The sequence below is a fragment of the Bacillus sp. N1(2025) genome, assembly GCF_053470005.1.
Genome location: NZ_JBLTJB010000002.1, coordinates 344,763 through 458,809 on the forward strand (window position 1 = coordinate 344,763; position 114,047 = coordinate 458,809).

General features: G+C 46.8%; 124 protein-coding genes and 3 pseudogenes (2 of these 127 cut by a window edge). 96 read left to right on the forward strand and 31 right to left on the reverse strand.

Features of this window, described 5'->3' with window-relative positions; genetic code table 11:
- Together ACNFN4_RS06595 and ACNFN4_RS06600 are read left to right on the forward strand one after the other, a co-directional pair.
- Positions 1-416: the 3' portion of a YwhD family protein gene (locus ACNFN4_RS06595; RefSeq protein ID WP_215797195.1), read on the forward strand. 103 nt of this gene lie to the left of the window's left edge; only the last 416 of its 519 coding nucleotides appear in the window; the start codon falls outside the window, past its left edge; the stop codon is at positions 414-416.
- Positions 417-559: 143 nt separating this feature from the next.
- A pseudogene (locus ACNFN4_RS06600) lies at positions 560-990 on the forward strand (hypothetical protein).
- A 24-nt stretch (positions 991-1,014) separates the two neighbouring features.
- Here ACNFN4_RS06600 and ACNFN4_RS06605 read toward each other — a convergent pair.
- Positions 1,015-3,087 carry a transglycosylase domain-containing protein gene (locus ACNFN4_RS06605; RefSeq protein WP_448200067.1) on the reverse strand — a complete coding sequence of 691 codons (2,073 nt, stop codon included), beginning with the start codon at positions 3,085-3,087 and terminating at the stop codon, positions 1,015-1,017.
- Between the two features lie 199 nt (positions 3,088-3,286).
- Here ACNFN4_RS06605 and speE point away from each other — a divergent pair, with 199 nt between their 5' ends.
- The 3 genes from speE to ACNFN4_RS06620 all read left to right on the forward strand — a co-directional run bounded on the left by speE (position 3,287) and on the right by ACNFN4_RS06620 (position 5,435).
- Positions 3,287-4,117 (forward strand): spermidine synthase, encoded by an 831-nt coding sequence (gene speE, locus ACNFN4_RS06610; RefSeq protein ID WP_003151052.1) that lies wholly within the window; start codon positions 3,287-3,289, stop codon positions 4,115-4,117.
- Between the two features lie 58 nt (positions 4,118-4,175).
- Complete coding sequence (gene speB, locus ACNFN4_RS06615; RefSeq protein ID WP_007614448.1) at positions 4,176-5,048, forward strand: agmatinase; 873 nt, start codon at positions 4,176-4,178, stop codon at positions 5,046-5,048.
- 168 nt (positions 5,049-5,216) lie between these two features.
- Positions 5,217-5,435: a helix-turn-helix transcriptional regulator gene (locus ACNFN4_RS06620; RefSeq protein WP_202729332.1), complete on the forward strand. Its 219-nt coding sequence runs from the start codon at positions 5,217-5,219 to the stop codon at positions 5,433-5,435.
- Positions 5,436-6,025: 590 nt separating this feature from the next.
- On the opposite strand, the gene ACNFN4_RS06625 is transcribed toward ACNFN4_RS06620, so the two are convergent.
- The 7 genes from ACNFN4_RS06625 to ACNFN4_RS06655 all read right to left on the reverse strand — a co-directional run bounded on the left by ACNFN4_RS06625 (position 6,026) and on the right by ACNFN4_RS06655 (position 9,136).
- Positions 6,026-6,538: a stage II sporulation protein M gene (locus tag ACNFN4_RS06625; protein ID WP_031304384.1), complete on the reverse strand. Its 513-nt coding sequence runs from the start codon at positions 6,536-6,538 to the stop codon at positions 6,026-6,028.
- Between the two features lie 43 nt (positions 6,539-6,581).
- Positions 6,582-6,863: a hypothetical protein gene (locus tag ACNFN4_RS06630; protein WP_007407643.1), complete on the reverse strand. Its 282-nt coding sequence runs from the start codon at positions 6,861-6,863 to the stop codon at positions 6,582-6,584.
- 186 nt (positions 6,864-7,049) lie between these two features.
- On the reverse strand, positions 7,050-7,235 hold the full coding sequence (locus ACNFN4_RS06635; protein ID WP_007407642.1) for a DUF4177 domain-containing protein: 186 nt from the start codon (positions 7,233-7,235) through the stop codon (positions 7,050-7,052).
- 34 nt (positions 7,236-7,269) lie between these two features.
- On the reverse strand, positions 7,270-7,473 hold the full coding sequence (locus ACNFN4_RS06640; protein ID WP_007407641.1) for a hypothetical protein: 204 nt from the start codon (positions 7,471-7,473) through the stop codon (positions 7,270-7,272).
- Positions 7,474-7,486: 13 nt separating this feature from the next.
- Positions 7,487-7,690 (reverse strand): helix-turn-helix transcriptional regulator, encoded by a 204-nt coding sequence (locus tag ACNFN4_RS06645; protein WP_003151064.1) that lies wholly within the window; start codon positions 7,688-7,690, stop codon positions 7,487-7,489.
- 197 nt (positions 7,691-7,887) lie between these two features.
- Positions 7,888-8,007: a PhrC/PhrF family phosphatase-inhibitory pheromone gene (locus ACNFN4_RS06650; protein WP_021494790.1), complete on the reverse strand. Its 120-nt coding sequence runs from the start codon at positions 8,005-8,007 to the stop codon at positions 7,888-7,890.
- Complete coding sequence (locus ACNFN4_RS06655) at positions 7,991-9,136, reverse strand: response regulator aspartate phosphatase (protein WP_014419129.1); 1,146 nt, start codon at positions 9,134-9,136, stop codon at positions 7,991-7,993. The genes ACNFN4_RS06650 and ACNFN4_RS06655 overlap by 17 nt, the downstream gene beginning before the upstream one ends.
- 291 nt (positions 9,137-9,427) lie before the next feature.
- On the opposite strand from ACNFN4_RS06655, the gene ACNFN4_RS06660 reads away from it, so the two are divergent.
- The 4 genes from ACNFN4_RS06660 to ACNFN4_RS06675 all read left to right on the forward strand — a co-directional run bounded on the left by ACNFN4_RS06660 (position 9,428) and on the right by ACNFN4_RS06675 (position 13,661).
- Positions 9,428-9,856, forward strand: coding sequence for a DUF1934 domain-containing protein (locus tag ACNFN4_RS06660; RefSeq protein WP_014419128.1), 429 nt, complete (start codon positions 9,428-9,430; stop codon positions 9,854-9,856).
- Positions 9,853-11,523: an arginine--tRNA ligase gene (gene argS / locus ACNFN4_RS06665; RefSeq protein ID WP_014419127.1), complete on the forward strand. Its 1,671-nt coding sequence runs from the start codon at positions 9,853-9,855 to the stop codon at positions 11,521-11,523. Before ACNFN4_RS06660 ends, argS begins: the two co-directional genes overlap by 4 nt.
- Positions 11,524-11,656: 133 nt before the next feature.
- Complete coding sequence (gene narK / locus ACNFN4_RS06670) at positions 11,657-12,847, forward strand: nitrate transporter NarK (protein ID WP_007407632.1); 1,191 nt, start codon at positions 11,657-11,659, stop codon at positions 12,845-12,847.
- A gap of 97 nt (positions 12,848-12,944) precedes the next feature.
- The gene (locus tag ACNFN4_RS06675; RefSeq protein WP_007407631.1) at positions 12,945-13,661 is read left to right on the forward strand and encodes a Crp/Fnr family transcriptional regulator; all 717 of its coding nucleotides are present in this window, start codon (positions 12,945-12,947) and stop codon (positions 13,659-13,661) included.
- Positions 13,662-13,691: 30 nt separating this feature from the next.
- Here the strand turns inward: ACNFN4_RS06675 and ACNFN4_RS06680 are convergent, their stop codons facing one another.
- Positions 13,692-14,411, reverse strand: a complete 720-nt coding sequence (locus tag ACNFN4_RS06680) for a YwiC-like family protein (protein WP_172869767.1) — start codon at positions 14,409-14,411, stop codon at positions 13,692-13,694.
- 142 nt (positions 14,412-14,553) lie between these two features.
- Here ACNFN4_RS06680 and ACNFN4_RS06685 point away from each other — a divergent pair, with 142 nt between their 5' ends.
- The 8 genes from ACNFN4_RS06685 to ACNFN4_RS06720 all read left to right on the forward strand — a co-directional run bounded on the left by ACNFN4_RS06685 (position 14,554) and on the right by ACNFN4_RS06720 (position 25,772).
- Positions 14,554-15,030, forward strand: coding sequence for a Crp/Fnr family transcriptional regulator (locus ACNFN4_RS06685; protein ID WP_448200068.1), 477 nt, complete (start codon positions 14,554-14,556; stop codon positions 15,028-15,030).
- Between the two features lie 176 nt (positions 15,031-15,206).
- On the forward strand, positions 15,207-18,893 hold the full coding sequence (locus ACNFN4_RS06690) for a nitrate reductase subunit alpha (protein WP_448200069.1): 3,687 nt from the start codon (positions 15,207-15,209) through the stop codon (positions 18,891-18,893).
- Positions 18,883-20,346 (forward strand): nitrate reductase subunit beta, encoded by a 1,464-nt coding sequence (gene narH / locus ACNFN4_RS06695; RefSeq protein WP_022553927.1) that lies wholly within the window; start codon positions 18,883-18,885, stop codon positions 20,344-20,346. Before ACNFN4_RS06690 ends, narH begins: the two co-directional genes overlap by 11 nt.
- 25 nt (positions 20,347-20,371) lie before the next feature.
- Positions 20,372-20,929, forward strand: a complete 558-nt coding sequence (gene narJ / locus ACNFN4_RS06700) for a nitrate reductase molybdenum cofactor assembly chaperone (RefSeq protein WP_448200070.1) — start codon at positions 20,372-20,374, stop codon at positions 20,927-20,929.
- Complete coding sequence (narI, locus tag ACNFN4_RS06705; RefSeq protein WP_448200071.1) at positions 20,926-21,597, forward strand: respiratory nitrate reductase subunit gamma; 672 nt, start codon at positions 20,926-20,928, stop codon at positions 21,595-21,597. Before narJ ends, narI begins: the two co-directional genes overlap by 4 nt.
- Before the next feature lie 139 nt (positions 21,598-21,736).
- Entirely contained in the window at positions 21,737-22,366 is a 630-nt protein-coding gene (locus ACNFN4_RS06710; protein WP_448200072.1) for a YitT family protein, read from the forward strand.
- Between the two features lie 95 nt (positions 22,367-22,461).
- Entirely contained in the window at positions 22,462-23,964 is a 1,503-nt protein-coding gene (gene cls / locus ACNFN4_RS06715; RefSeq protein ID WP_021494799.1) for a cardiolipin synthase, read from the forward strand.
- A gap of 80 nt (positions 23,965-24,044) precedes the next feature.
- A complete protein-coding gene (locus tag ACNFN4_RS06720) occupies positions 24,045-25,772 on the forward strand; it encodes an ABC transporter ATP-binding protein (RefSeq protein WP_448200073.1) in 1,728 nt (575 codons plus the stop codon).
- Positions 25,773-25,838: 66 nt separating this feature from the next.
- On the opposite strand, the gene ACNFN4_RS06725 is transcribed toward ACNFN4_RS06720, so the two are convergent.
- The 3 genes from ACNFN4_RS06725 to cls (ACNFN4_RS06735) all read right to left on the reverse strand — a co-directional run bounded on the left by ACNFN4_RS06725 (position 25,839) and on the right by cls (ACNFN4_RS06735) (position 28,354).
- Positions 25,839-26,111, reverse strand: a complete 273-nt coding sequence (locus tag ACNFN4_RS06725) for a hypothetical protein (protein WP_003151087.1) — start codon at positions 26,109-26,111, stop codon at positions 25,839-25,841.
- Between the two features lie 68 nt (positions 26,112-26,179).
- Positions 26,180-27,142, reverse strand: a complete 963-nt coding sequence (gene uvsE, locus ACNFN4_RS06730; protein ID WP_029972871.1) for a UV DNA damage repair endonuclease UvsE — start codon at positions 27,140-27,142, stop codon at positions 26,180-26,182.
- Between the two features lie 12 nt (positions 27,143-27,154).
- Positions 27,155-28,354 (reverse strand): cardiolipin synthase, encoded by a 1,200-nt coding sequence (gene cls / locus ACNFN4_RS06735; protein WP_029972870.1) that lies wholly within the window; start codon positions 28,352-28,354, stop codon positions 27,155-27,157.
- 138 nt (positions 28,355-28,492) lie between these two features.
- Between cls (ACNFN4_RS06735) and ACNFN4_RS06740 the strand changes: the two genes are divergently transcribed.
- The 3 genes from ACNFN4_RS06740 (at position 28,493) to pyrG (ending at position 33,204) form a co-directional block, all read left to right on the forward strand.
- Entirely contained in the window at positions 28,493-30,601 is a 2,109-nt protein-coding gene (locus tag ACNFN4_RS06740) for a heterodisulfide reductase-related iron-sulfur binding cluster (RefSeq protein WP_003151094.1), read from the forward strand.
- A 227-nt stretch (positions 30,602-30,828) separates the two neighbouring features.
- On the forward strand, positions 30,829-31,356 hold the full coding sequence (gene rpoE / locus ACNFN4_RS06745; RefSeq protein WP_014419114.1) for a DNA-directed RNA polymerase subunit delta: 528 nt from the start codon (positions 30,829-30,831) through the stop codon (positions 31,354-31,356).
- Between the two features lie 240 nt (positions 31,357-31,596).
- A complete protein-coding gene (pyrG, locus tag ACNFN4_RS06750) occupies positions 31,597-33,204 on the forward strand; it encodes a glutamine hydrolyzing CTP synthase (protein WP_007407615.1) in 1,608 nt (535 codons plus the stop codon).
- Positions 33,205-33,251: 47 nt separating this feature from the next.
- Here pyrG and ACNFN4_RS06755 read toward each other — a convergent pair whose 3' ends face one another.
- Positions 33,252-33,773 (reverse strand): DUF2529 domain-containing protein, encoded by a 522-nt coding sequence (locus tag ACNFN4_RS06755; protein WP_007407614.1) that lies wholly within the window; start codon positions 33,771-33,773, stop codon positions 33,252-33,254.
- A 164-nt stretch (positions 33,774-33,937) separates the two neighbouring features.
- Between ACNFN4_RS06755 and spo0F the strand changes: the two genes are divergently transcribed.
- The 11 genes and pseudogenes from spo0F (at position 33,938) to ACNFN4_RS06810 (ending at position 44,407) form a co-directional block, all read left to right on the forward strand.
- Positions 33,938-34,312, forward strand: a complete 375-nt coding sequence (spo0F, locus tag ACNFN4_RS06760; protein ID WP_012118670.1) for a sporulation initiation phosphotransferase Spo0F — start codon at positions 33,938-33,940, stop codon at positions 34,310-34,312.
- Between the two features lie 175 nt (positions 34,313-34,487).
- Positions 34,488-35,345 (forward strand): class II fructose-bisphosphate aldolase, encoded by an 858-nt coding sequence (locus ACNFN4_RS06765; RefSeq protein WP_003151102.1) that lies wholly within the window; start codon positions 34,488-34,490, stop codon positions 35,343-35,345.
- Positions 35,346-35,463: 118 nt separating this feature from the next.
- Complete coding sequence (fsa, locus tag ACNFN4_RS06770; RefSeq protein WP_003151103.1) at positions 35,464-36,102, forward strand: fructose-6-phosphate aldolase; 639 nt, start codon at positions 35,464-35,466, stop codon at positions 36,100-36,102.
- Positions 36,103-36,411: 309 nt separating this feature from the next.
- Positions 36,412-37,701, forward strand: coding sequence for a UDP-N-acetylglucosamine 1-carboxyvinyltransferase (locus ACNFN4_RS06775; protein ID WP_017418728.1), 1,290 nt, complete (start codon positions 36,412-36,414; stop codon positions 37,699-37,701).
- Between the two features lie 33 nt (positions 37,702-37,734).
- The gene (gene glpX, locus ACNFN4_RS06780) at positions 37,735-38,700 is read left to right on the forward strand and encodes a class II fructose-bisphosphatase (RefSeq protein ID WP_003151105.1); all 966 of its coding nucleotides are present in this window, start codon (positions 37,735-37,737) and stop codon (positions 38,698-38,700) included.
- A 201-nt stretch (positions 38,701-38,901) separates the two neighbouring features.
- Positions 38,902-39,110 (forward strand): annotated as a pseudogene (locus tag ACNFN4_RS06785) (hypothetical protein).
- Positions 39,107-40,393, forward strand: coding sequence for a transcription termination factor Rho (gene rho, locus ACNFN4_RS06790; protein ID WP_003151107.1), 1,287 nt, complete (start codon positions 39,107-39,109; stop codon positions 40,391-40,393). Before ACNFN4_RS06785 ends, rho begins: the two are co-directional and overlap by 4 nt.
- Before the next feature lie 121 nt (positions 40,394-40,514).
- Positions 40,515-40,715 (forward strand): 50S ribosomal protein L31, encoded by a 201-nt coding sequence (rpmE, locus tag ACNFN4_RS06795; protein ID WP_003151132.1) that lies wholly within the window; start codon positions 40,515-40,517, stop codon positions 40,713-40,715.
- 84 nt (positions 40,716-40,799) lie between these two features.
- Positions 40,800-41,390: a thymidine kinase gene (locus ACNFN4_RS06800; RefSeq protein ID WP_038464350.1), complete on the forward strand. Its 591-nt coding sequence runs from the start codon at positions 40,800-40,802 to the stop codon at positions 41,388-41,390.
- Between the two features lie 276 nt (positions 41,391-41,666).
- On the forward strand, positions 41,667-43,364 hold the full coding sequence (gene malS / locus ACNFN4_RS06805) for an oxaloacetate-decarboxylating malate dehydrogenase (RefSeq protein ID WP_007407609.1): 1,698 nt from the start codon (positions 41,667-41,669) through the stop codon (positions 43,362-43,364).
- Positions 43,365-43,450: 86 nt separating this feature from the next.
- Complete coding sequence (locus tag ACNFN4_RS06810) at positions 43,451-44,407, forward strand: AEC family transporter (RefSeq protein WP_007407608.1); 957 nt, start codon at positions 43,451-43,453, stop codon at positions 44,405-44,407.
- 33 nt (positions 44,408-44,440) lie between these two features.
- Here the strand turns inward: ACNFN4_RS06810 and racA are convergent, their stop codons facing one another.
- Both racA and gloA2 read right to left on the reverse strand, forming a co-directional pair.
- On the reverse strand, positions 44,441-45,004 hold the full coding sequence (gene racA / locus ACNFN4_RS06815; protein WP_021494805.1) for a chromosome-anchoring protein RacA: 564 nt from the start codon (positions 45,002-45,004) through the stop codon (positions 44,441-44,443).
- A 110-nt stretch (positions 45,005-45,114) separates the two neighbouring features.
- A complete protein-coding gene (gene gloA2 / locus ACNFN4_RS06820) occupies positions 45,115-45,498 on the reverse strand; it encodes an SMU1112c/YaeR family gloxylase I-like metalloprotein (protein WP_007614387.1) in 384 nt (127 codons plus the stop codon).
- Between the two features lie 111 nt (positions 45,499-45,609).
- On the opposite strand from gloA2, the gene prfA reads away from it, so the two are divergent.
- The 3 genes from prfA to ACNFN4_RS06835 all read left to right on the forward strand — a co-directional run bounded on the left by prfA (position 45,610) and on the right by ACNFN4_RS06835 (position 47,891).
- On the forward strand, positions 45,610-46,680 hold the full coding sequence (prfA, locus tag ACNFN4_RS06825; protein WP_003151139.1) for a peptide chain release factor 1: 1,071 nt from the start codon (positions 45,610-45,612) through the stop codon (positions 46,678-46,680).
- Between the two features lies 1 nt (position 46,681).
- Positions 46,682-47,542: a peptide chain release factor N(5)-glutamine methyltransferase gene (gene prmC, locus ACNFN4_RS06830; RefSeq protein WP_021494807.1), complete on the forward strand. Its 861-nt coding sequence runs from the start codon at positions 46,682-46,684 to the stop codon at positions 47,540-47,542.
- A gap of 70 nt (positions 47,543-47,612) precedes the next feature.
- Positions 47,613-47,891, forward strand: a complete 279-nt coding sequence (locus tag ACNFN4_RS06835; protein WP_021494808.1) for a DUF5316 family protein — start codon at positions 47,613-47,615, stop codon at positions 47,889-47,891.
- Here ACNFN4_RS06835 and ACNFN4_RS06840 read toward each other — a convergent pair.
- Entirely contained in the window at positions 47,878-48,252 is a 375-nt protein-coding gene (locus tag ACNFN4_RS06840; RefSeq protein ID WP_003151143.1) for a UPF0715 family protein, read from the reverse strand. The genes ACNFN4_RS06835 and ACNFN4_RS06840 overlap by 14 nt on opposite strands.
- A gap of 160 nt (positions 48,253-48,412) precedes the next feature.
- Here ACNFN4_RS06840 and spoIIR point away from each other — a divergent pair, with 160 nt between their 5' ends.
- From spoIIR to ACNFN4_RS06930, 18 genes are all read left to right on the forward strand, one after another.
- Complete coding sequence (spoIIR, locus tag ACNFN4_RS06845; protein WP_014419106.1) at positions 48,413-49,093, forward strand: stage II sporulation protein R; 681 nt, start codon at positions 48,413-48,415, stop codon at positions 49,091-49,093.
- Between the two features lie 71 nt (positions 49,094-49,164).
- The gene (locus tag ACNFN4_RS06850; RefSeq protein WP_064108064.1) at positions 49,165-49,608 is read left to right on the forward strand and encodes a hypothetical protein; all 444 of its coding nucleotides are present in this window, start codon (positions 49,165-49,167) and stop codon (positions 49,606-49,608) included.
- Positions 49,609-49,764: 156 nt separating this feature from the next.
- Positions 49,765-50,805 (forward strand): L-threonylcarbamoyladenylate synthase, encoded by a 1,041-nt coding sequence (locus ACNFN4_RS06855; RefSeq protein ID WP_174747369.1) that lies wholly within the window; start codon positions 49,765-49,767, stop codon positions 50,803-50,805.
- Between the two features lie 68 nt (positions 50,806-50,873).
- Entirely contained in the window at positions 50,874-51,431 is a 558-nt protein-coding gene (locus tag ACNFN4_RS06860) for a manganese efflux pump MntP (protein ID WP_017418734.1), read from the forward strand.
- A gap of 73 nt (positions 51,432-51,504) precedes the next feature.
- Positions 51,505-51,960, forward strand: coding sequence for a low molecular weight protein arginine phosphatase (locus tag ACNFN4_RS06865; RefSeq protein WP_014419102.1), 456 nt, complete (start codon positions 51,505-51,507; stop codon positions 51,958-51,960).
- Positions 51,961-52,093: 133 nt separating this feature from the next.
- Entirely contained in the window at positions 52,094-52,543 is a 450-nt protein-coding gene (rpiB, locus tag ACNFN4_RS06870; RefSeq protein ID WP_003151149.1) for a ribose 5-phosphate isomerase B, read from the forward strand.
- Positions 52,544-52,556: 13 nt separating this feature from the next.
- Positions 52,557-53,099 (forward strand): TIGR01440 family protein, encoded by a 543-nt coding sequence (locus tag ACNFN4_RS06875; RefSeq protein WP_007407598.1) that lies wholly within the window; start codon positions 52,557-52,559, stop codon positions 53,097-53,099.
- A 147-nt stretch (positions 53,100-53,246) separates the two neighbouring features.
- The gene (gene glyA / locus ACNFN4_RS06880) at positions 53,247-54,494 is read left to right on the forward strand and encodes a serine hydroxymethyltransferase (protein WP_015418416.1); all 1,248 of its coding nucleotides are present in this window, start codon (positions 53,247-53,249) and stop codon (positions 54,492-54,494) included.
- Positions 54,495-54,628: 134 nt separating this feature from the next.
- Positions 54,629-55,258: a uracil phosphoribosyltransferase gene (gene upp, locus ACNFN4_RS06885; protein WP_003151154.1), complete on the forward strand. Its 630-nt coding sequence runs from the start codon at positions 54,629-54,631 to the stop codon at positions 55,256-55,258.
- Between the two features lie 417 nt (positions 55,259-55,675).
- Positions 55,676-56,059 carry an ATP synthase subunit I gene (gene atpI, locus ACNFN4_RS06890; RefSeq protein ID WP_003151155.1) on the forward strand — a complete coding sequence of 128 codons (384 nt, stop codon included), beginning with the start codon at positions 55,676-55,678 and terminating at the stop codon, positions 56,057-56,059.
- A 7-nt stretch (positions 56,060-56,066) separates the two neighbouring features.
- Positions 56,067-56,801, forward strand: a complete 735-nt coding sequence (gene atpB / locus ACNFN4_RS06895) for a F0F1 ATP synthase subunit A (RefSeq protein ID WP_003151158.1) — start codon at positions 56,067-56,069, stop codon at positions 56,799-56,801.
- A gap of 45 nt (positions 56,802-56,846) precedes the next feature.
- Entirely contained in the window at positions 56,847-57,059 is a 213-nt protein-coding gene (atpE, locus tag ACNFN4_RS06900; protein WP_003151167.1) for a F0F1 ATP synthase subunit C, read from the forward strand.
- A 142-nt stretch (positions 57,060-57,201) separates the two neighbouring features.
- On the forward strand, positions 57,202-57,714 hold the full coding sequence (gene atpF, locus ACNFN4_RS06905; protein ID WP_003151168.1) for a F0F1 ATP synthase subunit B: 513 nt from the start codon (positions 57,202-57,204) through the stop codon (positions 57,712-57,714).
- The gene (locus ACNFN4_RS06910; protein WP_003151169.1) at positions 57,711-58,256 is read left to right on the forward strand and encodes a F0F1 ATP synthase subunit delta; all 546 of its coding nucleotides are present in this window, start codon (positions 57,711-57,713) and stop codon (positions 58,254-58,256) included. The genes atpF and ACNFN4_RS06910 overlap by 4 nt, the downstream gene beginning before the upstream one ends.
- Positions 58,257-58,272: 16 nt before the next feature.
- Positions 58,273-59,781: a F0F1 ATP synthase subunit alpha gene (gene atpA / locus ACNFN4_RS06915; protein ID WP_003151170.1), complete on the forward strand. Its 1,509-nt coding sequence runs from the start codon at positions 58,273-58,275 to the stop codon at positions 59,779-59,781.
- A gap of 75 nt (positions 59,782-59,856) precedes the next feature.
- A complete protein-coding gene (gene atpG, locus ACNFN4_RS06920; RefSeq protein ID WP_003151172.1) occupies positions 59,857-60,720 on the forward strand; it encodes an ATP synthase F1 subunit gamma in 864 nt (287 codons plus the stop codon).
- Between the two features lie 25 nt (positions 60,721-60,745).
- Positions 60,746-62,167, forward strand: coding sequence for a F0F1 ATP synthase subunit beta (gene atpD / locus ACNFN4_RS06925; RefSeq protein WP_003151173.1), 1,422 nt, complete (start codon positions 60,746-60,748; stop codon positions 62,165-62,167).
- A 23-nt stretch (positions 62,168-62,190) separates the two neighbouring features.
- Positions 62,191-62,589 (forward strand): F0F1 ATP synthase subunit epsilon, encoded by a 399-nt coding sequence (locus ACNFN4_RS06930; protein ID WP_003151176.1) that lies wholly within the window; start codon positions 62,191-62,193, stop codon positions 62,587-62,589.
- 44 nt (positions 62,590-62,633) lie between these two features.
- On the opposite strand, the gene ACNFN4_RS06935 is transcribed toward ACNFN4_RS06930, so the two are convergent.
- Positions 62,634-63,104 carry a hypothetical protein gene (locus ACNFN4_RS06935; RefSeq protein WP_007407595.1) on the reverse strand — a complete coding sequence of 157 codons (471 nt, stop codon included), beginning with the start codon at positions 63,102-63,104 and terminating at the stop codon, positions 62,634-62,636.
- A 172-nt stretch (positions 63,105-63,276) separates the two neighbouring features.
- Here ACNFN4_RS06935 and ACNFN4_RS06940 point away from each other — a divergent pair, with 172 nt between their 5' ends.
- From ACNFN4_RS06940 to ACNFN4_RS07015, 16 genes are all read left to right on the forward strand, one after another.
- Positions 63,277-63,507 (forward strand): DUF1146 family protein, encoded by a 231-nt coding sequence (locus ACNFN4_RS06940; RefSeq protein WP_007614366.1) that lies wholly within the window; start codon positions 63,277-63,279, stop codon positions 63,505-63,507.
- Between the two features lie 141 nt (positions 63,508-63,648).
- Positions 63,649-64,389: a YwmB family TATA-box binding protein gene (locus tag ACNFN4_RS06945; RefSeq protein ID WP_007614364.1), complete on the forward strand. Its 741-nt coding sequence runs from the start codon at positions 63,649-63,651 to the stop codon at positions 64,387-64,389.
- Between the two features lie 33 nt (positions 64,390-64,422).
- A complete protein-coding gene (gene murA, locus ACNFN4_RS06950; protein WP_007407592.1) occupies positions 64,423-65,733 on the forward strand; it encodes a UDP-N-acetylglucosamine 1-carboxyvinyltransferase in 1,311 nt (436 codons plus the stop codon).
- 199 nt (positions 65,734-65,932) lie between these two features.
- Positions 65,933-66,964: a stage II sporulation protein D gene (gene spoIID, locus ACNFN4_RS06955; protein ID WP_007407591.1), complete on the forward strand. Its 1,032-nt coding sequence runs from the start codon at positions 65,933-65,935 to the stop codon at positions 66,962-66,964.
- A 266-nt stretch (positions 66,965-67,230) separates the two neighbouring features.
- Positions 67,231-67,917 carry a VWA domain-containing protein gene (locus ACNFN4_RS06960; RefSeq protein WP_007407590.1) on the forward strand — a complete coding sequence of 229 codons (687 nt, stop codon included), beginning with the start codon at positions 67,231-67,233 and terminating at the stop codon, positions 67,915-67,917.
- 309 nt (positions 67,918-68,226) lie between these two features.
- The gene (locus ACNFN4_RS06965) at positions 68,227-68,907 is read left to right on the forward strand and encodes a VWA domain-containing protein (protein ID WP_020956466.1); all 681 of its coding nucleotides are present in this window, start codon (positions 68,227-68,229) and stop codon (positions 68,905-68,907) included.
- Positions 68,908-68,992: 85 nt separating this feature from the next.
- Positions 68,993-69,157 (forward strand): hypothetical protein, encoded by a 165-nt coding sequence (locus tag ACNFN4_RS06970; RefSeq protein ID WP_007407587.1) that lies wholly within the window; start codon positions 68,993-68,995, stop codon positions 69,155-69,157.
- Positions 69,158-69,251: 94 nt separating this feature from the next.
- Entirely contained in the window at positions 69,252-70,040 is a 789-nt protein-coding gene (gene fdhD, locus ACNFN4_RS06975; RefSeq protein WP_007407586.1) for a formate dehydrogenase accessory sulfurtransferase FdhD, read from the forward strand.
- A gap of 17 nt (positions 70,041-70,057) precedes the next feature.
- Positions 70,058-71,083, forward strand: coding sequence for a GTP 3',8-cyclase MoaA (moaA, locus tag ACNFN4_RS06980; protein WP_020956465.1), 1,026 nt, complete (start codon positions 70,058-70,060; stop codon positions 71,081-71,083).
- Positions 71,084-71,273: 190 nt separating this feature from the next.
- Positions 71,274-72,404, forward strand: coding sequence for a response regulator aspartate phosphatase (locus tag ACNFN4_RS06985; RefSeq protein ID WP_007614349.1), 1,131 nt, complete (start codon positions 71,274-71,276; stop codon positions 72,402-72,404).
- A 121-nt stretch (positions 72,405-72,525) separates the two neighbouring features.
- The gene (locus ACNFN4_RS06990; RefSeq protein WP_007407583.1) at positions 72,526-73,005 is read left to right on the forward strand and encodes a hypothetical protein; all 480 of its coding nucleotides are present in this window, start codon (positions 72,526-72,528) and stop codon (positions 73,003-73,005) included.
- Positions 73,006-73,079: 74 nt separating this feature from the next.
- Positions 73,080-73,268: a CsbD family protein gene (locus ACNFN4_RS06995; protein WP_032863869.1), complete on the forward strand. Its 189-nt coding sequence runs from the start codon at positions 73,080-73,082 to the stop codon at positions 73,266-73,268.
- Between the two features lie 352 nt (positions 73,269-73,620).
- Positions 73,621-73,938 carry an urease subunit gamma gene (gene ureA, locus ACNFN4_RS07000; RefSeq protein ID WP_003151198.1) on the forward strand — a complete coding sequence of 106 codons (318 nt, stop codon included), beginning with the start codon at positions 73,621-73,623 and terminating at the stop codon, positions 73,936-73,938.
- Positions 73,935-74,309 carry an urease subunit beta gene (gene ureB / locus ACNFN4_RS07005; protein WP_448200074.1) on the forward strand — a complete coding sequence of 125 codons (375 nt, stop codon included), beginning with the start codon at positions 73,935-73,937 and terminating at the stop codon, positions 74,307-74,309. The genes ureA and ureB overlap by 4 nt, the downstream gene beginning before the upstream one ends.
- Positions 74,306-76,015 carry an urease subunit alpha gene (gene ureC, locus ACNFN4_RS07010; RefSeq protein WP_448200075.1) on the forward strand — a complete coding sequence of 570 codons (1,710 nt, stop codon included), beginning with the start codon at positions 74,306-74,308 and terminating at the stop codon, positions 76,013-76,015. Before ureB ends, ureC begins: the two co-directional genes overlap by 4 nt.
- Before the next feature lie 141 nt (positions 76,016-76,156).
- The gene (locus tag ACNFN4_RS07015) at positions 76,157-76,561 is read left to right on the forward strand and encodes an Rrf2 family transcriptional regulator (RefSeq protein ID WP_014419089.1); all 405 of its coding nucleotides are present in this window, start codon (positions 76,157-76,159) and stop codon (positions 76,559-76,561) included.
- Between the two features lie 238 nt (positions 76,562-76,799).
- On the opposite strand, the gene xynA is transcribed toward ACNFN4_RS07015, so the two are convergent.
- The 3 genes from xynA to cls (ACNFN4_RS07030) form a co-directional block, all read right to left on the reverse strand.
- Complete coding sequence (xynA, locus tag ACNFN4_RS07020) at positions 76,800-77,441, reverse strand: endo-1,4-beta-xylanase XynA (protein ID WP_007407578.1); 642 nt, start codon at positions 77,439-77,441, stop codon at positions 76,800-76,802.
- A 443-nt stretch (positions 77,442-77,884) separates the two neighbouring features.
- A complete protein-coding gene (locus tag ACNFN4_RS07025) occupies positions 77,885-78,271 on the reverse strand; it encodes a DUF5362 family protein (RefSeq protein WP_064115301.1) in 387 nt (128 codons plus the stop codon).
- A gap of 135 nt (positions 78,272-78,406) precedes the next feature.
- On the reverse strand, positions 78,407-79,855 hold the full coding sequence (cls, locus tag ACNFN4_RS07030; protein ID WP_007407575.1) for a cardiolipin synthase: 1,449 nt from the start codon (positions 79,853-79,855) through the stop codon (positions 78,407-78,409).
- A gap of 220 nt (positions 79,856-80,075) precedes the next feature.
- Between cls (ACNFN4_RS07030) and ACNFN4_RS07035 the strand changes: the two genes are divergently transcribed.
- Positions 80,076-80,513 (forward strand): DUF5392 family protein, encoded by a 438-nt coding sequence (locus ACNFN4_RS07035; protein ID WP_061861616.1) that lies wholly within the window; start codon positions 80,076-80,078, stop codon positions 80,511-80,513.
- Between the two features lie 31 nt (positions 80,514-80,544).
- Here the strand turns inward: ACNFN4_RS07035 and ACNFN4_RS07040 are convergent, their stop codons facing one another.
- Both ACNFN4_RS07040 and ACNFN4_RS07045 read right to left on the reverse strand, forming a co-directional pair.
- Entirely contained in the window at positions 80,545-80,994 is a 450-nt protein-coding gene (locus ACNFN4_RS07040) for a DUF5362 family protein (protein WP_448200076.1), read from the reverse strand.
- Positions 80,991-81,482 carry a GNAT family N-acetyltransferase gene (locus ACNFN4_RS07045; RefSeq protein ID WP_087920810.1) on the reverse strand — a complete coding sequence of 164 codons (492 nt, stop codon included), beginning with the start codon at positions 81,480-81,482 and terminating at the stop codon, positions 80,991-80,993. The genes ACNFN4_RS07040 and ACNFN4_RS07045 overlap by 4 nt, the downstream gene beginning before the upstream one ends.
- Before the next feature lie 138 nt (positions 81,483-81,620).
- On the opposite strand from ACNFN4_RS07045, the gene ACNFN4_RS07050 reads away from it, so the two are divergent.
- The gene (locus ACNFN4_RS07050) at positions 81,621-82,490 is read left to right on the forward strand and encodes a M23 family metallopeptidase (protein ID WP_014419084.1); all 870 of its coding nucleotides are present in this window, start codon (positions 81,621-81,623) and stop codon (positions 82,488-82,490) included.
- A 91-nt stretch (positions 82,491-82,581) separates the two neighbouring features.
- The gene (locus tag ACNFN4_RS07055) at positions 82,582-83,004 is read left to right on the forward strand and encodes a VanZ family protein (RefSeq protein WP_014419083.1); all 423 of its coding nucleotides are present in this window, start codon (positions 82,582-82,584) and stop codon (positions 83,002-83,004) included.
- Between the two features lie 16 nt (positions 83,005-83,020).
- Here the strand turns inward: ACNFN4_RS07055 and ACNFN4_RS07060 are convergent, their stop codons facing one another.
- Positions 83,021-83,596, reverse strand: coding sequence for an undecaprenyl-diphosphatase (locus ACNFN4_RS07060; RefSeq protein ID WP_017418754.1), 576 nt, complete (start codon positions 83,594-83,596; stop codon positions 83,021-83,023).
- A 164-nt stretch (positions 83,597-83,760) separates the two neighbouring features.
- Here ACNFN4_RS07060 and ftsW point away from each other — a divergent pair, with 164 nt between their 5' ends.
- Positions 83,761-84,915, forward strand: coding sequence for a putative lipid II flippase FtsW (gene ftsW, locus ACNFN4_RS07065; RefSeq protein ID WP_448200077.1), 1,155 nt, complete (start codon positions 83,761-83,763; stop codon positions 84,913-84,915).
- A 54-nt stretch (positions 84,916-84,969) separates the two neighbouring features.
- On the opposite strand, the gene ACNFN4_RS07070 is transcribed toward ftsW, so the two are convergent.
- Both ACNFN4_RS07070 and ACNFN4_RS07075 read right to left on the reverse strand, forming a co-directional pair.
- The gene (locus ACNFN4_RS07070) at positions 84,970-85,320 is read right to left on the reverse strand and encodes a P-II family nitrogen regulator (protein ID WP_014419080.1); all 351 of its coding nucleotides are present in this window, start codon (positions 85,318-85,320) and stop codon (positions 84,970-84,972) included.
- Between the two features lie 17 nt (positions 85,321-85,337).
- Positions 85,338-86,549, reverse strand: a complete 1,212-nt coding sequence (locus ACNFN4_RS07075) for an ammonium transporter (RefSeq protein ID WP_448200078.1) — start codon at positions 86,547-86,549, stop codon at positions 85,338-85,340.
- Positions 86,550-86,801: 252 nt separating this feature from the next.
- On the opposite strand from ACNFN4_RS07075, the gene ACNFN4_RS07080 reads away from it, so the two are divergent.
- From ACNFN4_RS07080 to ACNFN4_RS07090, 3 genes are all read left to right on the forward strand, one after another.
- Entirely contained in the window at positions 86,802-87,368 is a 567-nt protein-coding gene (locus tag ACNFN4_RS07080) for an isochorismatase family protein (RefSeq protein ID WP_012118644.1), read from the forward strand.
- Positions 87,365-88,729 (forward strand): MFS transporter, encoded by a 1,365-nt coding sequence (locus ACNFN4_RS07085; RefSeq protein WP_020956461.1) that lies wholly within the window; start codon positions 87,365-87,367, stop codon positions 88,727-88,729. Before ACNFN4_RS07080 ends, ACNFN4_RS07085 begins: the two co-directional genes overlap by 4 nt.
- A 163-nt stretch (positions 88,730-88,892) precedes the next feature.
- The gene (locus ACNFN4_RS07090) at positions 88,893-90,347 is read left to right on the forward strand and encodes an NCS1 family nucleobase:cation symporter-1 (protein ID WP_448200079.1); all 1,455 of its coding nucleotides are present in this window, start codon (positions 88,893-88,895) and stop codon (positions 90,345-90,347) included.
- 34 nt (positions 90,348-90,381) lie between these two features.
- Here the strand turns inward: ACNFN4_RS07090 and ACNFN4_RS07095 are convergent, their stop codons facing one another.
- The gene (locus ACNFN4_RS07095) at positions 90,382-91,578 is read right to left on the reverse strand and encodes an MFS transporter (RefSeq protein WP_020956459.1); all 1,197 of its coding nucleotides are present in this window, start codon (positions 91,576-91,578) and stop codon (positions 90,382-90,384) included.
- Between the two features lie 24 nt (positions 91,579-91,602).
- Positions 91,603-92,016, reverse strand: coding sequence for a MarR family winged helix-turn-helix transcriptional regulator (locus tag ACNFN4_RS07100; protein ID WP_007407562.1), 414 nt, complete (start codon positions 92,014-92,016; stop codon positions 91,603-91,605).
- 331 nt (positions 92,017-92,347) lie between these two features.
- Between ACNFN4_RS07100 and spoIIID the strand changes: the two genes are divergently transcribed.
- From spoIIID to ACNFN4_RS07120, 4 genes are all read left to right on the forward strand, one after another.
- The gene (gene spoIIID / locus ACNFN4_RS07105; RefSeq protein ID WP_003151236.1) at positions 92,348-92,629 is read left to right on the forward strand and encodes a sporulation transcriptional regulator SpoIIID; all 282 of its coding nucleotides are present in this window, start codon (positions 92,348-92,350) and stop codon (positions 92,627-92,629) included.
- A 180-nt stretch (positions 92,630-92,809) separates the two neighbouring features.
- Entirely contained in the window at positions 92,810-93,811 is a 1,002-nt protein-coding gene (mbl, locus tag ACNFN4_RS07110; RefSeq protein WP_003151237.1) for a cell shape-determining protein Mbl, read from the forward strand.
- Positions 93,812-93,970: 159 nt separating this feature from the next.
- Complete coding sequence (locus ACNFN4_RS07115; RefSeq protein WP_007614310.1) at positions 93,971-94,768, forward strand: flagellar hook-basal body protein; 798 nt, start codon at positions 93,971-93,973, stop codon at positions 94,766-94,768.
- Positions 94,769-94,792: 24 nt separating this feature from the next.
- Complete coding sequence (locus tag ACNFN4_RS07120) at positions 94,793-95,614, forward strand: flagellar hook-basal body protein (protein ID WP_014419076.1); 822 nt, start codon at positions 94,793-94,795, stop codon at positions 95,612-95,614.
- A gap of 17 nt (positions 95,615-95,631) precedes the next feature.
- Here ACNFN4_RS07120 and ACNFN4_RS07125 read toward each other — a convergent pair whose 3' ends face one another.
- Positions 95,632-96,696 carry a response regulator aspartate phosphatase gene (locus tag ACNFN4_RS07125; RefSeq protein WP_014419075.1) on the reverse strand — a complete coding sequence of 355 codons (1,065 nt, stop codon included), beginning with the start codon at positions 96,694-96,696 and terminating at the stop codon, positions 95,632-95,634.
- Between the two features lie 195 nt (positions 96,697-96,891).
- Here ACNFN4_RS07125 and fabZ point away from each other — a divergent pair, with 195 nt between their 5' ends.
- Entirely contained in the window at positions 96,892-97,317 is a 426-nt protein-coding gene (gene fabZ / locus ACNFN4_RS07130) for a 3-hydroxyacyl-ACP dehydratase FabZ (protein WP_003151242.1), read from the forward strand.
- Positions 97,318-97,373: 56 nt separating this feature from the next.
- Positions 97,374-97,769: a large conductance mechanosensitive channel protein MscL gene (gene mscL, locus ACNFN4_RS07135; protein WP_014419073.1), complete on the forward strand. Its 396-nt coding sequence runs from the start codon at positions 97,374-97,376 to the stop codon at positions 97,767-97,769.
- A 45-nt stretch (positions 97,770-97,814) separates the two neighbouring features.
- On the opposite strand, the gene ACNFN4_RS07140 is transcribed toward mscL, so the two are convergent.
- Positions 97,815-98,225, reverse strand: a complete 411-nt coding sequence (locus tag ACNFN4_RS07140) for a YwpF-like family protein (protein ID WP_007407558.1) — start codon at positions 98,223-98,225, stop codon at positions 97,815-97,817.
- A gap of 172 nt (positions 98,226-98,397) precedes the next feature.
- Between ACNFN4_RS07140 and ACNFN4_RS07145 the strand changes: the two genes are divergently transcribed.
- The 4 genes from ACNFN4_RS07145 (at position 98,398) to ACNFN4_RS07160 (ending at position 101,035) form a co-directional block, all read left to right on the forward strand.
- Positions 98,398-98,751 carry a hypothetical protein gene (locus tag ACNFN4_RS07145; protein WP_003151247.1) on the forward strand — a complete coding sequence of 118 codons (354 nt, stop codon included), beginning with the start codon at positions 98,398-98,400 and terminating at the stop codon, positions 98,749-98,751.
- Between the two features lie 97 nt (positions 98,752-98,848).
- Positions 98,849-99,190 (forward strand): single-stranded DNA-binding protein, encoded by a 342-nt coding sequence (locus ACNFN4_RS07150; protein ID WP_003151249.1) that lies wholly within the window; start codon positions 98,849-98,851, stop codon positions 99,188-99,190.
- 208 nt (positions 99,191-99,398) lie between these two features.
- Positions 99,399-100,181, forward strand: coding sequence for a DeoR/GlpR family DNA-binding transcription regulator (locus ACNFN4_RS07155; protein WP_003151250.1), 783 nt, complete (start codon positions 99,399-99,401; stop codon positions 100,179-100,181).
- Positions 100,178-101,035 carry a Cof-type HAD-IIB family hydrolase gene (locus ACNFN4_RS07160; RefSeq protein WP_022553905.1) on the forward strand — a complete coding sequence of 286 codons (858 nt, stop codon included), beginning with the start codon at positions 100,178-100,180 and terminating at the stop codon, positions 101,033-101,035. Before ACNFN4_RS07155 ends, ACNFN4_RS07160 begins: the two co-directional genes overlap by 4 nt.
- A 112-nt stretch (positions 101,036-101,147) precedes the next feature.
- Here ACNFN4_RS07160 and ACNFN4_RS07165 read toward each other — a convergent pair whose 3' ends face one another.
- Both ACNFN4_RS07165 and ACNFN4_RS07170 read right to left on the reverse strand, forming a co-directional pair.
- Positions 101,148-103,922, reverse strand: coding sequence for a DEAD/DEAH box helicase (locus ACNFN4_RS07165; RefSeq protein ID WP_448200080.1), 2,775 nt, complete (start codon positions 103,920-103,922; stop codon positions 101,148-101,150).
- A complete protein-coding gene (locus tag ACNFN4_RS07170) occupies positions 103,909-105,519 on the reverse strand; it encodes an SWIM zinc finger family protein (RefSeq protein ID WP_014419070.1) in 1,611 nt (536 codons plus the stop codon). Before ACNFN4_RS07170 ends, ACNFN4_RS07165 begins: the two co-directional genes overlap by 14 nt.
- Positions 105,520-105,722: 203 nt before the next feature.
- Between ACNFN4_RS07170 and ACNFN4_RS07175 the strand changes: the two genes are divergently transcribed.
- The 11 genes and pseudogenes from ACNFN4_RS07175 to ACNFN4_RS07225 all read left to right on the forward strand — a co-directional run.
- On the forward strand, positions 105,723-105,866 hold the full coding sequence (locus ACNFN4_RS07175) for a hypothetical protein (protein ID WP_003151259.1): 144 nt from the start codon (positions 105,723-105,725) through the stop codon (positions 105,864-105,866).
- A gap of 215 nt (positions 105,867-106,081) precedes the next feature.
- Entirely contained in the window at positions 106,082-106,828 is a 747-nt protein-coding gene (locus ACNFN4_RS07180) for a YveK family protein (RefSeq protein WP_007407552.1), read from the forward strand.
- Positions 106,815-107,504, forward strand: coding sequence for a CpsD/CapB family tyrosine-protein kinase (locus tag ACNFN4_RS07185; protein ID WP_448200081.1), 690 nt, complete (start codon positions 106,815-106,817; stop codon positions 107,502-107,504). The genes ACNFN4_RS07180 and ACNFN4_RS07185 overlap by 14 nt, the downstream gene beginning before the upstream one ends.
- Before the next feature lie 45 nt (positions 107,505-107,549).
- Entirely contained in the window at positions 107,550-108,314 is a 765-nt protein-coding gene (locus tag ACNFN4_RS07190; RefSeq protein WP_021494830.1) for a tyrosine-protein phosphatase, read from the forward strand.
- Between the two features lie 200 nt (positions 108,315-108,514).
- Positions 108,515-109,840 carry a UDP-glucose dehydrogenase family protein gene (locus ACNFN4_RS07195; protein WP_022553902.1) on the forward strand — a complete coding sequence of 442 codons (1,326 nt, stop codon included), beginning with the start codon at positions 108,515-108,517 and terminating at the stop codon, positions 109,838-109,840.
- Between the two features lie 63 nt (positions 109,841-109,903).
- The gene (locus tag ACNFN4_RS07200; protein WP_022553901.1) at positions 109,904-110,692 is read left to right on the forward strand and encodes a YwqG family protein; all 789 of its coding nucleotides are present in this window, start codon (positions 109,904-109,906) and stop codon (positions 110,690-110,692) included.
- Between the two features lie 280 nt (positions 110,693-110,972).
- Complete coding sequence (locus tag ACNFN4_RS07205) at positions 110,973-111,407, forward strand: DUF5082 family protein (protein WP_014419065.1); 435 nt, start codon at positions 110,973-110,975, stop codon at positions 111,405-111,407.
- Positions 111,407-111,667: a YwqI/YxiC family protein gene (locus ACNFN4_RS07210; protein WP_007614257.1), complete on the forward strand. Its 261-nt coding sequence runs from the start codon at positions 111,407-111,409 to the stop codon at positions 111,665-111,667. The genes ACNFN4_RS07205 and ACNFN4_RS07210 overlap by 1 nt, the downstream gene beginning before the upstream one ends.
- A gap of 19 nt (positions 111,668-111,686) precedes the next feature.
- Positions 111,687-113,432, forward strand: coding sequence for a ribonuclease YeeF family protein (locus ACNFN4_RS07215; protein WP_448200082.1), 1,746 nt, complete (start codon positions 111,687-111,689; stop codon positions 113,430-113,432).
- Positions 113,433-113,448: 16 nt separating this feature from the next.
- Positions 113,449-113,754 carry a hypothetical protein gene (locus ACNFN4_RS07220; RefSeq protein ID WP_012118628.1) on the forward strand — a complete coding sequence of 102 codons (306 nt, stop codon included), beginning with the start codon at positions 113,449-113,451 and terminating at the stop codon, positions 113,752-113,754.
- A 160-nt stretch (positions 113,755-113,914) separates the two neighbouring features.
- Positions 113,915-114,047: pseudogene (locus ACNFN4_RS07225) on the forward strand (HNH endonuclease) (its annotated part continues 424 nt past the right edge of the window); the annotation flags it as partial.

The following is a 114,047-nucleotide window of genomic DNA, read 5'->3' on the forward strand; positions in this document are numbered from 1 at the left end:
TTTCTCCGGTATTTGTCGATGTGGAAGAGAAGGAAGCCTTCGTTGACATCGGCGCAATGCATGCCCGCAGTGTCGTTGAAAAAGGCATCAAATTCCTGCCGAACAAAGATGAAGTGCCGAACGGAAAACCGTACTGGCTCGTGTGGGTCACCATCGACAGAAAAGAAGAAGGCCCTTATTACGCGGGTGTGACGGCTTGTGAAATGACCGTGGACAGAAGTATCCGCAGAGGCTATAAGTCATTGCCGGAGCATGTGAATTTAATGGATAAATCAATGAAGCGCTGCATTATCGTGGATAAAATGGACGCCAGCTCAAAGCAGGTGCTTGCTGAATTTCTGCAGAAGCATGACCAAGGGCTCTGGGAACGTTCATCCAATGAATTGAAAACAGGTCTGCTTCCGGAAGAAAAATAATTTGTGAACTTTTTGTGAACTTTATAAATATTTGCACTATTTTGCAATTGTACTGAGTAAACTGTTGATACAGAATCAGGACATGGAAAGTCCCGAGCCGAACCAAGACTCGGGGTTTTTCATGTTTACGCGGAGGTTTCATCATGTTCACCGTCTTTGAAATCGGGCCTTGGGTCATTGAAGCAGATGCGGAGGAAACGAGAAAACAATACGAAAAATCATGGCCTGATCCTTGCGATTGCGGGCACTGCCGGAACTTTTCCGAGGCGGTGAGTCTTCTTCCCGCCGAGAAAACAAGGCTGTTTACGCAGTTTGGGATTCGTCCGGCTGTCTGTCACGATTTGGGGGAGCATGGAAAGGAAAACGGCCTGCATCATTATGCGGGCAGCTATCCGATTGTCGCAGGCTTAGGGAAGGCTGGCCGAAGTTTCATATCGAGAGGGCGGGAGATATCCGCTTTTCGTTTTCATTGGCGAGTACAACATTTTTTATACCGAAGGGTTTTCCTGACCCTATTATCCATCTCGACTTTTCACTCTTGCTCCCGTGGGTGCTTGAGGAAGACGCGGATTAAAGCCCGGCGCGCAATGCACCGGGCTCAGTCTTTTTTGCCGAGCCACTTATCCCACCATTTTTTGCGCGGAGCTTCTTTGCGGGCGGGTACGTGTTCCTTTTCTTTTTTAGACGGTTCCGGTCCGTAGCATACATCCGCGGGCTCAGTGCCTGCGATGAAATACGTATAATGCTTTGCGGCGCAGCCGGGTCCCGAAGTGTAGCCGGAAGCGGGATCGATATAGACGCCCGTGACGCCCTTCGGCGGTTTAAGCGCTATTTCCGGTTCTCCTTCGAGCGCCTTCTCCATAAAGTCCGCCCAAATCGTCTTCGCATAGCTTTTTTCTTCTACTGAATCAATCGTGCTGCTTTTGTCATAGCCTGTCCATACACCGGCGGCAAGAGCCGGGTTAAAGCCGATCATCCAGCTGTCTGCGCTCGTCGTGCCTGATTTACCGCCATAGGTTCGGGTCAGCCGGTCAGAAATGGTGCGTCCCGTGACGGAAGTATAGCCGTTTAAATCCTGATCAAACATGCCCGTCATCATGCTCGCCGTCACAAAAGCGGCTTTTTTATCAAGCGTCTGCTGATGTCCGCGCGGCTGTTCATACAAGACATTGCCGGCGGTATCCGTCACTTTTGTGATAAAGGAAGGGGTGATTTGTTTTCCCCCGTTTGCGAGCATCGCGTAGGCATTAACCATCTCAATCGGGCGCACGGGTTCAGTTCCGAGCGCCAGAGACGGAAGGGGCTTTAAATGTTCGCTGATGCCGAATTCCTTTGCCGCCGACACGAGCTTATTCATGCCGAGAAAGAGATGGGTCTTCACGGCATAAATGTTGTCTGATAACGCAAGTGCCTGAAGCAGCGTAATCGGTTTATTGGCGTAGTAGCCGTTGTAATTGCTTGGAGAATAAGTATCTCCGTTGTCGTCAATCTGGAACTCTGTGGCTTCGCTTTTCATCAGCGTGACCGGTGTAAAGCCGCTTTGAATCGCTTTGTAGTACAAAAGCGGCTTGATCGTGGAAGCAGGCTGCCGTTTCGCCTGTGTCGCCCGGTCAAACGGGCTTTTTTCGTAGTCACGTCCGCCGAGAAGCGCAAGCACGCGCCCTGTTGCCGGATCAATCGCGGAAAAGCCGACCTGAATGTCAGAGCCGGTACGGATCGTATGTGCCACAGTGTTTTCCGCAATCCGCTGCATGCGCTTATCAAGCGTCGTATAAACACGCAATCCGCTCGTTGCCAGCTGTTCGCGCGTCATGCCGAGCTTTTTCTCGAGTTCTTTCATCGCATCATCGTAAAAATAAGGCGCCGTTTTCGCCGCGGCTCTGTTTTTCAGCGGCTGATAGGCAAGCGGCGTTTTCTTAAGCCTTTCCGCCTTTTCTTTTGAGATCATTTTTTGGCCGATCATCAGTCGGAGAATGGTTTCCTGGCGCTGTTTGGCCTTCTTTTCGCTGACATATGGCGAATAGCCGGACGGGCCTTTCGGTATGCCCGCCAAAAGCACGGCTTCCGCATCGTTCAGATCTTTGGCGTGTTTGCCGAAATACAGGCGCGAGGCGGCTTCAATTCCGTATGCGCCGTGGCCGTAATATATCGTATTTACATAACCTTCTAAAATCTCGTTTTTAGAATAGTTCTGTTCAAGGCGGATCGTGTAAAATGCTTCGTTCCATTTTCGTTTCCATGTCTTATCATGCTCAAGGTAGAGATTTCTCGCGTATTGCTGGGTGATGGTGCTTGCGCCCTGAACCTTGGCCATTGCCTTTATGTCAGCCAGCGCGGCGGCAGCCATCCGCCGGTAATCAAAACCGTGGTGATTGTAAAAGTTTTGATCCTCCACCGCAATGGCGGCCTGCACCGCTATCGGATTGATATCTTTTAACCGGACCCAGTAGCGCTTTTCCCCGAAATCGGTCTCACCTAGCTTTGAGCCGTCATTTGCATAAAGAATCGTAGACTGAGGAACCCGGACGGAGGGGGCCCCCTGCCATTTCGCTGCAAGAAGAACGGATGTGAAGCAGACGCCGGCCAGCATTCCGCCGATCAGTGTCAGAAAGATGCAGGCGCGGATGATTTTGAACGTGATTCTGAGCTGTTTTCCAGATGCTTTATCCACTTTTGGGAACCCCCTTTTTCATGATTCTATTATTATGTGAAAAAAGGGGGTTTTTTAAACATATCAAACCGGACACTTCTTTACTTTTTCCCCTCCATCCTCTATACTTTTTCCTTAGGTGAAAATGAGATTTTAACCGGAATAAAAGCGATACAGACGCTTACAATAAATGAAATAAGCCTTGAAAGGGAGATGACAATTGAGCGAGCTTTGGTATACGGAGAAGCAGACGAAGAATTTCGGCATTACATTAAAGGTGAAACAAACATTACATACGGAACAGACGGAATTCCAGCATCTGGAAATGGTGGAAACAGAAGAGTTCGGCAACATGCTGTTCTTAGACGGAATGGTCATGACTTCTGAAAAAGACGAATTCGTCTATCATGAAATGGTTGCGCACGTCCCGTTATTTACGCACCCGAATCCGGAAAACGTCCTCGTTGTCGGCGGCGGAGACGGCGGTGTCATCAGAGAGATTCTGAAGCACCCAAGCGTAAAAAAAGCGACGCTTGTCGACATTGACGGCAAGGTCATTGAATACTCTAAAAAATTCCTTCCGTCCATTGCGGGCAAGCTTGATGATCCGCGCGTCGACGTGAGAGTCGATGACGGTTTCATGCACATCGCGAAATCAGAGAATGAGTATGACGTCATCATGGTTGATTCAACAGAACCGGTCGGACCGGCCGTCAATCTGTTCTCAAAAGGCTTCTATGCCGGAATTTCCAAGGCATTAAAAGAAGACGGCATCTTCGTCGCGCAGACGGACAACCCGTGGTTTACACCGGAACTGATTACAAACGTACAGCGTGACGTGAAAGAAATCTTCCCGATCACCCGTCTGTATACGGCTAATATCCCGACGTACCCGAGCGGCCTGTGGACATTTACGATCGGTTCTAAAAAGTACGATCCGCTTGAAGTGGAGGACAGCCGTTTCTTTGACATCGACACGAAATATTACACGAAAGAGCTTCACAAAGCGGCATTTGTTCTTCCGAAATTTGTGAGCGACTTAATCAAATAAAAACGTACGGCGCAGGAGCGAATCTTGCGCTTTTTTACAGGAAAGCGAGGGTTTTATCATGAGGTTTGATGAAGCATATTCAGGAAAAGTATTTATCGCAAGCCGCCCCGACTGGAAAGAGGCGGACGCCATCCTTTACGGCATGCCGATGGATTGGACGGTCAGCTACCGTCCGGGTTCGCGTTTCGGCCCGGGGAGAATCCGCGAGGTGTCTATCGGTCTTGAAGAATACAGCCCGTATCTCGACCGTGACTTGGCTGATTTGAATTTCTTTGACGCCGGCGATATTCCGCTTCCGTTCGGCAATCCGCAAAGAAGCCTTGATATGATTGAAGAATACGTGGACAGCATTTTAGAAAAAGGAAAGTTCCCGCTCGGCATGGGAGGGGAGCACCTTGTATCATGGCCTGTCATAAAAGCCATGTATAAGAAATTTCCGGACCTTGCCATCATTCATTTTGACGCGCACACCGACCTGCGCACGGATTATGAAGGCGAACCGCTTTCCCACTCTACTCCGATCCGCAAAGCGGCCGAGCTCATCGGGCCGCAAAACGTATTTTCATTCGGCATCCGTTCCGGAATGAAGGAAGAATTTGAATGGGCGAAAGAAAACGGCATGCACATTTCTAAATTTGAAGTGCTTGAGCCGCTGAAAAAAGTGCTGCCCCAGCTTGCGGGACGCCCTGTTTATGTCACCATCGATATCGACGTGCTTGACCCCGCTCATGCGCCGGGAACGGGCACGGTTGACGCAGGAGGCATCACGTCTAAAGAATTGCTCGCGTCTATCCATGAAATCGCGCGCTCAGAAGTCAACGTAAAAGGCGCTGACCTCGTAGAAGTCGCGCCGGTCTATGACCACTCAGAACAAACCGCAAACACGGCAAGCAAGATGATTCGTGAAATGCTGCTTGGGTTTGTGAAATAAAAGAATTTCCCCCGCTTGAAACATGGCGGGGGATTTTTATATTGTATATAAACTACTTAGAAGTTAGTAAAAGCAACATATTATTTTACCATTAATAATTGATGTTATTGATAAAAATTATATAATAGGGTATTATTTAGTAAATACATCTTTAGAAAGGAAGTTAGAATGAAAACAGCAGTAGAAAATGAATTGGAATTAAAAAAGATTGAAATTTCTGTAATTAAACTGATAATTGCTGAAAAACCTAATAAAGAGATCGCTAAGTCATTAAACTACTCGCAGCGTAATGTCGAATATATCATAGCCGGTCTCTGTAAAAAGTGGAATGTGAGTACTAGAGTCGGTATTGTTTCGGAAGCATATAAAAGGAAATGTATACAGTGAACGATATGAAAGAAAAACCCCTATTGAGGGGGTTTATTTATATATGCTAAAAAAACATTCTATACAGGAATGCCGTAAAAATAAAAACTGAGATTGTCAAGTAGTTCAAATTTGTTCTCCATTTCAGAAGAATAAACAAAAGAAATAAGTATGCAATATTGAACAAATCAAAGATAGAAAAAATCAAATGATTACTTGTGAAAAATAAACTAGTGTTTGGATGTGCTGCGAAAATATTTTTGAATGATATAAGTAAAAACTTAATTGCGACCGGGATGTTAGAAAACATAAATAGGGAATAAAAAGTTTTGATCTTAATTTGAGCGCCAAGAAAATTTATAATGAGAAATAATACAAATCCTTCAAAAATCACCCCGAACATTAAAAGAAACAGTGCGGCTATTGCAATGATATAATCTAAATGTTTTACTTGCTCAACAACTTGTATAGGGATGTTTTTGGGAATTAAACTTTTCATAAAAGGTAATAGGGAACTTAAATAAAAAGCTAGCCCGATAATATAAAACAAAAATGAGGACAAAAAATTAATGTTTCGGTCCTTAAATGAAGATAATTCAATTTGCATAATCCTAAGAGACTCCTTTTATAAAGATAGGTGTAATAAATGTTTCTAACATAGCTGCTATCATTAAACCGAGAAATATAATACCAATATATTTAAAAGTGAATTTTAAATTTATTTTGAGGAGTAATAAATCCAAAGTTAATTTCATTCCTACAGAAGCTGCAAGAAGCAATACCGGGACTTCAATTATTCCATGGGGTATAACAAGCAGTAAAAGGTTTAAATTGTCTTTGATGTTTCCTATGGCATTTCCTAAAATTAATCCATTAATAATTAAAACTGCAATCGTGCCAAGTGACAGCGTCAACGGGCCTAAAAAAACAAGCAGACTCGCTACTTTAATATTATTAAAGAAAATCTGAAAAAAATCCGGACGGATATTTCGATTTAGATTATTTACATTTGAAGCGGGATCTGTATAAAAATAAGCTGTAAATAAAGCAATTAAAAATAAGATCAGACAGAGTATGTACAATTTGACTAAAACGTTCTTTTTAAACAAAGTATTTTCATCCATTCGTTTAAGGGACTGCCAGGGATATTGAATTTAATGTTTTATGTTAAGCTGCTGCTGTACTTGCTGCAGCCAATTGTTCTAAAACGGCTAATGGCAAGCCTGCACCAAGAGATCCTAAAACAGTAATGATAGCCAGGACTGAACCCGTTGCGGTGATAGCACTGACAATCCAACTAGGAGCTATTATTCCAGCTCTGTTTAAAATATCGATGACATCCATGCTTAAATGATTATGTTTTATACTGAAAAGAGCGAGAACAATGATTCCTGATGCTACTAATGTAAAAATCGCTTTACTATTTTGTGTTTTTAAAAGTAGACTCATTTTTTCCTCCAATTTTTTCAATATCCCCAGCAAGTTAAATAATAAAATATATTGGAAGCTATTTGAATTGCGGATTTCCGAAAAAAATAGTTAAGAGGTGAAATCCGTTAAGGTATCTGCTGGCTTATTTCAGTACAAAGAAAGCCGGACCATATGTATGATCCGGCTTTCTTTGTACTGAAACATTTATACTTTTTTTTCAAGAATAATATCAAAATAATCGGCTGCCCCATAACCTGAAATAGGAGGAGCAAATATTTGGACCAGCTTCCATCCTTGCTGCGAATACTTTTCAATAATTTCTTTATAGTCTTCTTTAGGCTTTCCTTTCCACCGGTTTACTTCTACTTTTATGAACTTATATTCGTACATTGCTGTATAATCCTCCGGAAGTGTATTGGAATTGTTACCTTGTTTTTCGATTATGATAAACTTGAATCCATAAATAGAGTGCGCAGCCTATTAAAAGTATTGGAAATTGCCATCCTGTATTTCCGTTTTTAAAATAATCTATTAATGACCATATCAGTAAAGCGACAGTATAAAAACTAAATGCTATTCTGGCGGCTATACCCGATTGGTGTTTTTGCATCTCATCCATTTTCTTCATAAGAACCGCTCCCTTAATTTTTTTTGGCGTTATAGTTGAATACTTTATCTATTCCCGTATTTAATGCGTGAGCTATCGAAAAAGCCAGACTTAAAGTCGGGTCATATTTATTATTTTCAATTGCATTGATGGTTTGCCTGGTCACATTGCAGAGCTTAGCCAGATCATTTTGTGAAATATCAGCTGCTGTTCTAAGTTTTTTTATATTGTTATCCACTAAAACCCTCCTTAAATATTTTTGTTTTTATTTTAAATTTTCAAATTTATATATATTTATTTTAAATAATATATGTATATGTGTCAAATACTTTTTACATATTTGAATTTTAAGGGATACTTTTTGTTTTTGCAAATTAGTTGTTTATATAAAAAACGGCTTGCAGTTTAACCTGCAAGCCTAAAAGTAATCATTATTTAAATCATTCCGCGCTGAGCAACTTCAAATTGATGTTCCGGTGCACTTGCAATGTCGGCTGAAACAAAAATAGTGCCTATCGCTAAGCAAGTAAGTGCTAATTTATACTTCAATTTCATACAACTTCACACCTCCTTGAATCTGCTGTCTTGTTTCTTCCACCTTTAAAAAATATGCGGAAGCCTTCTCGAAATTTTCTCTTTCATGATAATATTTTGCCACATCTAAGGCAAAATCTTCAAGATCAGCATACATCAATTTATCTCTGAGAAAGTCAAAACATTCCATGATTGCTTCTTCATCAGGCTCACCGACATATAAAGATTCTAAAAATTCATACTCGACTATATATAGGGAATCTTCTGCCTCCTCTGCATAAGATACCCCTTTGTCATGATATTGTCTGGCTATGGCCGTATTTCCGATTTTATAATGTATTTGTGTGATTAAGAAATAGGCTTGCGGGAGAGAAGTGATGATGTTCCCATCTTCAAAAACAGCTATTGCCCGTTTTATGTAGTCAATGGCTGGTTTGTAATTTTCTTGGCTGTTAAAACAAAGTCCGATATTATATAGAGTCCGGCCCATTAATTGAGGCTGCTGTTCTGCCTCTGCCATGGCATAAGCTTTTTTAAAATGCTGAATTGCTTCATCATATTGCTTTAAGTCAAGAAAGTTGGTAGCGAACAATGAATGGCACTGAAGCACCCTTATATTATATGCCTCCTGCTTATGATAAATTTTATAAGCCTGCCGGGCATAATCCATAGAAAAATAAGTCTGCTTCATATAATAGTAGGACTCTGACATCTTAAAATAAAATTCAGCTTTCTCGATACAATCTTTGACAAAATCAAGCTTATATTCAGCTTTCTTAAAAAACTGAATCGCTGAAAGATATTCACGGCATTCCAGCTCATACATCCCCCGGAAAAAATTAAAATAATAATCAAGACGTCCGGTCAGCCGGGCCTGCTTTTTATCAATATCCGCGAGCAGCTCCGATAGTCTCGGCTGTTCTTCTATCCGCTGCGATTCCAGCGGTTCGAGGTATTCGAGCATCAGATTGTGGCGGAATTCCATGAGAGAATAGTATAGATGAAGATCCTGATCATCTTCCAGACCTGCAAGTTCTTCTTTGATTTCTCTCCGCAAGTACTCGGCGTCCGGGATGCTGAACCTTCGAATGTACATATACCATTCGTTGATTTTTTCTCCAACCGCTGAAGACGATAAAACACTCGCCACTATTCCGAATCCCTCCCTTCCACGTTATGTATATGACATATTTTATCATTTTCATTCGGAAGGATAGCGCAAAAATACCGCAAACTTTTCCCCGTTGACAAAGCCGTCCGCCGAAGGAACCGCATTTTTCCCGCAGCCCGGGATTTCCGGTTTTTTCATTTTCCTTAAAAATCATGTTTATCTTCAAAACCAATCAGCAAAGATGGTAAGATAGGAGGAAGCGGTTGAACTTTTTCCCTTGAAAACTTATACTATTCAGGTTAAGCGGGATGATGAAAAGGAAGTGTCAGCATGAGACAGGAGACACCAGTAGCCATTCATGTGCAATCATTCATACACAACGGCTCAGAAGAAGAGTCGGTTGAATTTACATCGAGTGGATTCTATTACGTGAGAAACGGCAAAACGTATCTTTCCTATCACGAAGAGCATGATTTGGGCAAGATTAAAACGGTCGTCAAGATTACAGAAAAAGAGATTCTCGTGATGAGATCGGGCGCCATCCAAATGAAACAGCGGTTCATTCCGGGGGCATCGACACTCACTCAATATAAACTGCCGTTCGGACAAATGGAGCTCCGTACGGAAACGAAAAACATACAAGCTGATGTCGGCGGTTCGGAAGGCTCCGTCAAAATGACATATAACATGACTGTAGGCGAAAACCAAGAACATGTACATAACATGACGATCCAATATAAGGAGGAAACAAAGGCATGAATATTGCGGAACAGATGAAGGACGTGCTGAAGGAAGAGATCAAAGCGGCCGTTCTGAAAGCGGGCCTGGCGGAAGAAAGCCAGATTCCAAGCGTACTGTTAGAAACGCCGAAAGAAAAAACACACGGTGATTATTCCACAAACATGGCGATGCAGCTGGCGAGAATCGCAAAAAAAGCGCCGCGACAAATCGCTGAGGAGATCGTGGCGTCATTTGATAAAGGCAAAGCTTCCATTGAAAAGATGGATATTGCGGGGCCCGGCTTTATCAACTTTTACATGAACAACAGCTACTTAACAAAACTGATTCCGTCCGTGCTTGAAGCGGGTGAACATTACGGAGAGACAAACATCGGGCAAGGCGAAAAGATTCAGGTCGAATTCGTATCAGCCAACCCGACGGGAGATCTTCACTTAGGCCATGCGCGCGGCGCGGCGGTAGGTGACGCGCTGTGCAGCGTGCTTTCTAAAGCGGGCTATGATGTGAGCCGCGAATACTATATTAATGATGCAGGCAACCAGATTAACAACCTGGCGCTTTCCGTTGAAGTCCGTTATTTTGAAGCGCTCGGTCTCGAGAAACCGATGCCGGAAGACGGCTACCGCGGCGAGGATATTATCGCCATCGGGAAAAAGCTTGCCGAAGATTTCGGCGACCGTTTCGTACATGAAGAGGAGAGCGAACGTCAGGCGTTTTTCCGTGAATACGGCTTAAAGTACGAGCTTGATAAACTTCGCTCCGACCTGGAAAATTTCCGCGTGCCGTTTGACGTATGGTATTCTGAAACGTCACTGTACGAAAACGGAAAAATTGATCAGGCGCTCGAGGCGCTTCGCGAAAAGGGCCATGTATACGAAGAGGACGGCGCGACATGGTTCCGCTCCACAACGTTCGGCGACGATAAAGACCGTGTGCTGATCAAAAAAGACGGTTCATACACTTATTTGCTGCCGGATATCGCATACCATAAAGACAAACTTGACCGCGGATTCGACAAGCTCATCAATGTATGGGGCGCGGATCACCACGGGTATATTCCGCGTATGAAAGCGGCAATTGAAGCGCTCGGTTACAAGAAAGGCACATTGGAAGTTGAGATCATTCAGCTCGTTCATTTATACAAAAACGGCGAAAAAATGAAGATGAGCAAACGTACGGGGAAAGCCGTAACGATGCGCGACCTGATTGAAGAGGTCGGCCTTGACGCGGTTCGTTATTTCTTCGCGATGCGCAGTGCTGATACGCACATGGATTTTGACTTGGATCTTGCCGTATCTACATCTAACGAAAACCCTGTGTATTATGCGCAATACGCACATGCACGTATTTGCAGCATGCTTCGCCAAGGGGAGGAGCAGGGACTTAAACCGGCGGCAGATCTTGATTTCAGCCATATTCAATCAGAAAAAGAATATGACCTGCTGAAAACGATCGGCGGCTTCCCTGAGGCAGTGGCAGAAGCGGCGGAAAAACGCATTCCTCACCGTGTCACAAACTATATTTATGATCTGGCTTCCGCTCTGCACAGCTTCTACAATGCGGAGAAAGTCATCGATCCGGAAAATAAAGAGAAGAGCCGCGCGCGTCTCGCTTTAATGAAGGCGACGCAAATTACGCTGAACAATGCGCTTCAGCTGATCGGAGTATCCGCTCCGGAAAAAATGTAATGATGATCAAAGGACAAAGTCTTCGGGCTTTGTTCTTTTTTTGTATATAAAGCGTGTGATGTAATTCACAATCCCGCACACTGAGTTTTTGTATGATAAGACTGATATTGAATCAGTGAAAGGGGCAAGCCGAATGATCAATCGTCAACATATTCAATTATCGTTGCAGTCATTAAGCTTAGTGGCAGGGTTTATGGTGTGGGTGCTGATTTCATCGCTCATTTCTCAAATGACATCAGATATTCATTTAAGCAAAGGCGAGATTTCATTGGTGACGGCGATTCCCGTTATTCTCGGATCGCTTCTCCGTATTCCTTTAGGATATTTAACGAACAGGTATGGCGCGCGGCTGATGTTTATGATCAGCTTCATCCTGCTTTTGTTTCCTGTATTTTGGATCAGTATCGCGGATTCTTTATTTGATTTAATCGCGGGCGGCTTTTTCTTAGGGATCGGAGGAGCGGTATTCTCCATCGGAGTGACGTCCCTCCCGAAATATTATCCGAAAGAAAAGCACGGTGTCGTCAATGGGATTTACGGTGCCGGAAACATCGGGACCGCCGTTACTACCTTTGCGGCGCCGGTTATCGCTCAAGCCGCGGGATGGAAAGCAACCGTGCAGATGTATCTTGTTTTGCTGGCTGTTTTCGCATTACTGCACGTTTTGTTCGGCGACCGGCATGAGAAGAAAGTCAAAGTTTCCATAAAGACACAAATGAAAGCCGTTTACCGAAATCATGTGCTGTGGATGTTGAGCCTGTTTTATTTTATTACGTTCGGCGCCTTTGTCGCCTTTACCATCTATCTTCCGAATTTTTTGGTTGAGCATTTTGGGCTGAGCCCTGCGGACGCCGGTTTACGGACGGCCGGCTTTATTGCGGTCTCTACACTGCTCAGGCCTGTGGGAGGGTTTCTTGCAGATAAATTGAGTCCGCTCCGTATTCTGATGTTCGTTTTCGCAGGGCTTACGCTGTCAGGCGTCATGCTGTCATTCTCCCCGACGATCGGCCTTTATGCGTTTGGATCGCTGACAGTGGCAGTCTGCTCAGGGATTGGAAACGGGACGGTATTTAAACTGGTGCCTTTCTACTTTTCGAAGCAAGCGGGGATTGCCAACGGTATTGTGTCAGCTATGGGCGGACTGGGCGGTTTTTTCCCTCCGCTGATTCTGGCAAGTGTATTTCAGGCAACAGGCCAATACGCGATCGGGTTTATGGCGCTTTCAGAGGTCGCGTTAGCCAGCTTTGTTCTTGTGATCTGGATGTATTGGCAGGAAAGAATGAAAACACATACGGAGAGAAACAGTCAGAGCCTCAATTCATAATGATCCATTCACAAGATTGTTAGTTTTTTCTGGGTGAGTGCAAATCAAGTCACGTTACAATATACATACGCAACGTGACTTTCTTCGAGGTGAGCTCATGAATATTCTCTCTGTCCGAAAATCTGATAAAGAACTTCTTTCCCGCGAACTGCATGAATTGCTGGAATCGATCAGTACGAAAAGGAAAATGAAAAAACACACTTATTTGTTTCAAGAAGGAATGGATGCAAAAGAGCTTTATCTGATTCAATCAGGACTCATTGAAATCGGCAAGCTGACGTCTGACGGAAAAGACCTGACGCTTAGAATCTGCCAAAAAAACGATATTGTCGGGGAATTGACGCTATTCACAGATGAGCCGAGATATATGCTCAGTGCGAAAGTGTTAGAGGATGGCGAGGTGCTCGTCATTAATAAAAACAAGCTGGAAAAGGAATTGATCCAAAACGGTGTTTTGACGTTTGAATTTATGAAATGGATGAGCACCCATCTTCGAAAAATCCAGTCCAAAATCAGGGACCTGCTTCTTCACGGCAAAAAGGGGGCGCTCTATTCCACCCTTATCCGCTTATCAAACAGCTACGGGGTGGAACGAAGTGACGGGATTCTGATTAACATTGTGCTGACAAATCAGGATTTGGCTAAGTTTTGCGCGGCGGCAAGGGAGAGCGTCAACCGCATGCTGGGAGACCTCCGCAAACAAGGGGTTATTTCGATAGACGAAACCGGAAAAATTATTTTGCACAAGCGGGACTATTTACGATGCGAGATCGAGTGTGAAAATTGTCCGCTTGAGATCTGCAATATTGACTGAAAAAACAAGGGCAGCCGGTGTCCTTGTTTTTCAGCTTGTGATACATATACACATGACGGCGAAAAAGAAGCCGGCATTTACGATTTCCAGAATGCCGATCGTTTTCACGGGCCAGTCTCTTCCGTGAAAAAACCAGGCCCGCAGACTGCTTGGGATAAAAGCGAGAAACGCCCAGCCTGCCCCCAGAAGAGCCGATAAAAAGGGGAGCAAGAGGTGATATCCCCACGACCAGTATGCAAAGGTTCTGTTTTTTCTCTCCCGTATGACCGATTTCACATAAAAAGAACTCCCGATAAAAAATAAAGCAGACTGCAAGAATAGAAACCAAGCCCAGCCGTCAAGGGTTCCCGTTCCCAACCAGCAGCTCGCAAGCCCGCCTGAACAAAAGAACAGAACACCCGCAATATCATTCGTGAGCGCCCGTTCGTTTTTTCGGCGGGCATAATGCGTATGTATGAGAAACAGCGGCAATAAAAAAACGCCGATCCAGACGAGCTGCGGCTTATGAAAGACAGAAATGATCAAAAAGCAGCAGGCGGGAAAACCGTAATACCATATCCACTTTTGATAAGGCTGAAGCTGTTTCTTTTTCAAAGCGAGCGAAACGGGATAAACCGCTAAGTATAGGAAAAGCCAGCCCAGAAAGAGCGGAATATGCCAGAAAACCGGGCCTCCCTTGACCATGCCGAGTAAAAATGGAATCAGCAGCATCGCCCATGCGCCGTGCTGCTTCGGAATCATCGCCTTCATCGAAACCCTCCTTTTTATTTCATTATAAATGCAGACACTCTCCTGATAAGTGACTTTTATCATACAAGCTGTGAAATACATCACTGCCGCGCGGCCTCAATCGGGCTACACTAAAGCTATCCTTAGCACAGGAGGCTTTCCTATGAATCAGTGTGACTATTTATTATTTCTGAAACAACTTTCTATGTTTAATGAAGTGCCTCTGTCCATTGTCGAAACCTTGCTGAAAAACGGGACGTTTATCCGCGGCTCATCTGACCAATCTCCATCCTTTCTTCATTCACAATCCGTTTATATTGTATTAAAAGGCAATATCCGTTTTACGGACAGCAGGCTCCCTGAAGGGTCGCAAACCGTTGCGCTGTGGGAAAAAGGCGATGTGTTTCCGATTGATGAAAAAGGCGGGCTCTATTTATCGCCTTTTATCTCAGTCAATGCCTCACCGGATATTCTTGTACTTCATATTCCATATTCCGTATTTAAGCAAATGATGTCTTACCATCCGCGGCTGCAAATGAACTTTTTGGCGATGCTTCAGCAAAATGTCTTCTGTTCCTATCAGTTGTTTTTGCGGTATCTGCATACATCACGGGATGAAAACGCCGAACCCGGTTCTTAAACAGAACCGGTTTTTTTGATGACGCGGGCGTCCCCATATCGTTTGAAAATCCTTCCTGCTGCTCTGTGTGAACGTTTTGTGAAAAAAGCAGAGTGTGTGACATAGTTCACAAGTTGATGCGCCGTCTCTGTTTATAGTGTACATAGCATCACCTGACTCGGAAGGAGTGAACGATCATGAAGAAAAAGAAAATGAGTCCGTTGCTCAGGAGATTAAACTATTTTTCTCCTATCGAACATCATTCAAATAACCATAGCCAAACGACAAGCGAAGATCGTGATTGGGAGAATGTATATAGAAACAGATGGCAGTACGACAAAGTCGTTCGCTCCACCCACGGCGTCAACTGTACGGGTTCTTGCAGCTGGAATATTTATGTGAAAAACGGAATTGTCACGTGGGAAGGACAAAACTTGAATTATCCATCAACAGGCCCTGATATGCCTGATTTCGAACCGAGAGGCTGTCCGCGGGGGGCCAGTTTTTCTTGGTACATCTACAGCCCGCTCCGTGTGAAATATCCATATGTGCGCGGTGTGCTGATCAATTTGTGGCGGGAAGCATTGCAGGCGCATCAAAATCCGCTGGATGCCTGGAAATCGATCATTGAAAACCCTGAAAAAGCGAAGTCCTATAAACAGGCAAGAGGGAAAGGCGGTTTTGTCCGCGCGGAATGGCCGGAGGTGCTGAAGCTGATTTCAGCCTCTCTGCTGTATACGGTGATGAAATACGGGCCTGACCGGAATGTCGGTTTTTCTCCGATCCCGGCGATGTCCATGATCAGCCATGCGTCAGGCTCCCGGTTTATGTCGTTAATCGGCGGCCCTATGCTCAGTTTTTATGACTGGTATGCGGATCTTCCGCCGGCGTCCCCGCAAATTTGGGGTGACCAGACGGACGTTCCGGAAAGCAGTGATTGGTACAATTCCGGCTATATTATCACATGGGGCTCCAACGTTCCGTTAACGAGAACGCCTGACGCGCATTTTTTGGCGGAGGCCCGCTATAAAGGCGCTAAGGTCATTTCAATCAGCCCGGATTTTGCGGAATCCTCAAAGTTCGCAGATGACTGGCTGAGTATCCGCCAAGGGACTGACGGGGCGCTTGCGATGGCCATGGGTCACGTCATTCTTCAGGAATTCTACGTGAACCAAGAAACTGAACGTTTTATTGAGTATGCGAAGCAATACACCGATTTTCCATTCTTCGTCACTCTGTCAAAAGAGAACGGCGTGTATACAGCCGGGCGGTTTCTGCATGCGAAAGACATCGGGCGGCAGACAAAAAATGATCAGTGGAAGCCGGCGGTCTGGAATGAACAGACAGGTGCGTTTGCCATACCGCAAGGGACAATGGGCTCCCGCTGGGACGGGCAGCAGAAATGGAATCTGCACATGATCGACGAAGACACCGGGGAACAGATTGAGCCGCGTCTCTCCGTGCTCGGAATAGAGGACGAAATCGGCTCAGTGCGCATTCCGTATTTTTCAAATGACGGAAACAAAGTGCTTGAGCGGGATCTTCCTATTAAAAAATTGGATCTGAATGGTGAAGAGACGTACGTCACGACCGTGTTTGACTTGATATTGGCCAACTACGGCGTGAACCGGGGCATCGGCGGACAATCAGCCGCATCTTATGATGATCCCCGTCCGTTCACACCTGCCTGGCAGGAACAGATCACGGGAATTAAAAGAGAAGCCGTTATACAGATTGCCAGGGAGTTTGCCCAAAATGCGATCGATACAGACGGCAGATCCATGATTATCGTAGGGGCCGGCATTAACCACTGGTTCAACTCCGACACGATTTACCGTGCGGTGTTAAATCTTGTTTTACTCGTAGGCGCCCAAGGCGTAAACGGCGGAGGCTGGGCCCATTACGTGGGGCAGGAAAAGCTCCGACCTGCTGAAGGCTGGCAGACGATTGCAACTGCAAAGGACTGGGAGGGCGTGCCCAAGCTGCAAAACGGCACTTCATTTTTCTACTTTGCGACAGATCAGTGGCGTTACGAGGACCAGCCGATCAGTGATTTGGCATCACCGATTGCTGCGTCATCCCGCTACAAGCACCACGCTGATTACAATGTGCTGGCGGCGCGGCTAGGGTGGCTTCCGTCTTACCCGACTTTCAATCAAAATGGCATCGATCTGTATAAAGAAGCTGAAAAAGCAGGGGCAGCAACACCTGAAGACGTAGGTGCGTACGTGGCCTCACAGCTCCAAGAGAAAAAACTGAAATTCGCGATTGAAGATCCTGACAATGAAGTGAATTTCCCTAGGAATCTCTTTGTATGGCGGGCAAATCTGATCTCAAGCTCAGGAAAAGGGCATGAATATTTTCTTAAGCATTTGCTGGGGACGACGAACGGTTTAATGAATGACGACAGCGACAGCATCCGCCCAGAAGAAATCAAATGGCGGGAGCAGGCGCCGGAAGGAAAGCTCGACTTATTAATCAATCTTGATTTTCGAATGGCGGGTACGGCGCTGTATTCCGATATCGTGCTGCCGGCGGCGACATGGTATGAAAAACACGATCTCAGCAGCACGGATATGCATCCGTTCATTCATCCATTTGCTCCGGCGATCTCGGCTCCGTGGGAATCGAAGTCAGACTGGGATATTTTCAAGGCGCTGTCAAAAGCCGTTTCCGATCTGGCAGAAGAAGTCGATATGGAGCCGGTGAAAGAAGTGGTTGCGACGCCGCTCCTCCACGACACCATGCAGGAATTGGCCCAGCCATTCGGCAAAATCAATGACTGGAGCAAGGGCGAATGTGAAGCCATTCCGGGAAAAACGATGCCGAACATCCAAGTCGTTGAACGGGATTACAAACACATTTTTCATAAAATGACCGCACTCGGTCCTAACGCTGCTTTAAAGCCGAGCGGAACAAAAGGGATGAGCTGGTCAATAGCCGATGAATATGAATCACTCAAAAAGAGACTGGGAGAAATCACCTCAGACAGCGTGGCAAAGGGATGCCCGAATATAAGTGAAGCGAAGCAGGCGGCGGAAGCGATTTTAACCCTGTCGTCCACCTCAAATGGAAAAGTCGCCGTGAAAGCATGGGAATCGCTTGAACACATCACAAACCTGAAGCTGAAAGACCTGGCGGAAGAGCGCGAGGAAGAATGCTTTACGTTCGAGCAAATTACAGCCCAGCCGAAAACGGTCATCACCTCTCCGGCCTTTACCGGTTCAGAAAAAGGAGGGCGCAGGTATTCGCCGTTTACGACGAATGTGGAAAAATTAATTCCGTGGCGGACGCTGACCGGCAGACAATCCTATTATGTCGATCATGAACTGATGATGGAATTCGGTGAAACGATGGCGACATTTAAACCGATCCTTCAGCATCGTCCGTTCCTAAGCAAACGGCCTGATCAAGAGGGCAAAGAAATCGTCCTTAATTATTTGACGCCGCATAATAAATGGTCCGTCCACAGCATGTATTTTGATTCTCTGCCGATGCTGACGCTGTTCCGCGGCGGGCCGACCGTGTGGATGAATAAAGATGACGCAGAGGACACGGATATCAAAGACAACGATTGGATTGAATGCTTCAACCGAAACGGCGTTGTCGTCGCGAGAGCGGTTTTGTCTCATCGGATTCCTAAAGGAATGGCGTTTATGCACCATGCCCAGGACCGCCACATCAACGTGCCCGGCACAAAGCTGACGAATAACCGCGGAGGCACCCATAACAGCCCGACAAGGATTCACGTCAAGCCGACACAGATGATCGGGGGCTACGCCCAGCTCAGCTACGGCTTTAACTATTACGGCCCAACGGGGAATCAGCGCGACCTGAATGTCGTCATCCGCAAGCTGAAGGAGGTCGATTGGCTTGAAGATTAAAGCGCAAATCGGTATGGTCATGAACTTGGATAAATGCATCGGCTGCCACACGTGCAGCGTCACCTGTAAAAACACATGGACAAACCGTTCCGGTGCGGAATATATGTACTTCAATAATGTAGAAACAAAGCCTGGCATCGGCTACCCGAAGCAATGGGAGGACCAGGACAAATATAAAGGCGGCTGGACGTTGAAAAAAGGAAAGCTTGAACTGAAATCAGGCCCGAAAACAAACCGGCTTGCAGGCCTTTTCTATAACCCGAACCAGCCGACGATTGATGACTACTATGAACCTTGGAACTATGATTATGAAACATTAACAAACAGCCCGCAGAAAAAACACCAGCCGGTGGCGCGCCCGAAATCGTCCTTAACGGGGGATTTTATGAATATCGAATGGGGCCCGAACTGGGAAGATGATCTCGCGGGCGGCCATATTACGGGGCTTGAAGATCCAAACGTGCAAAAGATGGAGGAATCGATCAAAACAGAATTCGATGAGGTTTTTATGATGTATTTGCCGCGTATTTGCGAGCACTGCATCAATCCGGCGTGCGTGTCCTCCTGCCCGTCCGGCGCCATGTACAAACGCGAGGAGGACGGCATTGTGCTTGTGGATCAAAACGCATGCCGGTCATGGAGATATTGCGTCTCATCCTGTCCTTATAAAAAAGTCTATTTTAACTGGCAAACGAACAAAGCGGAAAAATGCACACTCTGCTTTCCGCGTTTGGAGGCGGGACTGCCGACTATTTGCTCTGAAACGTGTGTCGGCAGAATCCGCTATCTCGGCGTCATGCTGTATGACGCGGACAAAGTGGAGGAAGCGGCATCTGTTGAAAATGAAAAGGATCTCTACCATTCCCAATTGGACGTTTTTCTTGATCCGAATGATCCTGAGGTTGCCAAACTGGCAAAAGAACAAGGCATTCCGGCTGAATGGATAGAGGCTGCGCAGCAATCGCCGATCTATAAAATGATCATTGACTGGAAGATTGCGCTGCCGCTTCATCCTGAGTACCGCACGCTGCCGATGGTGTGGTACATTCCGCCGCTCAGCCCGATTATGAATCTCTTTGAAGGAAAAGGCAGCCGGCAAACGGCGGAAGCGATTTTTCCGGCTATCGACCAAATGAGAATTCCGATTGACTATTTGGCGCAGTTATTAACGGCCGGTGATACGGATCATATTCGGTCAACGTTAAAGAAAATGTCTGTCATGCGCCAGTATATGAGGGCGGTGCAGACGAATAAATCCATCGACCCGGCATTGATCTCCAGTGTCGGTTTAACAGAACAGCAAATTGAAGACATGTATCGGCTGCTGGCGATCGCCAAATATGATGACCGCTTTGTGATCCCGAGCAGCCATCGAGAAGAAGTGTCAGATTTATATGCTGAACAAGGGAGCTGCGGCTTATCATTTTCAGGCGGCCCGGGCTCTTGTTTCTAATTTTTCATAAATGAGGTGTAATAACATGAACACCACAGACCGGCAAATGACGTTCTCCGCTCTTTCCTCTCTTCTCTCTTATCCGGATGAAGAGTGGAGAGCCGAGATTCCCGATTGGAAGGTTCTTATCCATGACATCACCAATCAGCAAATCCGGGAGAAATTGCTGCACTTTTTAGAGGCGGCAGCCGGCTTTTCTCCGGAAGCGCTGATTGAACACTATGTGTATACGTTCGATTTTGGGAAAAAAACGAATATGTACGTCACCTACTTTAACTCAGGCGAACAAAGGGAACGCGGCATCGAATTGCTGCATTTAAAAAACACCTACCAGCAATCCGGTTTCCTGCCGACAGATAAAGAACTGCCTGATTACCTGCCGCTGATGCTGGAATTCGCCGCGGTTGCGGAGATTGAAGCGGCGAGAAGCGTGTTTGAGAAATACCTGTCCAATGTGAGAGAGCTGGCTTCCCGCCTCGAAAAAAATGACAGCATCTATGCTGAGCTGCTGCACGTGCTGCAGGCTGCGCTGGAAAACATCGGTGTGCGTGAAAGCATTGAAGAAGGGGCTGTTCAGAGATGAGCGGGCAGATCCTGTGGGGCGTTATGCCATACATTGTATTGACGATCTTTATCGGCGGGCATATTTACCGCTATCAGCATGACCAATTCGGCTGGACGGCGAAATCAAGCGAGCTGTTAGAAAAGAAAAAACTCGCCGCGGGCAGCACACTTTTTCACTGGGGACTGCTGTGCGTTGTCGGCGGGCATGTCATGGGGATTCTGATCCCGGAAGGCGTGTATGCTTCCCTTGGCATTTCCGAGCATATGTATCACAAAATGGCGATCGGCGCAGGCCTGCCGGCGGGGATCGCGGCATGTACCGGACTTGTCATCCTGATGTACAGAAGGCTGTTTGACAAAAGAATCCGCAAAACCAGCTCGCCATCGGATATCCTGACGCTTATTCTGCTGCTGTTCATGATGCTGTCGGGCGTTGCGGCCACATTCCTCAACATTGACTCGAAAGGATTTGATTACAGGGCAACAGTCGGGCCGTGGTTCAGGGAAATTGTTTTGTTCCGGCCTGACGCTTCTTTGATGGAGAGTGTCCCGCTATGGTTTAAGTGTCATATCATCATAGGGTACGTCGTTTTTATCCTCTGGCCGTTTACAAGATTGGTTCACGTGTTCAGCCTGCCCCTCAAGTATTTAACCCGCAGCTATGTTGTCTATCGGAAACGCACGTAAAAATCCCCCCTGCAAGAGGGGGATTTTTTATGGTGAAAAAATAAAAACATAAGATATTTTCTGCCAAGGTAATGGCTGGGCGGCGGGGATTCCTGTTATGTTTTATTTGGAAATAACATCAACAAAAGGAGAGTGAAGAATGAAGCGGATTTTCCTCATTTTAGCCGCCTGTCTGATGACAAGCGCCGGCGTCCTGACACTCAGACATTCTCATGTATTAACCGGCGGCACAGCGGGACTGTCACTAAGCCTGTCATACTTGTTTCATTCCTCGTTTGCGATGATCTTCTTTCTGATCAATATCCCGTTTTATATATTTTCTCTCATCAGAATGGGAGTCAAATTCACTCTATCCACCGTTTTTGCAGTCACAGTGCTGACTCTGTTTACGGGTGCGGATCACTGGCTGCCGCCGGTTTCTGTTTCACCGCTTGCCGGGGCGATTTGCGGCGGGGCGCTGATCGGGTTCGGCCTGTCGCTCATGTTTTATCATCAGGCATCGCTCGGCGGCGCCAATATCCTCGCTTTATTTCTGCAAAAGCGCTGCGGATGGAATCCGGGTGCCGTTAATTTCCTCTTCGATTTTGGCGTCGTGCTGGCCGGCATTTTTTCCGTCGGGTTGCTGAAAGGGCTCTTCTCCTTAGTGTCGATAGCGGTCACCGGTCTGATCATCGGCATCTTCAAAAATAAAATCAAAGGCAGCTGCTCGCTCAATCGGGCATTGCTTCAGAACATCACACCCGGCCAATCACAAGAAGTATCATCATAAGCCTTTCCGCTCGTGCGGAGAGGCTTTTTCATATGTTTACAAGCCGGAAAACAGAGGGTATACAGAGATATCGGATCAGATGGGAGAGAGTCGGGATGCTGAAAAGGAGACTGGAATTTTGCTTTTTATATATGATGCTTATCGGAGCATATGTCATATGGTTTTTTCCGGTTTCCAGGCTTGAGTTTTACGGAGGGGTGCTTTGCTATGCAAGCATTATTTTGTTCAGCATTTATTCGTTAATTCTTGAAAACCGCACCTCGCAGCACACGCTGTTATGGATTCATATTCTTGTGTTTTTTCCGATCGCCGGGTACTTATTTTACCTTTTTTCCGGCCAGCTTTATGAAAAAGGCAAGCTGTTCAGGTCGAAACGGACATACAACCGGGAAAAGCTGAGAACGATATTTGATATGGAACAAACTCCCGATCTGTCCGGGCTGAAAGGAAATCAGAAGCGTTTCTTTCAATATTCAATCAAGGCGTCCCATATGAATATCAATACAAAAAGCAGGCTGAAGGTGCTTAAAAACGGGGATGAAACATTTCCGGAGCTGTTTGAGGCGCTCCGGGAGGCCGCGTCATTTATACATATTGAGTATTACATGTTCAAATCAGACATGCTCGGGCACAAGATGATGGACATTATGATGGAAAAAGCGCGTCAAGGCGTGGAAGTGCGGTTTTTGTTCGACGCGGCCGGCAGCCTGAAGCTGGCCGGAAAAGATATTAAAAAACTGAAACGCGCGGGCGTGAACATCGTCCCGTTTCTGCCGCTGAAATACGGTTTTTTCAACCAAAAATTCAATTTCAGAAATCACCGCAAGATCGTCATCGTTGACGGGAAAGTCGGTTTTGTCGGCGGGCTGAATGTCGGCAAGGAGTATATCGGCAAAGACCAAGATGTCGGCTTTTGGCGGGACACCCATATGAAAGTCGAAGGAGAAATCGTTCAGACGCTCCACAGCATTTTTATGCTTGATTGGGAATACGTTTCAGATGAGGTGCTGATTGATCAGAAAGCATATACCCGCCCGGTTGCGGCAGAAAGCGGCGGCGTCTATCAAGTCGTTCCGACAGGCCCCGATATGAAGGAGCGGATGAGCGATCTGTATTATGCCATGATAGCGGCGGCCGAATCGTCTGTATGGATCGCGACGCCTTATTTCGTGCCGAATGAGCCGATCCGCACAGCGCTAAAGGAGGCTGCTGCCAGGGGCGTCCGGGTGCGTGTCATGGTGCCGGAAACCAATGACGGATTTTTAACCCAGTACGCGACGAGATCGTATTTCCCCGAGCTTCTTCGCGAAGGAATCGAAGTCTATTCCTATCAAAAAGGCTTTATGCATCAAAAGGTGCTCATCACTGACGGAAACCTCGCCTCTGTCGGGACGGCGAACATGGACATGAGAAGCTTTCAGCTGAACTTTGAAGTCAATGTCTTTTTTACAGATCAAGAAGCGATCAAAGATCTTGAAGCGCATTATCTGGAGGATATGAAGGAGTCTGAAAAAATCAGCCCCGTCCGGTTCTATAAGCGCACATTATGGGAAAGAACGAAGGAATCCTTCGCACGGTTATTTTCCGGCGTTTTATAAAAAACGCTTTTAAAACTCCTTGTGTATAGTATAATTGAGAAATATTATCATTAAGAACGAGGCACAAGGAGGACGGAATCGTGCTGCGACAATTTTTTTCTTATTATAAACCGTACAAGAAGCTGTTTTTTCTCGACTTCTTTTCTGCCATCGCCGGCGGATTGATGGAGCTGAGTTTTCCTCTGATCGTCAATTACTTTATCGATACATTGCTCCCGGCGCGGGATTGGAGTCTGATTATTTTGACTTCCGCTGCTTTATTCGGGGTGTACGCCCTCAGCTCGGCGCTTCAGTATGTTGGGACGTATTGGGGCCATATGCTCGGCATTAACATTGAAACCGATATGCGGAAAAAGCTTTTTGACCATCTGCAAAAGCTTTCGTTCAAATTTTACGATAACAACAAAACGGGCAGTTTAATGTCCAAGCTCACCAATGATTTGATGTATATCGGAGAAACCGCCCACCACGGGCCTGAAGACCTGTTTATCGCGATCATGACGATTTTGGGCGCGTTCGGTGTGATGCTGTTCATTAACTGGCAGCTCGCGCTGTTGACTTTTATCATTATGCCGGTCGTCATATGGCTTGCTTTGTATTTTAATAAAAAAATGACTTCGGCGTTTACAAAACTGAACAAAGACGTCGGAGACTTCAGCGCGAGGGTTGAAAACAATATCGGCGGCATCCGTCTTGTTCAGGCTTTCAGCAATGAAGCGTTTGAAACGCAGCGGTTTGATGTGAACAATCAGCGTTTCCGCAAAACAAAGCTGACGTCTTATAAAATCATGGCGAAAAACGGCTCGATCAGTTACATGCTGACAAGATTCGTCACGCTGTTCGTCCTGTTGTGCGGGACATGGTTCGTGATCCGCGGATCGCTATCTTACGGGGAATTTGTCGCTTTTGTGCTGCTGACGAACGTTCTGTTCCGTCCGATTGATAAAATCAATGCGATTATTGAGATGTATCCGAGAGGCATTGCCGGTTTTAAAAGCTTTATGGAGATACTGGAAACGGAGCCTGATATCAAGGACGCCCCGAACGCGAGACATGTGTCCGGTTTAAAAGGGAATATCCGTTATGATCGTGTGTCGTTCGGTTACGAAGAAAACAGTCCGGTTCTGTCGGGAATCAATTTGTCCATTCATGCCGGGGAGACAGTCGCATTCGTCGGGCCTTCGGGAGCGGGGAAATCAACGCTGACAAGTCTGCTGCCGCGCTTTTATGAGCCGTCTGAAGGCGTGATTTCCATCGACGGAATCGATATTAAGGACATGACGCTGTCATCTCTGCGCGGACAAATCGGCGTCGTCCAGCAGGATGTCTTTCTGTTTTCCGGCACATTGCGGGAAAACATTGCTTACGGGCGGCTGGACGCGTCTGAGGAAGAAATCTGGCAGGCCGTCCGCCAGGCGCATTTAGAGGATTTGGTAAACGGGTATCCCGACGGTTTAAACACGGTGATCGGCGAGCGCGGCGTGAAGCTGTCAGGCGGGCAGAAGCAGCGGCTTTCCATCGCCAGAATGTTTTTGAAAAACCCGTCGATCTTAATTTTAGACGAGGCTACATCAGCCCTCGATACAGAAACGGAAGCCGCCATTCAAAAATCGCTGCAAGAGCTGTCTGAAGGACGCACAACGCTTGTGATCGCCCATCGGCTGGCTACGATTAAGGATGCGGACCGGATCGTCGTCGTCACGAAAGAAGGCATCGCTGAACAAGGTCATCATAAGGAACTGCTGGAATCCGGCGGCATGTACCAGAGACTTCATCAGGCGCAATTCGGCGAGCTGATACATCAATAAAAGAAAAAGGATAGACAAAAGGGGCCGAGCAGCCTCCTGTCTATCCTTTTTTTATGTAGTCCGTATTTAATGGGCTTCTTTTTGCGCAGGTTCGATGATATGTTTGAAACGGTCAACAAGCTGCACCGCTTTCTTTCCTTCCACTACAATTAAATATTCTTGTTCTTTATGGGCCATTCTGAACGTTTCCAGCTCAATGATATCTTTGATTTTGCACATCGTTTTTTTAGAGTAGATATACAGCTCGTGGCCTCCCGTGTGGCAAAGCTGATAAAGCTGAAGCATGTTTCGTAAAGTGAACTTCTTAGCGGCTATTTTCAAAGATGTAATGTTTTTCATGTATTTTCTCCTCCGTCTGATGGTCTGTTATTTCGGAAATTCCCCATATAAACGGGTGATAAACCTGGTTATGCCTTCCACTTCAGCACTCCGCCCGCCAGGCGTTTGACTCCGCGGATGGCGCTTAATTCTTCGACGAGCCGGAGCAGCGCCCGGTCTTTCTCTTTCGCCTCAATCATAAAATCGATGTCCGTATCCCATTGTCTGAACCGCTCCAGCACCGGCAGAATAAAATTCGCATCCACATAGTCCGCATGACTGCGTACGGCTGATTCCGATTTTGGCGAGGAGAGATGGACCTTCGGCTTTAAGCCGATCCGCTGCCATGTTTTGATCATCCGCGGAAGAATGTCATCTAAATCAGCGTCATCGGTCGGATTGGCGTAAAAATGGTGATAATCAAACACAAACGGAATGCCTTCTTGCTCACATACACTGAGTGTTTCCTCGGACGTATACGTTTTATCATCGTTTTCTAAAGTCATCCGCTGTTTGATGACATCGGGAAGTTCTTTCAGATTCACGCGGAAACGGCCAAGCGCGCTTTGTTTGTCACCGTAAGCGCCTCCGACATGGATGTTGATGACGGAACGGTCCGCGATGCCCATTGCGTCCAGCATGTCATAGTGATAGGCCATATCCTTGACCGCATTTGCGGTAATCTCCTGTTTCGGGCTTGTAAAAAGCGTGAATTGGTTCGGATGAAAGCTCGTTCTGAGATCATATTTTCTGACCAGCCCGCCGATCTCACGAAACTCCTGGCGAAACGGCGTAACAAAATCCCACAGCACATCCGGGTGCGTGGCGAGCGGCACAATCGAGCTTGAGAATCTGTACAGCGGAATGCCGTGGCCGATCACATAGTGGATGGTGCGCAGCGTATTGGTGAGATTTGCTTTCGTCACAGAAAGCAGGGCGTCTTTCCGCTCACTGCGGGAAAGCTTGGTATAGCGCGCATATGTTAAGGTTTTGGCGGGGGACGCGTCCCAAAGGCACATGGCGTTTGCGACGAATCCGAATCTGAACAGCATATGGTTTCTCCTTTATAAAAAGTAAGATATGGCCTTTCCCAGCCATTCTGCAGGAAGCTGTCTGACGGAGCGCTGTTTCACTTTTTCTAATGTGAGAAGCTCGGATTTTTCGATGTCCTGCTTTATGGTTGAAAGCACTTCCTTTGTAAAGGCTTCGTCATGAATGATGACATTCACCTCTTCATTCCAGAACAGGCTCCGTTTATCAAAATTCGGCGTGCCGATAATGCTGATGCGGTCATCTATAATGAAAGCTTTGACGTGATAAAAACCTTGATAATACCGATAGATGAGGCAGCCGGCCTTCAGAAGCTCGGGATAATAAGTAAAAGCTGTTTCCCGAACGAGCGGGTGGTCTGACTTCATCGGCACGATCAAGATGACTTTGACGCCTTTTCGGCAGGCTGAAATAAGCGCTTCCTGAAGCTTTTTGCTCGGTACATAATAAGGCGTGCCGATAATGATTTTTTTCTCCGCCTTACGGATGCAGTTTTCATAATGCGATTCAAGCGAAAACCCGTCAGATGCATATGTCCTATGAGAGATATTCCCTTCGGATAATGCCGGATAAACCCCGGATGATCCGGGTGCTTTTCCGGTGTTTCGTTTCAGATCGCTTACAAAAAGAGTCTGAAGATCCGCCGTGCCTTCGCCGGTCATCCGCAGGTGATAATCCTCCCAGTTTCCGAACTTCGCTTTTTTGCCGAGGTACTCTTCAGCGATATTAAAACCGCCGACATAGCCGATTTTGCCGTCAATGACGGTCACTTTCCGGTGATTCCGTTTTTGCAGCCTGAAAAATAGAAACGGAAATGCCGGTTTATTTAGAAAATGAACGTGAACGCCGGCTTTTTTCATCGTTTGAATAGAAGGCTTTTTCACTGGGCGGCTGCCCGCCCAATCCAGCAGCAGATATACGGAGACGCCGGCCTGGGCCTTTTCTTTCAATAAATGAAACATCTCATGGCTGACTTGGTCGTTCTTCATAATAAAAAACATCATATGAATAGAAGAGACGGCTTGGCGGATATCAGCCGTCATCTGCCGCACAAGCTCGCTGCCGCAGTGAATGAGTGTGATATCACTCTTTTTCGGGTCAAAAACGGGCTCATACGCCTGTTTTTTGTACGCCGCCCGGCCAAGCAGCATATCAAGCAGCATAAGTGCGATCAATATGATAAAAATGACAAGCAACACAAAAATGACCTTCATACCGACGCTCCTTTCCGAAGTATTCGTAGTGTGCCCTGAGAATGTGAATTTAATTATTGACTGAACACTCATTCATTATTTATGATAAAGTAAAGATATGACAATGAAGAGGGGAATCAGAACAAAGGGGGAGACAAGATGAACGCATTTCTCATGGTAAACGCGCTGCTGTTTTCAGCTGTAACCGCTTACGCCGTTTATTTATTCGTTTACCTGATCAGAACGAGGATCGCTTATATTAAGCTCGGCCAAAGGGAAGAATTTGATAAACGCCTGAAAGAACGTCTTCAGAAGATATGGGTGAATGTGTTCGGACAGAAAAAATTGCTGAAAGATAAAAAGAGCGGAATCATCCACGTTCTGTTTTTTTACGGTTTTATACTCGTTCAGTTCGGCGCAATTGATTTTATTCTGAAAGGGCTGCTTCCTGACCGCCATCTGCCGTTCGGTCCGCTTTATCCGGCGTTTACCTTTTTTCAGGAAATCGTCACGTTTCTGATTTTAATCGCCGTAGTCTGGGCGTTTTACCGGCGCTACATTGAAAAGCTCGTCAGACTGAAACGCGGGTTTAAAGCGGGGCTTGTCCTGCTGTTTATCGGCGGACTGATGGTGACGGTGCTTCTCGGGAACGCCATGAACCTTTTATGGCACGATCATTCTCTGTCTTGGACGGAACCGATCGCTTCCTCCATTGCGTTTGTGCTCGGCGGTCTTTCAGCGCCGGCGGCCGCCGCCGTGTTTTATGTTTCATGGTGGCTTCATCTGTTGTTTTTGCTCAGCTTTTTAGTGTACGTGCCGCAATCAAAGCATGCGCACTTAATTGCGGGTCCGGCGAATGTGTTCCTCAGCAGGCTGGATTCAAAAGGAAAGCTGGAAAAAATCGATTTCACCGATGAGACGAAAGAAAGCTACGGCGTCGGAAAGATTGAAGACTTCCGCCGCTCTCAGCTTGTCGATCTTTACGCCTGCGTCGAATGCGGCCGCTGTACAAATATGTGTCCGGCCTCCGGTACGGGCAAGATGCTCTCGCCGATGGACCTCATTTTAAAGCTCAGAGACCATTTGACGGAAAAAGGCGCTGCCGTGACGTCAAAATCTCCGTGGGTGCCCGCGCCCGTTTTTCAGCACACGAAAGCGAATCAGCTCGCCGCGGCTTCCTCAGGGGGAGGATCACGTGAAGCGGCGGCAGCCATTGATTACAACCCGAGCTTAATCGGCGAGGTCATCACGGAAGAGGAGATTTGGGCGTGCACCACTTGCCGCAACTGTGAAGATCAATGTCCGGTCATGAATGAACACGTTGATAAAATTATCGATCTGCGCCGCTATCTTGTGCTTACGGAAGGGAAGATGGACAGCGACGCGCAGCGGGCCATGACAAGCATTGAAAGACAGGGAAACCCGTGGGGCTTAAACCGGAAAGAGCGGGAGAACTGGCGGGAGCAGGCCGATACAGAGATTCCGACAGTGAAAGAAATGAAAAAACAAGACAAAGAGTTCGACTATTTGTTTTGGGTCGGCTCAATGGGTTCCTACGACAACAGGAGCCAAAAGATTGCCGTCTCATTTGCAAAGCTGCTTAATGAAGCGGGCGTATCCTTTGCGATTCTCGGCAATAAGGAAAAAAACTCAGGCGATACGCCGCGCCGTTTGGGCAACGAGTTTCTGTTCCAAGAGCTGGCGGAACACAACATCGGCGAATTTGAAAAACACGGAATCAAAAAAATCGTCACGATTGATCCGCACGCCTATAATATGTTCAAAAATGAATATCCTGATTTCGGATTCCGGGCCGAAGTCTATCATCATACTGAATTATTAGCCGAGCTTGTGTCACAGGGGAAACTAAAACCGCTTCACCCGGTGAATGAAACGATTACCTTCCATGACTCGTGCTACTTAGGAAGATACAATGAAGTGTATGAGCCGCCGAGAGCGATCTTAAAAGCCATTCCGGGCGTTCAATTGAAGGAAATGGAGCGCAGCCGCGAAAACGGGATGTGCTGCGGCGCCGGGGGAGGGCTCATGTGGATGGAAGAAGAAACGGGAGCGAGAATCAACACGGCCCGGACTGAGCAGGCGCTTTCTGTCAGTCCGACGGTCATCAGCTCCGGATGTCCTTACTGTCTGACCATGCTCGGTGACGGTACGAAAGCGAAAGAAGCCGAAGACGCGATCGGCACTTATGATGTCAGTGAATTGCTCGCCATGTCTGTATTCGGCGCCGAAAAACAAGAGTCTTTATAGAAAGAAGCGGGCCGCCGGCGCATATGCCGGCGGCTTTGTTTTCGCACATCAGCCGATTTATGAAGGGACGGCTCTAAAATTTCTTAAATTACGCTGTTAAGGGTAGCATATTCTGTTTTAATTTGTTTATAATGAGAGGTATGGTTTATGAACAAAACAATACAAATTCGTTCTTATTATAGGATAGAAACAGATACATATAAGTAATAGAAAGGGAGTGTCCGACCTTGAGTATCAAACAATATTCTCAGGAACAGCTGAAGCAGATGGCTTTAGTTGAAATCGCTCACGAAATTTTCTCAGAACATAAAAAACCGGTTCCGTTCCAGGAGCTGCTGAATGAAATGATCTCCTTGCTCGGTGTTACGAAAGAGGAACTGGGCGACCGTATCGCCCAATTTTATACAGACCTGAACATTGACGGCCGCTTTATTGCTCTGTCAGACCAGACGTGGGGGCTTCGCAGCTGGTATCCGTACGATCAGCTGGACGAAGAAACACAGCCGACTGTAAAAGCGAAAAAGAAAAAAGCGAAAAAAGTCGTTGAGGAAGATCTCGACCTTGATGAATTCGAGGAAGTTGATGAAGATGACATCGATCTCGATGAAATGGAAGAAGATATTGACCTTGACGCAGACAGCTTTGACGACGAAGATGTCGATGAAGAAGATGACGACGAGCTTGAGATCGAAGACGAGATGATTGAAGAAGATGAGGAAGATTATGATGATGAGGAAGAGGATCGCAAAGACTGATTTTATATCAGCAAAACGATCTTGACTTTCATTGTCGAACTATGTAGTATGTATTTTGGGCTCTTCAAAAAGAAGAGAATTCATAAGAGTGCTACGCTCCCTTTCAAGAAATTGAAAGGGAGCTTTCTTATTTTCATCTCCCAAATTCTTTTACACATCATTTGTTTTTAGTGAAATGATTTTCTATAAAACGGCACATTTTAAGGAATGTAGCGCAGACCGAAGAGAGGAGCAAACGAAATGACGAAATATATTTTTGTAACCGGGGGAGTTGTATCATCACTCGGAAAAGGAATTGTGGCTGCGTCACTTGGCCGCCTTTTGAAAAACAGAGGCATGAGCGTCACTATCCAAAAATTCGACCCTTATATCAACGTTGACCCGGGAACGATGAGCCCGTACCAGCACGGTGAGGTATTCGTTACTGATGACGGCGCTGAGACTGACCTTGACTTAGGGCATTATGAGCGTTTCATTGACATTAATCTGAACAGATTCAGCAATGTGACGACCGGTAAAATCTATTCTGCCGTATTGAAAAAAGAGCGCCGCGGGGACTACCTCGGCGGAACGGTTCAGGTCATTCCGCACATCACAAATGAACTGAAAGACCGCGTGTACCGTGCAGGCAAAGAAACAAACGCAGATGTAGTCATTACTGAGATCGGCGGAACAGTGGGAGACATCGAATCCCTTCCGTTCCTTGAAGCCATCCGTCAAATGAAAAGCGACATCGGCCATGAAAACGTGATGTACATTCACTGTACGCTTGTTCCGTACATCAAAGCGGCGGGCGAGCTGAAAACAAAACCGACGCAGCACAGCGTAAAAGAGCTGAGAAGCCTCGGTATTCAGCCTAATATCATCGTCGTGCGCACGGAAATGCCGATTTCTCAAGATATGAAAGATAAAATCGCGCTCTTCTGCGATATTGACACGAAAGCGGTCATCGAGTGCGAAGATGCGGACAACCTTTACTCCATCCCGCTTAACCTTCAGGAGCAGGGACTCGATAAGCTTGTCTGCGATCATATGAAATTAGAATGCAAAGACCCGGATATGACGGAATGGAAAGACCTTGTCACGAAAGTGAAAAACTTGTCTAAAACCATTACAATCAGCCTCGTCGGTAAATACGTCGAGCTTCAGGACGCTTACATTTCAGTCGTTGAATCACTGCGCCACGCCGGCTATGCGTTTGACGCTGATGTGAAGATCAAATGGATTAACGCCGAAGAAGTGACAGAAAGCAATATTCAAGAGCTGACTAGCGGCACAGACGGAATCATCGTGCCCGGCGGTTTCGGAGACCGCGGCGTAGAAGGGAAAATCATCGCCGCCAAGTATGCGCGTGAGAATAAAATTCCGTTCTTCGGCATCTGCCTCGGTATGCAGATTGCATCCATTGAATATGCGCGAAACGTATTAGGTCTGGAAGGGGCTCACTCTGCGGAGATCGATCCGTCCACTCCTTATCCGATCATCGACCTTCTGCCAGAACAAAAAGATGTCGAGGATCTTGGAGGAACGCTTCGTCTCGGACTGTACCCTTGTAAGCTTCAGGAAGACACGAAAGCCTTCGAAGCGTATGCGGATGAAGTGGTATACGAACGCCACCGCCACCGTTATGAATTCAACAACGAATACAGACAGCAAATGGAAGAGAACGGTTTTGTGTTCTCAGGCACAAGCCCTGACGGCCGTCTTGTGGAAATCATCGAGCTGAAAGACCATCCTTGGTATGTCGCTTGCCAGTTCCACCCTGAGTTCAAATCAAGACCGACAAGACCTCAGCCTTTATTCAAAGACTTTATCGGCGCTTCCGTACAAGCTGCAGAACAGAAGTAATAAAAAAAGACTTGCCTCCTTTAAAAGCGGCAAGTCTTTTTTCTGCATCAGGCATATTCCTGCATCATTTCCTTTAACGTAAAGGACAGTGCGTGGTAGACATACAGGCCTGTCATTAATGAAGGAAAGCCGTATCTTGTCCCGTCTTCATCAGGCAGAAGCGGCATTTTTAATTTGCTGTCAATATGAACATCACAAAATTCCTCAATCCCGGTTTGATCTTTGATGACAGGAGATACGCCAACGAGGCCGATCCCTTTTTCATAAAGCTTTTGAGCCAGCGCCTGTTCTTCAGCCGTGCCCGGACCTGAACAAAACATCAGCACCCTGTCGCTTTCTGTAATCGAATCAGCTGTATCCGGAAACGCTTTGACGGAAGGCATCGGTTCTGAGCCGAGTTCCGCCTCGCACAAAATGCCCTGCATCTCATTTGCGCCGTATAAATAAATGGTATGACCGCTGACGGCTGCCTGCGCCAGCAGGCGCGCGCCGTCTTCTATTGCTTCGGATTCCTTATCCTGAATGCGGGAAAAAATGCCTGCAAGCTGTGTCGTAAATATCTTTAACATGAGTGAAACCTCCTTTACACATACAAGAACAGTATACAACAAAAGAGAAAATGCTCAGAAAATGTCGGAAAGTAGACTATTATAATTAAAGGAAATGTGAAAATCAAACAGAATACATAAACAACTGCTTCCTTTTGACGAAAATGATAATATTGGGGTGTAAAATGATGAATGAAAAGATTTTAATCGTAGATGACCAATACGGTATACGCATATTGCTCAATGAAGTGTTTCATAAAGAAGGGTACCAGACGTTTCAGGCCGCCAACGGCATACAGGCGCTGGACATCGTAACGAAAGAACGGCCCGATCTCGTGCTTTTAGATATGAAAATCCCTGGCATGGACGGAATCGAAATTCTCAAGCGCATGAAGATGATTGACGAATCCATCCGCGTCATTATCATGACCGCTTACGGAGAACTCGATATGATTAAGGAATCAAAAGAGCTCGGAGCGCTGACCCATTTTGCGAAACCTTTTGACATTGATGAGATCAGAGACGCGGTGAAAAAATATTTACCTCTAAAATCGAATTAATAAAATTAGAAACAATTATGTCATTGTGTTGCCGATTTGTCGAAAAGTTGGTATCCTAGAGATGGAGAAAAAGCGATCTGTTGTTTTACATATGACAGGTTTTTATGGTCATGCTATAGGTGGAAAGCTTTTTTCGAGAAGAAGCAAATCAGGCTACATAAGGAGGACTTTCGACATGCCTTTAGTTTCAATGACGGAAATGTTGAATACAGCTAAAGAAAAAGGATATGCTGTTGGACAATTTAACTTAAATAACCTTGAGTTCACTCAAGCTATTTTACAAGCAGCAGAAGAGGAAAAATCCCCGGTTATTCTTGGTGTTTCAGAAGGCGCGGGACGCTACATGGGCGGCTTCAAAACAGTGGTTGCCATGGTTAAAGCTCTTATGGAAGAATACAAAGTGACAGTTCCTGTCGCCATTCATTTAGACCACGGTTCAAGCTTTGAATCTTGTGCGAAAGCGATTCATGCAGGTTTCACTTCTGTAATGATCGACGCATCTCACCACCCGTTTGAGGAAAACGTAGCAACTACAGCTAAAGTGGTTGAGCTTGCTCATTTCCACGGCGTTTCAGTTGAAGCTGAGCTTGGAACTGTAGGCGGACAGGAAGATGACGTGATCGCTGAAGGCGTAATCTATGCTGACCCTAAAGAGTGTCAAGAACTTGTAGAGCGCACTGGCATCGACTGCCTTGCACCTGCACTGGGTTCTGTTCACGGCCCTTACAAAGGCGAACCGAACCTCGGTTTCAAAGAAATGGAAGATATCGGCAAATCAACCGGCCTTCCGTTAGTACTTCACGGCGGTACAGGAATTCCGACTGCCGACATTAAAAAATCAATCTCACTTGGTACGGCTAAAATCAACGTAAACACTGAAAACCAAATTTCTTCTGCAAAAGCTGTCCGCGAAACATTGGCAGCTAAGCCGAACGAATACGATCCTCGTAAATATCTTGGACCTGCTCGTGAAGCGATCAAAGAAACGGTTATCGGCAAAATGCGTGAGTTCGGTTCTTCAAACCAAGCTTAATCCAATGTAACATCCATAAACCGCCTGACAGCATTGACAGGCGGTTTTATGTCTTACCTTTAGAAAGCGCAATCATGTTTTACAGTTCTGAAAATTTATTACTGGGGAGGCTTTCCTTATGTTATTTTTCATTGATACAGCAAACATTGACGAGATTAAAGAAGCTTATGAACTTGGCGTTCTTGCCGGAGTTACGACAAACCCTAGTTTAGTGGCGAAAGAAGCTGACGTGTCTTTCCATGACAGACTTCGTGAGATTACGGAAGTCGTGAGCGGATCAGTAAGCGCGGAAGTCATTTCCCTGAATGCTGAAGAAATGATTGAAGAAGGTAAAGAACTTGCGAAAATCGCACCGAATATCACGGTGAAAATCCCGATGACGTCTGAAGGGTTAAAAGCCGTAAAAGCGCTGAGCGACCTGAACATTAAAACAAACGTAACGCTCATTTTCAGCGCCAACCAAGCGCTTTTGGCGGCAAGAGCCGGGGCGACTTATGTATCTCCGTTCTTAGGCCGTCTGGATGACATCGGCCATAACGGTCTTGAACTGATTTCAGAAATCAGACAGATTTTTGACATTCATGACATTGATACACAAATCATCGCAGCTTCCATCCGTCATGCACAGCACGTGACTGAAGCCGCTTTACGCGGTGCGCATATCGGTACGATGCCGCTGAAAGTCATTCACCAGCTGACGAAACATCCGTTAACGGATAAAGGCATCGAGCAATTCTTGGCAGACTGGAATAAATAAGGGTGAAAGGGCGGCAAACCGGTTGCATCCGTTTGCCGCACCCTTATGTTTTCCTGTTTGGCAGCGGGCCTTCAGTATCAAAGTGAAGAGTGTGTTTCCCCCGGAATGTGAACCCGGCGGGCCTCTGTGCATCCTGTGTTAAAAATGCCCCGCAAAGCTTCGCTATTTTCTTCCTGTTATTTTATAATGTCCTTGTATTCTTTCTCTTCGAATTGGCTACATTTTGGACAAGAGCTTTATTTGCAGAGACAGAATAAAATGCCATTTTATTTACGCTCCGCAGCTATCTTCTTATGGAAGGAGACTATCATGGAAAAGTTGAATATTGCCGGCGGCGATCCGTTAAACGGAACCGTACATATCAGCGGTGCGAAAAACAGCGCCGTTGCATTGATACCCGCAACCATTCTGGCAAATTCCGAAGTAACGATCGAAGGGCTTCCGGAGATCTCAGATATTGAAACGCTGCGTGACCTGCTGAAAGAAATCGGCGGAAACGTCCATTTTGAAAAAGGAGAAATGGTCGTCGACCCTTCCCCGATGATCAGCATGCCGCTTCCCAACGGCAAAGTGAAAAAACTCCGCGCTTCCTATTACTTAATGGGCGCGATGCTGGGCCGCTTCAAACAGGCGGTCATCGGACTGCCGGGCGGATGCCATCTCGGGCCGCGGCCGATTGACCAGCACATCAAAGGGTTTGAAGCGCTTGGGGCGGAAGTCACCAATGAACAAGGCGCGATTTATCTGCGCGCCGAAAGGCTGAGAGGCGCACGGATTTATTTAGATGTCGTCAGCGTCGGAGCGACGATCAATATCATGCTTGCCGCTGTACTGGCTGAAGGTAAAACCGTGATAGAAAACGCCGCCAAGGAACCTGAGATTATTGATGTGGCCACATTGCTCACCAGCATGGGCGCAAAGATCAAAGGCGCGGGAACCAATGTAATCAGAATCGACGGCGTAAAAGAGCTGCACGGATGCAGGCATACGATCATTCCGGACAGAATTGAGGCGGGCACCTTTATGATCGCCGGCGCCGCGATGGGGAAAGAAGTCATTATTGATAATGTCATACCGACTCACTTGGAGTCTTTAACGGCGAAGCTCAGGGAAATGGGTTTTCGCATTGAGACGAGTGACGATCAGCTTCTTATGCTCGGCGGGCAGAAGCAGATAAAACCGGTCGACGTAAAAACGCTTGTTTACCCGGGATTTCCGACTGATCTTCAGCAGCCGATGACATCTCTGTTGACGAGAGCCAGCGGCACGAGCGTCGTAACCGACACCATCTACTCGGCCCGATTTAAACATATAGATGAGCTGAGACGGATGGGGGCCAACATGAAAGTGGAAGGCAGGTCGGCCATTATCACCGGTCCGGCCGAGCTTCAGGGCGCAAAAGTAAAGGCGAGCGATCTGCGTGCAGGCGCTTGTCTGGTCGTCGCCGGGCTCATGGCTGACGGCGTAACCGAAATTACCGGTCTCGAGCATTTAGACCGCGGCTACAGCAATCTTGAGAAAAAACTCGAAGGCCTGGGCGCCACAATCTGGCGGCAAAGGCTGACGGACGAAGAGATAGAACAGCTCCAAAATTCATAGAAATGCGGACTTTTGAGAGGAGATCGTGTTGAAATGGAAAGAAGCTTATCGATGGAATTGGTTCGAGTCACTGAAGCGGCGGCTTTAGCATCTGCCAGATGGATGGGCCGCGGGAAAAAAGATGAAGCTGATGATGCGGCGACAAGCGCAATGCGTGACGTGTTTGACACGGTGCCGATGAAAGGCACGGTCGTGATCGGGGAAGGCGAGATGGATGAAGCGCCGATGCTTTACATCGGCGAAAAGCTCGGAAACGGATACGGCCCGCGCGTCGATGTCGCCGTCGATCCTCTTGAAGGCACAAACATCGTAGCGAGCGGCGGCTGGAATGCGCTGACGGTGATCGCGGTCGCCGACCATGGAACACTGCTGAACGCCCCGGATATGTATATGGAAAAAATCGCGGTCGGTCCCGAAGCGGTAGGCTGCATCGATATCGAAGCGCCTGTCATTGATAACTTAAAAGCCGTTGCGAAAGCGAAAAACAAAGACATTGAAGATGTCGTGGCAACCATTTTAAATCGTGACAGACATGAAAAAATCATCTCTGAATTGCGTGAGGCGGGCGCCAGAATCAAACTGATCAACGACGGTGATGTCGCGGGCGCCATCAATACGGCCTTTGACCATACGGGAGTAGACATTCTCTTCGGTTCAGGCGGGGCTCCTGAAGGCGTGCTGTCTGCCGTTGCGTTAAAAGCGCTCGGCGGCGAAATCATAGGCAGGCTTCTGCCGCAAAGTGCGGAAGAGCAGGCCCGCTGTGAGCGAATGGGCCTTGATGTATCCAAAGTGCTCCGGATGGAGGACCTTGTGAGAGGGGATGACGCCATTTTTGCCGCAACGGGCGTCACGGACGGAGAGCTGCTGAAAGGCGTTCAGTTCAAAGGCTCCGTCGGTACGACTGAAAGTCTGGTCATCCGGGCGAAATCAGGAACGGTCCGATTCGTTGACGGAAGACACAGCCTGAAGAAAAAACCAAATCTTGTGATCCGGCCATAAATAGAGAAAAGCGGGACGGAAAGTCCCGCTTTTCTTTTGCAATAAAGAGTCAACCCTATCATTTATATGTCAAAGCATTATTTAAGTTGAATAATTTTTTGAAATGAGGTAAAAATAAAGAGTGCTGCGATTTTTCTGTGTCATTCCTTCTTTTGAGTACTGGGAAATTTTCAAATTCTACCGCATACAGACGATATAAATATTGATCTTCTCAAGTTTTTGTCCTCGCTTCCTTCAAAACTCATTAAGACATTCCTTTTTTAAAAAAGCGCCGATCATGGGTGGAAGTGTTACCGATAGAAGTTCCTGAACGTTTTATAAAAGAATGTGCTTTGGCGGAATCATGCGAAGCAGCCGATTTGAATGAAAACAGCAATACATTGACTATGAAAAGCGTGGTGTTTTTATGAAAGACGTATCTATTTCCTCTTTGGAAAATATGAAATTAAAAGAACTATATGAACTGGCCAGACATTATAAAATCTCCTACTACAGCAAACTGACTAAAAAAGAATTAATCTTTGCCATTCTGAAAGCCAACGCCGAGCAGGAGGATCTTCTGTTTATGGAAGGCGTGCTCGAAATCATCCAATCGGAAGGATTCGGCTTCCTCAGACCGATTAATTACTCGCCAAGCTCAGAAGACATCTACATTTCTGCTTCCCAGATCCGCCGCTTTGATTTAAGAAACGGTGACAAAGTATCCGGCAAGGTGCGTCCGCCGAAAGAAAACGAACGCTATTACGGACTTTTGCACGTTGAAGCGGTAAATGGAGATGATCCGGAATCTGCGAAAGAGCGCGTTCATTTTCCCGCGCTGACTCCGCTTTATCCGGACCGCCAAATGGTGCTTGAGACGAAACCGAATTATCTCTCAACAAGAATTCTCGATATGATGGCTCCCGTCGGTTTCGGCCAGCGCGGTCTGATCGTGGCGCCGCCGAAAGCCGGTAAAACCATGCTGTTGAAAGAAATCGCTAACAGCATTACGACAAATCAGCCTGACGCTGAATTGATCGTTCTCTTAATTGATGAAAGACCGGAAGAAGTAACGGATATTGAACGTTCCGTAGCGGGCGATGTCGTCAGCTCGACGTTCGATGAAGTGCCGGAAAATCACATTAAGGTAGCGGAGCTTGTGCTTGAACGGGCGATGCGTCTCGTTGAACACAAAAAAGACGTTATCATTCTGATGGACAGCATTACCCGCCTGGCACGGGCCTACAACCTCGTTATCCCGCCAAGCGGACGTACGCTTTCCGGCGGGATTGACCCGGCTGCGTTCCATCGTCCGAAGCGCTTTTTCGGTGCCGCGCGAAACATTGAAGAGGGCGGCAGCCTGACCATTTTGGCGACTGCGCTCGTAGACACGGGCTCCCGGATGGATGACGTCATCTATGAAGAGTTTAAAGGAACGGGCAACATGGAGCTTCACCTTGACCGTTCTCTTGCGGAAAGACGGATTTTCCCGGCGATCGATATCCGCCGCTCCGGCACACGGAAGGAAGAGCTGCTCGTGCCGAAAGAGCATCTTGACCGTCTATGGGCGATCCGCAAATCGATGTCTGATTCTCCGGACTTCGCAGAGAAGTTTATGAGAAAAATGAAAAAAACAAAAACGAATCAAGAATTCTTCGATCTGATCAACCAAGAATGGAAGCAGGCAAACCTTTCATCATCAGCCCGCCGCTGATAAAAAATGTATTTGCAAATGCAGTAAATGACTGATATAATTCTCTCATATGCGTTCCGGATTACTCCGGAATAATAACTCTGTTTCCACACGGGATTCAGGGCGGAAGGAGATGGATACAATGAAAGCAGGAATTCATCCTAATTTCAAAAAAGCAACAGTTAAATGCGCTTGCGGAAATGAATTTGAAACAGGCTCAGTAAAAGAAGAGGTACGCGTTGAGATTTGCTCTGAATGCCACCCATTCTACACTGGACGTCAAAAATTCGCTTCTGCTGATGGTCGTGTTGATCGCTTTAACAAAAAATACGGTCTTAAGTAATAATAGATTTTACAGGCAGGCAAGAATTGCTTCTTGCCTGTTTTTTATGTCCATAAACAGGAAAAAAAGGGGAGCGGATAGCCTATGTACATAATGAAGCAAAGCGGATGGCTTGAGCTGATATGCGGCAGCATGTTCTCTGGGAAATCAGAAGAGCTGATCCGCAGAGTGAAAAGAGCGACATATGCGAAGCAGGAGGTCAAGGTGTTCAAACCTGCTATTGATAATCGCTACAGCGAGGAGGCCGTCGTTTCTCACAACGGCACATCCATGACAAGCCACGTCATCTCGTCTTCGGCTGAAATATGGGATCATATCAGTGAAAGCACGGACGTCATCGCGGTAGATGAAGTGCAGTTTTTCGGCGAATCGATCATCGGCGACTTATCCTCGCTTGCGGATAAAGGCTATCGTGTCATCGCGGCCGGACTTGATATGGATTTCCGGGGAGAGCCGTTCGGCGTGGTGCCGAATCTGATGGCGGTTGCCGAATCGGTGACGAAGCTGCAGGCGGTCTGCTCCGTTTGCGGGTCGCCGGCAAGCCGTACGCAGCGGTTGATTGACGGGAAGCCCGCTTCTTATGATGATCCGGTCATTTTAGTCGGCGCGTCGGAGTCATACGAAGCGAGATGCAGACATCATCACGAAGTGCCGAAAAAACAGACTGATAAATAACCCTTTTCATGAAAACATCGGTAAAAAATCCGGTGTTTTTTTGACGTTTTTTCAAAAATTGTAGTTAAATAACTTAAAAAAGAGTATGAAAAAATTAAGTAATTTTCATCTCTTGAATTTTCATTTTTACAGGCATAAAATGACTAAGTAATGTAAATAGTTATGAGACATTGTTCGAATAATTGTCAAAAAAAGATATAGCAGATCGCGATCACACTAGCCAAAACGGGTAATTACTTAACTTTGTTAACTATTTGAAGAAAGAAGGAGATTTTCTTGAATAATATTAAAGTAACGAAGGAAGGCAACTTAGAAACTACTTTAAGAGGAAAAGAAGTTCTATCTATCCCTACTTTAAATAAAGGTGTTGCGTTTTCAGCAGAAGAAAGAAAAAGCCTTGGATTAGACGGGCTGCTTCCTCCGACAATTCTGTCTCTTGATGAGCAGGCAAAACGCGCATACGAGCAGTTTCAAGCTCAGCCGGACCGCCTTCGCCAAAACGTATATTTGAATGATTTGCAAAACCGTAACGAAGTTCTTTTCTTTAAATTGCTTCAAAACCATCTTCGTGAAATGCTGCCGGTTGTTTACACACCGACTGTCGGTGAAGCGATTCAAGAATACAGCCATGAGTACAGAAGACCTCAAGGGATTTACCTTTCTATCGACAACGTGGAAGGAATTGAAGAGGCATTTGAAAACCTTCATGCCACTGCCGGAGATATTGATCTGATCGTTGCGACAGACTCAGAAAGCATCCTCGGAATCGGTGACTGGGGTGTAGGCGGTATCAACATCGCCATCGGTAAATTAGCGGTATACACAGCTGCTGCCGGTATTGACCCAAGCCGCGTCATTCCTGTCGTTCTTGACGTCGGTACGAACAATGAAAAACTTCTGAACGATCCTTTATACATCGGTAACCGCCATGAACGTATCCAAGGCGAACGTTACGAAGCTTTCGTTGACGCTTATGTAAAAGCTGCGCTTAAATATTTCCCTAAAGCTCTTCTTCACTGGGAAGACCTTGGAAACAAAAACGCGCGCAATATCATGAAGAAATACAACCATGAAATTCTTACATTCAACGATGACATTCAAGGAACAGGTGCGATTACGCTTGCAGGTGTGCTTGCGGCTATGAAGAAAACAGGCGCGTCTATTAAAGACCAGCGTGTGGTTGTCTTCGGTGCGGGATCTGCCGGAATCGGAATCGCTGACCAAATCCGAGACACTATGGTGCTTGCCGGTCTTTCTGAAGAAGAAGCCAACAAAGCGTTCTACACAATGGACTACAGAGGCTTGTTAATAGAAGGTATGGAAAACATCCTTGATTTCCAAGAGCCGTACCTGCGCACAGCTGAAGAAATTAAAGATTGGAAACGCGATGAAAATGGACAAATTCCTTTCATTGAAGTGATCCGTCAAGCGAAACCGACAATCTTAATCGGTACATCAGGCCAAAGCGGCGCGTTCAGTGAAGAAATCGTCAAAGAAATGGCAAAACACGTTGAGCGTCCGGTCATCATGCCGATGTCTAACCCGACACCGCTTGCTGAAGCCGTTCCTAGCGATCTTTTCAAATGGACTGACGGCAAAGTGCTTGTGGCGACAGGAAGCCCGTTTGACAATGTAGAGTACAATGGCGTTTCTCATGAAATCGGACAATCTAACAACGCATTCGCGTTCCCTGGACTTGGTCTCGGTTCAATCGTTGTAGAAGCGAAAGTGATTACTCCTGCAATGTTTGCGGCAACTGCTGACGCAATCGCAGAAAGCGTTGATTTTGAAACACCGGGTGCAGGCCTTCTGCCGAGCATGAGCGACTTACAAGAAGTTTCAATTAAAGTTGCGATCGCCGTAGCGGAAACTGCCATTAAAGAAGGCGTGGCAAACCGCATTCCTGAAAATGTAGAACAAGCCGTTCTTGATGCAATGTGGAAACCGCAATATAAGCAAGTTGTCGCTAAATAATTTTTACGATTAATTTTACAGTCCGAGGGAAAGCTTTTATGTAAAGGCTAAAGTATACGGACATTAAGGATTTGGAGGAGAACATTTTGAGCTTCTTAGATATTTTAATCCTCCTGGCGCCGATCTTTTTCGTGATCGTGCTGGGATGGTTCGCAGGTCGCTTCGGAAGTTATGACGCGAAGTCAGCAAAAGGGGTAAGCACCTTAGTTACGAAGTACGCGCTTCCGGCGCATTTTATCGCAAGTATTTTAACCACTTCAAGAAGTGCGTTTTTATCACAGGTTCCTTTGATGGTCGCTTTGATCATTGGGATTGTCGGATTCTTTATCGTCATTCTGTTGGTTTGCAAATTTATCTTCAAGTATGATTTAACGAATTCATCTGTATTTTCTTTAAACTCTGCACAGCCGACATTTGCTTTTATGGGTATTCCCGTACTAGGAAGCTTATTCGGAGCAAGCGAAGTAGCGATTCCTATCGCCGTTACGGGTATCGTGGTTAACGCCATCCTTGACCCGCTTGCGATCATTATCGCTACTGTCGGTGAGTCATCTAAGAAAAAAGACACTGAAAACGAGAACTTCTGGAAAATGACTGGTAAGTCTATTCTTCACGGTCTTTCCGAACCGCTTGCGGCTGCACCGCTTATCAGTATCATTCTGGTACTCTGCGGTGTAACACTCCCTGGCTTGGGAGAAAAAATGCTTGATCAGCTCGGAAGCACAACATCAGGTGTTGCGCTCTTCGCCGTCGGTGTAACTGTCGGTATCCGCAACATTAAGCTCAGTCTGCCGGCTTTCGGTATCGCTTTGTTAAAAGTTGCCGTTCAGCCTGCGCTGATGTACTTGATCGCTCTTGCAGTCGGACTTCCGGCTGACCAGATCACGAAAGCGGTATTGCTCGTTGCATTCCCTGGATCTGCGGTAGCGGCGATGATTGCCACACGTTTCGAAAAACAAGAGGAAGAAACTGCGTCCGCGTTTGTAATCAGTGCGATTTTATCTCTAATCTCACTGCCGATCATCATTGCGCTGACTGCATAATGAAAAGCTCCCTGTTTCAGGGAGCTTTTTTGATTAGAATTGAAATTTAAAAGGCGAAAATCTTGTTTTTTTTCTGGGTTTCTTATGTTCTGAAGAAGCGGCTGTTTCTGAGAGGGGAGCTGTCTGGGCAAGTTCCTGGATGCGGGAGGCCAATGTCTGCAATTCGGAATTGAGGTCGTCAATTTCCCGTCTGTGCTGAAGAAGCTGATAAGACACCCCTTCATCCGCCTTTTGTTTCAGCTGGCGTTCAAGCTCCTCTATCCTTGAAAGCAGATGGTTCTCACCTTGTTTCTCTTTCGTGAGAATGTCCAGTTTGCGCTCCAGCTCTGCCAATCTTTGTTCAGCGCCGCCATTGATTTTCGGACGCTGCAAAATGAAGCCCGTCCGTTTTTTCGGCTGCCGGGGCACTTGAACATCCAGAAGGGCAGTGCCTTCAGAAATTTGCCGTTTGACCGATTTCAGCACATCAAGATCCTCAGGTGTAAAGGAATAATGTCCGAGCTCATTCCGTTCAGCCGGAAGATTCAGCTGCTTGACCCACCTTTGCACCGTTTTTGCGGAGACACCGAGCTCTTTCGCGGCCATGTTTGTATTCATGATCACATACCTCCTTTTTGCTAGGTATTCGACCATGAGGCGGCGTTCCCTTCATGTTAGACAAAACAAGAAGGAATTCGCCAAAGAAAGCGGCATTTCTTCAAAAAACGTTACGCTTCATACAATTCAAGCGGAAGCTTGTCGGGATCGAAGAAAAAGGTAAACCGTTTCCCCGTCAGCGGATCGGTTCTGATCGGTTCTGTGCCGACGCCCTTTTCCTTTAACTCCCTGACGGCTGCTTCAAGATCGTTTACGGTGAAGGCGAGATGCCGGAGACCCGCGGCTTCCGGTCTGGTCGGCCGTTCGGGCGGATCGGGAAAGGAAAACAATTCAATCGCATACGCGCCGTCCAGCGCCAGATCAAGTTTATAAGATCCGCGATCCTTTCGGTATGTTTCTTTTATAATGCCGAAACCGAGTATCTCGGTGTAAAAAGCTTTCGACTTTTCATAATCAGAGCATATGATTGCTATATGGTGGATGGATTTCAGCATATCCGCCCCTCCTTTTTTGCTTCAGTATAACAGAGGCGAATTGCTTTTGACTGGCGATAAGCCCTATACTATAATGAGAATGTTACGCACAGGAAAACAGAGGTGAAGACCGTGTTAGACCGTTTACAGTCAATTGAACAACGATACGAAAAATTAAATGAGCTTTTAAGTGATCCGGAAGTGGTCAACGATCCGAAAAAGCTTAGAGAATATTCGAAAGAGCAATCTGATATACAAGAAACCGTTGAAGTCTATAGACAATACAGAGACGCATCAGAACAGCTTGCCGATGCGAAAGCGATGCTTGAGGAAAAGCTTGATGCCGATATGAGAGAAATGGTGAAGGAAGAAATCTCCGAACTGCAGGGAGAGACGGAAACCTTATCAGAGCGTTTGAAAGTGCTCCTCATCCCGAAAGACCCGAACGATGACAAAAACGTAATCATGGAGATCCGCGGAGCAGCGGGAGGAGAAGAAGCCGCGCTGTTTGCGGGAAATCTCTACAGAATGTACTCCCGTTACGCCGAAATCCAAGGCTGGAAGACTGAAGTCATGGAAGCAAACGTGACCGGAACGGGCGGTTACAAAGAAATCATCTTTATGATTACGGGAAAAGGCGCATACTCCAAGCTGAAGTATGAAAATGGCGCGCACCGCGTACAGCGTGTTCCGGAAACGGAATCAGGCGGCCGTATTCATACATCCACGGCGACGGTGGCGTGTCTTCCTGAAGCGGAAGAAGTAGAAGTGGACATCCACGAAAAAGACATCCGCGTCGATACATTTGCATCAAGCGGACCGGGCGGACAAAGCGTAAACACGACGATGTCGGCCGTACGCCTGACGCATTTACCGACCGGTGTCGTCGTATCCTGTCAGGATGAAAAATCTCAGATTAAAAACAAAGAAAAAGCGATGAAGGTGCTCCGCGCCAGAATCTATGACAAATTCCAGCAGGAAGCTCAGGCTGAATATGATCAGACCCGCAAATCAGCCGTCGGTTCAGGCGACCGTTCCGAGCGTATCCGCACATACAATTTCCCGCAAAACCGTGTGACGGATCACCGCATCGGCCTGACGATTCAAAAGCTGGATCAAATCCTGGAAGGCAAGCTTGATGAAGTGGTTGAAGCGTTAATCGTAGAAGACCAGTCAAGCAAGCTCCAGCAGGCGGAAAATTAAGATGAAGACCGTTTTTGAAGCCCTAAGCTGGGCTTCTTCTTATTTAACCGAAGCGGGAAGAGAAAAAAACGCGGCCGAGCTGCTGCTGTTAAATGATACCGGAATGGATCGGAGCAAACTTCTCGCAAGTCTGCAGGAGACCGTCGGCGAGGACGAGCTTTATCGATTCAGACGGCACGTGGAGATGCATAAAGAAGGTATTCCGATTCAATATATTATCGGGAAAGAACAGTTTTACGGCAGGGAATTTTTTGTGAATGACGATGTTCTCATTCCGCGTCCGGAAACGGAAGAAGTCGTCTTTCATCTGCTGGACAGACAGAAGCGGGCATTTTCCGAGGCAGAACGCCTGAACGTCATTGATATCGGTACGGGGAGCGGAGCCATTGCGGTGACGCTCGCCCTTGAATGCGGACATTTTTCAGTATCGGCTTCGGATATTTCAAAAGAAGCGCTGCAGGTGGCGGAAAGAAATGCGCAAAACCTCGGAGCGGACGTGTGCTTTTTGCAGGGAGATCTGTTAACTCCTTTTATTTCATCAGGAAAAAAAGCGGATATTATTGTTTCCAATCCGCCGTATATTTCTGAAGAAGAAATGGCGGATTTGTCGGATATCGTCCGTTTCCATGAGCCGCTTCATGCTCTTACGGACGGCGGTGACGGTTTGAAATTCTACAAGCGGTTTATGGAGGAGCTGCCTCTTGTCATGAAAGATAAAGCGCTTGTCGTCTTTGAAATCGGATATAATCAGGGAAAAGCCGTGAAAGACCTGTTCCGTCATTCCTTTCCGAATGCGGAAGTGGAAGTCGTACAGGACATCAACGGAAAAGACAGAACAGTATCCGCAGTCATCACATCATGAAAAAAGCCCGCCGGTGACGCACACGGCGGGCTTTTGTTACAATGGAAAGAAAATGAAAGGGGCATCCGCCTTGAAAAAAGCGTTCGCCTTCGGATGTGTACTCGCCGCCGCAGCTTATGCGGCGGGGTTTGTTCTGCCGTTTGGCGTTGACATCATTTTCGGCGCCGTTACGGCTGTTCTTATCGTCACAGCGATCATCGTTTCCGGGTTGGCCGTAAGCGGAGCGGAGCAGCGGGCCAATTATCATTCTGAAACAGAAGAAGGACGGCACGCCCGTTTAAAGATGGCCGCCGTTTTCTTTTGCGCCGCTCTCCCTTCAGCCGGCTGTCTGCTGATTACGCTTCTGTAGCCGGATTTTGTCTTTGCAGCAATACGGAATCCCATACCCAATAGACGACGGCTGTTAAAACCGCAAAGATATAAAAGGCTGAATTAGAAAACAGAGATTGGCCTGACGGCTGCAAAAGACCGAAGATGATCCCGTTTGCAATGAATGACACCCCTAAATAATAAAGAAAATACAGCGGATGAAATCTCTTCGGCTTTTTATTCAGAAAGTATTGAAGCGGCAGCGCAAAAATCAAATAAGGAAACAAAAAATAAAACGCCATCGAAATGAAAGCCGCGATAATGAATTGATGAACATACAAAATAGAATAAATGACAGACATACATGCCGCCGACAGCAGCACGGTGTAATTATATTTCATCTGAAAACCTCCTATCAAAATAATATCGTACCATATTTTGAATCTGTCAATGCAGATTATCAGCTTGCTAGATTTTTTTCTTCCCGCCGGTTTAAACCTTTTCCGTCATGTCCATAATGGGACTAGATAAAAAAAGCACGGAGAGGAACGGTGGGGACCGATGAAACAGACAATGATGATCTGCATATATATTTTTCTTTTATTATCAGGAGCGCTTGCGGGTTTGACAAAAGAAGAAACAGCGCGGGCATCAGCCGATGAGCCCGTCGTCATACCGGATGAAGCGATCCGGCTCAGGATTTTGGCCAACAGTGATAACGATGAGGATCAAAAGCTCAAGCGCCAGATCAGAGATGCTGTAAACAAGCAAATCACGGACTGGGTGAAAGATATCACTTCCATTGAAGAAGCGCGGCGGCTCATTCGTTCGAAGCTTCCTGAAATTAAAGAAATCGCCAAACAAACGATGAAAGAAAAGGGTGCGCATCAATCCGTTTCAGTTCAATTCAATAAAATCTCGTTTCCGACAAAGCTGTACGGCAATATGGTCTATCCGGCCGGAAAATATGAAGCGATTTTAATTACACTCGGCAATGGCGAGGGCGCCAACTGGTGGTGCGTCTTGTTTCCGCCGCTGTGCTTCCTTGATTTCTCAAACGGCGAAGCGGTGAAAGATCAGGAAGACGGCGGACAGAAGCAGGAAGAAACGCAGAAACAGACTAAAAAAGTGCTGGATGACGTAAAAGCAAAGGCTGATAAAGCGAAGAAAGAAAAGAAAGATGACGATGATACGGAAGTGAAGTTTTTCCTCGTCGATTGGATTTCAGATCTATTTTCCTAAAAGCAAAAGGCATAAATCCGGATTCGATTCATAGATTGGAAGAAAGAGTTGATCGAAACGGAGGGAAATATATGTTTTATCAGCTGAGAGTGGCAAGAGATCAAGATACGGAGGCGCTGGAGGCCTTTTTGAAAAAGGCTGATACGGCACATGCGGAAATCGATCAGCAGATCAGCCGGTTTATCGTGCTGGAAGACAGTGAAAAAAAGATTGCCGCCTGTCTCGGGATCGAAAAATTCAGCGGCGGAAAAGGGCTTCTCCGTTCACTCGTCATGTCGGACAGGCTGAATCAAAGCCATATCGTTACACTGTTTCAAAGTATGGATGTGCTGTGCAAAAAACATGAGATTCAAGATGTCTACTTAGTCGCCAATCAGCCCTCATCTGCTGAGTTTCTGAATCTGATGGGATTTGAAGCGTGCGCCGATGCGCCTGATGAACTGTATACGTCCGAACATTTCCGCAATTCGTTATGCACAGAAGGTTCGTTTTTAATGGTGAAAACCTCTGCCTGATCTAACTTATACACAAGGTTATCCACTTATTAAAAAGTGTTGTCCACAGTTTGTGGATAACACTTGTTTTATTAAAGGACATCTTTTATACTTTCAAAAGGAATACACGAGAGAAAATAAAGTTTTACCGCTTTAAAATAAGGAGTTTGGTTATACATGAAAACAAGAAGATGGTTTGTGGATTGTTCGCGCGAATTATCCACAACCGATCCCCAGATTACACAAGCCGCGGAATTGCTCCGGCAGAATGAGGTTGTGGCTTTTCCGACAGAAACCGTTTACGGACTGGGCGCTAACGCTGAAAATACGGAAGCCGTGACGAAAATATATGAGGCGAAAGGAAGGCCGAGCGATAATCCGCTGATTGTGCATATATCCCATATCAGCCAGCTTGATCGTTTTATCAGCCATATTCCTGAGACGGCGAAAAAGCTTATGAAGCTATTCTGGCCGGGGGCGCTGACCCTTGTCCTGCCGTGTAAGCCCGGTGTGCTGTCACCCCGTGTCACCGCGGGACTTGAGACGGTAGCGGTCAGAATGCCTGATCATCCGGTAGCATTAGCCCTCATCAGCTCGGCCGGACTGCCGATCGCAGCGCCGAGCGCCAATTTATCAGGAAAACCGAGCCCGACGAAGGCCGAGCATGTAGCTCATGATTTAAACGGCCGCATTGCCGGTATTGTGGACGGCGGCGCGACGGGAATCGGAGTGGAATCAACCGTTCTGTCCTGTACGGGGAAACAGCCCGTGCTGCTTCGTCCGGGCGGCGTGACAAAAGAGCAGATTGAATCCGCCGCCGGTCCGGTTCTTGTGGATAAAGGGCTGACCGAAGAAGATGAGGTTCCTATTTCTCCGGGTATGAAATATACACATTACGCGCCTTCTGCACCGATGGCTATTGCCGACGGCGGCGCCCGGAGAATTCAAGAACTGGCAGACACATATAAAAGCCGGGGGAAACGAATCGGCATTCTGACAACAGAAGAGAACGCCGATAGTTACCAGGCTGATTATATCAAGGTCTGCGGCAGACGCGCCGACCTTGAAACAGTGGCGTCCGCCTTATACGATGCGCTCCGCAGCTTTGATGAAGCGGAAGTGGACATGATTATTTCTGAGTCCTTTCCGGATACCGGAGTGGGGCTCGCCATTATGAACAGGCTGATGAAAGCCGCAGGCGGCACCGTTATCCATTAACTTGTTCTACCCCTTATCGGACATGCATAAGCTAAACAAGCGGGCACGTCCAAGGGGGTTTTTATTTCATGTCGAATCTATTCATCGGGGAACTTGTCTCCTTAAGCATCATGGCATTTGCTTTGGGGACGGATGCCTTTTCCGTCGGGCTCGGGATGGGAATGATTCAGCTGAAGAAAAAACAGATTTTTCATATAGGGGTTGTCATCGGGCTGTTTCATGTCATGATGCCGCTTACGGGAATGGCGGCCGGGCATCTGCTGTCCGGTTTTCTGGGGATGCTCGCCGTTTACATCGGCGGATCTCTTCTTTTCATTTTAGGGGTGCAGATGATCATTGCCGCGTTTAAACAATCAGACGGGCCGCTCATATCTCCGGCAGGCTCGGGACTGTTGCTGTTTGCGGTCGGTGTCAGTCTGGACAGCTTTTCTGTCGGGCTCAGTCTCGGGATGAACGGCTCCAATCCGTTTCTGGCCGTTACGCTGTTCGGGGTTTTCAGCACCGTTTTAACATGGGCGGGCCTTTTGGCGGGAAGAAAGGTGCAGTCGTGGCTCGGCTCCTACAGCGAAGCGCTTGGCGGAGCCATTTTGATCGGATTCGGGCTGAAACTGCTTTTACCGATATAAGATACGTAAAAAAAGAAACGAAGATGCCGTTTCTTTTTTCTTCATTTATAATAGGCAGTAAGAGGTGACGGACATGAAAATAATCTTTGTATGTACAGGCAATACGTGCCGCAGTCCTATGGCTGAGGCTCTTTTTAAATCCATTGCAGAAACGAAAGGGCTGGATGTCAGCGTAAGCTCGGCCGGCGTATTCGCGTCTCCGCACGGAAAAGCGTCGGCCCATGCCGTAGAAGCGCTGTTTGAAAAACGGATCGCTCTCAATCACAGTTCATCTCCCTTATCGGAAGAACATATCGAGACGGCTGATCTGGTGCTGGCGATGACTGAACAGCACAAACAGCTGATTGAAGGCCGATATCAAAACAGTCGGGGCAAAGTCTTTACCATTAAAGAATACGTAACGGGGGAAAACGGCGATATCTCTGATCCGTTCGGCGGTCCGCTTGATGTTTATAAACAGACGCGGGACGAACTGGAGGAGCTGCTGACCCTTTTGGCTGATCAATTGCTTGACGGAAAAAGCAAGTAATATGTCAGAAAATCTGCAAACAGGTCATTTGCAAAACGAATGTGAAAGAGTAGAATGAAATCAACGGATTTCGTAATAAAAAGGACAAGCACACTGGGCTGTCTTCGCCCAGCCATACCTAGGAGGTAAATGAATGAAAGTAGCTATTGCGTCAGATCACGGCGGCGTCCATATCCGCGAAGAAATAAAAAGTCTTTTGGATGAATTGCAGATTGAATACATTGATATGGGCTGTGAATGCGGCGCCGGCTCTGTCGATTATTCAGACTACGCTTTTCCGGTAGCGGAAAAAGTGGTGAACGGCGAAGCTGACAGGGGAATTTTAATTTGCGGCACAGGCATCGGCATGAGCATCTCCGCAAATAAGGTAAAGGGCATACGCTGTGCGCTTGCCCATGACACCTTCAGCGCAAAAGCGACGCGTGAACACAATGACACGAATGTTCTTGCGATGGGCGAACGCGTCATCGGCCCGGGGCTGGCGCGCGAAATCGCAAAAGTCTGGCTGACGACTGAATTTACGGGCGGCCGCCACGAACGGCGGATCGGCAAAATCGCAGATTACGAAGAAAAAAATCTGTAAGAGGTGCTGGACAATGGAAGAGATGAAGCAAAAATGGACGGACATGCTGACTGAGTTTCAAGAGCAGGCAGGACTGACGGACGGCAGTCTGCTGGTGATCGGGTGCAGTACAAGTGAAGCCGCCGGAAGCCGGATCGGCACCGCCGGAAGCGGGGATTGGGCTGAATTGATATACGGCGGACTTAACCGGTTTAAGGAAAAAACGGGTGTGCATCTTGCTTTTCAATGCTGCGAGCATTTAAACAGGGCGCTTGTCATTGAAGCGGAAACGGCCGAGCGGTTCAGGCTCCCCATTGTTTCAGCCGTCCCCGTCCCGAAAGCGGGCGGAGCGATGGCCTCTTATGCATACCGGCAGATGCGTTCTCCCGTGCTCGCCGAATCGATTCAGGCTGACGCCGGGATTGACATCGGCGATACGTTCATCGGCATGCATCTGAAACCCGTTGCCGTCCCTGTCCGGATATCGAGCCGTGAGCTTGGAGAAGCACATGTGACGATGGCCCGGACAAGGCCGAAGCTGATAGGCGGGATTCGCGCCGTTTATGAATGCGAATGATGAAAATACTTTTCCTATATAATGTTCGTGTTTTCTAATTAAATTTTGTGATTTTTTTAAATAAGCTGTTACATTCACCTGAAAAACCATGTACAATAAGGGTGGTAAAAATAAAGAACAGGAAACGGATAGGAGAGGATCTCGCTGATGAAACATTTACCTGTACAAGACAAACAAGTGTTTAACGCCATCAAAGATGAGCGTAAGCGTCAACAGACTAAGATCGAATTAATTGCTTCTGAAAACTTCGTGACGGAAGCGGTAATGGAAGCACAAGGCTCTGTTTTAACAAACAAATATGCTGAAGGCTACCCCGGCAAACGCTACTACGGCGGCTGTGAGCATGTTGATGTCGTCGAGGACATCGCCCGCGACCGCGCGAAAGAGATTTTCGGAGCTGAGCATGTAAACGTTCAGCCGCACTCAGGCGCTCAGGCGAACATGGCTGTTTACTTCACGATTTTAGAGCACGGCGACACGGTGCTCGGGATGAACCTCTCCCACGGCGGCCACTTAACACACGGAAGCCCGGTTAATTTCAGCGGCGTTCAATACAACTTTGTAGAATACGGTGTCGATAAAGACACGCAATATATAGATTATGAAGATGTGCGTGAAAAAGCGCTGGCGCATAAGCCGAAACTCATCGTTGCCGGAGCGAGCGCGTACCCCCGCACGATCGACTTTAAAAAATTCCGCGAAATCGCTGATGAAGTCGGCGCTTACTTCATGGTAGACATGGCGCATATCGCGGGTCTTGTCGCAGCCGGTCTTCATCCGAATCCGGTTCCTTACGCTGACTTTGTAACGACAACGACTCACAAAACACTTCGCGGACCCCGCGGAGGAATGATCCTTTGCCGTGAAGAGTTCGGCAAAAAGATTGATAAATCCATTTTCCCGGGAATCCAAGGCGGACCGCTTATGCATGTCATCGCGGCCAAAGCCGTTTCTTTCGGAGAAGTGCTTGAAGATGATTTCAAAACATATGCGCAAAACGTCATCTCGAACGCGAAGCGCCTGGCTGAGTCTCTGAACAAAGAGGGCATTCAGCTCGTATCAGGCGGAACGGATAACCACCTTGTGCTTGTCGACCTCCGCTCTCTCGGTCTGACCGGAAAAGTCGCTGAACACGTTCTTGATGAAATCGGCATTACATCTAATAAAAACGCGATCCCTTACGATCCGGAAAAACCGTTCGTCACAAGCGGAATCCGTCTTGGTACGGCAGCTGTGACAAGCCGCGGCTTTGACGGTGACGCGCTTGAAGAAGTCGGCGCCATCATCGGCCTCGCACTGAAACATCATGAAGACGAAGCAAAACTTGAAGAAGCGAGACAGCGCGTATCTGCCTTGACTGAAAAGTTTCCTTTATATAAAGAACTGGACTATTAATAAGGAAGAAACCCGCCGGAACCTTAATCCGGCGGGTTTTTTTATGATTTTCTTGAAACTGTTTGTCTTTTTCTGTAGAATCAATAGAAGTGTGAAAAAGTCACTCGGACAACAAAAAAGGAGCTGAACACAGTATGGGAAAGGTTTACGTATTTGATCATCCTTTAATCCAGCATAAGCTGACATATATTCGGAATGAAAATACAGGCACAAAGGATTTCAGAGACCTTGTGGACGAAGTCGCATCACTGATGGCGTTTGAAATTACACGTGATCTTCCTCTTAAAGAAGTGGAAGTGAAAACACCTGTTCAAACAGCGACATCCAAAGTGATTTCAGGGAAGAAACTCGGTATCGTGCCGATCCTGAGAGCGGGTCTCGGAATGGTTGACGGCATGCTGAAATTAATCCCGGCCGCTAAAGTGGGACATGTCGGATTATACCGTGATCCGGAAACCTTAAAACCGGTGGAATACTATGTCAAGCTTCCTTCTGATGTAGAAGAACGCGAATTTATTGTCGTGGATCCGATGCTTGCTACGGGAGGCTCTGCGGTGGAAGCGATAAACAGTCTGAAAAAGCGCGGCGCGAGAAACATTCGTTTTATGTGTCTTGTAGCGGCTCCGGAAGGCGTGGAAGAGCTGCAGAAACACCATTCTGACGTTGATATTTATATCGCCGCCCTTGATGAAAAACTGAATGAAAAAGGCTATATCGTTCCGGGCCTCGGTGATGCGGGTGACAGACTGTACGGAACCAAATAAATCGGAAAACCTCATTCAGGGGTTTTCTTTTTTTATCCAGATATTTGCTGAATGGGCAGAGTTCATACATTTATAGGTGAATTTGTGAACATTCTGTGTATGCTTTCGGTATAAAAAGTTTTTTAACTTTAAACAGATTGACACATGTTAGGGGCTATTGTATGCTAAACGAGGGTATTATGAGAAGGTTTTCATTCCTTTCATTTCTAGTATCCATCCTCATTTTAAATCCTCCAAAAAACCCGTTATATGAGGATTTATCTAAGCGAATGAAACAGCATCCCGTGGCATCAGGAGGATGAGTGGTTTTTTCGAACAGGCCGTTTTGCGGACAAAAAAGGCCTTCTGCAAGGGTTAACCGCATGTTTTGCCGTATCCAGGAATTATATTACATTTTCATCAGGAGACAGATAGTTGATGGACGATCCCAATCTTACATTCAGCAGACAACGGAGATATGTATTTGTAATCTTAGCAATCTATTTGCTGGGATATGGTCTTACGGCGTATAAAACTGTTTTTTTAGGCCTCTTTTTGGGAACTGTTTTCAGTTTGTTTAATTTGTGGCTCTTGACCAGAAGAATGAATGCTTTTGACAAGGCCGTGGCGAAAGGAAAGTCCATACGATCACTCGGGAGCGCAGCGCGTTGGTGCAATGCGATACTTGCGATGGCTGTCGCCTTTAAATATCCCGATAAAGTCAGTGTGGCAAGTGTGATTATTGGATTAATGACAATTTATCCCGTCATTATGATAGATTCCATTATTCAGCTCAAACGTTCATCAATGGAAGAGAGGTGAAAACCCATTGAATCACGATTACAGAACTATTGATTTGTTTGGTCTTACTTTTAATCTGACAAACATTCTGATGATTACTGTGGCAAGTGTGATTGTGCTGCTGATTGCGATTCTCACTACGAGAACGCTGTCCATCCGTCCGGGAAAAGCCCAGAACTTCATGGAATGGATTGTTGATTTTGTCCGCAATATTATAGGCAGTACAATGGATTTAAAAACAGGGGCTAACTTCTTGGCGCTTGGTGTAACCTTGCTGATGTACATATTTGTATCAAATATGCTGGGGCTGCCGTTTTCTGTAACGGTCGGACACGAGCTTTGGTGGAAATCACCGACGGCCGATCCGGCTATTACTCTGACTCTAGCCGTTATGGTTGTGTCGTTAACGCACTATTACGGCGTGAAGATGAAAGGTTTGAAGGAATACTCTAAGGATTACCTCAGACCGGTTCCGCTTATGTTCCCGATGAAGATCATTGAGGAGTTTGCGAATACGCTGACACTCGGACTTCGTCTTTACGGTAACATTTTCGCCGGGGAAATTCTTCTTGGCCTGCTTGCGAATCTGGCGACGAATTTCTACTCAAACAGTTTCTTTCTCGGTTTGGTCGGCACAGTCGGAGCCATTATTCCGATGCTTGCATGGCAGGCATTCAGCTTGTTCATCGGTACCATCCAGGCATTTATCTTTACGATGCTGACGATGGTGTACATGTCACACAAAATCAGTCATGATCATTAAAATCATATATCCATTCGGATAACATTTTAAAGGAGGAACTTTTTCATGAATTTAATAGCAGCTGCAATTGCAATCGGTTTAGGTGCACTTGGTGCAGGTATTGGTAACGGTCTGATCGTTTCACGTACGGTAGAGGGAATCGCCCGTCAGCCGGAAGCAGGAAAAGAACTTAGAACTCTTATGTTCATGGGTATCGCATTGGTTGAGGCCCTTCCGATTATCGCTGTCGTTATCGCGTTCTTAGCGTTCTTTGGCTAAGCAAAAAAGCCTTATATGAACTAAAAATGGCGAAGATCACTCTAAGAGAACCTTCGCCATTGCTTTATGTCTGATAAGCAGGCCGTCCCGAAACGGCTTTTTATCAGCAGAGAAAACCTGCAGAAGGGAGTTGCCGTAGTAGATGTCTCAATTACCTCTTGAATTAGGACTGTCGTTTAACGGCGGAGATATCCTATTCCAATTGTTAGCTATGCTAGTTTTATTAGCGCTTCTCAAGAAATTCGCTCTTGGACCGCTATTAAATATAATGAAACAGCGTGAAGATCATATCGCCGGCGAAATTACGTCCGCTGAAGAAAGAAATAAAGAAGCGCAGAAGCTGATTGAAGAGCAGCGCGTTCTTTTAAAAGAAGCGAAACAGGAATCACAATCACTCATTGAAAATGCGAAAAAACTGGGTGAAAAGCAGAAGGAAGACATTATCCAGGCTGCACGCGCCGAGTCTGAAAGATTGAAAGAAGCGGCGAGAACCGAAATTGTCAAAGAAAAAGAACAAGCGGTTTCCGCACTTCGCGAGCAAGTCGCATCACTTTCTGTCTTAATCGCATCGAAAGTGATTGAAAAAGAGCTTGATGAACAAGCCCAGGAACAACTGATTCAGGACTATCTTAAAGAGGTAGGAGAAAGCCGATGAGTGGATCTGCTGTCTCTAAACGATACGCGTCAGCGCTTTTCGACATTGCCGTTGAGACTTCTCAAATCAATGAAATCGAAGAAGAGCTTACCGTGCTAAAAGAAGTGTTCCGGAACGAAGCCGGATTACAGGAAGTGTTAAGCCATCCGAAGGTATCGGCCGCTAAGAAAAAAGAGCTGATTCAGCAATCGTTCGGCGCACTGTCTGAGTCTGTGCTGCATACGATTTTTCTTCTGATTGACCGCCGCCGGTCTTCGATTGTGCCTGATCTCACAGACGAGTTTATCAAACTTGCCAATCAGGCCCGTCAGACAGAGGACGCGGTTGTTTATTCAGTAAAACCGCTGTCAGAAGCGGAAATGTTATCATTGTCTCAAGTGTTTGCAAAAAAAGCCGGAATCGCTTCGCTCAGAATCAGAAATGAAGTGCAGACGGATTTAATAGGCGGCATTAAAGTCCGCATTGGAAACCGGATTTATGACGGAAGCGTAAGCGGAAAGCTTGAGCGCATGGAACGTCAACTTGCCGGAGGAAATCGATAGAAGGGGTGAAACCTAAGTGAGCATCAAAGCTGAAGAGATTAGCACGCTGATAAAGCAGCAAATTCAAAATTACCAATCTGAAATTGAAGTTCATGACGTAGGTACAGTCATCCAAGTCGGAGACGGTATTGCGCGTGTGCACGGCCTTGACAATTGTATGGCCGGTGAACTTGTTGAGTTTTCAAACGGCGTTTTGGGTATGGCTCAAAACCTTGAAGAATCCAACGTAGGTATCGTTATCTTAGGACCTTACAGAGATATCCGTGAAGGTGATGAGGTCAAAAGAACGGGCCGCATCATGGAAGTTCCTGTAGGTGAAGAATTAATCGGACGTATCGTCAACCCGCTCGGACAGCCGGTAGACGGACTGGGTCCGATTCTGACAAGCAAAACACGTCCGATCGAAAGCCAGGCTCCAGGCGTAATGGACCGTAAATCGGTACATGAGCCGCTGCAAACGGGTATCAAAGCGATCGACGCGTTAATTCCGATCGGCCGCGGACAGCGTGAGCTGATTATCGGTGACCGTCAGACAGGTAAAACATCTGTTGCGATTGATACAATCTTAAACCAAAAAGATCAAGACATGATCTGTGTGTACGTAGCGATCGGTCAAAAAGAATCTACAGTGCGCGGCGTGGTGGAAACACTTCGTAAGCATGGCGCGCTTGATTACACGATTGTCGTGACAGCGTCCGCTTCACAGCCGGCTCCGCTTCTGTACCTTGCACCGTATGCAGGGGTGACAATGGGTGAAGAATTCATGTACAACGGCAAGCACGTTCTCGTCGTATATGATGATTTATCCAAACAAGCGGCCGCTTACCGTGAGCTGTCATTGCTTCTTCGCCGTCCGCCGGGCCGTGAAGCATTCCCCGGGGATGTATTCTATCTTCACTCCCGTCTGCTTGAGCGCGCAGCCAAGCTGAGTGACGCAAAAGGCGCAGGATCAATTACGGCGCTGCCGTTCGTCGAAACACAAGCAGGAGATATCTCCGCTTATATCCCGACAAACGTCATTTCCATTACTGACGGACAGATTTTCCTTCAATCCGACCTATTCTTCTCAGGCGTGCGTCCTGCGATCAATGCCGGATTATCCGTATCCCGTGTCGGCGGATCAGCCCAAATCAAAGCGATGAAAAAGGTAGCGGGAACATTGCGTCTTGACCTGGCTTCATACCGTGAACTTGAAGCGTTCGCCCAATTCGGATCTGATCTTGACCAGGCGACTCAGGCGAAACTGAACCGCGGTGCGCGTACAGTTGAAGTGCTGAAGCAAGACTTGAATAAACCGCTTCCGGTTGAAAAACAGGTAGCCATTCTTTATGCGCTGACAAAAGGATATCTTGATGATATTCCGGTTGCGGATATCAGACGTTTTGAAGAAGAGTACTACATGTACCTTGATCAAAACCATAAAGATCTGCTTGACGGCATTGCGAAAACAGGAAACCTTCCTGCTGATGAAGACTTCAAAGCTGCAATCGAAGGTTTCAAACGCACATTTGCACCAAGCAACTAACCCTTAGAAGATGAGAGAAAAAGGTTCTCTTTTTCTCTCTTTTTACGCAAATGAAGAATAAAGGTGGTGAAATCTTTGGCCTCATTACGCGATATTAAGTCAAGGATCACGTCAACGAAAAAAACAAGCCAGATTACAAAAGCCATGCAGATGGTATCCGCTGCGAAGCTGAACCGTGCGGAAACCAACGCGAAGTCATTTGCTCCGTATATGGATAAGATCCAGGAGGTTGTGTTTAACGTCGGAAAAGGCGCGAAAAACGCGAAACACCCGATGCTTGTCTCAAGAGAAGTGAAAAAGACGGCGTATCTCGTCATTACGTCTGACCGCGGGCTTGCGGGTGCGTTTAACAGTTCGGTTTTGCGAAACGCTTACCGCACCATTCAAGAACGCCATCAGTCTAAAGATGAATACACGGTGATTGCAATCGGCAGAGTCGGCCGCGATTTCTTCAAAAAACGGGAAATGCCGATTTTGTCTGAGTTAGTGGGGCTTGGCGACGAGGTCACTTTTGCTCAGATTAAAGATTTGACCCGTCAGACGGTACAAATGTTTATCGACGGCGCTTTTGATGAACTGCATTTGGTGTATAACCATTTCGTCAGTGCGATTTCACAGGAAGTGACGGAGAAAAAAGTGCTGCCTTTAACGGATTTCGGAACGAGCGGCGGGAAGCGCACGGCTTCATACGAGTTCGAACCGGATGAAGAAGAGGTGCTCGAAGTGCTGCTTCCTCAATATGCGGAAAGCTTAATTTACGGCGCGCTTCTTGACAGTAAAGCAAGTGAACACGCTGCGAGAATGACAGCAATGAAAAATGCGACTGATAATGCGAAAGAACTCATTGATTCACTTTCGCTTTCATATAACCGCGCGCGTCAAGCGGCGATTACACAAGAAATTACCGAAATTGTCGGCGGTGCAGCCGCTTTAGAATAGAAAGATTTTGTCAGGAGGGATAGCGATGAAGAAAGGACGCGTAAGTCAGGTGCTTGGACCGGTTGTCGACGTACGTTTCGAGGACGGCCACTTGCCTGCGATTTATAATGCGATTAAAGTTTCACAGCCAGCTACAGGCGAAAATGAAGTAGGCATCGACCTAACGCTAGAGGTTGCTCTTCATTTAGGCGATGATACAGTCCGTACAATTGCCATGGCATCTACGGACGGAATTCAGCGCGGAATGGAAGCTGTTGATACAGGTGCGCCGATTTCCGTTCCTGTCGGTGATGTGACTCTCGGACGCGTATTTAACGTACTGGGAGATAAAATTGATTTAAATGAACCGCTGCCTGCGGATGCTCAAAAGGACCCGATCCACAGATCAGCTCCTTCATTCGATGAGCTTTCAACTGAGGTTGAAATTCTTGAAACGGGAATTAAGGTTGTTGACCTGCTCGCTCCTTACATCAAGGGCGGTAAAATCGGATTGTTCGGCGGCGCCGGCGTAGGTAAAACCGTATTAATCCAGGAATTAATCAACAACATCGCGCAAGAGCACGGCGGTATTTCCGTATTCGCCGGTGTAGGAGAGCGTACTCGTGAAGGGAACGACCTTTTCTACGAAATGAGCGATTCAGGCGTTATCAAGAAAACAGCCATGGTCTTCGGACAAATGAACGAGCCGCCGGGCGCACGTATGCGTGTAGCACTGACGGGTCTTACAATGGCTGAGCATTTCCGTGATAAACAAGGACAGGACGTACTGTTCTTTATCGATAACATTTTCCGTTTCACACAAGCGGGTTCAGAGGTTTCCGCGCTTCTCGGCCGTATGCCTTCTGCGGTTGGTTATCAGCCGACGCTTGCGACAGAAATGGGTCAGCTTCAAGAGCGTATTACGTCTACAAACGTTGGTTCAGTTACATCTATCCAGGCGATCTACGTGCCTGCCGATGACTACACTGACCCGGCTCCGGCGACAACGTTCGCTCACTTGGATGCAACGACTAACCTTGAGCGTAAATTAACTGAAATGGGTATCTACCCTGCGGTTGATCCGCTGGCTTCCACTTCCCGCGCGCTTGCTCCGGAAATTGTCGGAGAAGAGCATTATGCGGTGGCGCGTGAAGTCCAGTCAACGCTTCAGCGTTACAAAGAACTTCAGGATATTATCGCGATTCTCGGTATGGACGAATTGGGTGAAGAAGACAAGCTTGTCGTTCACCGCGCACGCCGTATCCAGTTCTTCCTTTCTCAAAACTTCCACGTAGCTGAGCAGTTTACGGGACAAAAGGGTTCTTACGTGCCTGTTAAAGAAACGGTACGAGGCTTTAAAGAAATCCTTTCCGGTAAATATGACCATCTTCCGGAAGATGCATTCCGTCTTGTGGGACGCATTGAAGAAGTCATTGAGAATGCAAAAGAGATGGGTGTAGAAGTTTAATCTGGTCCTAGGAGGGTAAAAGCATGAAGACCGTTAAAGTCAATATCGTTACTCCCGACGGCCCAGTATATGATGCTGATATTGAAATGGTAAGTGTAAGAGCCGAGAGCGGTGATCTCGGTATCTTGCCTGGCCATATTCCGACCGTGGCTCCGCTTAAAATCGGCGCTGTCCGCCTTAAAAAAGACGGGCAGACCGAATTGGCGGCTGTCAGCGGCGGATTTTTAGAAGTCCGTCCTGATCAGGTCACTATCCTTGCACAAGCCGCTGAAACAGCGGAAAGCATTGATAAAGAGCGCGCCCTTGCTGCGAAAAAGCGGGCGGAAGACCGTTTGAACAAACGATCAGATGATACTGACATTCGTCGGGCTGAGCTTGCGCTACAGCGGGCTGTAAACAGATTGGATGTTGCAGGAAACTAAAAAAGAATCCTTCTCGGCTGTCTGAGAAGGATTCTTTTTCTATATTAACGCATAAGAGATTCATAGACGCCGATAAGCGGATGATCCTCTTCTTTTTGCAGATATAAATGTTCGCAGCAGTTGTCGGTGTGCCACGTTTTGTTTCCTCTCCGCACACCCGTCGTATAGGCGCCGTCCGTATACGGATAAGGTTTGACAACCCATTCGGCATCGTCATGGTGTCGGATGGCGCAATCGATGACATACACGCTGAGCATTTTCTCAAATTCGTCAATCGGCAGGTTCCAATCCGCCAAAAGCAGCTCTTGTATGCTGCGGAAGTAAAGAGCTTCCACTTCCAGCAGGCTGCCGCGTGAATAATCAAGAGAAATGTTGAAAAACTGACATAATTCTTTCAGTTCCTCTGTTTGAGACTGTCTATAATCATAGTAGAATGCTATCGCTTCCCACTCGTGGTCAAATACGGGAAGAGTTTCTCCATACTGCTTTTCCGGATGAAAAAAGGAATGATTCATATTCCCATCTCCTTTCCAAAAAAGTATATCATGCCGGAGAACGGACATTTAAGCGGGGATTGCCCCTAATTTTGGATAAAAATTCTGATGTAAAAATGATCATCTTTCTCTCTTCTTCTTATATAATAAGAGAGGATATGAGGGGCGGAAAAAATGAAAGGAGATGGGATTTGTGAATGTATTGGGGCAGCAGGCCGCAATCAGCATCCTGGTTCACCTGGTATGCATTGCGGTGACATGGTGGGCGCTTCAGGCCGTCAACTTTGATCCGCTGATCCGAAAAGGAAAAATAGTGCAGGCGAGGCTGCTGATCATTCTTCTTACCATTGCGATCGGTACGGCAGTCGCTGACTTCTTTTTAGATTATCTTACCTATTCGAAACAGCTTCCATACTTATTTTAAGATGTTTCGTTTGTTAAAATGAAGGGAATCGCTGGGTGAGAAACCAATTTTTCTTCACCCGCTTGGCGAGTTTTGACGAAGTTTTCCATGTATTGCTTTCCCCGGCTCCGGCAAAAATGGGAGTAAGGGGGAGAGATCGATATGAAGAAAAAAAGAGCAGGCCGCATCATCTTGTTTTTTGTTTTTTTAAGCGCCTTAATAGCGGTATTTCATTCCATTCATGCAAGTGAGCTGTCTCCGCTTGCCCAGATTGCCGAAGGAATGGAGCGGCAGCAGGTCACTGTAGATGAATGGACGCTTCATGCGAAAAAAAATCTGAACCTGTCACTGAGTGAATTTGATGACAAGGTAAAAGAACTGAAGACGCAGTATCCGCAATATCATTGGGAATCCGCGCGGGAAGATAAAATCGTAAAGGCCGTCGGCACGTATTCTGACAAAAAAAATCACACAACTTTTAAACTGCAGCTCGTCACTACCCTCAAAAACCAGAACCCAACTTCGTATTTATTATATGAGCAAATGAGCCCGGAGCAACCGGAAAACTGGAATGATACATATGAACAGTTTGAACGGCAGGCACATGACATATTTCAAAATAAAGTATTTATTTTTACTTGTCTAAAGGGTCATTTAAATGATAATATGAGTATTGTTTTGCAAAAAAAAGCAGAACAGCTCATGAAAGAATTTGAAGCAAGTCCAGTTGAACATGTAGTTGAGCCTCATTTCGTTTCTGTTTCTGCATTTACATATAAGTGGACAGATTACATCATGACATCGAAACATAAGATGAATGTGCAAGTTGCGCTTAGAAGTGCGGGAATGGGCGAAAAACATACCGTTACGGTTGGCACACCAATCGTGACGACTGAATATTAATATAGAGAATATAGGGACGCGGAGGGGAATACCTTGGAAAAAATCATCGTCCGCGGCGGTCAGAAGTTAAACGGCACAGTGAAAGTTGAAGGAGCAAAAAATGCCGTTTTACCAGTTATCGCTGCATCTTTATTAGCAAGTGAAGAAAAAAGCGTAATATGTGATGTACCTACGCTCTCCGATGTATATACAATCAACGAAGTGTTGCGTCATTTAGGAGCAGATGTGCATTTTGAGAATAATGAAGTTACCGTAAACGCTTCTTACGCTTTAGAAACAGAAGCACCTTTTGAATATGTGCGTAAAATGCGCGCGTCAGTGCTTGTTATGGGCCCTCTGTTAGCCCGTACGGGTCATTCAAGAGTAGCGCTTCCGGGCGGCTGCGCAATCGGCTCAAGACCGATTGATCAGCATTTAAAAGGCTTTGAAGCAATGGGTGCAAAAATCAAAGTAGGCAACGGCTTTATTGAAGCAGAAGTGGAAGGCCGTCTGCAGGGCGCAAAAATCTATTTAGATTTCCCAAGTGTGGGTGCGACAGAAAACTTGATTATGGCAGCTGCTTTAGCTGAAGGAACAACAACGCTTGAAAACGTGGCAAAAGAGCCTGAAATCGTTGACTTAGCGAACTATATCAATGCGATGGGCGGAAAAATCCGCGGAGCCGGCACAGGCACCATTAAAATTGAAGGTGTCGAGAAGCTTCACGGCGTAAGACACAACATCATTCCTGACCGTATTGAAGCGGGTACTTTCATGGTGGCTGCGGCTATCACGGAAGGAAATGTATTAGTCAAAGGTGCGGTTCCTGAGCATCTTACGTCTTTAATTGCGAAGATGGAAGAAATGGGAGTCAAAATTACGGATGAAGGAGAAGGCCTTCGTGTCATCGGTCCTGCCCAGCTGAAGCCGATCGACATTAAAACGATGCCTCACCCAGGATTCCCGACTGATATGCAGTCGCAAATGATGGCGCTGCTTCTCCGTGCGAGCGGAACAAGCATGATTACTGAAACTGTGTTTGAAAACCGTTTTATGCATGCTGAAGAATTCCGCCGGATGAATGGCGACATTAAAATTGAAGGACGTTCTGTGATCATTAACGGTCCTGTACAGCTGCAAGGCGCAGAAGTTGCCGCTACGGACCTGCGTGCGGGCGCGGCGCTGATTCTTGCGGGATTAGTGGCTGAAGGTCATACACGCGTCACGGAACTGAAGCACTTGGATCGCGGTTATGTGAATTTCCATAAAAAACTTGCGGCTCTCGGCGCTGACATCGAGCGTGTCGTTGATGAAACGGCCGCTGAACAAGAAAGCAAAGAAGTCGTAACTGACCTAAACGCATAATGGCTGTAAAAACAGTATGTCAATCTGGCATACTGTTTTTTTATGGTTTATCATCATTATTATGCTCTGATTTCCAAAAAAGAATACGTTTTTCGCGTGAAAAATGGAATAAAGATTCTGTCCAAAAGGAAGTCATATTAGCTTGTCCCTGCCCATAAGATGAAGTAGAGTCGAATCCCAAGCAGGAGGCAGCTGATATATGAAACCGATTGTATTTCTACTATCCGGGCTGTGTATACTTATTCTTCTAGTCCCCACCATTCTCGTCCTTCCGTTTCAGGCAGAAAAAGGAGCAGCCGTAAACAGAGAGCCCGGACACAAAACAGCACACACCACACGAGAAACAAAAGGAGCAGAAACATTGAAAGAATCACCTGTATCCATTCCGGTTTATCGGACATCCAATCATTCTGTAGAAAACATTCCGCTTGAAGAGTACGTGATCGGTGTCGTGGCTTCCGAAATGCCCGCAGATTTTAAACCGGAGGCCTTAAAAGCCCAGGCGCTCGCCGCCCGGACATTCATCGTCAGACTGATGGTCGCTGACTCAGCCGTCCAGGCGCCGAAAGGATCACTGGTGGATGATACGCAAATGTTCCAAGTCTATCAAAGCAAAAGCCAGCTGAAAAAAGAATGGGGTTCTAAGTACGCACACAACCTCAAGAAAATCACAAACGCGGTGGCCGGCACGCAAGGAAAGATTTTAACGTACGATAACAAGCCGATTGAGGCATCTTTCTTCTCTACGAGTAACGGGTATACGGAAAATGCGGAAGCCTATTGGACAAGCGCCATTCCTTATTTAAAAAGCGTGAAAAGTCCGTGGGATAAGCAATCGCCGAAATATCTTGCCACCCAGACCTTCAGTGTGCCGGAGTTTCAGCAAAAGCTCGGCGTACAGCTCTCAGGACAAAACACGGTGGGACAGATTACAGCCAGAACGCCGGGCCATCAAGTGGCAACGGCCGTCATCAACGGCAAAAAGCTGAAGGGAAGAGACATCCGGGAAAAACTCGGACTCCGTTCTGCCGACTTTGAATGGAAACGAAACGGCAGCAGCATCACCATTACGACAAAAGGATTCGGCCACGGCGTCGGCATGAGCCAGTACGGGGCCAATTACATGGCGGAGCAGGGAAAATCAGTGGCGGACATCGTCAAGCATTATTATCAGGGAGTGGACATTTCCGAAGCAGATTCATTTTTAAACAAATATATGGCGAAAAAATAGACGCTTTCATGAGCGTCTGTTTTTTTTTGAAAACTATTCCATAAACGGTAAAGCAACCAACAGACTCATATAACGAAAGCCTAAAGGCTGACAAATGTCGATTGAAGGCTGAGCGCCGGGTGTAAATCACTGATAAAAATGCCGCTTCTATGTGAATATACGCAAAAATAATGAGGAACGCCGTCCTATTTATTTCCCTTTTCATCTCATTTACGATAAATATTGTTCGGCGTTGAACGTAAATCTATTGAAAAGGGGAAAAAGCAATGAAAAAAACATTTTCACTCATACTCATGCTCGGATTGATGCTGACTGCTGCATCTCCTGCTTTTGCTGCCGAGAATGCAAACGAGAAGACTCTTTCATTTAAAAACAATACCGCCATTTTACTTGATGCGAGCGGCAGTATGGCAAAACGGATTGACGGTGTTTCTAAATACAACATGGCAAAAGAAGAAATTGTCCGTTTTGCGGATCAAATTAAATCTAAATCACAGGTCAGAATGACAGTTTTCGGTTCGGAAGGCAATAATAAAAACTCCGGAAAGGTTCAATCTTGTGAATCCATTCGCGGTGTGTACGGATTCCAAAGGTTTGACAGACAGAGCTTCCTTAACTCTCTTAACGGAATCGGGCCTACGGGCTGGACACCGATTGCAAAAGCATTAGAGGATGCGAAGGCTTCCTTTACCGGTTTGCACAAACTTGGCAGTAAATCCGTTTTCCTGTTGACGGACGGCGAGGAGACATGCGGAGGAGATCCTGTTAAGACAGCGAAAGAACTTCGCAAACAGCATATTAAAGTCAACGTGATCGGCTTTGACTTTAAGGAAGGCTTCAACGGCCAGCTTCACGAGATTGCCAAAGCGGGCGGAGGAAAATATTACGAAGCTCACAGCCAAAAGGATATGAACCGCATCTTTACAATGGCAGCGAGTTCATTAGCGGAATAAGAAAAGGTGCCGTTTATCGGCCCTTTTTTTTATTTTTATTTAACAAAAATTTCAAGAAAAGATGAAGAGAAAACTGTAAAAAGAATCAGATTCCGGACTTATATTACAAAAAGGGCGAAAAAGGCATTAAATCTGTCATCATTTATCCAATCTTTTTAGGATGATGCGCATAATTCTGTTCATTTTTAACGGCGTACAGCCGCTTATACAAAAGGAATCCCGCCCTATATCTTTTTGCATACACGTCATCTAGCATAGAGAAGAGCCGGGGGCCCATCGGCCAAAAACAAACGGAGAGGAATGAAGGAAATGAAAAAAATGTTCACTGCGGGGATTGTCGGACTTTTGACGCTTTCACTCGGATCACCTGTTTTTGCAGCTGAGAAAAAGCACGAAGAAACAAACATTGCTGTGCTGTTTGATGCAAGCGGAAGCATGATACAAAAAACAGGGGGAGAGCGTAAAATAGATGTTGCGAAAGAGTCTGTCACTTCTTTTGCGGAAGTTCTTCCTGAAGACACGAATCTGATGCTTCGGGTATTCGGGCATAAGGGCAATAATAAAAACTCAGGCAAAGCCGTATCATGTAATGCGACAGAAACGTTATACGGCCTTCAGCCGTACGCCGTGACTCCATTTGAGCAATCACTCAGCAAGATTAAACCGACCGGCTGGACACCGATTGCGAAAGCGCTTTCTGATACGCGTGAAGAATTTGAGCGGGCCGGCGCCACAGGGAAAAACGTCGTATATCTGATCACAGACGGTGAAGAAACATGCGGCGGTAATCCTCAGGCCGAAATTCAAAAGCTCCGTAAAGCGAACGTCAACACGATCGTCAATATCATCGGCTTCAACTTCGGCATGAAAGGAAGCGAAAGCCTTGAAAAAGCGGCGGAAGCGGGAGGCGGCACATATGTCTCAGCTGACAGCGCGGACGAGTTCAAACAGGCTTGGGAAGACGCTGCAAAGGATTTAGCAAAAGAATAGGTTAAAAAAGGACGCCCGCGCGGCGTCTTTTTTGTTTAGAAAACGGAACCGCGGGAATGATACGGATAAAAGGAGATGAACGCTGTTGTTAAAAGGAGCAGGCATTATATTAGTGCTGGCGGCAGTCGTTTTTGTTCTGATGGGAATTTTTCTGAAGCTTGCCGCCTTCATATTCGTCAGTATATTGGCCATTATCGCCGCAGTTATTTTATTCACCATTCTGAGCAGACATCATCGCAATGAAACATAGAGTCCTAAGAGGGCTCTTTTTTTAAACCGCAAATTCGACAAAATACAGGGATTGTGGAAGAATAAAAGAGAAGGATACTGCGGAGGGGAAAACAGTGGATGAAAAAACAACAGCGGTAAGAGACATATACCGCTATGAAAAAGGGGTATTAACAAAGACGGCAGATCGGATGGTTTCAGAGTATCCGCTGACCGTCATGGTGAACGGGCAGGAATTTGTTACGCTCGTCTGCACGCCTGACCATTTAGAGGAACTCGTCATCGGATTTCTCGCATCAGAAGGCGTCATTCGTTTTGAAAAAGAAATCAAAAGCTTTACTATAGATGAAAGTCTCGGGTTTGCATATGTTGAACTGACGAATCCCGGAGTGCTTGAGCAAAAAGACTATACGAAGAGGGTCATCGGTTCATGCTGCGGGAAAGGCCGCCATTTTTACTTTCAGCAGGATGTGAAAACGGCCAAAACCGCCGTCAGCCGTATCACTATAACTCCTGAGACGTGCCTTCGCCTGATGAAGGAGATGCAAAGAGGAAGCGGCACCTTCCAGGAAACGGGCGGCGTCCATAATGCGGCGCTGTGCGATACGGAAAAGCTGCTCTTTATGAGGACGGATATCGGGCGCCACAACGCGCTGGATAAGCTGTACGGCTGCTGTTTGAAAAACGGAATGCCGGTCCGTGACAAGCTGATCGTCTTCAGCGGCCGGATTTCCTCGGAGGTTTTATTAAAAGCCGCAAAAATCGGCGTGTCGATTGTCATTTCAAAATCGGCGCCGACGGAGCTCGCGCTGCAAATGGCGGAAGAGCTGAACATAACCGCGATAGGTTTTGTCAGAAACGGATCATTTAACGTATACACACATCCTGAACGGGTTGAACAATAGAAAGGGGTCTTGGGCTTATGAATACAGAAACGCGCCGGGTGACAGACAAAAGGGAAAGGCCGCTCAGGGATCTTCGTATCTCTGTAACCGACCGCTGCAATTTCAGATGCACGTACTGTATGCCAGCCGAATTATTCGGACCGGATTATCCATTTTTACAAAAGACGGAATTGCTCTCCTTCGAGGAGCTTGAGCGGCTTGCGAAGCTGTTTGTCGGCCGCTTCGGCGTTGAAAAAATCAGGCTGACGGGCGGAGAGCCGCTCATGAGAAAAGATATGCCTGAATTGATCAAAAAACTTGCGCGCATCCCCGGACTTAAAGATATCGCGATGACGACAAACGGCTCTCTGCTTCCCGTGTATGCGGAAAAACTGAAGCAGGCGGGGCTGCATCGCGTGACAGTCAGCCTCGATTCTTTAGAGGATGAGCGGTTTAAGGCCATTAACGGCCGCGGGGTTTCGGTGAACAAGGTGCTTGAGGGCATTGAGGCGGCAAAAGCGGCCGGACTCGGTGTGAAAATCAACATGGTTGTTCAAAAGGGCGTCAATGAAAAAGATATCCTGCCGATGGCCCGCTATTTTAAAGAAAAGGGTCATATTCTCCGGTTTATTGAATTTATGGATGTAGGCAATACGAATCAATGGAATAAAAAAGACGTGATCACGAAGGCGGAGATTATTGATCTGATCAACCAGCACATGCCGACGGAGCCGATAGAAGCGAATTATAAAGGAGAGGTCGCTTCCAGGTTCCGCTATCTTGACGGTTCCGGCGAAATCGGCGTGATTTCCTCCGTCTCGGATGCATTCTGCGCCTCCTGCAACAGAGCGCGCCTGTCGGCGAGAGGAGAGCTGTTTACGTGCCTGTTTGCGTCAAGCGGCTATGATGTTCGGAAACTCGTGCGCGGCGGTCTGAACGATGATGAATTGACGGAATCCATCGCTTCTGTCTGGAGAAATCGCACGGATCAGTATTCAATTGACCGCGCGCTTTCTAAAACGGATGGGAAAAAGAAAGTGGAAATGTCTTATATAGGCGGATGAAGAAAAGCCTGCCCGGACAAGGGCAGGCTTTTTTATTCACAATATGAGAGCGGTCTGTTCAAAAAATACCGATGACAGCCGAAATATATGATAGGAATTTTGATGCAGGACAATCAAGTTATGCAATTCCAAAGCCATACAATATGTTAAAATATAACCAATAGAAATTAGAAAAGGTTGTGAAAGGGGCATGACCGCATACGAGATTCCGTCATCTCAAGTTGGAGTCAAGATCAACAAATGGTACAAGCACATTTTAGCGTTTCAAGCGGCTGATGCCATAAAGCTGAAAGAGGAAATTGATGAGGATATACAACGTATGGAGGAAGACCAGCTGCTGCTGTTATATTATCAGCTGATCAGCTACCGCCATCATATTATGCTTGATTACGTCAAGCCGGAATGCACCGAACAATCACAGATTCAGTACAGCGAGCTGCAAAAGACGATCGAAAGCACGGACAGCATATCGGGACTGTCTGAGTATTATTTCCATTTGTTCAGAGGGATGTATGAATTCGATCACAATAACTATGTTGCGGCTATTTCTTTTTACCGGAAAGCGGAAAAACTCCTTTCATTTGTCGAGGATGATATAGAGAGGGCGGAATTCCATTTCAAGATGTCTGAAGTGTTTTATGTCATGAAGCAGACTCATTTTTCCATGAATCACGGGATTCAGGCGCTGGATACGTATATGAAACACGATTTCTACAGAGTGCGGAGAATTCAATGCCATTTCGTCATCTCAGGAAACTACATCGACTGCAAAAACTACGACAAAGCGCTTGAGCATTTAGACGAAGCCCTCCGCCTTTCTTTGCTTGAAGGACAGCCCCGCCTGATCGGGTCTTCGCTTTACAATCTGGGGAATTGTTATTCTGAAAAGCGCGATCTGGATGAAGCGGCCCGGTACTTTAGAAAAGCGGTTCCCGTTTTTGAAGAGCATCAGCTTGAACAGCTTCCGAAGGCGCTGTTCAGCTTAACGCACACCCTTTTCAGGCTGCATGATGACCAAGCGGCCCTTACCTATTATGAAAGAGGGGTCATGATCGCGAAAGAACGGGGCGACCGATTCAGTTTAGAGAAGTATAAGTTTTTACAAGCGCTTTATTTGGAGTCACTCAATATGGATTTAATCCATGAAGTGTTTGACTATATGAATGAAAAATCGCTGTATGTGTATATTGAAGATTTCGCCTTGGAGGCCGCCGTTTACACAAGCGGACATGGGCAATATAAAGAAGCGGCGTATTTTTATGAAAAAGCGATTCGCATGAGAGAAAACATTCAAAAAGAACAGTGTTTATACGATATATAATTTTCTTAACCATCTGATCAGCAGATGGTTATTTTTTTATGCACATCATAACGTTTGACCATAGAAAAAAACGGAAAAATCGCAAAAGAGAGAAAAAAGTACAAGGGGAAGGAGGGATTTGTTGTTCGGATTCAATGATATGATAAAGTTTTTCGTATCATTTCTCATCATTCTGCCGATGGTGTCTGTCATCCATGTGTCGGGACACAGCTTTATGGCCATGCTGTTCGGAGGCAAGGCATCATTGGATATCGGAATGGGGAAACGTCTTTTAAAAGTAGGGCCGATTCAGGTTCGGCGTATCTACTTCATAGATTCTTTCTGCAAGTTCGGCGAATTGCGGATAGATAACCGCCTGACGAGCGCGCTCGTCTATTCCGGAGGCTGTCTGTTTAATCTCGCTTCTATCTTTTTAATAAATCTGCTGATCATAAAAGATGTCCTCGAGCCAAACTTATTTTTTTACCAATTTGTCTATTTTTCAACTTATTATGTTTTCTTTGCCCTTCTGCCGGTGCAATACGGGGATAATAAGCTGTCAGACGGATTGGCTGTTTACAAAGTGCTCCGCTACGGGGAACGCTGTGAAATCAATAATTGAGAGTTGAAATGTTTGTGTTCAGGCTGAAAGGGAAGAAAACAAGTACACATAACAAAAAAGGAGCTGAAGAGATCATGAGTCAAGATAACGGTTTAAAAGACAAAGTAAAAGGCGGCATGAACAAAGTGAAAGGGGAAGCAAAGGACAAAGCAGGCGACATGGCAGACAAGTCCGACTTAAAAGCGGAAGGTAAAAAAGACAAAGCGAAAGGCAGCCTGCAAAAGGGTGTCGGTAAAACGAAAGATAAACTCAGTGATGATTAATTTGATAGTGAAACACAGCAAAAGCCCAAAATATTTTGGGCTTTTTGTTATGAGAAATGACAAAAATTCCAGTTCATTTGGTTAATATTCACTAAATTTTTAAATATTCTATAAATTCACCGGTGATTTCTTTATAATATTCACATAGAATGTAACCTTTCTTCACATTTGATTAAACGTTTGTTGAAGAAAAAAATGAGAAATCGGTAATTTCTGCAAAAGGAATCGGGCCGTTCACCGTCGAATAACTTTTATTACTTAACATTTCATGAGGTGAAGGGGGTGACGGCCGCCTGCATCGTTTCGTATGACCATACGGATTGTGTTTGACTATCACTGAGGGGGAATACAGATGAAACTGACACCGGTTGAACAAGAAAAATTGCTTATTTTTACGGCGGGAGAGCTCGCTAAGCAGCGGAAGGCGCGCGGCGTTCTGCTGAATTATCCCGAAGCCGCTGCATATTTGACCTGTTATCTGATGGAAGGCGCGAGAGACGGAAAGAGCGTTGCTGAGCTGATGGAATCCGGCCGCAATGTATTGACGGAAAAAGACGTTATGGAAGGCGTTGCGGAAATGCTGGACAGCATTCAGGTGGAAGCGACGTTCCCGGACGGGGTTAAGCTTGTCACCGTTCATCAGCCGATCAAAGCGGAGGTGAAGTCATGAAGCCGGGAGGGATTCAAGTCGCAAAGGGGAACATCACCATTAACGAAGGCCGGAAGACGCTGGAGGTGTCAGTCACCAATAACGGAACACGGTCAGTGCAGGTAGGATCGCATTTTCATTTTGCCGAAGCCAACGGCGCTCTTTCCTTCAATCGGGACAAAGCAATCGGCATGCGTCTTGATATCCCGTCAGGCACATCTGTCCGTTTTGAACCGGGAGAAGAGAAAACCGTCACGCTCGTGGAAATCGGAGGGCGAAAAACGGTCAGAGGTCTCAACGGCATGGCCGATACGTATATGGATGAGCGGGGAAAAGAGAAGACTCTGTCAAATCTTAAAAAAGCCGGATGGATGGAGGAGGCGATCCGATGAAAATGTCACGTGAGCAATACGCAGAACTGTTCGGACCGACAACGGGAGACAAAGTCAGACTCGGAGATACGGATTTATGGATTGAAGTCGAAAAAGATTTCACGAATTACGGTGAAGAAATGATTTTCGGCGGAGGGAAAACAATCCGGGACGGCATGGGGCAGAACGGGCGTATCACCGGGAAAGACGGAGCGCTTGATCTGGTTATTACAAACGCCGTCATCCTGGATTATACCGGGATCGTCAAGGCGGATATCGGGGTGAAGGACGGCCGGATTGTCGGCGTCGGGAAAAGCGGCAACCCTGATATTATGGATGGGGTGGACCCGCACATGATTATCGGTGCCGGAACAGAAGTCATTTCCGGCGAAGGGAAAATCGTAACGGCCGGCGGGGTGGATACACATATCCACTTTATCTGCCCGCAGCAGATGGAAGTCGCGCTTTCTTCAGGCGTGACCACGCTTCTCGGCGGCGGAACGGGTCCTGCGACGGGAAGTAAAGCGACGACTTGTACATCCGGTGCATGGTACATGTCGAGAATGCTGGAAGCGGCCGAGGAGTTTCCGATCAACGTCGGTTTCTTAGGAAAAGGGAATGCATCCGATAAAGCGCCGCTGATCGAGCAGGTGGAAGCAGGCGCGATCGGACTGAAGCTGCATGAAGATTGGGGATCAACGCCAAGCGTAATTAAAGCTTGCATGGAAGCGGCGGATGAGGCGGACATTCAGGTGGCGATCCACACAGATACGATAAATGAAGCGGGCTTTTTAGAAAATACGCTTGATGCGATCGGCGACCGGGTTATCCATACATATCACATAGAGGGAGCCGGCGGAGGCCACGCACCGGATATTATGAAACTCGCATCTTACGCCAATATCCTGCCGTCCTCTACGACGCCGACGATTCCGTATACCGTCAACACGATGGACGAGCATCTTGATATGATGATGGTCTGCCATCATTTAGATTCAAAAGTGCCTGAAGACGTGGCGTTCAGTCATTCACGCATCAGAGCGGCCACCATTGCGGCGGAGGATATTCTGCACGATATCGGCGCGATCAGCATGACGTCATCTGACTCGCAGGCGATGGGCAGGGTGGGAGAAGTGATTATCCGGACATGGCAGGTGGCCGATAAAATGAAAAAGCAGCGCGGCGCTCTATCAGGAGAAAACGGCAATGACAATGTGCGCGCCAAACGCTATATCGCCAAATACACGATCAACCCGGCCGTCACTCACGGCCTGAGCCATGAAGTCGGTTCCGTTGAAAAAGGAAAGCTCGCCGACCTCGTACTATGGGACCCGGTTTTCTTCGGCGTCAAACCTGAACTTGTGCTCAAAGGCGGCATGATCGCCCGCGCCCAAATGGGAGATCCGAATGCTTCCATTCCGACGCCTGAGCCCGTGTTTATGCGGCAGATGTACGCATCATACGGTAAAGCAAACCGAAATACCTCTATTACATTTATGTCCCAGGCCGGTATCGCAAACGGTGTGCCGGAAAAGCTCGGCCTTGAAAAAATGATTTCTCCCGTACGGAGTATCCGTAAGCTGAGTAAGCTCGACATGAAGCTGAATGACGCGATGCCGAATATACAAGTCGATCCGAAAACCTATCAGGTGTTCGCCGACGGAGAAGAGCTGGCATGCCAGCCTGTCAGCTATGTTCCGCTCGGACAGCGTTATTTTTTATTTTAATCCCTCTCCGGCCGGTTTCCCGCCGGCCTGTTTACACCTCTATTGCCAACTTGATTTCATCCTGCCGCCCGTTTTAGTGTATATTAGTAGTTGACAAACAAATGAAATGTAACCATTGTGGTTACAACGGTGGTGAAAAACATGATTAACAGCCGTCTTGCTGTGGCCATTCACATTCTATCGCTGATCTCAACGGATGAACGGGCGTCATCGGACATGATTGCGGGCAGCGTAAACACCAATCCCGTCGTGGTGCGGAGAACGATCAGCCAGCTGAAAAAAGCGGGTATTCTGACATCCCGGGCGGGTGTTCCGGGAGCCAGCCTGAAAAAAGATCCGTCGGAGATCACCCTCTTAGAGGTTTACAGGGCTGTGCAGAATAAGGAAGAGCTTTTTGCGGTTCACGACAATCCGAACCCCGACTGTCCGGTCGGCAAAAATATGCAGCGCGCGCTTGATGAGACGTTCGGAAGCGTACAGCGGGCAATGGAGAATGAACTTGCGAGCAAGTCCCTTTATGATGTAATGAATCATCTCTTTTGTTAAAAAGAGATGGTTCATCCCGCTATCGGTGTAACAAAAATGGTTACAAGGGGGAGGCGGTTACCGGGATATTTTTATTTTGCTTAAGGCTTATGTGAAGGTGTCAGCTGTGAGCAAGTTAAACAAAAAATGATATCCTGCCTCCAGAAATGCCAAAACCGTTCGCCTCTTAATAATCATTATAAAATGTCTCAAGGAACGATCAGCAGCCCGTTAGCTGCCCCTAATTAAAGATGAGCTGTTACCACACTGTTACATTAGAACTTCCGCTGCTTTTATATCCTTCTGTCGCTAAGACTTGGTAAGCCCAATTACTGCCCAGATTCATTCCATGGCTCTTCCATGCGTTAACATGATTGCTGAAAGTGATTGCAGCGTTGCTTCCGGTTGGTCTCTTCGACTGGCGAACACTCCAGTACTGCGTAAACGTAGTGTTATCGCCATCAATGGAAGGTGCGTTATAACGTGTCGTTGTATATATGTCATATGTACCTCCATCACTCTTTACAGTACCTTTATACGTTCCGGTAGGTCTGTAAGTACCCCATGAATCCACCACATAATATTCGATGAGAGGTGCTCTCGTCCAGCCATATAAAGTCAAATATCCATTGCCATTCGGCGCCCAGACTCCGGCATTATAGTTTATTGTTCTAAATGGCGAGCCTGTAGTCCAGCCTTTACCAACAACGAAATTTCCGGTATTAGACCAATTAACACTGTAATTCCCGCCAGATCCATTGACTGCGTTGACTGTTCCGCCCCCATCAGTCCAATTTTGCCAGTAATCTGTGCCGGCTGCAGAGGCGGTTGCCGAAAACATGCTGATACTCATGAAAGCTGCCGTTAATCCAACTAAGAATTTCTTTTTAAACTTAAACATATGTTACCTCCTATACTATTTTTTCTGACTTTGACATGAGGCAGCACTCGTAAATATTTAACGAACGCCAACGCTTTTGATCGTTCCTTTCAATATAATAGCATGAATACATGAGTGAATATTAAGAACAATTGTAATTTAATTACAAAGACCCAAAAAATGTATTATAAGTGGTCTTGTTCCGCCATGGCTTTTATCCTTATTTTGCAGAATCACAATTCTTGCTTCTAAACCTGATCAGGAACAGTCGAACAATTGAGTGATTTCAGTTGAAACTCTGAGGAAAAGTTTTATTTGAAAAAACTTTTTTGAGCTGAAGCCGGAATGTCCGAAAAAATATCTGCAGACAGCGTTATTGGAAAATCCAAAGCAGAAAAACTTTCCCGTTACCGAAGAAGCGGAATAAGAAAAAATCCCGGGCGGATGCGCCGGGATTTTCCTTTTTAATATGTATTGGCATCAATATTATTAAACACGCCGTCCACGATGCCGAGCGTCATGAGGACAATGAAGAGAACAATACCGAGAACGGACAAGCCGATCGTCACAATCAGATAGATCCCCTGCATTTTCACGAACTTTGCATAATTCTCCAGCATATGTTCCTCTGTCAGTTCATTGAACTGCTCCGCCATCTGTCCCGCTTCATTTGCCGAGCGCATCAGAAAAATGCCGGCAATGATCTGCAAAACGCCGGGAATGGCTCCGATTAAAAAGAAAAACGCGCCCGACAGCGCCGCAAACGCACCCACGATAATAAATAAAATACCTGTCGCTTTTCCCCATTTCGAAATAGAAATAAGCGAACGATTCACTGATTCAGGTTTCAAACTATGGCACTCCTTTACAAAAAAATACTCACTTTTCATTTATACACTATTCGGTCATTCTTTTGAATATAAAATGTGTTTTTTCGTGCCGTGTCCGTTTTTATATCAGAAAATTCCCGAGAAACACCCCGGGAATTACAAAATCGGCGACAGAAGTCTTGAAATCGATTCTTTAATGCGGATCCGCAGCGAACGCTCCTGATATTCTTCATACGTATATTTTCTGGAGACGAGCAGATCTTCTTTAAATGAGGAAATGAGTTTTTTCGCGATGGTGACGTCATAAATAAAGGCGTTGACTTCAAAATTAAGTCTGAAGCTTCTGACGTCGATATTCGCCGTACCGACGGAAGCCGTCTCATCATCGACGACAATCGTTTTTGCATGAATAAAGCCGTTATCGTAAATGTAGACTGAGGCTCCGGCTTTTAAAAGATCGCCGATGTAAGATAAAGTCGCCCAGTAAACGAAAGCGTGATCCGGCTTGTTCGGAATCATGATTTTGACGTCGATGCCTGACAGACAGGCGATCCTGAGGGCATCTAAAAGACTTGAGTCAGGAATAAAGTAAGGCGTCTGAATCAGGATCGACCGTTTGGCCGTTGAGATCATCTTGATATAGCCGTTTTTAATTTGTTCCCATTCTGAGTCCGGTCCGCTCGTGACAATCTGCATCCCGACATTGCCCTTCGGCTCGCATTCCGGAAAATGATTCGGAACGTATGTGAGCGTATGATGATGGGAGGCTTGGTTCCAATCGAGGATAAACCGTGTCTGAATGGCGTGTACCGCCGTGCCTTGAAGCCTGAGGTGCGTATCGCGCCAGTAGCCGAATTTCGGATTCAGGCCGAGATACTCATCTCCGACGTTAAAGCCGCCGACATAGCCGGTTTCGCCGTCAATGATGACGAGCTTGCGGTGATTCCGATAATTGAGCCGCAAATTAATCGGACGAAGCCTGGAAGGAAAAAAGACTTCCACATGGCCGCCGGCGTCCCGCAGCGGTTTGAAGAATTTTTTTCTGAGTGATCTTGAACCGAGTTCATCATATAACACTCTGACTTTTACGCCTTCGCGTGCTTTTTTCACTAAGGCATCGCGCAATTTTTTTCCCAGTTCATCACCTTTATAAATATAGTATTGAAGGTGAATGTGATCTTTTGCGTTGGAAATGTCCTTCATTAAGCGTTTGAACTTATCGCGCCCGTCCGTCAAAATCTCCACCGAATTATCCTCTGTAAAGACTGCGTGGTTGTTCATGACAAGCATATAGATGAGGTCTTTATTATCCACAGTCGCTCTGTTGTTAAATTGGAATTGCCTCGACTTCAGATCTTTCAGCTGAGACTTCAGCAGCTTTTCAATCCCGATTTTTTTACGGTCCTCCCATTGAAACAGATGCTTGCGTCTCAGGTTATGGCCGAATAACAGGTATAAAATAAACCCTAAAATGGGAATAAAAAAAAGAACCAAAAGCCAAGCCCATGAAGCGCTGGCATCGCGTCTTTCTTTGAAAATCATGATGACGGCCAAAAGTATATTTAAAACGAAAAAAAATCCGAATAAAATAAATGAAATGCTCACTTTGCAACCCCGCTATATCATATTTATCAAGACTGTGCCCATTAGTATTCCGACAAGTGCAGCAATCTGATTCCCATTTCAAATTATAACATTGACATTTTGAAAGAATAAAGAGCCGGAATCAAAGATGAATGCAGTTTTCTTTCAAAGAAAGTTCCGGGTGCGGTAAAATATGCATATATGAAAAAGAAGACAAAAATGACAGCAAAGGGGAGAGGGCATGAAGCTGGAGCATGCGGAACAATTGCCGGGATTCATAAAAAAAGAAATTCAGAAAATACAAATCGCCATTGCGCCGCTGATGAAAAAAAGCATCATTTACCGTTTTCTTGCTTTCCCGCTCGCCGCTTTTAGTCTGTTTCATCTGGCATCGCTTTTGATTCAGGCCCCTTCCGGGAGAGGAGCTCTCGTGTCGGCCGGCATTTTTGCCCTCCTTGCGGCCTTGGGTCTTGCGTTGTTTAAGGAAGCCGGCTATCAGCGGAAACAGGTGCAAAAAACGATCCGCCTTTATATGCTGAACAGAATCAGAAAAAGCGATATTCTGTCCGAGGAACGGAAAAACGCCTATACCCGGCTGATTGCCGAGGAGCCGTCTGCGATGAAGAGCTTTATTGAATTTTTAACGGAAGAAGACCGGAAAAAAGAAATGCTTTATTAAAAAAGAGCTGACGCGCGATCAGCTCTTTTTGTCATTCAAACACAGGGTCGTTCTCATAGTAATATGAATCAGGCGTGTCATACGTATCAGTGCTGTGATAAGCGATAATTCCGATGACAGCGAAAATGACGACTAAAATAAAAGCGAGAATGCCCAATACCACACTGGAAGCCGCGTAAAAAAACTGCATTTTGATAAATGACGTGTAATGTGCAAGCATATTTTCTTCCGCGTTTTCTTCTAGTCCTTCCTGAAGGGCGGCCGCCGCTTTTGCCGAGCGCATCAGCATGACGCCGGAAATGATGAGCAGGACCCCCGGAATGGCTCCAAGCAGCGTCACAATGGCTGACAGAGCGGAAAGAGAGCCCGTGATGATCAGAAACACGGCGGTGATCTTTCCCCATTTGGCGATGTCGGCAAGGGAACGGGCTTTTTTATTGAGCGGCTGGTTTTCGTCTTTGTCTTTATCGATGGTGATCATGACAGTTCTCTCCCTAAAATGTTCAAGTCATATCGTTTTCCGTCCATTTCGGCGATACCCGGGAATACGCCCCATTCGGTAAAACCGAATTTTTCAAACAGCTTAATGCTCGGCACATTATGTCCGAAGATAAAAGCCATCAGGCTGCGGATGCCGATTGCCGGAGCGAGTGCCAGGGCTTCTTTCAGCAGAAAGCTTCCTGCTCCTTTGCCGCGGCAATCCTGATGCAGATAGATGCTGATCTCCGCCGTTTTGTCATAGGCCGGACGGCCGTAAAACGTTTCAAAGCTGATCCAGGCCGCCACTTTGCCGGTTTCATCTTCCGCGACCATCAGCGGGCGCCGGTCCGTGTGCCGCAGAAACCAATCCATCCGGTCTGCGGGCGTTACTTCTTCCGTATCAGCCGTTACCATTCGTGAGGCAATCGTCGAGTTGTAAATGGCCACCACCGCATCTAAATCCTCCAATACGGCTTTGCGCAGGGTCAAATTCATATTCCGGGATCTCCCTTCACATTTCATTACATAAATAAGTGCAATCTGCACATACTATTTCCAAAAAAGTTTTTTATGGATGTGTATATATTTTCAGAAAAGTGTTCAGAATGTTGCTGAGGTGATGAACAAATGAGAGAGGAAGAAAAGAAAACTTCTCAAGTCAAAAAACTTCAGCGGTTTTTTCGCAAACGCTGGATATTCCCTGCAATCTACTTAGTCAGTGCGGCCGTCATTTTAACAGCTGTCCTTTGGTATCAATCCGTTTCGAATGATGTGAAGGACAATCTGACGAACAACGGCGGAAACTCCGCGTATGACAGCGGCAAAGACGATGCCGTCGAAGTAGGCAAGTCAATGGAAAACGTCGCAATGCCGGCTGCTCATTCTGAAAATGTTTCTGTTGTGAAAAAGTTTTATGAAACTGATGCCGCAAAAAAAGAGAAAGAAGCAGCACTTGTTAACTATAATAACACGTACAGCCTCAGTAAAGGAATTGACTTAGCTGAGAAAGACGGAAAATCATTTGATGTTTCTGCTTCTCTGAGCGGTACGGTTGTTAAAGCTGCTAAAGACCCGGTACTGGGGTATGTGGTTGAAATTGAACACTCAGACGGCCTGTCTACTGTCTATCAGTCTTTATCTGAAGTCAGCGTGGATCAGGGCGACAAAGTAAAGCAGAACCAGGTCATCGGTAAATCCGGAAAAAACCTTTACAGTGAAGAAAGCGGAAATCACGTGCACTTTGAAATCCGCAAGGACGGCGTAGCGATGAACCCGCTCAATTTTATGGACAAGCCGGTAACATCTATTGAAAAAGCGGCGGCTGAAGAGAAAAACGCTTTGACAGAAGAAACGGAAGGGTCAATTCAGCAGTCTTCCGAGAAAAAAGATGTGACGCCTAAAAAAGAAACCGAAGAAAAACCGGGTGACAAAGAGGACGGCACAAAAGACAAGACAGATGGTAAAGATGACGGCTCAATGAAAGATTCGGGCAAGTAATCTTGATCCCAAAGCGCCTATCAGCTCTGATAGGCGCTTTTCATATTGCCGCATGTGCCTTTATACTAGTAGAAAACGAAGGAGATGCTGAATGAATAAATGTCTGGCGGCCGGGTGGCTCGTCTTTGTTTTCGTTTCTGCTTTGACTGAAAGCTTTCACGATATGGTTGTGTCGCAGACGGTGTCCTTCCGTTTCACGCCCCATCCGGATGTGTCCGGTTTCTTTGTGTTCGATATGGCGGAGCTCGCAATACCGGAAGCGGCGATTCAAAAGCTCGGGCACGCGTTTTCATTTTTTGTGCTCGCCTATTTGTTTTTCAGAGAGAGCAGGCGCATGAAGAGGGCGGTGCTGTATGCATTGGCCGCCGCTTTCCTGACAGAAATCGTCCAGCTCTTTTTCGGCAGAAACGGATGCCTCCGCGATGTGCTGATTGACAGTCTCGGCATTGCCGCATTCTGTGCTTTACAAAGGAAAAAGCATACAGCCAAACATACAAAAACCGGCAGTCTGTGACAGACGCCGGCTTTTTTTATATATTATGGTTTGTCGATTTGTTTTTATGAACGATACTTTCATAGATTCGCACGATCAGATCGACAATCGGACGAAGCACATTTGAAAATCTGAACAGCAGGAATCCGACAATGAGGGAAACGATAATGCTTCCGAGCACATCGATCGGATAGTGGTGGCCGACCCAAATTCTTGAGAAGCCGGTCAAAAGGCCGAAAATCACAAGCGGCCAGCCGAGTTTTTTGTTGCGGAACAGAATCGCAATTGAAATCGCCAAAGCGCCTGTCGTATGGTCACTCGGAAATGAAGCATCCGCGGCATGAGGGATCAGTGTATGAACCGTATGCTCGACAAAGGGGCGCGGCTCGATATAGATCTTCGTGATGAGGTAGTTGACGATAAGCGCCGCAACACCCGTGAAGCCCGCGTACAGGGCGTTTTGTCTGCCTTTTGTGCTTCCGAACAGCCACATGGCAAGCAGGAAAAGGGCGTAGGCGTAAATGGCGTATTCCGTTATAAATACCATGATAGAGTCGAGAATGGCGCTATGGTGCGACAAACCATTGATCGCTTTAAACAGTTCGTAATTCACAAATATCACCTTTTATCTTTATTTTATATGAACAGTGTAATGCTTTTTTCTATGAGACACAATTGGTATTAAAAATAATCATAAAAAAGTAAACAGAATGAAACGTGACTGTATTACTGTGCGTCAAGTATGCGGGAAAAGAATAGCCGAAGGAGTTTTGTCCGTTGCTGAAACGTTTGAAAAACGCCGATCTGCCGCTTGTGTTTGTCATTATGCTGCTTTGCGGATTCGGCTTGTTAATGGTGTACAGCGCCAGTGATGTGATGGGGTCTCAGCGGTACGGAGATCCATCCTATTTCTTCCATAAACAAAGCACCTCTTTACTGATCGGATTATGCTTATTTCTATTTGCCGCCTGTCTGCCGTATAAGCGGTATGCGCGGCTTGTACCGCTGTTTGTGGTCGGTTCGCTGGTATTGCTGCTGCTCGTATTGATACCGGGAATCGGGCTGGAGCGGAATTTTTCCCGCAGGTGGCTGGGAGCGGGCCCGCTTGTTGTACAGCCGTCTGAATTGGCGAAGATCGCCATGATTTTGTATTTCGCTTCGATTTATACGAAAAAGCAGCCGTACATTCATCAATTTGTGAAAGGGGTTCTGCCGCCTTTAGTGATTTTGGGGACCGCTTTTCTGCTGACATTGGCGGAGCCTGATTTAGGGACGGCTTCCTTAATCCTGGCGGCGTGCGGGTCGATTTTATTATGTGCCGGTTTGAAAAAGCGCCATCTGTTCGTGCTCGGCGCGACGGCGGTGTCCGGGGTTGTTTATCTCGCATTTTCCGCTTCCTATCGTGTGAAGCGCCTCGTTTCCTTTACCAATCCGTTTGGTGATGCGAACGGGGACGGTTATCAGCTGATTCAATCCTATTTTGCTATTTCCGGAGGCGGGTTTTTCGGAAGAGGGCTTGGAAACAGTGTTGAAAAAATGAACTATCTGCCTGAGGCGCATACCGATTTCATTATGGCCGTGATCAGCGAAGAGCTGGGGATATTCGGTGTTCTGATCGTTTTGGGATTATATTTTGCGTTAATGCTTCTCGGCGTAAAAACGGCCGTGCGGGCTGATGACCCGTTCGGGAAGCTTCTTGCCATCGGAATTACGTTTCAATTAATGTTTCAGGTTGTATTGAATTTGGGAGCGATGAGCGGACTTCTCCCGGTTACGGGTGTGCCGCTTCCGTTTATCAGCTACGGCGGTTCTTCATTGATTATGACGCTGTTTTTGTGCGGCATACTGGTCAATATCAGTACATATGCGAAAAAACAACCCGTACGGCATAAGCGGCCTGTCTCGCATGAAAAAAAGGTTTCTTCTTTTTAATGGAGTCCGAAAAAAAAACGCCCGGGACATTTCTGTTTCCGGGCGTCTGTCTGTTTATAAAGCTTCTGGTCCTTCTTCTCCGGTGCGGATATTAATCGTGTTTCCGATTTCATAGACGAATATTTTGCCGTCGCCGGGCTCTCCCGTTTTCAGCACTTTTTTCGCCGTTTCCACCACTTGATCAACGGGGACCTTGCTGACAACGATTTCCACTTTCAGCCGTTCATATACATTGCTTTCAATTTTGACTCCGCGGTACAGTTCGGTGTGGGCTTTTTGAAGGCCGCAGCCGTGTACGTTGGAGAAGGTCAGCGATGTGACTCCGATTTTACCGAGTTCCTGTTTCAATGTTTCAAACTTAGCCGGACGCGTAACGATTTCTACCTTGAACATTTGACCGCTCATCTAAGCCACTCCTCACTTTATAAGTCCTGATATGCTTTTTCCCCGTGCATCGTTAAATCAAGCCCGAGTGACTCTTCTTCTTCACTGGCGCGCAGGGGAATGAACAGACCTACAATTTTAATGATAACGAAAGTGACAATAAATACAAATACATAGGTCGCCGCAATGGCCGCAATCTGCTTCCAGAGCAGTCCCGGATCGCCGTAAAACAGCCCGTTTGCCCCGCCGTCATTGACGGAAGTGGTGGCGAATAAACCGGTCGCAATGCCGCCCCATGTCCCGCCGATCCCATGCAGCCCGAAAGCGTCAAGCGCATCATCATAACCGAAAGTCTTTTTGAGCCAATAAACGCCCCAAAAGCAGACAAGTCCGCCGATGAAACCGATTACGATGGAAGAGAACGGCGTAACGAACCCGGCAGCCGGCGTAATGGCGACAAGCCCGGCAATAGCGCCTGATACAGCACCCAGCATGGTCGGTTTTTTGTTCAGCATCCATTCGATTAAAATCCAGCCGATAATTCCGGCTGCAGCCGCGGTGTTTGTGTTAATGAAAGCAAACATCGCGATACTGTCAAGCGTCAGGGCGCTGCCGACATTGAAGCCGAACCATCCGAACCAGATGAGCGCTCCGCCCAAGAACGTGTAAATTAAGTTGTGAGGGGAAGCCGCCGTGCCGTCTTTGCGTTTCCCGAGCACAATCGCCAGCACAAGCCCGGCGACCCCGGAAGAAATGTGGACGACGTTTCCGCCTGCGAAGTCAAGAGCGCCCATTTGGCCGATCCAGCCGCCGCCCCATACCCAGTGCGCAACGGGGGTATATACGAGGGAAGCCCACAAAAAGGAAAATACAAGAAAAGCACTGAATCTCATGCGTTCAGCAAATGCTCCGGAAATAATGGCCGTTGTCAGTACGGCAAACGTCATTTGGAACATCATGAACAAGGAATGCGGGATCGTATCACTGTAACTTCCGGGTTCAAAGCCGACCCCCTTCAGCCCCGCCCATTCAATCCCGCCAAGCCATGTATTGCCGGGGGCAAAAGCGAGTGAATATCCGTACAAAACCCAAACGACGGATACGATGGTGAGAGAAGAAAAACTATGCATCGCCGTGCTGAGCACGTTTTTGCTTTTTACCATTCCGCCGTAAAACAAAGCCAGCCCGGGGGTCATCAGCCACACGAGTAAAGCGCAAAAGAACATAAATACTGTATCGCCCATCTGCATGTTGTATTCCTCCGTCTCATTCAGAATGTAATTGTGATTAATTCATTATTATAGAGAAAAAAGAACGATAAAACATTTTCGTGTAAGGTTATCTAACATGGTTTTTTGCGTTCATAATGTTGCTTTTTCAAATGGGTGTCGTGCGACTTTATATCCATAAAAATAGCGCCGGAGCATGGCGGAAGAAATCCTGTCCGGGAAAGAGTAAAATAAACGGGGTGAGAAACACTAACTGCATCAGGAGGAATCATTATGACAACATCATTAAATCTGCAATTTGAAAAAACGGCTTTGGTCCTTATTGATTTACAAAAAGGCATTGTGCCGATTGATAAAAGCGGTACCGTTGTGCCGAACGCGAAAAAATTAATTGATGTGTTCCGGGAAAAAGGCGGATTTATCAGCTTTGTGAACGTGGATTTTCATGACGGAGCGGATGCGCTGAAGCCGCTGACGGATGAAGAGGCGGCGGGCCATTCGGCTCCGCCGGCGGATTGGGCTGAATTTGTGCCTGACATCGGAGTGAAAGAAAACGATTATACGGTAACAAAACGGCAGTGGGGCGCGTTTTTCGGCACGGACCTGGATCTTCAGCTCAGAAGACGGGGAATCGACACGATCGTGTTATGCGGGATTGCGACAAACATCGGTGTGGAAAGCACGGCGCGGGAAGCTTTTCAGCTCGGGTATCAGCAAGTTTTCGTAACTGACGCGATGGCGACATTCAGCGATGAACAGCACGAAGCGACACTCAAGTTTATCTTCCCGAAAATCGGCAGAAGCCGGACGACGGAAGAATTTATCGCACAGACAAAATGACAATCTCCAAAAAAAGCCGCGTCCTGTTCTTGACAGCCGTGGCTTCGGGGACGATGCTGAACCCATTGAACTCGTCGATGATTTCTCTTGCGCTTCACAGTATTCAGCATGAATTTCACCTGTCGTTTACAACGGTGTCCTGGCTGATATCGTCCTTTTATCTGGCCAGCGCGGTGGCGCAGCCTGTTACCGGGAAGCTCGGTGATATGCTCGGCAGGAAGAAGCTGTTTTTGATCGGGCTTCTGCTTGTTGCCGTCTCAGCGGTCGGCGCGCCGTTTGCGCCGACTTTTATGACTTTGCTGGTCATGCGGCTTTTTCAATCGATCGGAAGCAGCGCGATATATCCGTCCGGCGTCGGATTGATCCGTTCAAATATACGGGAGAAGCAGGCTTCGGCGCTGGCCGTCCTGTCAATCTTTGCATCAGCCATGACGGCGCTCGGTCCGACTCTCGGCGGTTTTCTGATCGTTTGGGGAGGGTGGCCGGCAATCTTTTTCGTCAATCTGCCGTTTATCATTCTCAGCTTTTTTCTCGGAATGTATATGTTTCCGAAAGATGAAAAACGCGAGATCGGCGGCTTGAAAGGTGTGCTCCGCCAGCTTGATACGATCGGGATACTCCTGTTTGCCGGGGCGATTATCCTTCTCCTGTCGTTTTTATTGTCCTTCAGTACGAAGCCTCACTATACAGAAGGCGTATTTGGGCTTTTGTTTGTCGGGCTGTTTATCTGGCGCGAGCTGAAAACAGAGAAACCGTTTATTGATGTCAGGCTGTTTAAAACGCATCGGAAACTATCGTCGGTGTATATTCAATTTATTTTGCTGAATATATTCTTTTACTGCATCTTTTTCGGGCTTCCGAGCTATTTTCAGGATGAAATGCATTTGTCCGTTCAGACAAGCGGGTTGATTATGCTGTTTATGTCGGGCATGAGTATTCTGGTGTCGCCTCTGACCGGAAAATGGATAGATAAGAAAGGGCTTCTTCAGCCGATTGTTGCCGGAACCTGCCTGACCGCGATCGGAGCGGTGCTGTTAACGTTTTTCTTTCTTCAGGCGCCCATGATAGGAAAAGGGCTGATCCTGTCCGTGCTGGGTGTCGGCTACGGCTTCGGAAATGTCACGTTTCAGGCGGCCATGCTGACAACGAGCCCCGCCGACATGGTCGGAACAACGTCCGGCCTGTTTCAGACCTGCCGGTATCTCGGTTCGATTTTGTCTTCTGTCATTTTGGGCATTCTTTTCGGAAAAGAAATTACCGCCGGCCATTTTCATATGCTTGGGACGATTCTTATCGTTGTCGGCGCTGTAAGCCTTTTGATGGCGTTCCGGTTTTCGGTTCTCCTCAAAAAAGCCTCTTAACAGGCGCAACAAAAAGAGACGGGCTCTCCCCGTCTCTTTTTTTGTGTAATGTGCTCAAAAATCAAAACGATTATTGTCGACAGCGACCAATGTTATTTACGGAATTTTCAGTTATATTTTTTCACATGTGATGTAAGGAAAACGCACATGCGGGAGGGAGAAAATGAAAAAAACAACGAGTGATCGGCTAAGCAACAAAGATTTACTGCCTTTAGAAGACGGCGAACGGACATGGAAAGCGGTGAATTTTGCATCCATCTGGATGGGTTGTATTCATAATATCCCGACCTACGCGACTGTGGGCGGGCTCATTGCGATCGGTCTTTCTCCGTGGCAGGTGCTCGCCATTATCGTGACGGCGTCACTCATTTTGTTCGCCGCTTTGGCCTTGAACGGCCATGCCGGAACGAAATACGGACTGCCTTTTCCGGTCATTATCAGGGCTTCTTACGGAATATACGGCGCTAACATTCCGGCGCTTCTCAGGGCGTTTACAGCCATCATGTGGCTCGGAATTCAAACATTTGCCGGGAGCACGGCTTTACACATTCTGCTTTTGAACATATGGCCGGGCTGGGGGAGCCTCGGCGGAGATTGGAATATATTCGGGCTTCATCTGCCGGGCTTTCTGTCGTTCATTTTCTTTTGGGGCATTCATTTGCTTGTGCTGCGGCACGGCATGGAATCAATCAAAAAATTTGAAGTGTGGGCGGGCCCGCTTGTTTATCTCGTCTTCGGCGGCATGGTCTGGTGGGCGATAGATATTGCCGGCGGGCTCGGACCGATTTACTCACAGCCGGGAAAGTTCCATACATTTTCTGAAACGTTTTGGCCGTTTGCCGCCGGAGTGACGGGCATTATCGGAATATGGGCGACGCTGATTCTGAATATCCCTGACTTCACCCGGTTCGCCGCGTCGCAAAAAGAGCAGATTCGCGGCCAGTTTTACGGCCTGCCGGGAACGTTTGCGCTGTTTGCGTTTGCAAGCATCACGGTGACATCCGGATCACAAGTAGCATTCGGAGAACCGATTTGGGATGTGGTGGAGATTTTGGCCCGGTTTGATAATCCTTTTGTTATCGCTCTTTCGGTCATCACACTTTGCATCGCCGCCGTCTCGGTTAACGTGGCGGCAAACATCGTGTCACCGGCCTATGACTTGGCGAATGTCCTGCCGAAGTATATTACATTCAGGAGGGGTGGGTATTTGACCGCCGTTTTGGCTCTGTTCACAATACCGTGGAAGCTGATGGAGAGCGCCACGAATGTTTATGCGTTTCTCGGGCTCATCGGCGGGATGCTCGGACCGGTGGCCGGGGTGATGATGGCTGATTATTTTATCATCAGAAAAAGGCGGCTCTCAGTTGAAGACCTTTATTCGGAAACCGGACAGTACACTTATTACAAAGGCTATAATTACCGGGCCTTTGCCGCGACCTTTCTCGGCGCGTTTATTTCTTTAATCGGGATGTACGTCCCGGCGTTCGCCGGCATCTATGATATCTCCTGGTTTGCGGGTGTCATTTTGTCATGTCTCGGTTATACGGCGCTTATGTATATTCATCCTCCTTATGTAAAAGCGGCAAGACGAATCGCGCGGGAAAGAGCGGCCGAATAAAAAAAGCCGGGGCTGCCCCCGGCTTTTTGTCATATCAGTCTGCGATTGAAACGTTTCCGTCCGCTTCAAGCGGCGTTCTTTTTTTCTGGCTCCAGCCATACAGGAGTAAAGCAATCAGGACGAACAGCCCCGCTGCCAGATAAATCGAATGGAATCCGGCCGAAGCGACAAAGAGGCCGAATACATAGGATCCGCCGGCAATCCCGCTGTCAAAGAAAGTGAAGAAGGTAGCCGTCGCAAAGCCTGAACGGTGTCCGGGCGAGTTCTGAATCGCCAGCGTCTGCATACACGGTACGATAGAGCCGTATCCGAGACCGATTACGGCACCGGACAAGAGAAGCATGAGGGCGCTGTTTGTCATCGCCAGCATGCAAAGCCCCGCGGAGAACACGATAATCGACGGATAGATGACGATTCCCGGCCCCACTCTGTCAAACAGCTTTCCTGTGAAAGGACGGGCGGCCATCATCGTCACTGCGAAACAGACGAAGAAATAGCCGCTGACATCCAACAGGTGGATCGTCTTTGCATAAACGGATAAATATGAAGTCACACTTGAATAACAGAAAGAAATGGACAACCCGACAATCGCGATTTTAAGCGCGCCTTTTTCAAACATGTCGGAGAAAGAAAAACGGAAGACAGTCGTTCCGCTGTTGTTTTGATCCGGCACACGAATCATAAAAGCAATCAGCAAGCCTAAAGAAACAAATACGGCAAAAACCGTAAAGAAAACCGGGAACGAAATGACTTTCACAAGACTCAGTCCGAGAAAAGGACCGATCGCCATGGCAAGGTTCATAGACATCGCAAAATAACCGAGCCCCTCGCCGCGCCGCTTGGCAGGAATAATGTCAGCGGCAATTGCGCCCGTGACCGTCGTTAAAATGCTGAACCAGATGCCTTGGAAAAAACGCAGTCCGAGCAGCAGATAGAAATTGTGTAGCGGCAAATACAGATAAGAAGACAGGGCGAACAGCGCCAAGGATACAATCGTCATTCTTTTCTTGCCGAACCGTTCAATAATCGCCCCTGAAAAAGGACGGGTGATAATAGCAGATAACAGGAACAGGCTGATCAAAAGCCCTCCTTGCGATTCACTGCCGCCAAGCTCCTGAATCATATAGATAGGCAGCACGGCCAAAAATGTATAAAAGAACACAAAGACAAATAAATTCACGAGTACGACCATAATAAAATCTTTGGTCCAGATCGAGTCAGATTTACTCAAAAGTACAGCACTTCCCTTTCTTTTCTATTTCGTTAAAAACACATTCAGAAACTCAGAAAAAGCTTCCTTATCTCCATCTTGGAAATCCGCAAGCATGTCTTCCTCGAACTTCAGCATCTCTTGATTGATGCTGTCGTATTTCAATTCAGCTTCCTTCGTCAGGACGACGAGCTTTTCCCGCTTGTCTTCTCCCTGTTCCCGCTGAATCCAGCCGTTTTCTTCAAGGCGTTTGATTGTTCTGGTAACGGTCGGCGCCTCTACGTTCAGATAGGACCAGATTTCTTTTTGGGTCATCGGTCCGATCGTTTTTAAGCAATATAGGATTGACCATTGAGAGGAGTACAGGCCGAATGGTTCCAGCCGTTCATTGGCTTTCTTCGTAATCAGGCGGGCGCATTGATTGATTTGGTGAATGAGGCGTCTGTTGACGTGGATCATTTCCGTTCTCCTTTTCAAAAAACTTACCTAAGTAACTAATTGTGCTGTTTCATTCTACAGCAGGATCGCGCGGATGTAAACCCCCCGATCAAAAAGCAGAAAATTATGACCCGCCCCTTGTCCTTATTGAGTTTTTAGCATATTCCCAATTCATTGCTAATACACTGTTACAAACCTATCAAAGAGAGTGTTTGAGGTGAGGGATCGTGGGCATATTTCTAAAACCTTCTTATATAATCGGACAACGAAGAAGCTGCATCATCAGTGAATCTGTTACAGAATACGGATCTCATTTCACACTTCTCACATCCAACTGGGGAGGTCGAGTGGTGTGCACGATTACATCAAAGAGCGAACAATCAAGATTGGTAAGTATATCGTGGAGACGAAAAAAACCGTTCGTGTCATTGCGAAAGAGTTTGGTGTTTCCAAAAGTACCGTACACAAAGATCTGACAGAGCGCCTGCCTGAAATCAATCCTGACTTGGCGAATGAAGTAAAAGAAATACTCGATTATCATAAATCCATCAGACATTTAAGAGGGGGAGAGGCGACGAAATTAAAGTACAAGAAGGATGAAATTCTTGAAGGGGAGCCCGTTCAGCAGCCGTAGCGCCTGACGTCTGCCGGGCCCTTTTTTCTCCTCCCGGGCGGTTTCGCGAATATCCGCAAAATTTTGTCAAGAACTTATATCGTTCAGCAGCTTTTTTTTGATAAATTATGATAATATATATAATTAGGGCACAATGTGGATATTTTACTGTGAAACAGATATCAAGGAGGATATAAATAGATGTTTGCAAGGGATATTGGAATTGACCTCGGTACTGCAAATGTACTGATCCATGTAAAAGGAAAAGGAATTGTTCTGAATGAGCCTTCCGTTGTGGCACTTGATAAAAACAGCGGCAAAGTGCTGGCTGTCGGTGAAGAAGCCAGACGAATGGTTGGACGTACACCTGGGAATATTGTTGCGATCCGTCCGCTGAAAGACGGCGTAATCGCAGACTTCGAAGTAACAGAAGCCATGCTGAAACATTTCATTAATAAGCTGAATGTAAAAGGACTTTTCTCAAAACCGCGCATGCTGATCTGCTGCCCGACGAATATTACATCCGTTGAGCAAAAAGCGATTAAAGAAGCAGCTGAAAAAAGCGGCGGAAAGCATGTGTACCTTGAAGAAGAACCAAAAGTTGCCGCTATCGGCGCGGGTATGGAAATCTTCCAGCCGAGCGGTAACATGGTTGTTGACATCGGAGGCGGTACGACAGATATCGCAGTTATTTCTATGGGCGATATTGTCACCTCCTCTTCTATTAAGATGGCTGGGGACAAGTTTGACATGGAAATCTTAAATTATATCAAACGCGAGTATAAGCTGCTGATCGGTGAACGTACCGCTGAAGATATTAAGGTGAAGGTCGCAACGGTTTTCCCAGACGCACGTCATGAAGAAATCACCATCCGCGGCCGTGACATGGTTTCCGGTCTGCCGAGAACGATTACAGTAAACAGCAAAGAAGTAGAAGAAGCCCTTCGTGAATCAGTTGCCGTCATTGTGCAGGCCGCCAAGCAGGTTCTTGAAAGAACACCGCCTGAATTGTCCGCTGACATCATTGACCGCGGCGTTATCATTACCGGCGGGGGAGCGCTGTTAAACGGGCTTGACCAGCTTCTTGCCGAAGAGCTGAGGGTGCCTGTTCTTGTCGCTGAGAACCCGATGGATTGTGTTGCGGTCGGAACCGGCGTCATGCTGGATAACATGGACAAGCTTCCAAAACGCAAACTGAGCTGATGATAAAACCTCATTCTGAAAAAGAATGGGGTTTTTTTCTGCCAAACCCTTCACGAACGGGAATGTAAATCCGATAATAAGAAAAAATGCTGATTTTCATTATAGAACAAATGTTCCGGTGAGGCAACTGGAAATAATGCTATTTCAGAGGTGGAAGACTTGTTAAAAGGATTATATACCGCAACGTCCGCAATGATTACACAGCAGAGAAGAACGGAAATGCTGTCAAATAACATCGCAAACGCGAATACATCAGGGTACAAAGAGGATCAAGGTTCAATCCGCGCCTTTCCCGAGATGCTTCTGAGCCGAATAGAAGGCGATAAAAAAACGAAAATCGGCTCCGTCAACACAGGCGTATACATGCAGGAGCTGAAACCGTTGTTTACGCAGGGAAGCCTGAAAACGACCGATCAGCCGACGGATATCGCGCTGATGGAGAATCAGGTTCCCAAGAATGCCGAAACGAATGAAAACGCCGAGCTGTTTTATCCCGTGCAGACCGCGGGCGGCGTCCGCTATTCAAAAAGCAGCACTTTCTCATTAAATGAAAACAATCAGCTTACGATAAACGGAAACCTTGTGTTATCAACAAACGGACAGCCGATTACAGTCGACAATGAAAAATTCACCGTATCAGAAAACGGAACGGTCACGACAAACGGCCGGCCGGCGGGGCAGATTGATATCAGAATGGAAGAAGACGTGCGCAATCTGAAACGGGACGGCAATGACCTATACAGCACGGCCGACGGCTCTGAACTGCCGAGCGCGGCGGCGAATCCCCAAGTCTCGTATTCATTAAAGCAAGGCGTCTCGGAGCTTTCGAACGTGGACGTGACGAGCACGTATACAGAAATGACGGAAGCATACAGATCATTTGAAGCCAATCAGAAAGTCATTCAGGCTTACGATAAAAGCATGGATAAAGCCGCAAATGAAATCGGCAAAGTGTAACAAAATGGGGGACGTTCAATTATGATGCTCAGATCAATGCTGACGGCTTCAACAGCCTTAAATCAGCTTCAGCAGCAGATGGATACAGTCAGCAGCAACCTTTCAAACAGTGATACGACAGGCTATAAAGCGAGGGACTCCCGCTTTTCCGAGCTGATCAGACAGCAGTATGACCATATAGATGACAAAAAGGAAAATTCGCCGGACATGCGGAAAACGCCGCCCGGCCTGCGTCTCGGCGCCGGAACGGTCATGACTCCGCAGCTGGACTCAGGGCAGGGAAGCATCAAAAAAACCGACCGTGACCTTGATATCGCGTTCACATCACCTTATCAATATCTTCAGGCAGAAGCGGACGGACGGCGGGTGTATACAAGGGACGGCTCACTTTCCCTCAAGCCGGCAGGCGGAAATGACCGGCTGCTTCAGCTGATGACAGCGGGAGGCAATCCCATTCTCGATGAGAACGGTCAGCCCATACAAATTGACAGTTCGCTGACTCAGCTGAAAATCAGCAAAACCGGAACGCTGACTGCTTCAGACCAGGCGGGAACCCGTTCGCAGACGTTTAATCTCGGCATCGTCAATGTCAATAATCCTCAGGCGCTTCATGCGGAAGGGGATAATCTGTTTTCCGTAAACGGCGCGGGGGCTTCAGCGATTGAAGAGCTTACCGGCGCAAACCGGCAGGCAATCGGCATGGAGCAGGGCGCGCTTGAAAGTTCAAATGTCGATATGTCAAAAGAAATGACCGACTTAATCGTGTCTCAGCGTTCCTATCAGCTGAACAGCCGCACGATTACATTGGGAGACCAAATGCTGGGCTTAATCAACTCAGTCAGATAAAAGAAGGGGCGTTTTGATCAGCCGCGCATGATAAAAAATGCGGCTTTCTCAAAATCGCCCTTTTTTTTGTAGTAATCAGTAATATCCTGAAGCAGCACTTCCAAATCCACCCACGCTTCAATTTTCTGCAGCTCCAGCACAAGCTTCTGCAATCGGTCGTACGGGTCCTCCTGAGCGGTGTACAGTATGTTGAGCGCGGTCAGCTTCAATTTCATAATCTTGTTCTGCACTTTGTCAGATATGTATAAACCTTTCTGCAGCACGGTTTTTCCTTCGGCGGCAGATCCGGTTTTAAAAAGTGCTCTGACCGCTTCGTACACACAATGAAGGTAGGAAACGGGAGACTCTTTCTCGAAACGCTGATTGCCCAATACCTTTTTGTAAAAAGGGAGGGCCTCTTTATCTTTTTTCTGGGCGGTCTTTAAAAAACCAAAATTATAATAGGCGTGGCACAGCAGGTTATTGTCATTGATCCGGTCCGTTATCTTTATGGATTCATTAAAGAGCTGTTCTGCGTCTTCATAGCGTGCCTCGTCTATATAATTCACGGCGAGAAGCAGCCGGCAGCTGAGCGTTTTTTTGATGTAGCCGGCTTCATCTTGATAGATTTCCAGCGCTTTATTGACATATTGAATGGAGAGCGCAGGCGACTTCATCATGTAATATGCACCCGCTGTTTTATAATAAAATTCAGCGGCTTCGAAACGGTCCTGAATGGCCGGCAGGTACTGTTCAGCTTCTTTAAAGCGGCAGACAGCACGGTTCGGAGCGCCATTCACCATATGGAATAACCCTTTGAAAAAATAGAAATAATAAGTTAATTCATGATCCATCTCATCTTTGCGCCGCTTCAGCTCGCAGAACAGCTTATTCAGACCGTCTTTTTTCTCAAACAGCAGCTGAAACCGTGCGAAAAACAGCTGATATCTGAGTTTGAGCTTTGTATTCTTTTGTAATTTGGGGAGATGCTGATTGATTTGTTCGTGAAGGGAACGGGCTAGATCGAATTGGCGTTTTCCCATGGCGTCATACCACTCATTCAGCATCACCCGCGTACGTTTTTCAGTAAACTTAGCAATCATCTTCCAACCTCTTTGCATAGGGTAAAAATCTTTATTTATCATAACACATTAATGGACGAGGCTCATTGCCAGCTGGTTACAGTTTACAGCGCGGTTGAAAAAGAAATTGATTCATAATATACTTCCAAATGTACAGATTGGTTGCCACATATACCTTCTATACATACTATTGTCGATGAAGGAGATGTCAAGAGAATGCTTGATACTCAGCAAATTAAAGAAATTATTCCCCATCGCTATCCGTTTCTTCTGGTAGACAGAATTACGGAAGTCGAAGAAGGAAAACGGGCGGCGGGATATAAAAATGTGACGGCGAATGAAGATTTTTTCAACGGCCATTTTCCTGAATACCCTGTTATGCCGGGCGTATTAATCGTAGAGGCTTTGGCGCAGGTCGGAGCGGTTGCGATGCTGATTAAAGAAGAAAACCGGGGCAGACTTGCATTTTTTGCGGGGATTGATAACTGCCGTTTCAAAAAGCAGGTAAAACCGGGTGACAAGCTGGAGCTTGAGGTTGATATTACCCGCGCGCGCGGTACGATCGGACGCGGCAAAGGCGTTGCCAAAGTTGACGGCGAGCTCGTGTGTGAAGCTGAATTAACTTTTGCGCTCGGAGAATAAAAACAAACAAATGGGCTTATAAAAAAGCCCATTTTGTATAGAAAGGGGTGAATCTAATGTGGTCAGAATTTAAAAGCTTTGCGATGCGGGGCAATATCATGGATCTGGCAATCGGTGTCGTCATCGGCGGCGCTTTCGGCAAAATCGTGACGTCGCTCGTTGAAGACATCATCATGCCGCTTGTCGGCCTGCTTCTTGGCGGTCTTGACTTTTCAGGGCTGGCCGTGACATTCGGCGAGGCTCATATCAAGTACGGAAGCTTCATTCAAACGATTGTGAACTTCTTCATTATTTCATTTTCTATTTTTATCGTGATCCGCACAATAGGCAAGCTGAGACGTAAAAAAGAAGCAGAAGAAGAGGCTGAAGAAGCCGAGGAAACAGATCAGCAGACAGAACTGCTGACTGAAATCAGAGATCTGCTGAAACAGCGGGCTCCTCACAATGACTAAGGCACAAAAAAAGGCTGGATGATTAACGTCCGGCCTTTTTCATGATTATAATTTTTGTTTAAACGCTTCAATCAGCCGGCTGCCCGAGTAGCCTTCTTTCACGAGCGACTCCAGAATGCTTTCTGATCCGGGGTGATTTCTTGACACCATTTGACCGTAAATTAAAACTTGTATACTTCTTTCCAGCTCGACGATATTTTTGATGCTTCCCGTCAGCTGGGCGGGACGGTTGCTTTTTTTCGTAATCGTTACAAACACCTTCGCTTCTTTCTGGCTTTTCATCAGCATGTCAAAAAAAGAAAAGTGTTCGGCCGGGACCAGTGCTTCAATTAACCAGTGATTTTCTCCGTCCTCTTTGTTAATAATCAATCCGTCTAAAAGGGGAAACTGCTCAATCGGCTGATCGTCTTTATCTAAACGTTCCACATTCAGATCAACCAGTTTAAAGGTTTTCATCTCTTATTTTCACCCCTGTTGTCCATGTTTTTCGTTCATTTATTATAACACATATCATTTTTCCCGGGAAAATGCTGTAAGACATGCTTCATCATTTTTGTAGGCGGTCAACATTTAATCATTTCTATTTTTTCATTATAATGTAAAAGAATATGGTCATGGAGAGATGCTTATGAATCAATTGCGCCTGAAGGAAATCTATATAGAAGACGGTTCAAGGCGAAAAGACGATCATTCCTACTTGGTATGCAAAAAGGAAGATTGTGAGGTGCATCTTAACAGAAGGGGAAATGTCGTCTTTTTATATGAAACAAAAGACCGCATGGAACAGTATAAAATTCAGCTTTCACTGACTGATAAAAAGCTGAGTTTTTACTGGTTCGCATGGGACGGCGGAAAGTTTGTCCGCATGTTTGAGAAAGACTGGCTCAAAACGAAACTTTTCTCGCGGCTGCTCAAAAATACATATTACATAAGCGGTCAAAAACAAAAGTTTTTTTTATCAGAAAGAAAAACGAAAACATAAGAGCAGCCTAAACGGATAACGGCTTTTTCCGCTTTTTGCTTTCACGAGCCCTTGTACTACAATGAAGCCAGCCTCGAAAAAGAGAGGAGGATACGGCTTGTTTAACCACGTTATGCTTGTCGGCCGGCTGACGAAAGATCCGGAGCTCCGTTTTACATCAGCGGGCATTCCCGTCGCGCATATTACGCTGGCGGTAAACCGCAATTTTAAAAGCGCGTCGGGTGAAACCGGAACCGACTTCGTCAACTGCACCATCTGGAGAAAAAACGCTGAAAACACGGCATTGTACTGCCAAAAAGGGTCAATGGTCGGTGTAAGCGGCAGAATCCAGACGAGAAGCTATGAAAAGACAGACGGCGTAAAAGTTTATGTGACCGAGGTCATGGCTGATACCGTTCGGTTTATGGATCAAAAACGGAAAGAGCCGCTGGCTGAATAGCATGCTTTTTTCCTCGATTTCCCGCCATTCAGCGGGCCCCGCAATACCTCCTTCCCATTTGCCAGTCGAAAGACTGGTTTTTTTGTGCGGGAGCTAAAAAATGGTTAAAAAGAAGTGATTTCGCTTATGAATACTTAAAAACATTGAATATATCGGGATAAAAACTTATAATTACTTACAGATAAGTGACGAAAAAGGGAATGAGGACGTGTATCAAGAAGAAAGACTGATTGCGATAATGGAATATTTGAAACAGCATCGGCGGATCACCGCTGAACAGATATGTTCGCTGCTTCATATTTCAAGAGATACCGCAAGAAGGGACCTTGTAAAGCTGAAAGAGCGCGGGGCCATTATCAGAACACGGGGCGGCGCGATTCTGCCGTCGGTGAATCAGGAAGTTCCGGGCTATTCGGGCCGGCTGAAAACCGTTTCTGAAGAGAAAAACAAAATCGGCAAGCTGGCCGCATCCCTGATCCATAAAGGAGACCGGATCATCCTGGACACCTCGACAACCGTGCAGGCCTGCGCGGAGCATTTAAATGTCACCGGCTGCACTGTTATTACAAATTCGATCAATCAGGCCGATATCCTTTCCGCAAAAGAGGGAATTGATATTCACCTGCTCGGCGGAAAGCTCCAGAAGGAACACCGGTTTTTATACGGGGCTTCCGTCGTAGAAAAACTGGGGGATTATCACGCCGATAAGGTGCTGATCGGCGTTGTCGGCATCTCGGAAAACGGCCTGACGATACCTCATGAAGAAGACGGCATGGTAAAGCGTAAAATGATCCGACAGGCGGAACAGGTGATTGCGCTGAGCGATCACTCCAAGCTTGGCCGTACGAGTTTTTATCAGTATGCAGACCTGCACGAGGTTGACCTGCTGATTACCGATCGGCTGCCTGATCAGGATTTTTGCGATCTGCTCGACCGGCACGGCGTAGAATTGCTTGTAACTGAATCTGAAGAAGAGGATGAGGACATGTGAAACTGATTGCCATAGATCTGGACGGCACACTGCTGAACAGCAGTCATCAAGTAAGCGATGAAAATGAGCGGGCTTTAAGGGAAGCCCGGCAAGCGGGAATTGAAATCGTGGTTTCCACGGGACGCGCGCATTTTGACGTGCATTCCATATTCGAACCGCTCGGCATAAAAACGTGGGTCATCAGCGCAAACGGAGCCGCCATTCATGCTCCTGACGGCAGCCTGTACCACTGTGATGCGATTGCAGAAACAAGAGCCCGCGGCATTTTGTCATGGCTTGAAGAGAATCAATATTACTATGAGGTGTTTACAAACAAAGCCATCTATACGCCTGAAACCGGCAGGCAGCTGCTCGATATCGAAATGGACCGGGTGAAAAGCGCCAATCCGGAAACCGATCTTTCCGTTTTGGAACAGGCGGCTTCAGTGCAATACAGCCAGTCCGGCTTTGCTTACATTCATTCATACCGTGAGCTCTTTGAGAAAGAAGAGCATCTGGATTTTTATAATATTCTCGGATTTTCGTTTGATGAGCGGAAGCTGAAAGCGGGCTGGGACCGATTCAGCGGTCAGAAAGATCTCACCCTTGTCAGCTCTGCCGACCACAACTTCGAACTGGCGTCTCGAAACGCCTCTAAAGGGCAGGCGCTCAAACGGCTGGCGCAAAAGCTCGGCATTCCGATGGCTGAAACCGCCGCGGTCGGTGACAGCTTAAATGACTATTCAATGCTTCAGGCGGCCGGAAAAGGCATAGCGATGGGGAATGCGAGAGAAGATATTAAAGAGATCGCTGATGCCGTTACATTGACAAATGATCAAAACGGCGTTGCGCATATGATCAGGAATTTACTGTGAAAGGTATGGCGATACTGTTCATGACTGGCGTGACGCATTCATGGCAAATGCGGCGTAACAGTAAGGACGACATAAAAGACCGGCTCTTCTGAGAGAGCCGGCCTTTTTGCGTTTAATGTGATTGCGCCGATGCGCTGAGGGTGAATAATTCTTCAAGCTCAGCGGATGACAGCTCGGTAATCCAATTTTCACTTTGGATAATCTGATCGTTCAGCGTTTGTTTCGTTTCGAGCATGGCATCAATTTTTTCTTCAATCGTTCCCGTCGTAATGAGTTTGTGAACATGGACGAACCGTTCCTGGCCGATTCGGTAGGCGCGGTCGGTCGCCTGGTTTTCCACCGCCGGATTCCACCATCTGTCATAGTGAATGACATGATTGGCAGCCGTCAGGTTCAGGCCGGTTCCGCCCGCTTTCAGTGACAAAATCAGCGTCGGGTATTCTTTCTTCTGGAACCGTTCGACGAGAGAATCGCGTTCCTGCTTGGATAGGCTTCCGTTTAAAAACTGAACCGGTTCTCCGAATGCTTTTTCCAGGAGGCGCTTCATCATGTTGCCCATCTGAATGTATTGGGTGAAAATGAGGCAGCTTTCCCCTTGTCCGCGGATCGCCGCCATTAAATCAAGCAGCTTTTCCAGTTTGACGGATCTCCCGTTTAACAGCTCTGTCTGTTCTTCCTTCAAATAGAGCGCAGGATGGTCGCATATTTGTTTCAAGCGGCCGAGCATGCTCAAAATCAGCGCTTTCCGTTGCATCCCGGTCAGAGAAGCCATATGTTCAAATGTATCTTTGACAAGCTGTTCATAAAGGGATGCCTGTTCGGCTGAGAGCGGGATAAACTCTTTTTGTTCCAGCTTGTCAGGAAGATTAAGCGCCACTTCTTCATCCCGTTTTGTCCGGCGCAGTAAAAACGGCCGGATTAACTGCTGAAGCTGGTTGATTCTTTTTTCGTCACGGTCTTTTTCAATCGGCAGCACATAGCGTTTATGAAAGCCGGTCAGACTGCCGAGATAGCCTTTGTTCATAAAATCAAAGATCGACCAAAGCTCTGTCAGGCGGTTTTCCATCGGTGTTCCGCTCAGCGCGATATGATGGACGCCTTTCAGCTTTCTGATCGCGCGGGACTGCTTCGTATGCGCGTTTTTAATATTTTGCGCTTCATCAAGGCAGATGGTGCTCCATGTCACGGAAGAAAGCTCTTCCTGATCGGCGTGCGAGAGGCCGTAAGAAGTAAGAACGACGTCCGCGTCCTGATAGGCCGGGACAAATGCTTCCCCCTTCGGCCGGCGGGGGCCGTAATGAAGCACGGCCTTCAGCTGCGGCGCGAAGGTCTGGAGCTCACGCTGCCAGTTGCCGAGCACCGATGTCGGCGCAATGATTAAGGCAGGCGCTTTTTGCCGGCCGCTTTCCTTCACATGGAGAAAATAAGCGATCATCTGAATCGTCTTTCCAAGTCCCATGTCATCTGCGAGACAGGCGCCGAAGCCGTTTTCCCGTAAAAACAGAAGCCAGTTCATGCCGTACATCTGATAAGGGCGGAGCTGGCCCTGAAACGCGTCGCTGACTTCATGTTCCGGCAGATCCCAGGCTTCCGTCAGTTTGCGGATCAGGCTTCTGAGATGCTTTGATAATTCGATCTTGATCCCGGCAAATGCCGATGAGTCAATGATGTCCGTGTCCTCGGCTCCGTTTTCCCCGTGATCCATCAGTTCGCGCGCCAGCACGTCGGACATGTGGAGGCCCTCAGATTCCGCTTTTTCCATCAGTTTTTTCATCTGTTTAATAAATTGCGGATCAATTTTCACCCATTGGCCGCGGATGTTGACGAGACGTCTGTTGTTTGCGACAAGCTCATTGAATTCATCCTCTGTCAGCTCAATTCCGTTAGTGGCGAATCTCCAGTTGAAATCAAGCAGAGCGTTCATACCGACGAAGGACTCGCCCCGCGGGGAGGATGACACTTTCGCCTTGAGCATCATATTGCTGTCCCGGACAATCTGCCACCATGATGGGAGAAGAATCTCCACACCCATATCGACAAGCGTCTCACTCGCTTCCGATAAGAAGATCCAAGCCTCTTCTTCAGAAATCAGCGTCGTTCCTGAATCAAACGAAAGCCAGGGAACCGTTCTGCGGAAGCGGTCCTGTTCGCGCGCGATTTTTCCGCTGTATGCCTGCCACGCTTTTTTCAGTCCCTTCAGTCCGTCAAAAAAGGTGATGGAGCCGGTTTTTTTCTCACGTAAAAACATTTCGATTTTCCAGTCGTCACCGTCGAAATCAGGCTCGTTTAATCGGAGCCCGACGGTAAACGGCGTCAGATCGTCATGCCAGCCGATTCCCTCGAGAAAATCATCTTCATCCAAAAAGGAGCCTTTAAACGTATGAACGGCCGGTGAGCGGGTTTCGATCCGCCGCCATTTTTCCAGCAGGTCATCATTGTACTGAATGTAGTCCTGGACCGCGGCTGAGAACCAGTCTGCCGTAAAGCCTTCCAGCAAAAGCTCGCGGTCTTTGAAACGCAGGACGCCATTTTGCCAAGCCTCATAGTCCGGAAGAAAATCGCCGTCGGCAATAAATTCGTATATCGTCGAAGCCGCTTCGATTAATGGTTCCGTTTCCTTTGTCAGCTGCACGGTGCTGAATGAATTGAACGAGTTTTTTCCGAGCAGCTCGACGGTCATCCACGGGCTGAGCAGAACGGCCGGAGTGCCTATGAAGCTGACGTCTTCAAGAAACGTTCCGTAAAAGGTGGACTCATGCCATTGGAACAAATGAGTCTTCATCTGACTGAGAGTAAGCGGCTGCTCCTTCTCATCATGGCTTGACAGCGTAAATGTCCAATCTTCCATTTGTTCTACATGAATGAAAATTTCCTTAAGACTCGCCATCAATCAACTTTCCTTTCTGCAATTCTTCTTGAAGGGCGCGCAGCCTCTTGTAACTTGCGCTCAGCCGGCTGATATACCGCTCCCATACCTGCTGTTTTTTTGCCTTTTTATAAAGCGTCCGCAGTTTTTTCAGATGGCGTGCAGCCTCTTTATAGGCGCTGCGGTTTTTTTGATCGATAAAAAAGGCCGCCGCCCGGTGATAGGAGGGGATGAGCGCTTCCGGATCACTGGCGGCAATTTCCTTCAGGATGTCCTTTTCGATTTCCCAGACGGAAAAACCGACGAGGCTGTGAATCTCCACCCACTCCGCGTACCGCCGTTTTTCGTACAGGTACTGGCTGTATTCGGTAAAGGTATAGGGAAGGCAGCCGGAAGCAAACCGTTCAAACAGCTGATCATCCCGTGAGTGCCGCGCGTAATCCGCCAATAGCGCGAACAGCTCTCCGATGATGTCGCGCATTTCTTTAAACGGCTTATCAAGCTTCGTATAGTTCACGGCAAGCGGTTCGATCCGGCCATACCATGTTTTCAGCCGTTTCCAGTCTTTTTTCGCGGTGAGTTCACCGAGCCATTGAAAAGTATACGGCAGCGCTTCAGGAGGGAAGCGGGACATATCTTGGAAGACCGCTTCATCATCTTTTTGCAAAAAGGCCAGATGAAGCCGTCCGAACCGCACTTCCGGCGAAAAACGGCGCCCGCTTTCCTGTGCGAGAATCTCCTGTTCACGCGCGACCCATTTCGGCCGGTTCAAAAGCGCGCTCCACATCTCACCGAATACCCGGAGGCGTTCGTATTGAAAAAGCTCTTCTTTCACAAGCAGTCTGCGGAGCACCGGGGGCGTCCGGTCTAAAAAAGGATCGAGTGAAAAAGACAAGGCGTACGTTTTCAGTCTGTCAATGGAGGAATAAATCGTATCCATCAGCTGTTCCACGTATGGATTGATGCTGTAATAATCTTTTTCGGCATCCAATCTGCCTGACTCAATCAAAGTGAACATGTGAAGCCAGACGGCAAGCGCCGAATGAATCTGATATAAGCTTTTAAGCTCGGGTTTTTTCGGGGCGTGTTTTTTGAGCGCTGACAGATAGCCGTAATAAAGGCCCTGCATCGTCTGGCTTCCGGCCGGCGTCCGCGCCTCCCACAGCGAGAATTCCGAATCAAAAAAAGCGAGCCAGCTTGACAGCGACTCTTCATTCGGCAGCACTTTTTCCTGAAACTGCCGGCGGACAAGCTCCCTGCTTTCCTCAAGCTTTTCTCTTTCCAGCCAATGTTCGGTAAAGGTACCGACCCGCTCGAATTGGGCATATACGTAAAGAAAAACGGCCAGCACGTGGCGGCAGATCGCCTCAGACGGGCATGCGCAGCCGCTTTTCACCATGAAAAATAAGTTCAGCGTGACCCTTACAGGCACAACATCCTGCACATATGCGGAAATCTCTGTCGGGGTTTGAACCTGTATACGATAGACGGAATCCTGCCGATATAAAATGAGTGCTTTCTTCATCAGCTGAACATTGTCTTCATTGTAAGGAAGAAGTTCTTTAAGCTGTTCAGCCGCTGCGAGCACATCTTCTTTAGCAATCATATCCTGAAGCATGATTATCGCTCCTAACGAGTCACAAAATAAAAAGATTCCAATTCCTCTATTATATCGCAACACATGGCCCGGAAAAAGTTTTTCCTAAAAAAGGACATAAAAACCCGAATGTGTCGAATGATGTATTAGAGATTGCAAAACAGCACCCGACAGCATATAATAATCTTGTTTTCAATTTAATGGAAGCCGAAAGGAAACGAATGATGAAGAAAACGAAGTTAGATCAAGAGGAGTTTCTGAAGATTTTAATGCATGCGCACGACATTGGTGAGCAGTCCTCTGAGATGACCACAAAAGAAATGCTTGAGAATTTGATTTCTTATATTAAAAATGGATATGCAACATAAAATCCCGCAGGCTCTTGGCCGCGGGATTTTTTAATCTTCCTGTGACACCAGTATTTAAAGCGCTTACAAAAATAAAACAGATTGAAGTGATTGTCTATTTTTGTCGAATTTTGTCATTTGAAAAGGTTAGAAATGACAGTTTAAAGCTGTATAATCGTAATTGGAAAAGATCATTGGAGGGAATGGGAATACGCGGAAAGTGATATGGAGGTTATATGGGAGAATCTACAAGCATAAAGGAAATATTCGCAATACTGAGAAAGCGTCTGCTGTTTATACTTATTATTACCGCGGCGGCATCTGCCGCAGGCGGACTCATCAGTTTCTTCGCTCTTACGCCGGTCTATGAAAACTCAACTCAAATTTTGGTCAGCCAATCCAAAAACAATCAAAAAGAAGTCCAATTCAATGACGTTCAAACCAACCTCCAATTAATCAACACGTATAATGTCATCATCAAAAGCCCGGTCATCCTCGACGAAGTGATTAAACAGCTGCATCTGTCCATGACTTCGAAAGAGCTGGAATCGAAAATCACGGTGTCCAGCGAGCAGGATTCACAAGTCGTGACGATTGCCGTGAGGGATACGGATGCTAAGCGGGCGGCCGTTATGGCAAATGCGGTTGCAGCCGTTTTTCAGGACAAGATCACCGCCATCATGAACGTGGATAATGTCAGCATCCTTTCAAAGGCCGAAGCGGCGGACAGCCAGTCACCGGCAGAGCCTAACCGTAAGCTGAACATCGCGATTGCGTTTGCCGCCGGACTTTTGGGCGGAATCGGTCTCGCCTTTTTGCTGGAACATCTGGATAATACGATCAAATCGGAAGAACAGCTGGAATCGCTGCTCGGCATCCCGATCCTGGGAACGGTTACTTCAATCAGTACTAAAGACAGCGTTGCCAAAAACTTGAGGATGGCGGAAACCAAACAAGCGGGGGGCGGACATGTTGACGCGTAGAAAAGACAAACCCGGAAAACGAAGCGTGATTGCGATGTCTGAGCCGAAATCCATCAACTCAGAACAATATCGCACGATCCGCACAAACATTGAATTTTCTTCCGTTGATACGGAGGTGAAGTCCCTTTTGATTACATCCGCCGGCCCGGAAGAAGGAAAATCGACAACCGCGGCCAACCTTGCCGTCGTATTTGCACAGCAGGGGAAAAAAGTGCTTTTAATTGATGCGGATCTGCGCAAACCGACGGTTCATTTCACCTTCAAATTGGACAACGGAACCGGATTAACGTCACTGCTGTTAAAACAGATGCCGTTTCAGAAAGCCGTCCTGCCGGCTGATGAAGCAAACCTGGATATTTTAACGAGCGGGCCGATCCCGCCCAATCCGGCGGAGCTTTTATCGACGGGTGCCATGAAAGATCTTCTGTCAGAAGCCGGCGCAGTTTATGATAAAGTGATTTTGGATACGCCTCCCGTTTTGGCCGTAGCCGATACGAAAATATTAGGCAGCTACACTGACGGGGCCATTATGGTGATCTCAAGCGGGAAAACGGACAAGGAAAAAGCGGCCAAGGCGAAAGAAGCGCTCGATTACTGCCCGTGCAAGCTCCTTGGGGCCGTGATGAACGGGAAGAAACAAACGAAACACTCGGACTACGCCTATTACGGACAATAATGTCATAATGGGCGCGGTCCATTCTTTTTAAGGAGGGATTGAAATATGATAGATATCCATTGTCACATCCTTCCTTCCATAGACGACGGCGCGGCGGATGATACAGAAAGCCTGAAGATGGCGAGAGAAGCGGTCAGACAGGGGATTGATACGATCATCGCGACGCCGCATCATGTGAAATACCGCTATGACACGGACCGACATACGGTCAACGAAGCGGTCAGCATGTTAAACAAACGTTTGAATAAGGAAGGCATTCCGCTGACTGTTCTGCCCGGCCAGGAAATCAGAACAGACGGAGATCTGCTGACAGGTCTTCAAAGCGGCTCGCTTGTCCCGCTCCATGATACGAAGTATGTGCTGGCGGAATTTCCGGCGGATCATGTCCCGGCCTACGCTGAAAGGCTGTTTTATGAACTGCAGCTGAACGGATATGTCCCCGTCATCGCCCATCCGGAGCGGAACAGGGAAATTCGCGAAAACCCTTCCGTCCTATACAATCTTGTGAAGAAAGGCGCGGCCGCCCAAGTGACGGCCGGCTGCATTGCCGGAGCATTCGGGCGGAAAGCGAAATCCTTTTCGCTGCAGCTGATGGAAGCGAATTTGATCCACTTTCTCGCATCCGACGCCCATAATCTCGGACCGAGAAATTTTTATTATCAGGAGGCGCTCGGCGTTCTGAAAAAAGAAGCAGGGGCTGAGCTGATTTACATGCTCACGGAAAACGCGGCGCTTCTCGCTGAAAACAAAGCCGTTTATAAGGAACCTCCGCTGCCTGTGGCCCGCCGTAAGCGCTGGGGTCTTTTTTAATCGTCGTCTCCATCCCGTTTAAATGAAGCGTAAGCGGCTGTTTTGCAAGATGATTCTTTTATGCTTATGCTTATTATCAGCGGCCGGCGCCGTTTTTTCCTATCATGACCTCAGGCTTCCGGCATTCCGCCGGCGCCGGGATCATATGATAATAACGGTAAGCTGCCCAGCAGCAATTTCTAAACGGTTGGGGGAACACGATGAAAATAACAGTGATCGGAACAGGCTACGTCGGTCTTGTGACAGGAGTGTCTCTTTCAGAAATCGGCCATGACGTAACATGCATAGATATTGACGAACGTAAGGTTGAGCAGATGAGAAAGGGATTGTCCCCTATCTTTGAACCGGGCCTTGAAGATATGATGAAACGAAATATCGGCCGGCATCGGCTGGCATTTGAAACAAGCTACGAAAAAGGGCTTGCGGAAACAGACGTTATTTTTATAGCGGTCGGGACACCGCAAAAAGAAGACGGGCACGCAAACCTTACTTATATTGAAAATGTCGCCGAACGGATTGCCGAACATATTTCTAAAGATGCGATTGTCGTGACAAAAAGCACGGTTCCTGTGGGAACGAATGACAGGATCAGAGAAGTTATTCATTCACGGCTGAAAGCGGACGTGAACATTTCAATCGCCTCGAATCCGGAATTTCTCCGTGAAGGTTCAGCGATTCACGATACCTTTCACGGCGACCGCATCGTGATCGGGGCTGAAGACCGGCAGACGCGGGAAACGCTTGACCGGGTTTTCGCGCCGCTTGCGATTCCGGTATATCATACGGACATCAGAAGCGCTGAGATGATCAAATATGCGTCAAACGCATTTTTAGCGGCAAAAATCAGTTTTATTAATGAAATTTCTCATATATGTGAAAAAGTCGGTGCGGACGTGGAATCAGTCGCACACGGAATGGGATTGGATAAACGGATTGGCAATCAATTCTTAAGAGCCGGCATCGGTTACGGCGGTTCCTGTTTTCCGAAGGATACAAACGCCCTCGTGCAGATTGCGGGACATGTGGAGCATGATTTTGAATTGCTGAAGTCCGTCATTAAAGTCAACAATAACCAGCAGTCCATGCTGGTTGATAAAGTGCTGAACAGGCTCGGCGGAGTGACGGGGAAGACCATCGCGTTATTAGGGCTGTCTTTTAAGCCGAATACAGATGATATGCGGGATGCGCCGTCCATTGTCATTGCGGATCGTCTGGCGGCTCTTGACGCCCGGATGACAGCGTACGATCCGATCGCTTCATTCCGGGCTTCCGGACTGCTTCCGGCTGCGGTTTCCTATCGGGAGTCCATAGAAGAAGCCGTCAGGGGAGCGGATGCCGTCCTGATTCTGACAGATTGGGAACAAATTAAACATTTTCCGCTTGAAGCGTACAAAGAGCTGATGGAAACCCCGGTTATTTTCGACGGGAGAAACTGCCACTCGCTTGAGGAAGCGGAACAGGCGGGCGTGGAATATATTTCAATCGGAAGAAGAGCCGTCGTGCCTCAGACTGATTCTGTCACTTGAAAGGCCGGCGGACCGCGCCGGCCTTTTATCATACAATCATTAGAGACGAAGGGGATATTTATCGTGGAAAAAACATGGAAATTGCCGAAGCAAATGGAATCATCCCGCGGTCTGCTGGAAACGTCAGCACGGCCTTTTATCAAACTGCACGTCAAAAAAGCTGAAACGGGCCGGTATGACAGTAAAATGGCCGGAGACCCCTATTTTCCGAAACATGAACCATATCCTAAAGATGAAAGCGGCAGGCCGATGAAGCTTCTCGCTCAAATCAATTTTGCGGATATGCCCGGACTCCCTGATTTTCCGGACACCGGCATTCTTCAGTTTTACATATCGGTCAGTGATGACGTATACGGTTTGAATTTTGACGACGGGTGCGCGCAAACGGGTTTCTGCGTCAAATATTTTGAACATGTGACAGCAGAAGAAGCGGAGCTCATAAATGATTTTTCTTTCGTTCAGGTTGAAGAGGAGTACGATTTTCCGATTCAATCCGAAGCGCTGATCACCCCTGAGCTGTCTGCTGAATGGGTGCTCCCGTCTGATTTTCAATTCAGGCAGTATGCCGGGATGGATGCCTTTGACTATTTCGAGCAGTTTGACGATGAGGTGTATGACGAATATACGGCGAACGCATTCGGCCATAAAATCGGCGGCTATGCGTCCTTCACCCAGGAAGATCCGCGGTCTTACTCCCATCAAAACCATACGATTCTGCTTTTGCAAATTGATTCAGATGATGACATTGATTCGATGTGGGGAGATGTGGGAATCGCAAATTTCTTTATCAGACCGGAAGATTTGAAGAAAAAAGATTTCTCAAACGTTTTGTACAACTGGGACTGCAGTTAACGACAGTATGATAATCATGATACAAGGCAAAGGAGACGGTTCATCACTGTCTCCTTTTTTTTAGGGAATTTATCATGGATACATAGAGGAGATCAATGAATGGATATGCCGTTTATGTGAGTCTTTTGGCGTTAATGATGAGCATCTCGGCTGCTGAAAATAAGTCATTTAACCTATTTAAGCTGCTTTCTGTCTATTTTAAAATATAATATATGGAAATATAGTGTGGAAAAGTCTGTGCTTTTTGTACGACTTTTTGCGTAAGACGAGGTGAAAACAGATGAGCCATTCAAGCACATTAAGCCATATTAACAGCACGATCAGCCATAAACTGGGCGAGGTTGAACACCAAATTGATAAATTAAAAGAAGCGAAAAGAGAGATAGAATCTCTGCAGGAAGAGGGCGTATCTGAAATCAGAGACATCCTCAAGCCGCACCTGGACCATCATTGGACCGGCACTTTTGCTGAAGAATTTGATGACCGGCGCGATCAGGCCCATACAGAAGCATACAGAATCGTCACAGACAAATACGACGGTTATATTTACCGAATCGGCTTAAAGATGACACAGCTTGAAATTGAAAAAGGAGGGCTCCTTGCCGCCAGAAGCATCGCGAGAGAGGCAGAGCACCTGCTGACGCTGGGAGAAGAAGCCCTTGACACGGTCGGAGAAAAAATACAATCAATCAAAAGAAGCTGGAGTTGGTTTTAATGGCAGAAATAAAACTCAAATACGGAGCCGTCATGAAGCAGCTTGAATCCGTCAGCAGCGCTTTGGAGGCCGTTTCGATCGGGAACGCCGGTTCAAACGGAAAAAACAAGCTCGACTATACCTCCAAGTACCAATCCCGCGAGGCAAAGCTTGTATCGATGATCAGCGAATACAAGCAGGCCGTTCATAAGAATATCGCGGACGTTAAAGACAACGTAGATTCTTTGAAAGAACAGGACGAGGCGATCGCCGTAAAATAACGAAAGAAAGGACTTGCCGATGAGCAAAGTGTTTGAATCACAATCGTTAACGGACGAAGCAGATAAGAGAAGGAAACAATACGAAGCCCTTGAAGAGCAGCTGCGTGCGCTCAAACAAGCCTTTCAAGGCGTGGCCGATCTGGGTGATGCTTTGAAAGGGAAAGGCGCAGACAATATAAAAGATTTTTTTCAGGGACAAGCGGAAATCGCCGACAGCTGGCTGACGCTTGTCTCTGCTCAAATTGCGTTTTTAAATGGCATTTCAGGTGACATTAAAGATCAAGAACTCAGCGATACATATGCGGAGACTTCATTTTTGGAGCATGAGCTGCCCAACGCGGATTTGAAAGCTTCAGAGATTGTCTCCGCTCATAAAGCAGAAATCGATTCAATTTTGTCAGGCATCAGCGATATTATTCATCTCGACACATATACGCTGGATGATTACGCTGATAAAATGGGCGATGCCCAGAAAACCAGACGCGATACGATCACGGCAGTCGATACGCTTGATGAATCTCTGACCGCTGAATATCAAAACTTAGAATCTCTGGACAACGCAGTGCTCAGCAAATATTCCGTTCTCATGCAGGCCACCAGCAACGGGAAAAGCGCATCCCCTATGTACTATGACAAAAAAGCCTTCCACAGCAATGAAATCTACAAAAGCGTTATGGCGACAGAAAAACAGGGAACGGGCTATATTGATGCAAAAGCCCAGCAGGCCGAAGCAAGACGGCTTCAGGAAAAGGCTGAAGAAGAAGCCAATAAACCATGGTACGAAAAAACATGGGACGGCATCTGCAACTTTACCGGCGAAGTCACCGGCTATTATGATTATAAAAGAGCAGCCGAAGGCGTTGATCCGGTGACCGGCGAAAAACTCTCCACCGCAGAACGCGTCACAGCAGGAGCGATGGCCGCCGCCGGATTCATACCGGTCGTCGGCTGGGCGGGCCGCGCTTTCAAAGGCGGAAAAGCCATTTACAAAACCGGAAAAACCGTCATTGCCGCAGAACATGCTTTAGATGCCTATAAAACCGGAAAATCCTTAGACATTCTCAAAATGACAGAAATGGGCGCATACGGCCTTGTCGCCTCAAACGGATTCTCAGAAGCCGTCACAGGCAGAGATATGTTCGGAAACAAAGTGTCTGAGGAGAAGCGGAAGCAAGGGGGGCTGGAAGCTGCGCTAAGTTTGGTTGGAGCCGGTGCATTGGCGAAGCATGTAAACAAAGGCATACCGCTTGCAACCCATTCAAAAGTTCAAAAAGCTAACAAGACACTAGAAAAAGTTAAACAATTCAAAGTCCCAACCAACGTCCGCGTGTATGCAGAACGCCCTGTAACTCCGGATGGCTTCACGTTCGGAATTCCGACAGTTCGTGTAGATGTGGAAAAGACGGCTGTGAAGGATCTTGGAATTGTGAAGATGGCTAGTAGTGGTAAAGGTATTAAGGGTATTGTTAAACCTGTTTCAAATATGAATGAGTTTTTTGATATGGAATTTGGAAAAAAAATAAGTAATTCCTTATCAAAATCAAAAGTAAAGTACGATGGACAATCAATATATAAGGTGGAAAAGAAAACTGATAACCAATATCTGAAAAAGGGTTATGGAGTTTATCTTGACGCATTACACAAAGACCATTTAGAAGTAATAGATAAGACGGGAAATGTGAAATACGTATTGAATTTAGATGGTACTTTAAACCCTGACAAGACTAAGAAAGCACTTGGACGAGTAGTTAAGGGGTGGAAATAATAGTGGAGGAATTTATATGGATAAAAAGTTAGAAGGAATATTGGACATACTAGATAAACTTAATTCAAGTATTAATATTGTAAATAAAGAAGATTTAGATGAACAGTACGAGAACCTTGAGGATTTTAGGGTGTTAACTAGAGATTTAGATATTATATTAAACAATTTTGGTTCATTGGATAAGAACGATGGTGATGAAATAGAGAAAATGTTATTTGAACTTCATAGAATTCTAACGACGTTTGAATGGCATTTCTCAGAAATCAGTGATTTAAACACAACAATTTTAAAAGTTTATAAAGACAAAATCAATAACCTCTAGTAATGAAAAGCCTTAAAAGATTTTTATTTTCTTTTAAGGCTTTTTTAGTGGGGGTGAGTGCCGAATAAACTGTTTTCTATTTAGAGAGTAGAGGTGATCCTTATAAGCCTTATATGATGTTTTACCAAATTATAGAGTGCGTACAAATAACTTTAAAATGTATGCCCTATCGTATGAATCAAGGATTAATCAAACACCTGCACAGATCAATCCAAAGATTGAATTTGAAGGAATTAGGGGAGAATCTTTAAGTACGCTTAAACCTCCAGACCCTAAATTGAAAAGCATATTAG

Excerpts from the sequence above, each read along its gene's own strand:
- speB (WP_007614448.1), top strand. The coding sequence starts at position 4,176 with ATGAGGTTTGATGAAGCATATTCAGGAAAAGTATTTATCGCAAGCCGC.
- ACNFN4_RS06620 (WP_202729332.1), top strand. The coding sequence starts at position 5,217 with ATGAAAACAGCAGTAGAAAATGAATTGGAATTAAAAAAGATTGAAATT.
- ACNFN4_RS06625 (WP_031304384.1), bottom strand. The coding sequence starts at position 6,538 with ATGGATGAAAATACTTTGTTTAAAAAGAACGTTTTAGTCAAATTGTAC.
- ACNFN4_RS06630 (WP_007407643.1), bottom strand. The coding sequence starts at position 6,863 with ATGAGTCTACTTTTAAAAACACAAAATAGTAAAGCGATTTTTACATTA.
- ACNFN4_RS06635 (WP_007407642.1), bottom strand. The coding sequence starts at position 7,235 with ATGTACGAATATAAGTTCATAAAAGTAGAAGTAAACCGGTGGAAAGGA.
- ACNFN4_RS06640 (WP_007407641.1), bottom strand. The coding sequence starts at position 7,473 with ATGAAGAAAATGGATGAGATGCAAAAACACCAATCGGGTATAGCCGCC.
- ACNFN4_RS06650 (WP_021494790.1), bottom strand. The coding sequence starts at position 8,007 with ATGAAATTGAAGTATAAATTAGCACTTACTTGCTTAGCGATAGGCACT.
- ACNFN4_RS06660 (WP_014419128.1), top strand. The coding sequence starts at position 9,428 with ATGAGACAGGAGACACCAGTAGCCATTCATGTGCAATCATTCATACAC.
- argS (WP_014419127.1), top strand. The coding sequence starts at position 9,853 with ATGAATATTGCGGAACAGATGAAGGACGTGCTGAAGGAAGAGATCAAA.
- narK (WP_007407632.1), top strand. The coding sequence starts at position 11,657 with ATGATCAATCGTCAACATATTCAATTATCGTTGCAGTCATTAAGCTTA.
- ACNFN4_RS06675 (WP_007407631.1), top strand. The coding sequence starts at position 12,945 with ATGAATATTCTCTCTGTCCGAAAATCTGATAAAGAACTTCTTTCCCGC.
- ACNFN4_RS06680 (WP_172869767.1), bottom strand. The coding sequence starts at position 14,411 with ATGAAGGCGATGATTCCGAAGCAGCACGGCGCATGGGCGATGCTGCTG.
- ACNFN4_RS06685 (WP_448200068.1), top strand. The coding sequence starts at position 14,554 with ATGAATCAGTGTGACTATTTATTATTTCTGAAACAACTTTCTATGTTT.
- ACNFN4_RS06690 (WP_448200069.1), top strand. The coding sequence starts at position 15,207 with ATGAAGAAAAAGAAAATGAGTCCGTTGCTCAGGAGATTAAACTATTTT.
- narJ (WP_448200070.1), top strand. The coding sequence starts at position 20,372 with ATGAACACCACAGACCGGCAAATGACGTTCTCCGCTCTTTCCTCTCTT.
- narI (WP_448200071.1), top strand. The coding sequence starts at position 20,926 with ATGAGCGGGCAGATCCTGTGGGGCGTTATGCCATACATTGTATTGACG.
- ACNFN4_RS06710 (WP_448200072.1), top strand. The coding sequence starts at position 21,737 with ATGAAGCGGATTTTCCTCATTTTAGCCGCCTGTCTGATGACAAGCGCC.
- cls (WP_021494799.1), top strand. The coding sequence starts at position 22,462 with ATGCTGAAAAGGAGACTGGAATTTTGCTTTTTATATATGATGCTTATC.
- ACNFN4_RS06725 (WP_003151087.1), bottom strand. The coding sequence starts at position 26,111 with ATGAAAAACATTACATCTTTGAAAATAGCCGCTAAGAAGTTCACTTTA.
- uvsE (WP_029972871.1), bottom strand. The coding sequence starts at position 27,142 with ATGCTGTTCAGATTCGGATTCGTCGCAAACGCCATGTGCCTTTGGGAC.
- cls (WP_029972870.1), bottom strand. The coding sequence starts at position 28,354 with ATGAAGGTCATTTTTGTGTTGCTTGTCATTTTTATCATATTGATCGCA.
- ACNFN4_RS06740 (WP_003151094.1), top strand. The coding sequence starts at position 28,493 with ATGAACGCATTTCTCATGGTAAACGCGCTGCTGTTTTCAGCTGTAACC.
- pyrG (WP_007407615.1), top strand. The coding sequence starts at position 31,597 with ATGACGAAATATATTTTTGTAACCGGGGGAGTTGTATCATCACTCGGA.
- ACNFN4_RS06755 (WP_007407614.1), bottom strand. The coding sequence starts at position 33,773 with ATGTTAAAGATATTTACGACACAGCTTGCAGGCATTTTTTCCCGCATT.
- spo0F (WP_012118670.1), top strand. The coding sequence starts at position 33,938 with ATGATGAATGAAAAGATTTTAATCGTAGATGACCAATACGGTATACGC.
- ACNFN4_RS06765 (WP_003151102.1), top strand. The coding sequence starts at position 34,488 with ATGCCTTTAGTTTCAATGACGGAAATGTTGAATACAGCTAAAGAAAAA.
- fsa (WP_003151103.1), top strand. The coding sequence starts at position 35,464 with ATGTTATTTTTCATTGATACAGCAAACATTGACGAGATTAAAGAAGCT.
- ACNFN4_RS06775 (WP_017418728.1), top strand. The coding sequence starts at position 36,412 with ATGGAAAAGTTGAATATTGCCGGCGGCGATCCGTTAAACGGAACCGTA.
- glpX (WP_003151105.1), top strand. The coding sequence starts at position 37,735 with ATGGAAAGAAGCTTATCGATGGAATTGGTTCGAGTCACTGAAGCGGCG.
- rho (WP_003151107.1), top strand. The coding sequence starts at position 39,107 with ATGAAAGACGTATCTATTTCCTCTTTGGAAAATATGAAATTAAAAGAA.
- rpmE (WP_003151132.1), top strand. The coding sequence starts at position 40,515 with ATGAAAGCAGGAATTCATCCTAATTTCAAAAAAGCAACAGTTAAATGC.
- ACNFN4_RS06800 (WP_038464350.1), top strand. The coding sequence starts at position 40,800 with ATGTACATAATGAAGCAAAGCGGATGGCTTGAGCTGATATGCGGCAGC.
- racA (WP_021494805.1), bottom strand. The coding sequence starts at position 45,004 with ATGAATACAAACATGGCCGCGAAAGAGCTCGGTGTCTCCGCAAAAACG.
- gloA2 (WP_007614387.1), bottom strand. The coding sequence starts at position 45,498 with ATGCTGAAATCCATCCACCATATAGCAATCATATGCTCTGATTATGAA.
- prmC (WP_021494807.1), top strand. The coding sequence starts at position 46,682 with ATGAAGACCGTTTTTGAAGCCCTAAGCTGGGCTTCTTCTTATTTAACC.
- ACNFN4_RS06840 (WP_003151143.1), bottom strand. The coding sequence starts at position 48,252 with ATGAAATATAATTACACCGTGCTGCTGTCGGCGGCATGTATGTCTGTC.
- spoIIR (WP_014419106.1), top strand. The coding sequence starts at position 48,413 with ATGAAACAGACAATGATGATCTGCATATATATTTTTCTTTTATTATCA.
- ACNFN4_RS06850 (WP_064108064.1), top strand. The coding sequence starts at position 49,165 with ATGTTTTATCAGCTGAGAGTGGCAAGAGATCAAGATACGGAGGCGCTG.
- ACNFN4_RS06855 (WP_174747369.1), top strand. The coding sequence starts at position 49,765 with ATGAAAACAAGAAGATGGTTTGTGGATTGTTCGCGCGAATTATCCACA.
- ACNFN4_RS06860 (WP_017418734.1), top strand. The coding sequence starts at position 50,874 with ATGTCGAATCTATTCATCGGGGAACTTGTCTCCTTAAGCATCATGGCA.
- ACNFN4_RS06865 (WP_014419102.1), top strand. The coding sequence starts at position 51,505 with ATGAAAATAATCTTTGTATGTACAGGCAATACGTGCCGCAGTCCTATG.
- rpiB (WP_003151149.1), top strand. The coding sequence starts at position 52,094 with ATGAAAGTAGCTATTGCGTCAGATCACGGCGGCGTCCATATCCGCGAA.
- ACNFN4_RS06875 (WP_007407598.1), top strand. The coding sequence starts at position 52,557 with ATGGAAGAGATGAAGCAAAAATGGACGGACATGCTGACTGAGTTTCAA.
- glyA (WP_015418416.1), top strand. The coding sequence starts at position 53,247 with ATGAAACATTTACCTGTACAAGACAAACAAGTGTTTAACGCCATCAAA.
- upp (WP_003151154.1), top strand. The coding sequence starts at position 54,629 with ATGGGAAAGGTTTACGTATTTGATCATCCTTTAATCCAGCATAAGCTG.
- atpI (WP_003151155.1), top strand. The coding sequence starts at position 55,676 with ATGGACGATCCCAATCTTACATTCAGCAGACAACGGAGATATGTATTT.
- atpE (WP_003151167.1), top strand. The coding sequence starts at position 56,847 with ATGAATTTAATAGCAGCTGCAATTGCAATCGGTTTAGGTGCACTTGGT.
- atpF (WP_003151168.1), top strand. The coding sequence starts at position 57,202 with ATGTCTCAATTACCTCTTGAATTAGGACTGTCGTTTAACGGCGGAGAT.
- ACNFN4_RS06910 (WP_003151169.1), top strand. The coding sequence starts at position 57,711 with ATGAGTGGATCTGCTGTCTCTAAACGATACGCGTCAGCGCTTTTCGAC.
- atpD (WP_003151173.1), top strand. The coding sequence starts at position 60,746 with ATGAAGAAAGGACGCGTAAGTCAGGTGCTTGGACCGGTTGTCGACGTA.
- ACNFN4_RS06930 (WP_003151176.1), top strand. The coding sequence starts at position 62,191 with ATGAAGACCGTTAAAGTCAATATCGTTACTCCCGACGGCCCAGTATAT.
- ACNFN4_RS06935 (WP_007407595.1), bottom strand. The coding sequence starts at position 63,104 with ATGAATCATTCCTTTTTTCATCCGGAAAAGCAGTATGGAGAAACTCTT.
- ACNFN4_RS06945 (WP_007614364.1), top strand. The coding sequence starts at position 63,649 with ATGAAGAAAAAAAGAGCAGGCCGCATCATCTTGTTTTTTGTTTTTTTA.
- spoIID (WP_007407591.1), top strand. The coding sequence starts at position 65,933 with ATGAAACCGATTGTATTTCTACTATCCGGGCTGTGTATACTTATTCTT.
- ACNFN4_RS06960 (WP_007407590.1), top strand. The coding sequence starts at position 67,231 with ATGAAAAAAACATTTTCACTCATACTCATGCTCGGATTGATGCTGACT.
- ACNFN4_RS06965 (WP_020956466.1), top strand. The coding sequence starts at position 68,227 with ATGAAAAAAATGTTCACTGCGGGGATTGTCGGACTTTTGACGCTTTCA.
- moaA (WP_020956465.1), top strand. The coding sequence starts at position 70,058 with ATGAATACAGAAACGCGCCGGGTGACAGACAAAAGGGAAAGGCCGCTC.
- ACNFN4_RS06985 (WP_007614349.1), top strand. The coding sequence starts at position 71,274 with ATGACCGCATACGAGATTCCGTCATCTCAAGTTGGAGTCAAGATCAAC.
- ACNFN4_RS06995 (WP_032863869.1), top strand. The coding sequence starts at position 73,080 with ATGAGTCAAGATAACGGTTTAAAAGACAAAGTAAAAGGCGGCATGAAC.
- ureA (WP_003151198.1), top strand. The coding sequence starts at position 73,621 with ATGAAACTGACACCGGTTGAACAAGAAAAATTGCTTATTTTTACGGCG.
- ureB (WP_448200074.1), top strand. The coding sequence starts at position 73,935 with ATGAAGCCGGGAGGGATTCAAGTCGCAAAGGGGAACATCACCATTAAC.
- ureC (WP_448200075.1), top strand. The coding sequence starts at position 74,306 with ATGAAAATGTCACGTGAGCAATACGCAGAACTGTTCGGACCGACAACG.
- ACNFN4_RS07015 (WP_014419089.1), top strand. The coding sequence starts at position 76,157 with ATGATTAACAGCCGTCTTGCTGTGGCCATTCACATTCTATCGCTGATC.
- xynA (WP_007407578.1), bottom strand. The coding sequence starts at position 77,441 with ATGTTTAAGTTTAAAAAGAAATTCTTAGTTGGATTAACGGCAGCTTTC.
- ACNFN4_RS07035 (WP_061861616.1), top strand. The coding sequence starts at position 80,076 with ATGAAGCTGGAGCATGCGGAACAATTGCCGGGATTCATAAAAAAAGAA.
- ACNFN4_RS07040 (WP_448200076.1), bottom strand. The coding sequence starts at position 80,994 with ATGATCACCATCGATAAAGACAAAGACGAAAACCAGCCGCTCAATAAA.
- ACNFN4_RS07050 (WP_014419084.1), top strand. The coding sequence starts at position 81,621 with ATGAGAGAGGAAGAAAAGAAAACTTCTCAAGTCAAAAAACTTCAGCGG.
- ACNFN4_RS07055 (WP_014419083.1), top strand. The coding sequence starts at position 82,582 with ATGAATAAATGTCTGGCGGCCGGGTGGCTCGTCTTTGTTTTCGTTTCT.
- ACNFN4_RS07070 (WP_014419080.1), bottom strand. The coding sequence starts at position 85,320 with ATGAGCGGTCAAATGTTCAAGGTAGAAATCGTTACGCGTCCGGCTAAG.
- ACNFN4_RS07075 (WP_448200078.1), bottom strand. The coding sequence starts at position 86,549 with ATGCAGATGGGCGATACAGTATTTATGTTCTTTTGCGCTTTACTCGTG.
- ACNFN4_RS07080 (WP_012118644.1), top strand. The coding sequence starts at position 86,802 with ATGACAACATCATTAAATCTGCAATTTGAAAAAACGGCTTTGGTCCTT.
- ACNFN4_RS07085 (WP_020956461.1), top strand. The coding sequence starts at position 87,365 with ATGACAATCTCCAAAAAAAGCCGCGTCCTGTTCTTGACAGCCGTGGCT.
- ACNFN4_RS07090 (WP_448200079.1), top strand. The coding sequence starts at position 88,893 with ATGAAAAAAACAACGAGTGATCGGCTAAGCAACAAAGATTTACTGCCT.
- ACNFN4_RS07100 (WP_007407562.1), bottom strand. The coding sequence starts at position 92,016 with ATGATCCACGTCAACAGACGCCTCATTCACCAAATCAATCAATGCGCC.
- mbl (WP_003151237.1), top strand. The coding sequence starts at position 92,810 with ATGTTTGCAAGGGATATTGGAATTGACCTCGGTACTGCAAATGTACTG.
- ACNFN4_RS07120 (WP_014419076.1), top strand. The coding sequence starts at position 94,793 with ATGCTCAGATCAATGCTGACGGCTTCAACAGCCTTAAATCAGCTTCAG.
- ACNFN4_RS07125 (WP_014419075.1), bottom strand. The coding sequence starts at position 96,696 with ATGATTGCTAAGTTTACTGAAAAACGTACGCGGGTGATGCTGAATGAG.
- fabZ (WP_003151242.1), top strand. The coding sequence starts at position 96,892 with ATGCTTGATACTCAGCAAATTAAAGAAATTATTCCCCATCGCTATCCG.
- mscL (WP_014419073.1), top strand. The coding sequence starts at position 97,374 with ATGTGGTCAGAATTTAAAAGCTTTGCGATGCGGGGCAATATCATGGAT.
- ACNFN4_RS07140 (WP_007407558.1), bottom strand. The coding sequence starts at position 98,225 with ATGAAAACCTTTAAACTGGTTGATCTGAATGTGGAACGTTTAGATAAA.
- ACNFN4_RS07145 (WP_003151247.1), top strand. The coding sequence starts at position 98,398 with ATGAATCAATTGCGCCTGAAGGAAATCTATATAGAAGACGGTTCAAGG.
- ACNFN4_RS07165 (WP_448200080.1), bottom strand. The coding sequence starts at position 103,922 with ATGGCGAGTCTTAAGGAAATTTTCATTCATGTAGAACAAATGGAAGAT.
- ACNFN4_RS07170 (WP_014419070.1), bottom strand. The coding sequence starts at position 105,519 with ATGCTTCAGGATATGATTGCTAAAGAAGATGTGCTCGCAGCGGCTGAA.
- ACNFN4_RS07175 (WP_003151259.1), top strand. The coding sequence starts at position 105,723 with ATGAAGAAAACGAAGTTAGATCAAGAGGAGTTTCTGAAGATTTTAATG.
- ACNFN4_RS07180 (WP_007407552.1), top strand. The coding sequence starts at position 106,082 with ATGGGAGAATCTACAAGCATAAAGGAAATATTCGCAATACTGAGAAAG.
- ACNFN4_RS07185 (WP_448200081.1), top strand. The coding sequence starts at position 106,815 with ATGTTGACGCGTAGAAAAGACAAACCCGGAAAACGAAGCGTGATTGCG.
- ACNFN4_RS07190 (WP_021494830.1), top strand. The coding sequence starts at position 107,550 with ATGATAGATATCCATTGTCACATCCTTCCTTCCATAGACGACGGCGCG.
- ACNFN4_RS07195 (WP_022553902.1), top strand. The coding sequence starts at position 108,515 with ATGAAAATAACAGTGATCGGAACAGGCTACGTCGGTCTTGTGACAGGA.
- ACNFN4_RS07205 (WP_014419065.1), top strand. The coding sequence starts at position 110,973 with ATGAGCCATTCAAGCACATTAAGCCATATTAACAGCACGATCAGCCAT.
- ACNFN4_RS07210 (WP_007614257.1), top strand. The coding sequence starts at position 111,407 with ATGGCAGAAATAAAACTCAAATACGGAGCCGTCATGAAGCAGCTTGAA.
- ACNFN4_RS07215 (WP_448200082.1), top strand. The coding sequence starts at position 111,687 with ATGAGCAAAGTGTTTGAATCACAATCGTTAACGGACGAAGCAGATAAG.
- ACNFN4_RS07220 (WP_012118628.1), top strand. The coding sequence starts at position 113,449 with ATGGATAAAAAGTTAGAAGGAATATTGGACATACTAGATAAACTTAAT.